Annotated in this window: 110 protein-coding genes, 2 tRNA genes, 2 pseudogenes and 1 riboswitch (2 of these 115 cut by a window edge); of the genes and pseudogenes, 60 read left to right on the top strand and 54 right to left on the bottom strand. The window is 70.2% G+C overall.

The window, feature by feature from the left end; translation table 11 throughout:
- Window positions 1-341: the 3' portion of a hypothetical protein gene (locus tag ACQP1V_RS05615; RefSeq protein ID WP_433419498.1), read on the top strand. 190 nt of this gene lie to the left of the window's left edge; the window shows 341 of its 531 coding nt (coding positions 191-531); its start codon lies beyond the left edge, outside the window; the stop codon is at window positions 339-341.
- A 67-nt stretch (window positions 342-408) separates the two neighbouring features.
- Here the strand turns inward: ACQP1V_RS05615 and ACQP1V_RS05610 are convergent, their stop codons facing one another.
- Window positions 409-1,074 (bottom strand): LysE family translocator, encoded by a 666-nt coding sequence (locus ACQP1V_RS05610; RefSeq protein WP_433419496.1) that lies wholly within the window; start codon window positions 1,072-1,074, stop codon window positions 409-411.
- A 110-nt stretch (window positions 1,075-1,184) separates the two neighbouring features.
- On the opposite strand from ACQP1V_RS05610, the gene ACQP1V_RS05605 reads away from it, so the two are divergent.
- Both ACQP1V_RS05605 and ACQP1V_RS05600 read left to right on the top strand, forming a co-directional pair.
- On the top strand, window positions 1,185-1,646 hold the full coding sequence (locus ACQP1V_RS05605; protein ID WP_387416220.1) for an Lrp/AsnC family transcriptional regulator: 462 nt from the start codon (window positions 1,185-1,187) through the stop codon (window positions 1,644-1,646).
- 108 nt (window positions 1,647-1,754) lie between these two features.
- Window positions 1,755-2,363 carry a chloramphenicol phosphotransferase CPT family protein gene (locus ACQP1V_RS05600; RefSeq protein ID WP_433419493.1) on the top strand — a complete coding sequence of 203 codons (609 nt, stop codon included), beginning with the start codon at window positions 1,755-1,757 and terminating at the stop codon, window positions 2,361-2,363.
- Window positions 2,364-2,397: 34 nt separating this feature from the next.
- Here ACQP1V_RS05600 and ACQP1V_RS05595 read toward each other — a convergent pair whose 3' ends face one another.
- Together ACQP1V_RS05595 and ACQP1V_RS05590 are read right to left on the bottom strand one after the other, a co-directional pair.
- The gene (locus ACQP1V_RS05595) at window positions 2,398-3,246 is read right to left on the bottom strand and encodes a metallophosphoesterase family protein (RefSeq protein WP_433419490.1); all 849 of its coding nucleotides are present in this window, start codon (window positions 3,244-3,246) and stop codon (window positions 2,398-2,400) included.
- A gap of 25 nt (window positions 3,247-3,271) precedes the next feature.
- The gene (locus tag ACQP1V_RS05590; RefSeq protein WP_433419487.1) at window positions 3,272-4,867 is read right to left on the bottom strand and encodes a GAF domain-containing protein; all 1,596 of its coding nucleotides are present in this window, start codon (window positions 4,865-4,867) and stop codon (window positions 3,272-3,274) included.
- Window positions 4,868-5,035: 168 nt separating this feature from the next.
- On the opposite strand from ACQP1V_RS05590, the gene exaC reads away from it, so the two are divergent.
- The 5 genes from exaC (at window position 5,036) to ACQP1V_RS05565 (ending at window position 9,967) form a co-directional block, all read left to right on the top strand.
- The gene (gene exaC, locus ACQP1V_RS05585) at window positions 5,036-6,559 is read left to right on the top strand and encodes an acetaldehyde dehydrogenase ExaC (RefSeq protein WP_387416224.1); all 1,524 of its coding nucleotides are present in this window, start codon (window positions 5,036-5,038) and stop codon (window positions 6,557-6,559) included.
- A gap of 87 nt (window positions 6,560-6,646) precedes the next feature.
- Window positions 6,647-7,057, top strand: coding sequence for a DUF779 domain-containing protein (locus ACQP1V_RS05580; RefSeq protein ID WP_067140736.1), 411 nt, complete (start codon window positions 6,647-6,649; stop codon window positions 7,055-7,057).
- A gap of 2 nt (window positions 7,058-7,059) precedes the next feature.
- Window positions 7,060-7,341, top strand: a complete 282-nt coding sequence (locus ACQP1V_RS05575) for a hypothetical protein (RefSeq protein WP_067140738.1) — start codon at window positions 7,060-7,062, stop codon at window positions 7,339-7,341.
- Window positions 7,334-9,211 (top strand): propionyl-CoA synthetase, encoded by a 1,878-nt coding sequence (locus tag ACQP1V_RS05570; RefSeq protein ID WP_433419484.1) that lies wholly within the window; start codon window positions 7,334-7,336, stop codon window positions 9,209-9,211. The genes ACQP1V_RS05575 and ACQP1V_RS05570 overlap by 8 nt, the downstream gene beginning before the upstream one ends.
- 18 nt (window positions 9,212-9,229) lie before the next feature.
- Window positions 9,230-9,967 (top strand): maltokinase N-terminal cap-like domain-containing protein, encoded by a 738-nt coding sequence (locus ACQP1V_RS05565; protein WP_433419481.1) that lies wholly within the window; start codon window positions 9,230-9,232, stop codon window positions 9,965-9,967.
- Window positions 9,968-10,022: 55 nt separating this feature from the next.
- On the opposite strand, the gene ACQP1V_RS05560 is transcribed toward ACQP1V_RS05565, so the two are convergent.
- Window positions 10,023-10,259, bottom strand: coding sequence for a hypothetical protein (locus ACQP1V_RS05560; protein ID WP_433419478.1), 237 nt, complete (start codon window positions 10,257-10,259; stop codon window positions 10,023-10,025).
- 622 nt (window positions 10,260-10,881) lie between these two features.
- On the opposite strand from ACQP1V_RS05560, the gene ACQP1V_RS05555 reads away from it, so the two are divergent.
- From ACQP1V_RS05555 to ACQP1V_RS05535, 5 genes are all read left to right on the top strand, one after another.
- Window positions 10,882-11,043, top strand: coding sequence for a hypothetical protein (locus tag ACQP1V_RS05555; protein WP_433419475.1), 162 nt, complete (start codon window positions 10,882-10,884; stop codon window positions 11,041-11,043).
- A gap of 131 nt (window positions 11,044-11,174) precedes the next feature.
- Window positions 11,175-11,360: a hypothetical protein gene (locus ACQP1V_RS05550; RefSeq protein ID WP_433419472.1), complete on the top strand. Its 186-nt coding sequence runs from the start codon at window positions 11,175-11,177 to the stop codon at window positions 11,358-11,360.
- 253 nt (window positions 11,361-11,613) lie between these two features.
- Window positions 11,614-12,774, top strand: a complete 1,161-nt coding sequence (locus ACQP1V_RS05545) for an acyltransferase family protein (RefSeq protein ID WP_433419469.1) — start codon at window positions 11,614-11,616, stop codon at window positions 12,772-12,774.
- Between the two features lie 318 nt (window positions 12,775-13,092).
- Complete coding sequence (locus tag ACQP1V_RS05540) at window positions 13,093-14,490, top strand: RtcB family protein (RefSeq protein WP_433419466.1); 1,398 nt, start codon at window positions 13,093-13,095, stop codon at window positions 14,488-14,490.
- 4 nt (window positions 14,491-14,494) lie between these two features.
- Window positions 14,495-14,944: an archease gene (locus ACQP1V_RS05535; RefSeq protein ID WP_433419463.1), complete on the top strand. Its 450-nt coding sequence runs from the start codon at window positions 14,495-14,497 to the stop codon at window positions 14,942-14,944.
- Window positions 14,945-14,986: 42 nt separating this feature from the next.
- Here the strand turns inward: ACQP1V_RS05535 and ACQP1V_RS05530 are convergent, their stop codons facing one another.
- Window positions 14,987-16,075: an RNA ligase family protein gene (locus ACQP1V_RS05530; RefSeq protein ID WP_433419460.1), complete on the bottom strand. Its 1,089-nt coding sequence runs from the start codon at window positions 16,073-16,075 to the stop codon at window positions 14,987-14,989.
- A 524-nt stretch (window positions 16,076-16,599) separates the two neighbouring features.
- Between ACQP1V_RS05530 and ACQP1V_RS05525 the strand changes: the two genes are divergently transcribed.
- The 4 genes from ACQP1V_RS05525 to ACQP1V_RS05510 are packed head-to-tail and all read left to right on the top strand — an operon-like array spanning window position 16,600 to window position 19,947.
- Entirely contained in the window at window positions 16,600-17,496 is an 897-nt protein-coding gene (locus ACQP1V_RS05525; RefSeq protein ID WP_433419457.1) for an ABC transporter ATP-binding protein, read from the top strand.
- A gap of 8 nt (window positions 17,497-17,504) precedes the next feature.
- Window positions 17,505-18,212 (top strand): ABC transporter permease, encoded by a 708-nt coding sequence (locus ACQP1V_RS05520; protein WP_433419454.1) that lies wholly within the window; start codon window positions 17,505-17,507, stop codon window positions 18,210-18,212.
- Window positions 18,209-19,342, top strand: a complete 1,134-nt coding sequence (locus ACQP1V_RS05515; RefSeq protein ID WP_433419451.1) for a sensor histidine kinase — start codon at window positions 18,209-18,211, stop codon at window positions 19,340-19,342. The genes ACQP1V_RS05520 and ACQP1V_RS05515 overlap by 4 nt, the downstream gene beginning before the upstream one ends.
- On the top strand, window positions 19,339-19,947 hold the full coding sequence (locus ACQP1V_RS05510) for a response regulator transcription factor (RefSeq protein WP_433419448.1): 609 nt from the start codon (window positions 19,339-19,341) through the stop codon (window positions 19,945-19,947). Before ACQP1V_RS05515 ends, ACQP1V_RS05510 begins: the two co-directional genes overlap by 4 nt.
- Window positions 19,948-19,952: 5 nt before the next feature.
- Here ACQP1V_RS05510 and ACQP1V_RS05505 read toward each other — a convergent pair whose 3' ends face one another.
- On the bottom strand, window positions 19,953-20,612 hold the full coding sequence (locus ACQP1V_RS05505) for an alpha/beta hydrolase (RefSeq protein ID WP_433419445.1): 660 nt from the start codon (window positions 20,610-20,612) through the stop codon (window positions 19,953-19,955).
- A 94-nt stretch (window positions 20,613-20,706) separates the two neighbouring features.
- On the opposite strand from ACQP1V_RS05505, the gene ACQP1V_RS05500 reads away from it, so the two are divergent.
- Window positions 20,707-22,518, top strand: a complete 1,812-nt coding sequence (locus ACQP1V_RS05500; protein WP_433425761.1) for a transposase — start codon at window positions 20,707-20,709, stop codon at window positions 22,516-22,518.
- Window positions 22,519-22,523: 5 nt separating this feature from the next.
- Here ACQP1V_RS05500 and ACQP1V_RS05495 read toward each other — a convergent pair whose 3' ends face one another.
- Complete coding sequence (locus ACQP1V_RS05495) at window positions 22,524-23,114, bottom strand: hypothetical protein (protein ID WP_433419442.1); 591 nt, start codon at window positions 23,112-23,114, stop codon at window positions 22,524-22,526.
- Between the two features lie 82 nt (window positions 23,115-23,196).
- On the opposite strand from ACQP1V_RS05495, the gene ACQP1V_RS05490 reads away from it, so the two are divergent.
- The 3 genes from ACQP1V_RS05490 to ACQP1V_RS05480 all read left to right on the top strand — a co-directional run bounded on the left by ACQP1V_RS05490 (window position 23,197) and on the right by ACQP1V_RS05480 (window position 25,304).
- Entirely contained in the window at window positions 23,197-23,802 is a 606-nt protein-coding gene (locus tag ACQP1V_RS05490) for a TetR/AcrR family transcriptional regulator (RefSeq protein WP_387416238.1), read from the top strand.
- A gap of 79 nt (window positions 23,803-23,881) precedes the next feature.
- Entirely contained in the window at window positions 23,882-24,187 is a 306-nt protein-coding gene (locus ACQP1V_RS05485; protein WP_387416239.1) for a hypothetical protein, read from the top strand.
- Between the two features lie 172 nt (window positions 24,188-24,359).
- Complete coding sequence (locus tag ACQP1V_RS05480) at window positions 24,360-25,304, top strand: ribose-phosphate diphosphokinase (RefSeq protein ID WP_433419438.1); 945 nt, start codon at window positions 24,360-24,362, stop codon at window positions 25,302-25,304.
- A gap of 107 nt (window positions 25,305-25,411) precedes the next feature.
- Here ACQP1V_RS05480 and ACQP1V_RS05475 read toward each other — a convergent pair whose 3' ends face one another.
- Window positions 25,412-26,215: an SDR family NAD(P)-dependent oxidoreductase gene (locus ACQP1V_RS05475; protein WP_433419435.1), complete on the bottom strand. Its 804-nt coding sequence runs from the start codon at window positions 26,213-26,215 to the stop codon at window positions 25,412-25,414.
- Window positions 26,216-26,566: 351 nt separating this feature from the next.
- Between ACQP1V_RS05475 and ACQP1V_RS05470 the strand changes: the two genes are divergently transcribed.
- Entirely contained in the window at window positions 26,567-26,830 is a 264-nt protein-coding gene (locus ACQP1V_RS05470; RefSeq protein WP_067140781.1) for a hypothetical protein, read from the top strand.
- Window positions 26,831-26,939: 109 nt separating this feature from the next.
- Window positions 26,940-29,333 (top strand): DUF4118 domain-containing protein, encoded by a 2,394-nt coding sequence (locus tag ACQP1V_RS05465; RefSeq protein WP_433419432.1) that lies wholly within the window; start codon window positions 26,940-26,942, stop codon window positions 29,331-29,333.
- Here ACQP1V_RS05465 and ACQP1V_RS05460 read toward each other — a convergent pair.
- The 5 genes from ACQP1V_RS05460 to ACQP1V_RS05440 form a co-directional block, all read right to left on the bottom strand.
- Window positions 29,318-29,602 carry a DUF1540 domain-containing protein gene (locus tag ACQP1V_RS05460; RefSeq protein WP_433419429.1) on the bottom strand — a complete coding sequence of 95 codons (285 nt, stop codon included), beginning with the start codon at window positions 29,600-29,602 and terminating at the stop codon, window positions 29,318-29,320. The genes ACQP1V_RS05465 and ACQP1V_RS05460 overlap by 16 nt on opposite strands.
- A gap of 195 nt (window positions 29,603-29,797) precedes the next feature.
- A complete protein-coding gene (locus tag ACQP1V_RS05455) occupies window positions 29,798-30,076 on the bottom strand; it encodes a dsRBD fold-containing protein (protein WP_387416245.1) in 279 nt (92 codons plus the stop codon).
- 29 nt (window positions 30,077-30,105) lie between these two features.
- Window positions 30,106-30,342 (bottom strand): dsRBD fold-containing protein, encoded by a 237-nt coding sequence (locus ACQP1V_RS05450; RefSeq protein WP_433419426.1) that lies wholly within the window; start codon window positions 30,340-30,342, stop codon window positions 30,106-30,108.
- Between the two features lie 259 nt (window positions 30,343-30,601).
- Window positions 30,602-30,853, bottom strand: coding sequence for a cell division protein SepF (locus ACQP1V_RS05445; protein ID WP_433419423.1), 252 nt, complete (start codon window positions 30,851-30,853; stop codon window positions 30,602-30,604).
- Window positions 30,854-31,011: 158 nt separating this feature from the next.
- Window positions 31,012-32,472, bottom strand: coding sequence for an MFS transporter (locus ACQP1V_RS05440; protein WP_433419419.1), 1,461 nt, complete (start codon window positions 32,470-32,472; stop codon window positions 31,012-31,014).
- A 257-nt stretch (window positions 32,473-32,729) separates the two neighbouring features.
- Between ACQP1V_RS05440 and ACQP1V_RS05435 the strand changes: the two genes are divergently transcribed.
- Window positions 32,730-33,410 carry a DsbA family protein gene (locus tag ACQP1V_RS05435; protein WP_433419416.1) on the top strand — a complete coding sequence of 227 codons (681 nt, stop codon included), beginning with the start codon at window positions 32,730-32,732 and terminating at the stop codon, window positions 33,408-33,410.
- Between the two features lie 82 nt (window positions 33,411-33,492).
- Here the strand turns inward: ACQP1V_RS05435 and ACQP1V_RS05430 are convergent, their stop codons facing one another.
- Window positions 33,493-34,365: an aldo/keto reductase gene (locus ACQP1V_RS05430; protein WP_433419413.1), complete on the bottom strand. Its 873-nt coding sequence runs from the start codon at window positions 34,363-34,365 to the stop codon at window positions 33,493-33,495.
- Window positions 34,366-34,504: 139 nt separating this feature from the next.
- Between ACQP1V_RS05430 and ACQP1V_RS05425 the strand changes: the two genes are divergently transcribed.
- Window positions 34,505-34,867: an MmcQ/YjbR family DNA-binding protein gene (locus ACQP1V_RS05425; protein ID WP_433419410.1), complete on the top strand. Its 363-nt coding sequence runs from the start codon at window positions 34,505-34,507 to the stop codon at window positions 34,865-34,867.
- 63 nt (window positions 34,868-34,930) lie between these two features.
- On the opposite strand, the gene ACQP1V_RS05420 is transcribed toward ACQP1V_RS05425, so the two are convergent.
- Window positions 34,931-35,980, bottom strand: a complete 1,050-nt coding sequence (locus ACQP1V_RS05420) for an NAD-dependent epimerase/dehydratase family protein (RefSeq protein ID WP_433419407.1) — start codon at window positions 35,978-35,980, stop codon at window positions 34,931-34,933.
- A 111-nt stretch (window positions 35,981-36,091) separates the two neighbouring features.
- Here ACQP1V_RS05420 and ACQP1V_RS05415 point away from each other — a divergent pair, with 111 nt between their 5' ends.
- Window positions 36,092-36,511, top strand: a complete 420-nt coding sequence (locus ACQP1V_RS05415) for a DUF6789 family protein (RefSeq protein ID WP_433419405.1) — start codon at window positions 36,092-36,094, stop codon at window positions 36,509-36,511.
- Window positions 36,512-36,737: 226 nt separating this feature from the next.
- Here the strand turns inward: ACQP1V_RS05415 and ACQP1V_RS05410 are convergent.
- The 7 genes from ACQP1V_RS05410 to galU all read right to left on the bottom strand — a co-directional run bounded on the left by ACQP1V_RS05410 (window position 36,738) and on the right by galU (window position 41,693).
- Window positions 36,738-36,814 (bottom strand) — tRNA-Ala (locus tag ACQP1V_RS05410).
- Between the two features lie 60 nt (window positions 36,815-36,874).
- Window positions 36,875-37,666: a divisome protein SepX/GlpR gene (gene sepX / locus ACQP1V_RS05405; protein WP_433419402.1), complete on the bottom strand. Its 792-nt coding sequence runs from the start codon at window positions 37,664-37,666 to the stop codon at window positions 36,875-36,877.
- 175 nt (window positions 37,667-37,841) lie between these two features.
- The gene (locus tag ACQP1V_RS05400) at window positions 37,842-38,489 is read right to left on the bottom strand and encodes a GNAT family N-acetyltransferase (RefSeq protein WP_067140826.1); all 648 of its coding nucleotides are present in this window, start codon (window positions 38,487-38,489) and stop codon (window positions 37,842-37,844) included.
- Between the two features lie 54 nt (window positions 38,490-38,543).
- On the bottom strand, window positions 38,544-39,020 hold the full coding sequence (locus tag ACQP1V_RS05395; protein ID WP_387416256.1) for a MogA/MoaB family molybdenum cofactor biosynthesis protein: 477 nt from the start codon (window positions 39,018-39,020) through the stop codon (window positions 38,544-38,546).
- Window positions 39,017-39,523, bottom strand: a complete 507-nt coding sequence (gene moaC, locus ACQP1V_RS05390; RefSeq protein WP_433419398.1) for a cyclic pyranopterin monophosphate synthase MoaC — start codon at window positions 39,521-39,523, stop codon at window positions 39,017-39,019. Before moaC ends, ACQP1V_RS05395 begins: the two co-directional genes overlap by 4 nt.
- Before the next feature lie 52 nt (window positions 39,524-39,575).
- Window positions 39,576-40,772, bottom strand: a complete 1,197-nt coding sequence (glp, locus tag ACQP1V_RS05385; RefSeq protein WP_433419395.1) for a molybdotransferase-like divisome protein Glp — start codon at window positions 40,770-40,772, stop codon at window positions 39,576-39,578.
- 15 nt (window positions 40,773-40,787) lie between these two features.
- Window positions 40,788-41,693, bottom strand: coding sequence for a UTP--glucose-1-phosphate uridylyltransferase GalU (gene galU / locus ACQP1V_RS05380; protein WP_387416259.1), 906 nt, complete (start codon window positions 41,691-41,693; stop codon window positions 40,788-40,790).
- Window positions 41,694-41,717: 24 nt separating this feature from the next.
- On the opposite strand from galU, the gene ACQP1V_RS05375 reads away from it, so the two are divergent.
- The 3 genes and pseudogenes from ACQP1V_RS05375 to ACQP1V_RS05365 form a co-directional block, all read left to right on the top strand.
- Window positions 41,718-42,293, top strand: coding sequence for a 5-formyltetrahydrofolate cyclo-ligase (locus ACQP1V_RS05375; protein ID WP_387416260.1), 576 nt, complete (start codon window positions 41,718-41,720; stop codon window positions 42,291-42,293).
- Window positions 42,294-42,326: 33 nt separating this feature from the next.
- On the top strand, window positions 42,327-43,835 hold the full coding sequence (locus ACQP1V_RS05370; RefSeq protein ID WP_433419391.1) for a potassium/proton antiporter: 1,509 nt from the start codon (window positions 42,327-42,329) through the stop codon (window positions 43,833-43,835).
- 263 nt (window positions 43,836-44,098) lie between these two features.
- Window positions 44,099-44,191: pseudogene (locus tag ACQP1V_RS05365) on the top strand (FmdB family zinc ribbon protein); the annotation flags it as partial.
- A 62-nt stretch (window positions 44,192-44,253) separates the two neighbouring features.
- Here ACQP1V_RS05365 and ACQP1V_RS05360 read toward each other — a convergent pair.
- Window positions 44,254-44,406: a hypothetical protein gene (locus ACQP1V_RS05360; protein ID WP_387416317.1), complete on the bottom strand. Its 153-nt coding sequence runs from the start codon at window positions 44,404-44,406 to the stop codon at window positions 44,254-44,256.
- A gap of 200 nt (window positions 44,407-44,606) precedes the next feature.
- On the opposite strand from ACQP1V_RS05360, the gene ACQP1V_RS05355 reads away from it, so the two are divergent.
- Window positions 44,607-45,413: an S-methyl-5'-thioadenosine phosphorylase gene (locus tag ACQP1V_RS05355; RefSeq protein ID WP_387416262.1), complete on the top strand. Its 807-nt coding sequence runs from the start codon at window positions 44,607-44,609 to the stop codon at window positions 45,411-45,413.
- A 5-nt stretch (window positions 45,414-45,418) separates the two neighbouring features.
- Window positions 45,419-46,009: an SAF domain-containing protein gene (locus ACQP1V_RS05350; protein ID WP_433419388.1), complete on the top strand. Its 591-nt coding sequence runs from the start codon at window positions 45,419-45,421 to the stop codon at window positions 46,007-46,009.
- Between the two features lie 166 nt (window positions 46,010-46,175).
- Here ACQP1V_RS05350 and ACQP1V_RS05345 read toward each other — a convergent pair whose 3' ends face one another.
- From ACQP1V_RS05345 to ACQP1V_RS05330, 4 genes are all read right to left on the bottom strand, one after another.
- The gene (locus tag ACQP1V_RS05345) at window positions 46,176-46,979 is read right to left on the bottom strand and encodes a cytochrome c oxidase assembly protein (RefSeq protein WP_433419385.1); all 804 of its coding nucleotides are present in this window, start codon (window positions 46,977-46,979) and stop codon (window positions 46,176-46,178) included.
- Window positions 46,976-47,485 carry a DUF2243 domain-containing protein gene (locus ACQP1V_RS05340; RefSeq protein WP_067140855.1) on the bottom strand — a complete coding sequence of 170 codons (510 nt, stop codon included), beginning with the start codon at window positions 47,483-47,485 and terminating at the stop codon, window positions 46,976-46,978. The genes ACQP1V_RS05345 and ACQP1V_RS05340 overlap by 4 nt, the downstream gene beginning before the upstream one ends.
- Window positions 47,486-48,374: 889 nt before the next feature.
- Window positions 48,375-49,442 carry a D-alanyl-D-alanine carboxypeptidase family protein gene (locus ACQP1V_RS05335; protein ID WP_433419382.1) on the bottom strand — a complete coding sequence of 356 codons (1,068 nt, stop codon included), beginning with the start codon at window positions 49,440-49,442 and terminating at the stop codon, window positions 48,375-48,377.
- 133 nt (window positions 49,443-49,575) lie between these two features.
- A complete protein-coding gene (locus tag ACQP1V_RS05330; protein WP_433419379.1) occupies window positions 49,576-49,995 on the bottom strand; it encodes a hypothetical protein in 420 nt (139 codons plus the stop codon).
- Window positions 49,996-50,190: 195 nt separating this feature from the next.
- Here ACQP1V_RS05330 and ACQP1V_RS05325 point away from each other — a divergent pair.
- From ACQP1V_RS05325 to ACQP1V_RS05315, 3 genes are all read left to right on the top strand, one after another.
- Window positions 50,191-50,263, top strand: a tRNA-Arg gene (locus ACQP1V_RS05325).
- 295 nt (window positions 50,264-50,558) lie between these two features.
- Window positions 50,559-51,116 (top strand): helix-turn-helix domain-containing protein, encoded by a 558-nt coding sequence (locus ACQP1V_RS05320; RefSeq protein ID WP_433419377.1) that lies wholly within the window; start codon window positions 50,559-50,561, stop codon window positions 51,114-51,116.
- A gap of 193 nt (window positions 51,117-51,309) precedes the next feature.
- Entirely contained in the window at window positions 51,310-52,272 is a 963-nt protein-coding gene (locus ACQP1V_RS05315) for a LysR family transcriptional regulator (protein ID WP_433419374.1), read from the top strand.
- Here ACQP1V_RS05315 and ACQP1V_RS05310 read toward each other — a convergent pair.
- The 7 genes from ACQP1V_RS05310 to ACQP1V_RS05280 form a co-directional block, all read right to left on the bottom strand.
- Window positions 52,259-53,107 (bottom strand): alpha/beta fold hydrolase, encoded by an 849-nt coding sequence (locus ACQP1V_RS05310; RefSeq protein WP_067140864.1) that lies wholly within the window; start codon window positions 53,105-53,107, stop codon window positions 52,259-52,261. The two genes, ACQP1V_RS05315 and ACQP1V_RS05310, sit on opposite strands and share 14 nt — an antisense overlap.
- Window positions 53,108-53,228: 121 nt before the next feature.
- Entirely contained in the window at window positions 53,229-54,017 is a 789-nt protein-coding gene (locus ACQP1V_RS05305; protein WP_433419370.1) for an ATP-binding cassette domain-containing protein, read from the bottom strand.
- Entirely contained in the window at window positions 54,014-55,048 is a 1,035-nt protein-coding gene (locus ACQP1V_RS05300) for an ABC transporter ATP-binding protein (protein ID WP_433419368.1), read from the bottom strand. Before ACQP1V_RS05300 ends, ACQP1V_RS05305 begins: the two co-directional genes overlap by 4 nt.
- Window positions 55,041-56,027 (bottom strand): ABC transporter permease, encoded by a 987-nt coding sequence (locus ACQP1V_RS05295; RefSeq protein WP_433419365.1) that lies wholly within the window; start codon window positions 56,025-56,027, stop codon window positions 55,041-55,043. The genes ACQP1V_RS05300 and ACQP1V_RS05295 overlap by 8 nt, the downstream gene beginning before the upstream one ends.
- Window positions 56,024-56,983 (bottom strand): ABC transporter permease, encoded by a 960-nt coding sequence (locus ACQP1V_RS05290; protein WP_433419362.1) that lies wholly within the window; start codon window positions 56,981-56,983, stop codon window positions 56,024-56,026. Before ACQP1V_RS05290 ends, ACQP1V_RS05295 begins: the two co-directional genes overlap by 4 nt.
- Entirely contained in the window at window positions 56,970-58,673 is a 1,704-nt protein-coding gene (locus ACQP1V_RS05285) for an ABC transporter substrate-binding protein (protein WP_433419359.1), read from the bottom strand. The genes ACQP1V_RS05290 and ACQP1V_RS05285 overlap by 14 nt, the downstream gene beginning before the upstream one ends.
- A gap of 311 nt (window positions 58,674-58,984) precedes the next feature.
- Window positions 58,985-59,590, bottom strand: coding sequence for a DUF1707 SHOCT-like domain-containing protein (locus tag ACQP1V_RS05280; RefSeq protein ID WP_433419356.1), 606 nt, complete (start codon window positions 59,588-59,590; stop codon window positions 58,985-58,987).
- Window positions 59,591-59,864: 274 nt separating this feature from the next.
- Here ACQP1V_RS05280 and ACQP1V_RS05275 point away from each other — a divergent pair, with 274 nt between their 5' ends.
- From ACQP1V_RS05275 to ACQP1V_RS05230, 10 genes are all read left to right on the top strand, one after another.
- Window positions 59,865-60,092: a FeoA family protein gene (locus tag ACQP1V_RS05275; protein WP_433419353.1), complete on the top strand. Its 228-nt coding sequence runs from the start codon at window positions 59,865-59,867 to the stop codon at window positions 60,090-60,092.
- On the top strand, window positions 60,085-62,220 hold the full coding sequence (gene feoB / locus ACQP1V_RS05270) for a ferrous iron transport protein B (RefSeq protein ID WP_433419350.1): 2,136 nt from the start codon (window positions 60,085-60,087) through the stop codon (window positions 62,218-62,220). The genes ACQP1V_RS05275 and feoB overlap by 8 nt, the downstream gene beginning before the upstream one ends.
- Window positions 62,217-62,504 carry a FeoC-like transcriptional regulator gene (locus tag ACQP1V_RS05265; protein ID WP_433419347.1) on the top strand — a complete coding sequence of 96 codons (288 nt, stop codon included), beginning with the start codon at window positions 62,217-62,219 and terminating at the stop codon, window positions 62,502-62,504. The genes feoB and ACQP1V_RS05265 overlap by 4 nt, the downstream gene beginning before the upstream one ends.
- Window positions 62,505-62,524: 20 nt before the next feature.
- A complete protein-coding gene (locus ACQP1V_RS05260) occupies window positions 62,525-63,307 on the top strand; it encodes a TIGR01458 family HAD-type hydrolase (RefSeq protein ID WP_433419344.1) in 783 nt (260 codons plus the stop codon).
- Between the two features lie 7 nt (window positions 63,308-63,314).
- Entirely contained in the window at window positions 63,315-63,563 is a 249-nt protein-coding gene (locus ACQP1V_RS05255) for a TetR/AcrR family transcriptional regulator (RefSeq protein WP_433419341.1), read from the top strand.
- A 151-nt stretch (window positions 63,564-63,714) separates the two neighbouring features.
- A riboswitch (M-box (ykoK) riboswitch) is annotated at window positions 63,715-63,889 on the top strand.
- A 261-nt stretch (window positions 63,890-64,150) separates the two neighbouring features.
- Window positions 64,151-65,779, top strand: coding sequence for an Nramp family divalent metal transporter (locus ACQP1V_RS05250; protein ID WP_433419338.1), 1,629 nt, complete (start codon window positions 64,151-64,153; stop codon window positions 65,777-65,779).
- Window positions 65,780-65,857: 78 nt separating this feature from the next.
- Window positions 65,858-66,043 carry a hypothetical protein gene (locus ACQP1V_RS05245; protein WP_433419335.1) on the top strand — a complete coding sequence of 62 codons (186 nt, stop codon included), beginning with the start codon at window positions 65,858-65,860 and terminating at the stop codon, window positions 66,041-66,043.
- Between the two features lie 54 nt (window positions 66,044-66,097).
- Window positions 66,098-66,958, top strand: a complete 861-nt coding sequence (gene sigJ, locus ACQP1V_RS05240) for an RNA polymerase sigma factor SigJ (RefSeq protein WP_433419333.1) — start codon at window positions 66,098-66,100, stop codon at window positions 66,956-66,958.
- Window positions 66,959-67,055: 97 nt separating this feature from the next.
- Window positions 67,056-67,496 (top strand): carboxymuconolactone decarboxylase family protein, encoded by a 441-nt coding sequence (locus ACQP1V_RS05235; RefSeq protein WP_387416284.1) that lies wholly within the window; start codon window positions 67,056-67,058, stop codon window positions 67,494-67,496.
- A 147-nt stretch (window positions 67,497-67,643) separates the two neighbouring features.
- The gene (locus tag ACQP1V_RS05230; protein WP_433419330.1) at window positions 67,644-70,823 is read left to right on the top strand and encodes a S8 family serine peptidase; all 3,180 of its coding nucleotides are present in this window, start codon (window positions 67,644-67,646) and stop codon (window positions 70,821-70,823) included.
- Between the two features lie 47 nt (window positions 70,824-70,870).
- On the opposite strand, the gene ACQP1V_RS05225 is transcribed toward ACQP1V_RS05230, so the two are convergent.
- From ACQP1V_RS05225 to ACQP1V_RS05215, 3 genes are all read right to left on the bottom strand, one after another.
- The gene (locus tag ACQP1V_RS05225; protein WP_433419327.1) at window positions 70,871-71,596 is read right to left on the bottom strand and encodes a class I SAM-dependent methyltransferase; all 726 of its coding nucleotides are present in this window, start codon (window positions 71,594-71,596) and stop codon (window positions 70,871-70,873) included.
- Between the two features lie 204 nt (window positions 71,597-71,800).
- A complete protein-coding gene (locus tag ACQP1V_RS05220; RefSeq protein ID WP_433419324.1) occupies window positions 71,801-72,286 on the bottom strand; it encodes a histone-like nucleoid-structuring protein Lsr2 in 486 nt (161 codons plus the stop codon).
- A gap of 76 nt (window positions 72,287-72,362) precedes the next feature.
- Window positions 72,363-73,379, bottom strand: coding sequence for a small ribosomal subunit Rsm22 family protein (locus ACQP1V_RS05215; protein ID WP_433419321.1), 1,017 nt, complete (start codon window positions 73,377-73,379; stop codon window positions 72,363-72,365).
- Between the two features lie 79 nt (window positions 73,380-73,458).
- Here ACQP1V_RS05215 and ACQP1V_RS05210 point away from each other — a divergent pair, with 79 nt between their 5' ends.
- Window positions 73,459-73,977, top strand: coding sequence for an N-acetyltransferase family protein (locus ACQP1V_RS05210; RefSeq protein WP_433419318.1), 519 nt, complete (start codon window positions 73,459-73,461; stop codon window positions 73,975-73,977).
- 43 nt (window positions 73,978-74,020) lie between these two features.
- On the opposite strand, the gene ACQP1V_RS05205 is transcribed toward ACQP1V_RS05210, so the two are convergent.
- Window positions 74,021-75,460, bottom strand: coding sequence for a protein kinase domain-containing protein (locus tag ACQP1V_RS05205; protein WP_433419315.1), 1,440 nt, complete (start codon window positions 75,458-75,460; stop codon window positions 74,021-74,023).
- Between the two features lie 9 nt (window positions 75,461-75,469).
- On the bottom strand, window positions 75,470-76,870 hold the full coding sequence (locus ACQP1V_RS05200) for a DUF4407 domain-containing protein (RefSeq protein ID WP_433419313.1): 1,401 nt from the start codon (window positions 76,868-76,870) through the stop codon (window positions 75,470-75,472).
- 236 nt (window positions 76,871-77,106) lie between these two features.
- On the opposite strand from ACQP1V_RS05200, the gene ACQP1V_RS05195 reads away from it, so the two are divergent.
- The 6 genes from ACQP1V_RS05195 (at window position 77,107) to ACQP1V_RS05170 (ending at window position 86,433) form a co-directional block, all read left to right on the top strand.
- Window positions 77,107-78,540, top strand: a complete 1,434-nt coding sequence (locus ACQP1V_RS05195; RefSeq protein WP_433419310.1) for a hypothetical protein — start codon at window positions 77,107-77,109, stop codon at window positions 78,538-78,540.
- Window positions 78,541-78,548: 8 nt separating this feature from the next.
- Window positions 78,549-79,559, top strand: a complete 1,011-nt coding sequence (locus ACQP1V_RS05190) for a hypothetical protein (RefSeq protein ID WP_067140930.1) — start codon at window positions 78,549-78,551, stop codon at window positions 79,557-79,559.
- Complete coding sequence (locus tag ACQP1V_RS05185; RefSeq protein ID WP_433419308.1) at window positions 79,556-81,826, top strand: hypothetical protein; 2,271 nt, start codon at window positions 79,556-79,558, stop codon at window positions 81,824-81,826. Before ACQP1V_RS05190 ends, ACQP1V_RS05185 begins: the two co-directional genes overlap by 4 nt.
- A 213-nt stretch (window positions 81,827-82,039) precedes the next feature.
- Window positions 82,040-82,720 carry a nitroreductase family protein gene (locus ACQP1V_RS05180; RefSeq protein ID WP_433419306.1) on the top strand — a complete coding sequence of 227 codons (681 nt, stop codon included), beginning with the start codon at window positions 82,040-82,042 and terminating at the stop codon, window positions 82,718-82,720.
- A gap of 291 nt (window positions 82,721-83,011) precedes the next feature.
- A complete protein-coding gene (locus tag ACQP1V_RS05175) occupies window positions 83,012-84,724 on the top strand; it encodes a fibronectin type III domain-containing protein (protein ID WP_433419303.1) in 1,713 nt (570 codons plus the stop codon).
- A 17-nt stretch (window positions 84,725-84,741) separates the two neighbouring features.
- Window positions 84,742-86,433, top strand: coding sequence for a fibronectin type III domain-containing protein (locus tag ACQP1V_RS05170; RefSeq protein WP_433419300.1), 1,692 nt, complete (start codon window positions 84,742-84,744; stop codon window positions 86,431-86,433).
- A 166-nt stretch (window positions 86,434-86,599) separates the two neighbouring features.
- Here ACQP1V_RS05170 and ACQP1V_RS05165 read toward each other — a convergent pair whose 3' ends face one another.
- Window positions 86,600-87,775, bottom strand: a complete 1,176-nt coding sequence (locus ACQP1V_RS05165; RefSeq protein ID WP_433419297.1) for a cytochrome P450 — start codon at window positions 87,773-87,775, stop codon at window positions 86,600-86,602.
- A 244-nt stretch (window positions 87,776-88,019) separates the two neighbouring features.
- Between ACQP1V_RS05165 and ACQP1V_RS05160 the strand changes: the two genes are divergently transcribed.
- Entirely contained in the window at window positions 88,020-88,568 is a 549-nt protein-coding gene (locus tag ACQP1V_RS05160; protein WP_433419294.1) for a hypothetical protein, read from the top strand.
- A gap of 157 nt (window positions 88,569-88,725) precedes the next feature.
- On the opposite strand, the gene ACQP1V_RS05155 is transcribed toward ACQP1V_RS05160, so the two are convergent.
- From ACQP1V_RS05155 to ACQP1V_RS05140, 4 genes are all read right to left on the bottom strand, one after another.
- On the bottom strand, window positions 88,726-89,784 hold the full coding sequence (locus ACQP1V_RS05155; protein WP_433419291.1) for a D-2-hydroxyacid dehydrogenase: 1,059 nt from the start codon (window positions 89,782-89,784) through the stop codon (window positions 88,726-88,728).
- A 221-nt stretch (window positions 89,785-90,005) separates the two neighbouring features.
- Window positions 90,006-90,710 carry an HAD family hydrolase gene (locus tag ACQP1V_RS05150; RefSeq protein ID WP_433419288.1) on the bottom strand — a complete coding sequence of 235 codons (705 nt, stop codon included), beginning with the start codon at window positions 90,708-90,710 and terminating at the stop codon, window positions 90,006-90,008.
- Between the two features lie 91 nt (window positions 90,711-90,801).
- Window positions 90,802-91,011, bottom strand: coding sequence for a hypothetical protein (locus tag ACQP1V_RS05145; protein WP_387416301.1), 210 nt, complete (start codon window positions 91,009-91,011; stop codon window positions 90,802-90,804).
- A 12-nt stretch (window positions 91,012-91,023) separates the two neighbouring features.
- Window positions 91,024-91,923: an SPFH domain-containing protein gene (locus tag ACQP1V_RS05140; RefSeq protein WP_387416302.1), complete on the bottom strand. Its 900-nt coding sequence runs from the start codon at window positions 91,921-91,923 to the stop codon at window positions 91,024-91,026.
- Between the two features lie 168 nt (window positions 91,924-92,091).
- On the opposite strand from ACQP1V_RS05140, the gene ACQP1V_RS05135 reads away from it, so the two are divergent.
- Window positions 92,092-94,659, top strand: coding sequence for a glycosyl hydrolase family 18 protein (locus tag ACQP1V_RS05135; protein WP_433419285.1), 2,568 nt, complete (start codon window positions 92,092-92,094; stop codon window positions 94,657-94,659).
- 114 nt (window positions 94,660-94,773) lie between these two features.
- On the opposite strand, the gene ACQP1V_RS05130 is transcribed toward ACQP1V_RS05135, so the two are convergent.
- Genes ACQP1V_RS05130 through ACQP1V_RS05120 form a run of 3 tightly spaced genes read right to left on the bottom strand, consistent with a single transcriptional unit; the run spans window position 94,774 to window position 97,078 of the window.
- Window positions 94,774-95,013: a hypothetical protein gene (locus tag ACQP1V_RS05130; protein WP_433222040.1), complete on the bottom strand. Its 240-nt coding sequence runs from the start codon at window positions 95,011-95,013 to the stop codon at window positions 94,774-94,776.
- Window positions 95,010-95,405, bottom strand: a complete 396-nt coding sequence (locus ACQP1V_RS05125; protein WP_387416305.1) for a hypothetical protein — start codon at window positions 95,403-95,405, stop codon at window positions 95,010-95,012. Before ACQP1V_RS05125 ends, ACQP1V_RS05130 begins: the two co-directional genes overlap by 4 nt.
- Window positions 95,402-97,078 carry an MDR family MFS transporter gene (locus ACQP1V_RS05120; RefSeq protein WP_433419282.1) on the bottom strand — a complete coding sequence of 559 codons (1,677 nt, stop codon included), beginning with the start codon at window positions 97,076-97,078 and terminating at the stop codon, window positions 95,402-95,404. The genes ACQP1V_RS05125 and ACQP1V_RS05120 overlap by 4 nt, the downstream gene beginning before the upstream one ends.
- A 248-nt stretch (window positions 97,079-97,326) precedes the next feature.
- Here ACQP1V_RS05120 and ACQP1V_RS05115 point away from each other — a divergent pair, with 248 nt between their 5' ends.
- The gene (locus tag ACQP1V_RS05115; protein ID WP_433419279.1) at window positions 97,327-97,890 is read left to right on the top strand and encodes a hypothetical protein; all 564 of its coding nucleotides are present in this window, start codon (window positions 97,327-97,329) and stop codon (window positions 97,888-97,890) included.
- 162 nt (window positions 97,891-98,052) lie between these two features.
- Here the strand turns inward: ACQP1V_RS05115 and asnB are convergent, their stop codons facing one another.
- The 3 genes from asnB to ACQP1V_RS05100 form a co-directional block, all read right to left on the bottom strand.
- The gene (asnB, locus tag ACQP1V_RS05110; RefSeq protein ID WP_433419276.1) at window positions 98,053-99,894 is read right to left on the bottom strand and encodes an asparagine synthase (glutamine-hydrolyzing); all 1,842 of its coding nucleotides are present in this window, start codon (window positions 99,892-99,894) and stop codon (window positions 98,053-98,055) included.
- A 303-nt stretch (window positions 99,895-100,197) separates the two neighbouring features.
- Window positions 100,198-100,860 carry a potassium channel family protein gene (locus ACQP1V_RS05105; protein WP_387416308.1) on the bottom strand — a complete coding sequence of 221 codons (663 nt, stop codon included), beginning with the start codon at window positions 100,858-100,860 and terminating at the stop codon, window positions 100,198-100,200.
- Window positions 100,853-102,217 (bottom strand): TrkH family potassium uptake protein, encoded by a 1,365-nt coding sequence (locus ACQP1V_RS05100; RefSeq protein WP_433419273.1) that lies wholly within the window; start codon window positions 102,215-102,217, stop codon window positions 100,853-100,855. The genes ACQP1V_RS05105 and ACQP1V_RS05100 overlap by 8 nt, the downstream gene beginning before the upstream one ends.
- A 265-nt stretch (window positions 102,218-102,482) precedes the next feature.
- Here ACQP1V_RS05100 and gdhA point away from each other — a divergent pair, with 265 nt between their 5' ends.
- The 3 genes from gdhA to ACQP1V_RS05085 all read left to right on the top strand — a co-directional run bounded on the left by gdhA (window position 102,483) and on the right by ACQP1V_RS05085 (window position 106,501).
- A complete protein-coding gene (gene gdhA / locus ACQP1V_RS05095) occupies window positions 102,483-103,829 on the top strand; it encodes an NADP-specific glutamate dehydrogenase (RefSeq protein WP_387416310.1) in 1,347 nt (448 codons plus the stop codon).
- A 234-nt stretch (window positions 103,830-104,063) separates the two neighbouring features.
- Window positions 104,064-104,507 (top strand): DUF6220 domain-containing protein, encoded by a 444-nt coding sequence (locus ACQP1V_RS05090; protein WP_433419269.1) that lies wholly within the window; start codon window positions 104,064-104,066, stop codon window positions 104,505-104,507.
- Window positions 104,504-106,501, top strand: a complete 1,998-nt coding sequence (locus ACQP1V_RS05085) for a multicopper oxidase family protein (RefSeq protein WP_433419267.1) — start codon at window positions 104,504-104,506, stop codon at window positions 106,499-106,501. Before ACQP1V_RS05090 ends, ACQP1V_RS05085 begins: the two co-directional genes overlap by 4 nt.
- Window positions 106,502-106,770: 269 nt before the next feature.
- On the opposite strand, the gene ACQP1V_RS05080 is transcribed toward ACQP1V_RS05085, so the two are convergent.
- Entirely contained in the window at window positions 106,771-107,097 is a 327-nt protein-coding gene (locus tag ACQP1V_RS05080; protein WP_433426159.1) for an HNH endonuclease signature motif containing protein, read from the bottom strand.
- Window positions 107,098-107,385: 288 nt separating this feature from the next.
- Here ACQP1V_RS05080 and ACQP1V_RS05075 point away from each other — a divergent pair, with 288 nt between their 5' ends.
- Window positions 107,386-107,745: a hypothetical protein gene (locus ACQP1V_RS05075; RefSeq protein ID WP_433426157.1), complete on the top strand. Its 360-nt coding sequence runs from the start codon at window positions 107,386-107,388 to the stop codon at window positions 107,743-107,745.
- A 285-nt stretch (window positions 107,746-108,030) separates the two neighbouring features.
- On the opposite strand, the pseudogene ACQP1V_RS05070 reads toward ACQP1V_RS05075, so the two are convergent.
- The 3 genes and pseudogenes from ACQP1V_RS05070 to ACQP1V_RS05060 form a co-directional block, all read right to left on the bottom strand.
- Window positions 108,031-108,213, bottom strand: a pseudogene (locus tag ACQP1V_RS05070) (hypothetical protein); the annotation flags it as partial.
- A gap of 1,838 nt (window positions 108,214-110,051) precedes the next feature.
- Window positions 110,052-110,696 carry a lipoyl(octanoyl) transferase LipB gene (lipB, locus tag ACQP1V_RS05065; protein WP_433419265.1) on the bottom strand — a complete coding sequence of 215 codons (645 nt, stop codon included), beginning with the start codon at window positions 110,694-110,696 and terminating at the stop codon, window positions 110,052-110,054.
- Window positions 110,697-111,287: 591 nt separating this feature from the next.
- Window positions 111,288-111,476, bottom strand: a complete 189-nt coding sequence (locus ACQP1V_RS05060; protein WP_387418029.1) for a PspC domain-containing protein — start codon at window positions 111,474-111,476, stop codon at window positions 111,288-111,290.
- 164 nt (window positions 111,477-111,640) lie between these two features.
- On the opposite strand from ACQP1V_RS05060, the gene ACQP1V_RS05055 reads away from it, so the two are divergent.
- Both ACQP1V_RS05055 and ACQP1V_RS05050 read left to right on the top strand, forming a co-directional pair.
- On the top strand, window positions 111,641-111,814 hold the full coding sequence (locus ACQP1V_RS05055) for a CsbD family protein (RefSeq protein WP_387418028.1): 174 nt from the start codon (window positions 111,641-111,643) through the stop codon (window positions 111,812-111,814).
- 342 nt (window positions 111,815-112,156) lie between these two features.
- Window positions 112,157-112,591: the 5' portion of a hypothetical protein gene (locus ACQP1V_RS05050; RefSeq protein ID WP_433419262.1), read on the top strand. 144 nt of this gene lie beyond the right edge of the window; only the first 435 of its 579 coding nucleotides appear in the window; the start codon lies at window positions 112,157-112,159; its stop codon lies off the right edge, out of view.

Below are 112,591 nucleotides of genomic sequence, written 5' to 3'. Positions count from 1 at the left end.
TGTTCAGCCGTGGCTACCTGTTCGTCGTCGCCGCCGAGGTGATCCTGCTCTTCGGCGGACTCCGGGTCCTCGCGATATGGGGGCGTCCGGTAGAAGGCAACGTGGCCTGGGTGGCGTTGGTGGTCGGCGTTCACTTCATCGCGCTTGCGCCGATCTGGAAAGACTGGAGCATCGCCGTACCCGGTGTGGTCCTCACCGTGCTGGGCACCGCCGGCCTTGTCCTGGCCTCGACGGCCGCCGTCGCCTGGGTGCCGTTCGTCAGCGGGGTGCTGTCCGGAGTAGTGCTTCTGACCGGCAGCGTCGCCCTTGGCTGGCGTGCGGTGACAGCTCGAACGGCCTGAGCGGCATGTGCGTCCTTCCGGCCGCGTGACAGGCTCAGCTCTCCTGGGTGTCCTGCCGAATGCGCGTTCACAGCACCGCGCCGCCGCTCAGCCGGTCGCTGATCAATGAAATGCCGACGATCACCATGCCGGCACCGGACACGCGGCTGAGGACACGCGCGGCCGCGGGCCGGGAGAGCAGGAGGGTGCGTGCCATCGAACCGAGAGCGAGGTAGAACGCGGCGCAGGTGACCGTGAAGACCAGGCCGAGGGCGGTCATCTGTACGGCCAACGGCCAGCTCCGGTCCGGGCGGGTGAACTGGGGAAGCAGAGCGATGAAGATCAGCAGGCCCTTCGGGTTGAGTCCGCTGACTCCGATACCTTGCGCGAGCGTCGCCCACCCAGTTTTGCCCCGCGCTTCCACCACTCCGTCCACGCCGTCCACAATCACGTCGGAAGTCGCAACGTCCGGCACGGAAGGCGCGGCGAATGTCCGCACACCGTGCCAGATCAGATATCCACCGCCGAGAACGGTCAGCACGGTGAGCGCTCTGGGGTTTTCCGCGACGAAGGCGCCGAGACCGGCCGCGACGACGAGCGTGATCGCCGCATAGCCGAGCACGAGCCCGCCCACGGCGGGGACCACCGACCGCCCGCGTAATCCCGCGCCGAGGGTGAACGCCCAATCCGCACCCGGCACCACGATGAGCAGCAGGGCGACACCCCAGAAAGCGAAAACGGAGCTGACGGGCATGGCATCTCCCCTGCGGCAAACGGATCCTATGCGGGACGTTACCTGCGAACAGCCGGAAAGTGATTCCAACTTATTGCTGGTACGGCGGCCCAAATGGAAGAATCCCGCTCATGGACGCCATCGACCGGAAAATCCTTGCCGCACTCCAGGAGGACGGTCGCCTCACCATCACCGAACTCTCCGCACGCGTCGGGTTGACCGTGTCGCCCTGTCACCGTCGGCTCCGCGAACTGGAGCGCACGAAGACGATCCGCGGCTATCGGGCGGTCGTCGCCCCCGAAGCCGTCGGGCTGAACTTTCAAGCGCTCGTCTTCGTGACCATGCGGCAAGAAGACCGCGGCACCCTTCTCGGTTTCGAGGAAGCCGTCGCCGAAATCCCCCAGGTCGTCCAGGCGCAACGCCTGTTCGGCGACCCCGACTACCTCCTGCGCGTCCTCACCACCGATCTCGCCGCCTACCAGCGCCTGGAAGACGACCGGCTCGCCGCGCTCCCCGGCATTCAGCGACTGACATCGACCCTCGTCATGAAGCAGATCGTCGACGACCGCCCCCTGACCGGCCCGGAAAAGTAAGCACGAGAATCCGGACGACACCGCACCGCCTCCGCGGGCTCTCGGCTCCGGGGTGATCGCCCGCATCGCCCGCGCCCTTGGCACGTACGGCTCTGGCATCGTGTCGGCATGGAACCCACCCCGCCGAATCGCGGCCGAGGCCGCATCATCATGCTGAACGGGGCGTCCAGCTCCGGAAAATCAACGCTGGCCAAAGCAATTCAGCGGTCACTCGACGAGCCGTTCCTGCACGTCTCTTCCGACCAGTTCGTGGCAAGTGGCATGCTGCCGGAGCGGCGCGAGGACGAGGGTCCTTTCTCCTGGTGGGACGAGATGAGGCCCCGTTTCTTCCAGGGGTTTCACCACTGCCTGCCGGCCCTGGCCGGCGCGGGAAACGACCTGATCGTGGAACACATCATTGAATTCCGGACGTGGCGCGAATATCTGGCCCACCTGCTGGCCGACTTCGACGTGTTCCTCGTCGGCGTGCATTGTGATCTCGCGGAGGTCGACCGGAGAGAACGCGAGCGCGGGGATCGCCGCATCGGCGAAGGCCGTGGACACGTCGAAATCGACGGCATACACACGTTCGGTCCGTACGACTACGAGGTGGACACCACGCAGGGCGTGTCACCCACACTCGCGCGGTCGGTGGTGACCGCCTGGCGCTCAAGGGACACGCGAGGGGTGCTGGCCTCCATCGACGTCTCCGGCACGGACGCTCCGGCTCCCAGCTGATCGCGGAGTGCCCCGTCCGCGATGGCCGGCCAGGTCAGGCGGTGGGCGGCCCTGCGGGCAGGACGGCGCGCGGGCGGGGCGGCGGCCCCTCCCGGCGGCCCCACTCCCTGGGGTAGCCGAGGGACACCTCCTCGAACGGCACCCCGTCGTAGCAGGTGCTGCGCGGGATGTGCAGGTGGCCGTAGACCATGACGGCGGCGTTGAACCGCTGATGCCACTTGGCGGTGCGCTCGGTGCCGCACCAGAGGGCGAACTCCGGATACCTGAGCACGAAGGTGGGATCCCGCACCAGCGGATAGTGGTTGACCAGGACGGTGGCGAGCGCCGGGTCGCGGCCGGCCAGCCGGCGTTCGGTTTCCGCGATCCGGGCAGCGCACCACGCCTCCCTGCTCGGGTACGGGTCCGGGTGCAGCAGCCATTCGTCGGTACACACCACACCGGCGTGGTCGGCGTGATCCAGCGCCTGCTCCATGGTGGTGGTGCCCTGCGGCCGGAAGGTGTAGTCGTACCCGATGAACAGCGGGGCGACCGTGACCGGGCCGCCCGCGCCGCGCCACACCGGGTAGGGGTCCTCCGGGGTGACCACGCCGAGGGAGCGGCAGAACTCCACGATGTGCCGATAGCGCGCCTCACCCCGGAGCCGCACGGGGTCCTCCGCCGGCGTCCACAGCTCGTGGTTGCCGGGCGCCCACACCACCTTGGCGAAGCGCTCGCTGAGCAGGCGCAGCCCCCACTCGACGTCGGCCATGAACTCGCCCACGTCGCCGGCGACCAGCAGCCAGTCTCCGTCGTTCTCCGGCTGCAGCCGCTCGACGATCTCGCGGTTCTCCGGGTAGCGCACGTGCAGATCGCTGATGGCGAGCAACCTCGGCGTGGAGATCATGGTGGAGATCCTAGGCGTGAATGGGTCAGTCGATCGACCTCCGGGCCCCCGTGTGACGGCTGATCGCGGGCGGGTCGTCGTCCTCCTTGAGCAGCCAGGCGAGCCTGGCCGCGGCGACCGCCTGACGCGGATCGCGGGCGGGCGACTCCGCGACGAGGCGCTCGAACACTTCGATGTCCTCGCTGCCGGGCTCGCTCTGCCCGAACGTCCACAGCGCCTCGTGGTCCTGGGTGTCGAGGACCGCGGACCGCAGCGCCGTGACGAGCTGGTCGCGTTCGGCCCTGATCGCCGGCGCCTCCGACCGGGCGAGCAGCGGGGCGTGCGCCGCCGCCACCGCGGCGCGGATGTCGCCCGAGCGCAGCGCGTCGCGCACGGTCAGGAAGTCGGCTTCGACCTCGGCCCGCAGCCGGTACGGCTTGGCCGTCATGGCGGCCTCGCCGAGCTGGGCCCGGAGCCGGTGGATCTCGGCGCGTACGGTCGTCGGATTGCCGTCGTCGCCGTAGAGCTGCAGGGCGAGCTGCTCGGCGGTCAGCCCGGCGGGGCGCAGCGCGAGCAGCGCGAGCAGCTCGGCGTGCCGGAGGGTGAGCGGCAGCTCCCGGCCGTCCAGCACCGCCACCGGCCGGTCGCCCAGGAAAGACAGCGACAGTGTGGGACGCGGCGACGCCGGGGCCGTCCTCGGCAGCCGGACCAGGTAGCCCTCGGGCAGCGGCTCGACCAGGGCCTCACGGCCGTCCGCGAGCGGCACCCGGTCGCTGCCGGGCCGTATCGCCAGCCGCTCGGGCCACGGCCCGCCGAACGGCTCCGCGGCGATCACCCGCCCCGTCGCGGTGACCAGCGCGCCCGGCTCGCCGCGCAGGCCGATCAGGCGGGGCAGGTGCTTCACCCGCAACCGCTCGTCCCGCATCTCCATCTGCCTGCGCAGGTGGCTCTCCGCGAGCCGCGCGCTGGCGGAGACCAGGGTGACGACGGCGGGGTGCAGCTCGTGCAGCAGCCCGCTGATGTCGATCACGCCGAGCGTGCGCCCGCTGTCGGGGTCGTGGACGGGCGCGGCGGCGCAGGTCCACGGGTGATAGGTACGCACCAGATGCTCGGCGGAGTAGATCTGCACCGGGGCGTCGACGGCGAGGGCGGTGCCCATCGCGTTGGTCCCGATGGCCCCCTCCGCCCAGCCCGTGCCCTCGCACAACCCGACCGGATCGGCGATCCGGCACAGCCCGGCGGGCCCTTCCCGCCACAGGATGGTGCCGGCCGCGTCGGTGACGATCATGACGTACGACGACTGGTCGGCGATGCTGACGAGCAGTTCGCGGAGCAGGGGCAGCACGTCACGCAGCGGATGCGCGGAGCGCACGTCCGGTATGTCCTCCGGCTTGTACACCACCGGCGGGCGGAAATGCTCCGGATCGACCCGCGCCGCGAGGGAGCGCCGCCAGGAATCCAGGATCACCGAGCGCGGCGCCGCCCGCGGCCGGTCCCCGCTCAACATGGCCTCGCGGACCTGCTGCAACACAGAGAACTGCGCGGCCGGATCAGATGCCACATCCACGGTGGTCGCGGCTTTCGCGATCTCAGCGTCCAAGGTGCACTCCGCGGCGACGTCGGCGAGGGCGGTTGCGTCCACCCGAACGAGCGCCCCCGTACCTGGTCTTGCTCACAGCAGCATGCCTTGCCGTTCCGCCCCGAACAAGGGCGATACATCCCCCGTTCATGCCTCTGCAACGGCGGTGCAACGTCGGCACTTTTACCTTTTGCCACATCTCGTCGGTCCAGGACCCAGGAGGGCGAACACATGGCGACATATGCGGCACCAGGGGATTCGGGGAGCGTGGTTACATTTCGCCCACGCTATGACCACTTCATCGGCGGGGAGTACGTGCCGCCGGCCGGCGGTGAATATTTTGCGAACCCGACTCCGGTCACGGGTGCGACGTTTACCGAGGTCGCCCGGGGAACCGCCGCGGACGTCGATCGGGCCGTACGCGCCGCCGAGGGCGCCGCGGTCGCGTGGGGCCGCACCTCGCCGGCGGAGCGCGCCGAGGTGCTGAACAAGATCGCCGACAGGATCGAGCAGAACCTGGAGGCCATCGCCGTCGCCGAGTCCTGGGAGAACGGCAAACCGGTACGGGAGACTCTGGCCGCCGACATCCCGCTGGCCGTCGACCACTTCCGCTACTTCGCCGGAGCGATCCGGGCCCAGGAGGGCGGCATCTCCCAACTCGACGCCGACACCGTCGCGTACCACTTCCATGAGCCGCTCGGCGTGGTCGGGCAGATCATCCCGTGGAACTTCCCGATCCTGATGGCCACCTGGAAGCTGGCCCCGGCGCTGGCCGCCGGCAACGCCGTGGTGCTCAAGCCGGCCGAGCAGACCCCCGCGTCGATCCACGTGCTGCTTGAGCTGATCGCCGACCTGATCCCGGCCGGCGTGGTCAACGTGGTGAACGGCTTCGGCGTGGAGGCGGGCAAGCCGCTCGCGCAGCACAGCGGGATCCGGAAGGTGGCGTTCACCGGGGAGACCACCACCGGGCGGCTCATCATGCAGTACGCCAGCGAGAACATCATCCCGGTCACCCTCGAACTGGGCGGCAAGAGCCCGAACATCTTCTTCGCCGACGTCGCGGACGCACCGGACGCCTTCTACGACAAGGCGCAGGAGGGCTTCGCGATGTTCGCGCTGAACCAGGGCGAGGTGTGCACCTGCCCGTCCCGCGCGCTGATCCAGTCGTCCATCTACTCGTCGTTCCTGGCCGACGCGGTGGAGCGGGTGCAGAAGATCAAGCAGGGCAACCCGCTGGACACCGACACCATGATCGGCGCCCAGGCGTCCAACGACCAGCTGGAGAAGATCCTCTCCTACATCGACATCGGCAGGAAGGAAGGCGCGAAGGTCCTCACCGGTGGCGAGCGGGTCGACCTCGGCGGCGACCTGTCCGGCGGCTACTACGTCCAGCCCACCGTGTTCGAGGGCGACAACAAGATGCGCGTCTTCCAGGAGGAGATCTTCGGGCCGGTGGTCTCGGTGACGAGGTTCGACGACTACGACGACGCCATCACGATCGCCAACGACACCCTGTACGGCCTGGGCGCCGGGGTGTGGTCGCGGGACGGCAACACCGCCTACCGGGCCGGCCGGGACATCCAGGCGGGCCGGGTGTGGACGAACTGCTACCACGCCTACCCCGCGCACGCCGCGTTCGGCGGATACAAGCAGTCGGGCATCGGCCGCGAGAACCACAAGATGATGCTCGACCACTACCAGCAGACGAAGAACATCCTGGTGTCATACTCTCAAAACGCCCAGGGATTCTTCTGATCGAGCGGTCCGTACGCGAGGGGCGCCCCGGGTTTCCCAGCCGCCCCTCGAGTACCGGCCATCCCCGAAGCAGGGAGCCTCGCACACATGGCAGTCAACCGGGTGGACGTCACCGCCGACGCGGCCGTCCTGCTGCGCCGCCTCGCCGGCACGCACGGCCCGCTGATGTTCCATCAGTCGGGAGGATGCTGCGACGGCAGCTCCCCCATGTGCTACCCGGCCGGGGAGTTCCGCACCGGGAACGCGGACGTACGCCTCGGAGATCTCCGGGTGGACGGCGTGGGCGAGCCGATCCCGGTGTGGATGTCCGCGTCACAGTTCGAATACTGGAAGCACACCCACCTCACCATCGACGTGGTGCCGGGCCGAGGGAGCGGCTTCTCGCTGGAGGCCCCGGAGGGCGTGCGTTTCCTGATCCGTTCGCGGCTGCTCACCGACCAGGAGCTCGCCGAACTGGACGGCCGCGAGCAGCAGCCCGTCCCGGCCGAGGAGCGGTGAGCGTGTCCGGCCCGCTTGCCCCGTCCGGCGAAGAAGGCGCGCGTGACACGCCCGGCCCGCCTCCGGACCGCGTACGACCGGCCGACGAGGTGTGGTCGAAGCTCGGCGCCGCGCCCGGCCTCTGCGGCGTCTGCACGCATCGCCTGGTCAACGAGACCCGGCGAGGCACCGCGTACCTGCGGTGCGGACGGGCATCATGGGACGCCCGTCTGCCGCGCTACCCCCGGCTACCGACGGAGCGATGCGTCGGCTACGAAACAAGTGACGGGATCGAAGATGGGTGACTACCAGGACGCCTACGCGGCGAGCCTGAAAGATCCGGAAGCCTTCTGGCTCGCGGCGGCCGACGCGGTGACCTGGTCGCGCCGCCCACAGCGCGCGCTGGACGCCGACCGCACGCCGTTCTACCGCTGGTTCCCGGACGGTGAGCTGAACACCTGCTACAACGCGCTGGACCGGCACGTGGACACGGGGCACGGGGATCGGCTTGCCCTGCTCTACGACTCGCCGGTGACCGGCGCGTCCGCGCGCTACACCTACGCCGAGCTGCGCGACCAGGTGGCGCGGTTCGCCGGGGCGCTGCGCGGGCTCGGCGTCGAACGGGGCGACCGCGTGGTGATCTACATGCCGATGGTGCCCCAGGCGGTGATCGCGATGCTCGCCTGCGCGCGGCTGGGCGCGGTGCACTCGGTGGTGTTCGGCGGGTTCGCCCCGAAGGAGCTGGCCGCCCGGATCGACGACGCCGCGCCGAAGGTACTGGTGTGCGCGTCCTGCGGGGTCGAGCCGAACCGGGTCGTCGAGTACAAGCCGATCGTGGACGAGGCGATCGCCACCACGCCGAACCCCCCGGAGAAGGTCGTCGTGCTGCAGCGCGACCGCGCTCGGGCCCAGATGGGCGAGCGCGACGTCGACTGGGACGAGCTGATGGCGGCGGCCGAGCCGGTCGGCTGCGTCGACGTGGCGGCGACCGACCCGCTGTACATCCTCTACACCTCCGGTACCACCGGTAAGCCGAAAGGCGTGGTGCGCGACAACGGCGGCCACGCGGTCGCGCTGACCTGGTCGATGTCCAACATCTACGACATCGGGCCCGGCGACGTCTGGTGGACCGCGTCGGACGTCGGCTGGGTCGTCGGCCACTCCTACATCGTGTACGGACCACTGCTGGCCGGCGCGACCACGGTCCTCTACGAGGGCAAGCCGGTGGGCACGCCGGACGCCGGCGCGTTCTGGCGGGTGATCTCCCAGTACGGCGCCAAGGCCCTCTTCACCGCCCCGACGGCGGTGCGGGCGATCAAGAAGGTCGACCCGCAGGGCCGCGAGGCGGCGAAGTACGACCTGTCGGCGTTCCGTGCCCTCTTTCTGGCCGGCGAGCGGCTCGACCCGGAGACCTACCGGTGGGCCTCGGAGAAGCTCGGCGTGCCGGTCGTGGACCACTGGTGGCAGACCGAGACCGGATGGGCGATCGCGGCGAACCTCCGCGGCCTGGAGCCGATGCCGATCAAGCCCGGCTCCCCCACCGTGCCGGTGCCCGGCTACGACGTGCGGATCCTGGACCCGTCGGGGCAGGAGATGCCGCCGGGCGACGACGGCGCGATCTGCATCAAACTGCCCCTGCCGCCCGGCACCCTGCCGACGTTGTGGGGCGACGACGAGCGGTACCTGTCGTCGTATCTGTCCCGGTACCCCGACTACTACCTGACCGGCGACGGCGGCTACGTCGACTCCGACGGCTACCTGTTCGTCATGGGACGTACCGACGATGTGATCAACGTGGCCGGGCACCGCCTGTCCACCGGCTCCATGGAGGCCGTACTGGCCGCGCACCCGGCGGTGGCCGAATGCGCGGTGATCGGCGTGCACGACTCGCTCAAGGGGCAGGTGCCGCGCGGCTTCGTCGTGCTGAAGGCCGACGTGGACATCGCGCCGGACGCCCTCCAGGCGGACCTCGTCGCGGCGGTGCGCCGCGACATCGGCCCGGTCGCCGCGCTCAAGGAGGTGACGATCGTGGACGGCCTGCCGAAGACCCGCTCCGGGAAGATCCTGCGCAAGTCGATGCGCGCGATCGCCGACGGCCACGACGAGCCCGTGCCCTCGACGATCGAGGACCCGGGAGTGCTGGAGGCGCTCCGCCCTCACCTGCGCCGGGAGTGACCCGGCCGTACGTCCGGAATGTCGGCTGAGCGGCGAGATCGGAGGCGGCGGCGTGCCGGGCGTGCGAGATGGACTTCTGGCACGCCCGGCGATGTCCGGAGCGCTGGGGTGCGTGGGTCTCGGCGGCTGCGCGGGCGATTCACCGCATCTACGCTGCCGATCATGGCCAAAATTCATGCGGTCGCCACTCTCACGCCTCACTTCCGGGATTTCCTCCCCCTGTGGGTATCCCGGCAGCCGTGGTATCTCGGAACCGGCATCCCGTCGTTGTCTCCGATCGGCTTCATCCGATTCGAAGACCCCGCCGGCGAGGTCGGCATCGAGACGCATCTGGTGACCGACGGCTCAGCGATCTATCAGATCCCGATGACCTACCGCGGCGCTCCCATCGAGAACGCCGGGGCGGAAGCGCTCATCACGACGGCCGAGCACAGCGTGCTGGGAACCCGCTGGATCTACGACGGCGAGGCGGACCCCGTCTGGATCAGCGAGGTCCTCCGCCTGGTCCGAACCAACGGGACCGCCGACCTTGGCCATGAAAAGGGCGCGAGAAAGGCGTACGCGCAGGGCCGACACGTGATGCCGGGTGAGCTGACCGGTGATGCGGTGACCATCGAGTTGAGGCGGGCGCTGACCGTAGATCCCCCTTCCGGCGAACCTGACATCGTGGGCCTGATGACGGGGACCTGGTATCCGAACGGCCCTGACGCCGCCGTCGCCACCGGCTGCCTCGCCGTGGTTCGGCAATCGGGCTGACCGCCGCCCACGACGAGGCCGGGTCTGGCTGCCAATCATCCGGCGGGAGCACCGGTTATCTGGACGACGCCCGCTCCGCGAGGAAGCCGCGGAGTAGGGCGAGGCTCTGGTCGCGGAACTCGGAAAGGCCGTGCTCGATGCCGTGCAGGACGTCCTCAGCCGCGTCCGCCAGCTCCCAGAAGCGGAGCTTGCGCTCAAGACTGTCGGTGAACGGCACGCCGCGAAGCTCCTGCAGCCGCCGGATGAACCCCGCTCCCGTCTCGGACCAGAGGTAACACAGGTCATAGTCCACTGGCGGAAGTCCGCTGGTTGAGCGCCCCCGCGGCATACACGTGAGCAAACAATGAGCAACCAACGGGGGTCTGCTTCTCGGTCCGAGGTCATAACGGATCGAGAAATTGCAGGCCAGGGGCGTCGCGGCTGGATTCGCATATCCCTGGCCCGCGAGCAGTGGCATCTTCGCGCTCAGGCCCGTGCGCCGCGTATCTCAACGGCCTCGCGCCGGGCGTAACGCACTCAAGGGAAGACAATCCTGGCTTGCGGCGAAAGGTGAGTGATCGTAACCATCACCCGGAAGGTGGGTTTATGTCGGAGATAAGAACTTGATCGCCGACGTGTGCGAACAGACGACCGACGCCGAACTCGTCGCCCGGTACCGGCGGGACCCCGACCTGCTTCATCGCCATGCACGCCCCTTCCCCGCGCCGTCGTACGAGACAAGAAGTCGCTCAGGCGCAAGGGCGCCGAGGTGGGCTTCGAGGACCTCGAAAGGCTGCGACAGATCCGGAGGCGTTGAAAAGCGCATTGACGATACTACGTTGAACGATGTAGCTTCCCCGGGTGCCCAGAAGATCATTTCTGTCTTTGGCGGCTCTGCCCACACAGGCACCGCCACGCTCGCCCGAGACGGTCAGGTGCTCGCCAAAACAGATCTCGCCGACTGCACGATCGAGGAGCCGGGGACGTGCACGCTCCACGCCGATCTGACGCCGGAGCCCGCCTCGTGCACGCTGAGCGCGTCGATGCGCAGGCAGGTGCCGCATTCGACGCTGTCCACCGCCGTGGACGCGGTCTGAACGTTCCGGTCGGCGAGCCCGACAAAAGGAACAGAAGCTTCCGCTGATGGCGATGCGTTACGCCCCCGCCGGGCTCGACGCCCCGGCGGCCCATGTGGATCGAGCGCGACGCAGGGGCTCTCAAGGGTGCGGTGAAGTCCGTCCGGCTGTCGATGTCCTCCGACGACGACGCAAGCTGGCAGCGCGTCCCGGTCGGCCCCACCGATTCGGGGTGGACGGCCATGGTGCCTAACCCGCGCACGCCGGGAGTGGCGGCCACCGACGTGTCCGGCACCGGCCTCACGCAGACCGTCACTCGCGCCTACGCCGTCGGATGAGAACGCACCGCCTCGTCCGGTAGCCCGCCCTGTCCGGGCACGGCGCCATCCGGGCTGTGCCACGCCGGCGGCGGTGACGCCTTTGTGGCCGCCCCCTAATCGCACCCGCCCACGCCGACTTTCGCGTTCGCCGGACCGGAACGGGCGAACTCAGCCGACGGGACAACGCCCGCACCGCCGCCGCGCGGCGCTGCGCGGATGTCCTGCGGAGTGCCCGTTCCCCCCGCCACCGCCCTTCGCTTATTGACCCGAGGTGATCTCGCCTTCCATCCAACGCCGAACGGCCTTCCACACGCCTGGCGGCCTGACCGAAAAGAGCGGCTGGCGGGACCCCGGCCGGCACCGTAGCCCTCAGCGTGACCGGCTGCATGAGATCGACGCGCTGCGTATCACCGCGGCCGTCGCTGTGATGACCTACCACTATGTCTTCTCCGGATACGCGGGCGGCGCAAGCCCCCTCTCGTTCCCCGTCGCCGGTGAGCTGGCCAGATTCGGCTATCTGGGCGTAGACCTGTTCTTCATGATCAGCGGCTTCGTGGTGCTGCTCAGCGCCTGGGAGCGCCGCCCCAGGGTCTTCGTGGTGTCGCGGATCGTCCGCCTCTATCCGGCTTTCTGGGTCGCGGTCACGATCACGATCATTGTCTCGATAACACTCAGCCTGGGGAGATATCCCGTTACTTTCGTGCAGTATCTGGCCAATCTGACGATGTTCAATGCGTTACCCAACATTCCCAATATCGACGTCGTGTACTGGACCCTGTGGGCCGAGATCAGGTTCTACGCGCTGATCTTCGTCCTGACCTGGATCGGCGTCACGCGGAGCAGGGTGACCGGCATGTTGTGGGGCTGGCTGGCTCTGACCTTCCTGCTGCAGAGCGGGGTGCTTCCCGCGTCCGTTCACTCCGTCGCCGATCTGGTGGTGCAGTCGCAGTTCTCGCACTACTTCATCGCGGGCATGGCCCTGTGCGTGGTCTACCGGTCCGGGCTGTCCTGGAATCTCGGTGTGATCATCGTGGCCTGCCTCGGCAACGCCGTCTACCGGGGCGTCGAGTTCGCCGGCAAGGTCGGCAACCACACCGAGATCATGGCGGGTGTCGTGGTGGCCGTCATTATTGCGATCTTCCTTGTGATGACCTTGATCGCGCTGCGGGTCACCCGCAACCTGGGCCGTCCCTGGTTCGCCGTCGCCGGGGCCCTGACCTATCCGCTCTATCTGATCCATGCGCACGTCGGCTTTGTCATATTCACCAGGCTCGGCAACAGGGTGCCGCCGCACCTGTTGCTGATCAGCACGATGGTGGTGATGTGCCTTGTCGCCTACGCCATCCATGCCCTGATCGAACGGCCGCTGGCCCCCGTATTTAAACAGGCCCTGAACTTGATCTTTAACCTCGGCCCGCGGCTGCCTCGTTGAGCTGGCTGGGTTTTGGCGATTCGCCGGACACTGGGGCTGCCCTGCGCGTCGCCACGTCCCTGGACCAGCGGAGTTTTCAGGTGAAGGAGTCGCGGCAGCTGTCGGCACCGGCCCAAGTTCCATCGGCTCGGCCTGTCCCGCGCCGTATGCCTCGGCGCCCTTCACACACCCACGGGCAGAGCTGTAAAGGGACTTTCGTCCCGGCGATCCGGGTCTCTGGCCAGCGGACGGCGGCCCCCGCTCGGCGGAGGGTGGATGGAGAGGCGGTGCGGAGACAGCCGGCCGGGGCGATCACTCACCGATGGGACCAGGCCAGTCGTGAAACTCGTTCAGGAGACACCGTTCCGATTCCGGATCGAACGGCACGGGCCGATGCGGGTACCCGGGGTCGTGTTCACCACGCCTGACCTTCTTCCCGAAGAGGAGGCCCTGCGGCAGGTCGCCAACGTGGCGACTCTGCCGGGCATCGTCCGGGCGTCGTACGCCATGCCCGACCTGCACTGGGGGTACGGCTTCCCGATCGGCGGCGTGGCCGCGACGGACGTGGCGGCGGGGGGAGTCGTCTCCCCCGGCGGGGTCGGATTCGACATCTCCTGCGGGGTTCGCCTCCTCGCCGCCGACCTGCTGCGCGAGCAGCTCGCTCCTCGGCTGAACCGGCTGATGGACGAGCTCGACCTGGCCACGCCGCGCGGGCTCGGACGCGGCGGCGTGTGGCCGCTGCCCGGGTCCGCGCAGCTCGGCCGTGTGTTGCGCGAGGGGGCACGCTACGCCGTGGAACAGGGGCACGGGGTTCCCCGCGATCTCGACCGGTGTGAGGATCAGGGCGCGGTCGCCGGCGCCGACCCGGCACAGGTCAGCGGCCGGGCCGTCGAAAGGGGCGCCGTCCAGGTCGGCAGCCTCGGCTCGGGAAACCACTTCCTCGAAGTCCAGGCCGTCACCGAGATCTACGACGCCGAGGTGGCCGCCGCGTTCGGCCTCCGGCTCGGGCAGGTGTGCGTGATGATCCACTGCGGCTCACGCGGCCTGGGGCACCAGATCTGTAGCGAGCACGTCCGTTCCATGGACAAGGCCATGGCGCGGTACGGCATCCACGTTCCCGACCGGCAGTTGGCCTGCGCCCCCGTCGATTCACCGGAGGGCCGGGCGTATCTGGGCGCGATGGCCGCCGCCGCGAACTACGGCCGGGCCAATCGCCAACTGCTGTCCGAGGCGGCCCGGCGCGTCTTCGAACGTGTCACCGGCGCCGCACTCGACCTCGTGTACGACGTGTCACACAACATGGCCAAGCTCGAAGAGCACGACGGCCATCGGCTGTGCGTCCACCGCAAGGGCGCCACCCTGGCGCTCCCGCCGTACCACCCCGGCCTCCCCGCCGACCTGGCGCCCTTCGGCCAGCCGGTGTTCATCCCCGGCACGATGGGCACCGCCTCGCACGTCCTCACCGGGGTGGCCGACGGGCCCGCCTTCCACTCCACGTGTCACGGCGCGGGCCGGGTCCAGAGCCGCCACCAGGCCGCGCGCTCCATCCAGGGCCGCGACCTGCGCGACCGGCTGGAGGCGCGGGGCATCGCCGTACGCGCGTCGTCGTGGCGCGGCCTGTCCGAGGAGACTCCGACCGCCTACAAGGACGTCGACGCCGTGGTCGCCGCCGGCGTCGGCGCCGGGCTGTGCGGCAACGTCGCCAGACTGGTGCCGCTCGGCGTGGTGAAGGGTTGACCCTGTGGAACGGCGCCCCGAACCCGGTTCAGGACCGCCCCCGGCGCAGGGTCACACCACCCTGCCGCACACCGCGGACGTACGCATCAGGGCGTGGGCGCCGACGCGTGCCGAGTGCGTCGCGGAAGCCGTCCGCGCGATGGTTGAGGGATTCGCCGACCTCTCCGACGCGGTTCGCTGCGGCACTCGGTCGTTCCAGGTCGAGGCCGGGCCCCCGGAGGACCAGATCCTGGCCGTACTCGATGAAGTGATCTATGAGATGGACGTCGGCGCCCACGTTCCCTGCAGCGTCGACGTCCGCGAGGACGAGGACGGGCTCCATCTGACCCTGGGCATGGCCGACGTCGCGACCGTCCCCCAGATCGGGGCGGTTCCCAAGGGGATCTCCCTCCATGACCTGCGATTCGACCGCGCACCCGAAGGATGGGTGTGCACGGTGACCGTCGACGTATGACCGAGCGCGTGAGACCTCATCCGCCCAGGTCGAGCGGCTGGTTCAGCGGTCGTGAAATGTGGCCAGCGTGCGGGCCGCGGGCGTGAGCGCGGCGGCCAGGCGTCGGCGGTCGGGCTCGGGCAGCCCGCCGAGGTCGTCGTCGAGGTCGGCGAGCAGGTCGGCCACCACCTCGGCGGCCAACTCGGCGGTGCCGGTGGCCGGGCCGAGCTTGCTGCGGGCCGCGTCGACCCGCGGCGGGGTGAGCCGCTCCACCGCGGCCGCCAGCAGCCAGGCCGGCACTCCCGTCACTCCACCGGGCGGCGGCACGAACGGCCGGGCGCCGTTGTAGCGGGCGTCCTCGGCGAAGTCGGGATGCTTGACCTTCAGTACCGGCCGTGGTCCCCGTTCGCCTGCGTCCCAGGATCCGGCGGGCTTGAGGACGTAGCCTTCGGCCCGGTTGCCGGGGAGTTCCGGAAGGCCCAGCATTCCGGGCACGAGCGTCGGGAAGTCCACCGTCAGCTCCGCCAGCTTCTGCCGCCGGCCGTGCCCCAGCAGCGGCACGCATTCCACGCCCACATCGGCCATCAGCTCCGCCAGCTCGGCGCGGCTCATCCAGCGTGGTCCCGACGGTGTCTCGACGGCACCGTCGAAAGCCAGCCATATCAGGTCAGGGCTGTACCACACGCCGGTCTGCACCGGGCCGATGTCCTCGACCGGCGATACTCGCGGGTGCGGATAGCCTCCTCCGGCCAGCTCCCCATACAAGATCACGATATGTCCGGCGGCCCGGGCCGCTGCCGCCGCCGCTGTCGCCAGCACCGGCCACAGGCGCGTCAGCCCGAAGAACGTCTCCAGCCGATCCTCGCCCAACAGCCCGCGCCGTCCGGCCGCCCGCGCGGTACGGCCGTCGCTGACCAGCGCGAGATGCGCGCCGTGCACCTTCTCCTCGGCCACCCAGCTCCCGCCGGGCAACGGCCCGTCGCCGAACCGCTGCGGGATCTTCGGGTACCACACGGTTCTGACCTCCGTTCCGTGCCCGGACACTTCGGCGGGCAGCTTCTCCGACGCCCACCTGGAGATCAACTCATTTTCCGGCTCCGAATCGCCGTTCCCGATCCAGCTCGCGGACCGGACCGATTTCAGTCTGCTCATTTGGGCAGGAAGAAGGTCCTTTTCGACCTGCCGGGATAGACCACGACCAGATGCTCCTCGACCGGCACATCGGACGGGTTCATCACGGCTTCCTGCTGGTTGCGCGCGTAGATGCGGACGCGGTAGTGGCCGGGGCCGGAGCCGGCGAGGTCGGGCAGGGCCTCACCTTCTTCCCACGACGTGAGCGACAGCTTTCCGGACGGGCTGCCGATCCCGGTCTCGACTGATGGTCAGCATCGATTCCGGGAGCAATCGCAGCGCCATGGGCAACAGCGCCATCGCGGTCGCGACCGTCCAGAGCCGGAACCCGCGTGACCGCCACATGTGAATCCGACTCCTCACCACCCGAAATAGACCAGAGGCACCTTATCCGCAAAAAGATCAAAATGTAGGGCGTTGCGTTTCCGCCCCAACCACTGCCGCTCCTCCGGAAAAGCGATGGCGGCACCCATGACGATCGTCATGGGTGAAGTCACGATTCACGCCACTTATCGGCAAAGAGCGGCGAATCTACTGTCGAAGGCATGGAGAACTCGGCAGTCCTCTTTCACGAGGTGAGCAAGCGTTTCGGCGCGACGCGGGCCCTCGACCACACGAGCTTCACGGTCGGTCGAGGCGAGACGGTCGCCCTGCTGGGACACAACGGCGCGGGCAAGTCCACCGCGGTCGACCTCATGCTCGGGCTCCGCCGCCCGGACGAGGGCGACATCACCATCCTCGGCACGTCCCCGTCGCGGGCGGTGGCGAGCGGCCGGGTCGGCGCGCTGCTGCAGACCGGCGGCCTGCCCGACGGGGCGACGATCCGCGACATCGTACGGCTGGCCTGCGGCCTGTACGGCGGGAAGCGCCACGTCGGCGAGGTCCTGGAGCTGGCGGGGCTGACGGAACTGGCCGGCCGCCAGGCGACCGAGCTGTCCGGCGGCCAGGCGCAGCGGGTGCGGTTCGCCATCGCGGTCTCCGGCCGTCCCGACCTGCTGTTCCTCGACGAGCCGACGGTCGCTCTCGACGTGGAGGCGCGCCGCGAGTTCTGGGCCGTGGTCCGGGGCGCGGCCGAGGGCGGCGCCAGCGTGGTCTTCGCCACGCACTATCTGGAGGAGGCCGACCAGTTCGCCGACCGGGTGGTCGTCCTGAGCCACGGCCGGGTCGTCGCCGACGCCACCCCCTCCGCGATCAAGGCGATGGCGGGGGGCCGCACGGTCCGCTGCGTGCTCGCCGCGCCGGACCCGCAGCGCCTGCTCGCCCTGCCGGGCGTGGTCGACGTGACGATCCACGGAAACGACGTACTGCTCCGCACGGACGACGCGGACCGGACCGTCGAGATGCTCTACACCTCGATCGGCGGCGTACGCGACCTCGAAGTGACCGGTGCAGGTCTGGAAGAAGCCCTTATCTCTCTCTCGTCGAGGAAGGACCAGTCATGATGTCGTTCATGCGGTTTGAGATCACCCGTACGGCGCGCAACGTGAAGTACCTGATCTTCCTGATCGCCGTCCCCGTCGGGTTCTACCTGCTCTGGGGACGCCAGAGCGGCGAGCAGGACGGCGTGCAGATCTCGGCGCTGGCGCTGGTCGCGATGGCCGTGTACGCCGCGACGGGCGGAGCGCTCATGGCGGCCGGGGGCGGAGTCGCCGACGACCGGGCCCAGGGGTGGATCCGGCAGCTCAAGGTCACCCCGCTCAGCGACGCCCAGTGGCTGGCCGGCCGGATCGTGCTCGGCGTCCTGATGGTCCTGCCCGGCGTGGCCGGCGTGTCCCTGGCGGGGCTGCTCGCCGGCCACGTGCACCTGCCGGCCGGGCGGTGGGCCGCGCTGATCGGGCTGTTGCTCGTCGGCTCGCTGCCGTTCGGGCTGCTCGGCCTGTTCCTCGGTCTCATCCTGCGGGGCAAGACCGCCCAGCTCGGCATCGTCGTCGTCTTCTTCGCGCTCGCCGTGCTCGGCGGGGTGATCGGAGCGGGCGCCCTGCCCGGAGTCTGGGAGAAGATCCGGCAGCTCACCCCGTCCTACGGGCTCGTCCAGGGCGGCAACGCGGTGATCGCGGGGCACGCGCCCACGGTCACACAGGCCGGCGTGCTGGCCGTCTGGACCGTCGCCGCCGGTGTCGCCGTGATCCTGCGGTGGCGGCAGAGCTCGGGCGCATGAGCGCCGTGTCCGACGGGCCGGCGGACGGCTCCGCGCAACGGATCACCTCGGTGTGGTCGGCGCGGAGCTGGTCCCGTTTCATCCTGATGATCGTGGCGACGGTCTTCGCCTCGATCGTGTACGTGAACGGTGCCCACCCCGCGTGGGCCGTCGCTCTCACCCTCGGGCTCGCCGCGCTGACCGCCGTCCTCGGCGTGGTGACCCGGGTCGTCCCGGACGATCGGGAGAGTCACTGGCTCCTCGCGTTCGGAGCACTGGTGGTGCTCGCTCTCGGGCTGGTGGCGTCGACCGGCCCGGAGTGGGCGGTGAACGTCGCCTGGGCGACCTCGGCGGCGGGATGGAGCCGCAGGAAGCACACGAAACCGCTGATCCTCGGCATCGGCGCGGTGACCGGGATGCTCGTTCTCGCGCACGGCGCGGACGCCGGACAGACCCTGATCCTCACCGCGTTCGTCCTGCTGATCGGCATGTTCTCGGCCCAGGCGCGCCGAAGCGCCGAGCTGATCGACGAACTCCGGAGAACGCGGCGGGAGCTGGCCCGGCTCGCCGTACTGGAGGAGCGCAACCGCATCGCCCGCGACCTGCACGACCTGGTCGGGCACAGCCTCTCGGTCGTCGCGGTGAAGACGGAGCTCGCCCGCCGCCTGCTCCCCGTCGACAAGGAACGGACCGACGCGGAGCTGAAGGACATCGACGCGACCGTGCGCCGGGCCCTCTCCGAGGTGCGGCAGGCCGTCACCAGCTACCGCCAGCCCACACTCGCCGCGGAGCTGTCGTCCGCCGTCCAGGCAGCGGAGGCGGCGGGCATCGCGTGCACCGTACGCGCCCCGGACACCTGGGACCTGCCGGTGCCCGTGGAGGGCCTGCTCGCGTGGACGGTGCGCGAGGGGATCACCAACGTCCTGCGGCACAGCGGCGCGTCGTCGTGCGTCATCACCGTGTCCGCGGACCCTTCCGTGTCGGTGGAGGTCGCCGACGACGGCTCGGGCGCCCCGGACGGAGGACGCCCGGGCAACGGCCTCGCCGGGCTGAGCGAGCGGGCCCGCGCCCTCGGCGGGTCGCTCACCGTGGGACGCCGCGACGGAGGCGGCTTCCTGCTGAGGATCGAGGCACCGAAGGAGACACGATGACGATCCGCATCCTGCTGGCCGAGGACCAGACCATGTTCCGGGGCGCGATGGCGGCGCTGCTGTCGCTTGAACCCGGCTTCGAGGTGGTCGGCGACGTGGCACGCGGCGACCAGGTCGTGGGCGCCTGCGAGGCGTTCCGTCCCGACGTGGCGCTGCTCGACATCGAGATGCCCGGCATCGACGGGCTGGAGGCGGCCAGGCGGCTGCGCACGGCGGTACCCGAGACGAAGGTCGTCATCGTCACCACCTTCGGCCGGCCGGGCTACCTGCACGCCGCACTCGCCGCCGGAGCCAAAGGGTTTCTCATCAAGGACACCCCGATCGAGCAACTGTCGGCCGCGATCAGGAAGGTCGCGGAGGGCGGGCAGGCGATCGACCCGGCGCTGGCCGTCGCCGCGCTCAGCGAGGGGGCGAGCCCGCTCACGCCGCGTGAGAGGGACGTGCTCGCCACCGCGCGCGGGCACGGCACCATCGCGGACATCGCCCGTGACCTCCACCTCTCGGCGGGCACGGTGCGCAACCACCTGTCCGCGGCCATCCAGAAGCTCGGCGCGCGGACCAGGGCCGAGGCCGTGGAGATCGCGGAGCGCAAGGGCTGGCTCTGAGCGGCTCACCCACCGCTCAGGAACCCCCGGATCACGTGTCGGGCGATCTGACTGCCGAACCCACCCCAGACCAGGTCGAACTGATGGTCCGCGTACGGGATCTCCACCAGCTCGTGCCGCACCCCGACATCGGCGAGCCGGGCGGCGAAGGCCCTGGTGTGCTCGGCGGGCTGAAGGATGTCGCGACCTCCCTGGATCAGCAGCGTTCTCGGCAGCCCGGGCCGGATGTACGTGCTTGGCGACGCACGCTCCCAGTCCTCTTCAGCCAGCGGCCACGTCTCCTCGGCGAGCAGCCGCCGCACCGCCTCCGACAGCCGGAACGCGGACGGTATCTCGGCCGTCGCGTCTCCCGGTCCGAACCAGGAGACGACCGCAGTCGGCTTCACCTCGGGAACGTCACAGGACGGCGGCAGCTCGGCGGCCGTGGTGAAGGCGGCCAGCAGGGACAGGTAGCCGCCGGCCGACTGGCCCATCAGCGTGATGCGCGTCGGGTCCGCGCCGTATCGCTCGGCGTTGCGCACCACCCACCCGAGCGCGCACTTTACGTCGCCCGGCGAGGACTTCCAGTCGTACGGCCGGAAGAAGCGGTAGTCCACATCGAACACAACGTGCCCCGAGTCGGCCAGCCAGGCATCCCAGACCCTGGTGGTTAATTTGTGACACACGGGCGGATGTTGATGATCTGGGGCTGTCTGGCCGGGATCATGCGGTGTGCGGCTGTTCCCCCGTCCCGGCCGCGAATATGGAGCAGTCGTGTCGATGCAGCCGCAGCCGTGGCCGCAGATTCCGGAGATGACCGCGCGGGTGGCGCGCGCGGCCTCGGCGAAGGGCGCGTATCCGCTGGCCATGCGGGTTCGAGATGAGCTAGGCGAACTGTTTGCCGATGCCGAGTTCGCTGAAGCGTTCGGGACGCGGGGCCGCCCGGGCCTCTCCCCGGGCTTGCTCGCGCTGGTCACGGTTTTGCAGAAGGTGGAGAACCTGACCGACCGGGCCGCCGCTGACCGGGCCAAGTACGCGATGGACTGGAAGTACGCACTATCGCTGGAGCTGGACGATCCCGGGTTCGACCACACCGTGCTGAGTGAGTTCCGTACCCGGGTGGCCGAGCACGGCCTGGAGGAGAGGGTCCTGGATCTGCTGCTGGCCAGGCTGGCCGCAAAGGGCCTGGTGAAGGCTGGTGGTATGCAGCGAACTGATTCCACGCATGTGATCAGTGCGGTGCGGGATCTGAACCGGATCGAGCTGGCGGGTGAGTGTGTGCGGGCGGCGCTGGAGGCGCTGGCCGCGGCGGCTGCGGGCTGGGTCGAGCAGGTGCTGGAGGTGGGCGGCTGGTCGCGGCGGTATCACGCCCGGGTGGACTCCTGGCGGCTGCCGACCTCGGCCACCAAGCGAACCGAACTCGCCCTCGCGTACGGCGCGGACGGATATGCGCTGGTGGAAGCCGTTTATGCGCCGTTCTCCCCACCCTGGCTGCGGCAGTTGCCCGCCGTGCAGGCGCTGCGGGTGATGCTGATCCAGAACTACACCCGGGTGACTGGCAAGGACGGGCGGGAGGTGGTCAAAAGGCGGCAGGCACTCGATGAAGGCGGAGAGGGACTGCCGCCGGGCAGATGGCGTCTGACCTCCCCGTATGACACCGACGCCCGCTGGGCGGCCAAGGGCGATGACCTCGTCTGGAACGGCTTCAAGGTCCACATCAGCGAGACCTGCCACACCATGGCCCGCAGTTCGGCCGGCAGTTCCCACTCGATGGAGGCAAGCGACGGGCGCGATGTCACGAACAGGGACCCGGGCAACACAGACCCGGTGAGCGAGGAGCCGGAGAACGGGGAGGATCGCCTCCCGCCCAACCTGATCACGAACGTGTCGACCACGGACGCGACCGTGCCGGACGTGGCGATGACCAGCATCATCCACCAGGCGTTGCGGCGGCGCGGCCTGCTGCCGGCCGAGCACTACGTGGACTCGGGGTACGCCGCCGCGGAGCTGCTGGTCACCTCTCGCACGGTCTACGGCCTGGCGTTGATCACCCCGGTCCTGCTCGATCACTCCTCGCAGGCCCGTGCCGGTGCAGGGTTCGACCGCACCGCGTTCACGGTCGACTGGAAGAGCGAGCAGGTCACTTGCCCGCAGGGCCAGGTCAGCGCCTCGTGGAGCCCGTGCACCCAGCGCGGTGCCGAGGCGATCGTGGTCAAGTTCCCCGGCGAGAGCTGTCGGGCATGCCCGGTCCGGGCTTCGTGTACCACGGCGCGGAAGGGTGGCCGTCAGCTCACGTTGCGTCCGCGTGAGCTGCAGCGAGCCCTTGATCAAGCGCGCAGCGAGCAGAACACCAAGGATTGGCAGGCCAAATACGCTCTCCGCGCGGGAGTCGAGGGCACTATGCATCAAGCTGTCGCGGTCACCGGGATGCGCCGGGCCCGCTACCGGGGTCTGAAGAAGGTCCATCTCGACCACGTCTTCTCCGCGGTCGCACTCAACCTGATCCGTCTGGATGCCTGGTGGAACGGCCATGCGCTGGACCGCACCCGCACCAGCCACCTCGCTCGACTCGAACTCACCCTCGCCGCCTGATCGAATTAGCCACCAGAGTCATCCCACCGGGGAAACGGGCTCTGTGGTGCGTCCTCCGCCCCGCCGTGCACGTTGACCACCACGGGGAGCCGTCCGGCCACGGGGACCGTCGCTGCGGGTCGCCAGACGTCGAGCATGAGGTCCTCGCCCCCGACACGGGCGTACCGGATCGTCTCGTCGGGGCCGCGCCCGGCGGAGGTGGACAGTCCGTCGAGATATCCGGCCAGGCTGAGCGGGACGCCGTGCTTGCGAGCCGTTCCCCACGCGGAGACCGCCGGGAGAAGGGCTGCGACGAGCATCGCCGCGTTGACCGCTCCGAGCACGGCCGCCATCCGGCGTCCGCCGGCTGACAGACCGCGCCCGCCTCCAGGGCGTTTCCGTCCGGCGATCACCGCGAGCACGACGCCCGCCACCGCGACGGCCGCGAAGACCAGGCTGAACTCCAGCACCAGCAACCCGATCGCCCACAACTCCAAGCTCGGCATCGGCAACAGCGCCGTCGCGGCCCCGGGCAGCAGGATCGCGGCGAAGAGCCCTGCGCCGGCCAGCGCCAGCCGACGCCCCCACGGTCGTCTCTCCTTGTGCTGATCGGCCATGTACGCCTCGCCCCCCGGGGTTAGAATACGACTGTATTTAATACGACTGTACTCGGAAAGCGGGATGCGTGACACTGGAGGCGTGCCAAAGGCTGTCGATCATGATGAACGCCGTCGCCACGTGACGGCCGCGCTGCTGCGGATCACCGAACGCGAAGGACTGGAGGCTGCCAGCGTCCGCACAGTGGCGGCCGAGGCGGGATGCTCCGTAGGCGCGGTGCAGCGCTACTTCAGCACCAAGGACGAGATGCTGCACTTCGCCCTGCGCACCGTCGTTGAGGCGGAGCGGGAGCGCCTCCGGCACATCCGCCTGGGGCCGGGCGGGATGCCGTTCCCCGACGCGCTCCACGCCACCCTCCTGGAGCTGCTCCCCCTGGACGCCCGCCGACAGGGCGAGGCGCGCATCTGGGCCGCCTTCTACGCCAGGGCCGCCGTCCACCCGGAGTTCGCCGCGGTGATCGACGAGCTGAACCGGGAGGCGCGCGACAACCTGTGCACCGTCTTCGCGTACGCCGAGTCTGTCGGCGAACTACGCCCGGGACAGGACCACAACGCGCTCGCCCAGCTCGTCCTCGCGATCATGGATGGGCTGATGTGGTCCATCCTGATGCACCCCTCCGGCGCTCACCAGGATCATCTCTCAGCCGTCGACGCCGCGGTGGACCTCGTCACCGGCCGCTCGAAATGAGCCGCCCCGACAAGCGCGGGTGATGCTTGGCTGCGGTTTTGCCCCCCAAATGTGATCACCCATTACTAATGTGATCAATGTGCGGAAAACGATCACGGCGGCTTTTGCCGCGGCAACATTGCTGCTCACCTCCGGCGCCCCCGCCTTCGCGGCCACCAGTACGCATTCGCACACGACCTCGGCCGGCTGGTGTCAGAAAAAGCAACCGTCAGGCAGGTACTACTACCTGCACAAGAAACACTGGGACTGCGTCTCACCCGGCGCCTTCTGTTCCACCGCCCAGCGCAACGCCTACGGATACTCCATGCGGGCCGCCGCCCACGCCAAGCGATACAAGTGCGTCAGATACCCCAGCAACACCTGGCACTGGAAGCCGAAGCCCTGACCGCTCGCCGACATTACCGACCGGACGGCACCGCCGAGTTCTCCCTCGGCGGTGCAGCTCTTCTCTCCCCGGCCATCTGGCCCGCCGGCTCGCGGCGGGGACCGGACGACGGCCACCTGTAGCATGCCGCTGGCCCGATCGACCGAGCACCACTCCACAAAAGGAGCGCCTCGTGCGAGACATCACCGTATTCAGCGGCAGCGCCCACCCCGAACTCGCGGCCGAAATCTGCGCCCAGTTGGGAACGCCGCTGCATCCGGTCCAGATCAAGCGTTTCGCCAACGACTGCCTGGAAGTGCAGCTACAGGCCAACTGCAGAGAACGCGACGTGTTTCTCATCCAGCCTCTCGTCCCTCCGGTCCAGGAACACCTCGTCGAGTTGCTCCTGATGCTGGACGCCGCCCGAGGCGCCTCGGCCGCCAGGACGACCGTGGTGATGCCCCACTTCGCCTACGCCCGGTCGGACAAGAAGGACGCCCCCCGCATCTCCATCGGCGCGCGCCTGGTCGCCGACCTCCTGGTCGCCGCGGGGGCGAGCCGCGTGCTCACGATGACCCTGCACTCACCCCAGGTCCACGGATTCTTCAGCGTCCCGGTCGATCATCTGCACGCCCTGCGCGAGCTTGCCGCGCATTTCCGCCAGTACGACCTCTCCAACACGGTCATCGTCTCCCCCGACCTGGGCAACGCCAAGGAGGCCGCGGCCTTCGCCCGGCTCCTGGGCGTCGAGGTCGCGATGGGAGCCAAGCAGCGGCTGAGCGACGACCGGGTCACCATCAGCTCGGTGATCGGCGATGTCACGGGCAAGGACATCATCGTCCTGGACGACGAGATCGCCAAGGGCACGACGGTGATCGAACTGCTGGACCGGCTCCGGGAACGCAAGGTCGGCTCGATACGCGTCGCCTGCACCCACGGCCTGTTCGCCGGCGGAGCGGTCGACCGCCTCGGCAGCCAGTCCGATGTGGCGGAAATCGTCTGCACCAACACGGTGCCGGTCCCGGCGGCCGCGCCCGGTTCCAAGCTCCGCGTCCTGTCGATCGTGCCCGCCCTCGCCGAGGCCATGCGTCGCATCCATGACGGCGAATCGGTCAGCGCCCTGTTCGACGCACCTTGACGGCATAAATCACGCCATAACGCGGTCCCAGCCATCCAGCCGAGGGCCCAGGTCAAGGAGCATCCCTCGACCTGGGCCTCATCTTTCCCGGAACACCCCGACCGGGCTCAGACCTGCTTGAGGAACCCGCCGTCGACGGCGAAGTCCGCTCCGGTCGTGCTGGCCGAACGGGGTGAGGCGAGCAGGGCCACCACGTCGGCGATCTCCTGGGGGTCGACCAGACGACCGGTCGACAGCTTCATCATTTCGGGTGCCACCTGGTCCATGACGCTGTCGCGATCGGTTCCGGCCTGGGCCGCGATGATGTCGGCCGCGCCGCCGCTCTCGGTCCACCACGCCGTACGCACCGGGCCCGGCGAAATGGTGTTCACCCGGATGCCCTGGGGAGCGAACTCCTCGGAGAGCGCCTTGGTCAGGTTGTTGAGCCCCGCCTTGGCGGCGTTGTAGTCGACGTTCATGGGAGCGGGCAGGCGGGCGCTGCCCGAGGAGATGTTCACGATCGAGCCTCCGCCGCGGGCCAGCATCGGCGTGATGGCCGCCCGGACGGCCCGTACGACCGAGAACAGGTTGAACTCGAACATGACCCGCCAGTCCTCGTCGTTCGGGGCCAGGAACGAGAAGCGCGGCAGGGCCACGCCGGGCGGCGGTCCGCCGGCGTTGTTCACCAGGATGTCGAGCCCGCCGAACTCGGAAACGGCCCGCTCCACGATGTGCCCGGGAGCCTCCGGGTCCGTGAGATCGGCCGGAACGTGAACCAGGTCGCCGGCGAGCGCGTCCAGCTCGGGGGTGCTCTTCCGCGAGGCGGCCACAACGTGGACACCCTCGCCCAGGAGAGTGCGCGTGACGGCCAGACCGATGCCCTTGGACGCGCCGGTGACGACGGCGACCCGGCCGGAAAGCTGGAGATCCATATGTACTTCCCTCGTCGTGATTTCCGCCCGGAAAAGGCGGACGGTTTCGTTATAAAAACCGTACGAGCGGGCGCGTGACGAGGACCGGCGCGATTCAGACGAATAATTGCAGCGGAAATCGGACCGGCAATTCTGCGTCTCCGCGCATACGCCTCGAACGCGACAACGCCGGCGCCGGCTCCGGAACCCCTCATCGCTCTTCTCCCACGGCGGAGCGGCGACCCGCGCAACGCCTCCGAGCCGGAGAAGTCGCAAGGTCCCGTGCCGTAGGGACCGAAGTCCCTGGGCCGACAGCCGGCGCCCCCACAAGGCTGGGAGAACAGGACACGTCCCATTGGGGGGTGGGATCCGATGACACTTCACGAGTCCGGTACGGGGAGTACGGCCGAGGAGACGCACCGGCTGACGGTCGAACTGGACCTTCTCAAGGGCCGGGTGAGCCGCCTGGAGCAACAGGTCCGGACCCTGGCGGAGGCGAACCTGGCCCTCGCCCGCGGCATGGAGGCGAACCCGCTGGAGGAACCCGACCAGACACGCCCCGCGCACAGCGCCCGGCTCGCCCACGAACTGCTGCTCGCCGCCGATCTGGTGCCCCCGAAGGCCGAATCGGAGTAATCGCCGGTAGCCCGTACCGCCACACCGGCCGCCGCCCACCGCGGAGCACCGAGCGTGCCGTTCTCCGGGCCCGTCTACGGGCAGGAGGGCAGTGGTGGAAGGGCGAGACATGGAACGTGGCCGCTTGCGGGTGTATCTGGGCGCCGCTCCGGGGGTGGGCAAGACCTACGCCATGCTCGAGGAGGGGCAGCGCGTCAAGGCCGGCGGCGCCGACGTGGTCATCGGGCTTCTCGAATCGCATGGCCGCCGGTTGACGGCGAAGATGGCCGAGGGGCTGGAGGTCGTCCCCCGCCGCACCGTGATCTATCGGGGTCGGCCGTTCACGGAGATGGACACCGAGGCGGTGCTGGCGCGCCGGCCGCAGGTGGCGCTGGTGGAGCAGATCACCGGCATCCGGCAGTCCGAGGCGATCCCCGACGAGGTGGTCCGCCGCGCGGACCAGATCGAGCTGGTGGACCTGACGCCGGAGGCGCTGCGCCGCCGCATGGTGCAGGGATACATCTATCCGGCCGACCGCGTCGACGTGGCGCTGACGCATTACTTCCGGCCGGGCAACCTCACGGCGTTGCGGGAGCTCGCCCTGCTGTGGCTCGCCGACCGGGTCGAGGAGGGCCTGCAGCGCTATCGGGTCGAGCACGGCATCGCGACGCCGTGGGAGACGAAGGAGCGCATCGTGGTCGCGCTGTCCGGCGACGCCGCCGAGCAGGCGCTGATCCGGCGCGCCGCGCGGATCGCCGATCGGACCCCCGGAAGCGAGCTGCTCGCGGTGCACGTGATCCGCACCGACGACGCGCCCGGGGCCGACCCGGCGGTCCTGGCCGGTCAGCGGGCTCTCGTGGAGTCGCTCGGCGGTTCCTATCACCAGGTGGTCGGCGCCGACGTGGCGGCCGCGATCCTGCAGTTCGCCCGCGCGGAGGACGCCACCCAGCTCGTCCTCGGCGGCGCCGGGCGCGGGCGGCTCGCCGCGCTCCTGCTCGGCGACCGGGTGGTGGACAAGGCGACCCGGATGGCGGGCGCCATCGACGTCCACGTCCTGCCGCACAAGCGGAAGACGCGCGCGCCCGCCATGACGTTGCCGTCGCTCACGCGTGGCCTGGGGCGCGCCCGGTTCTGGTGGGGCGTCACGCTGGCGGCGCTGCTGGTGCCGGGCCTGACGCTGGCGCTGGTCTGGCTGCCCGGCCCCGGCCTGGCGGGCGTGCTCCTGCTGTACCTGCTGGCCGTGGTAACCGTCGCGCTGGTCGGCGGGCTGTATCCGGCGCTGGTGGCGGCGGTCGGCGCGGGCGTGCTGGCGGACTACTACTTCGTCCCGCCGATGGGCTCGCTGGCGATCGGACGGCCCGCCAATGCGGCCGTCCTGGCGGTGTTCGTCGTGGTCGCGTCGATCGTCAGCGGGGCGGTGGAGCGGGCAGCGCGCAGGTCGCGCGCCGCCGCACGCTCCTCCGTGGAGGCGGCGACGCTCTCGGACCTGGCGGTCGGCGCGCTGCGCGGAGGGAACGATCTCCCCGCCCTGCTGGAGCGGGTACGGGTGACCTTCGGGCTGGACTCGGTCAGTCTCCTGGAGAGCGACGGCGCGGGCGGGCACCGCTGGTTCGTCGTCGCCAGCTCGGGGTCCATGCCGCCGGAACGTCCCGAGGACGCCGACACGGAGGCGGCGACAGGAGGCACCCTGGTGCTGGCCGGGCACGGCCGTTCTCTCGACGCCGGCGATCGGCGCGTTTTCGCCGCGTGCGCCGCCCTTGTCGCGGCCAGCCTGGAGGAGCGGCGCAGCGAACGGCGGGCCGAGGAGCACCTGGCGGACCGGCGGCGCACCGATCTGCTGCGGACGGTCGCCGGCGATCTGGAACCTGAGCTGGCGGTCGCACGGCACGCCGTAGAAGGACTGCGCGACCGGACGGCTCCCCATACGGAGGACGAATGGGACGAGCTGTGCGCTCAGGCCGAAGGCGCCGTCGAGCGGGTCCACGGTCTGGTCGCCGATCTCGTCGACGTGAGCCGCCTGAACGGGGCGCTGGACGTCTTCCTCCGCCCGGTCGACGTCGGCGACGTCCTGATCGTCGCCGTCGACGATCTGGGGCCCGGAGGGCACGACCTGGTCCTGCGCCTGCCCCAGGAACTACCGAATGTGATCGCCGACGCCGTGCTGCTGACCCGGCTGATCACCTACCTGGCCGCCGACGCGCTGCGGCGGAGCCCCGCGGATGCGGCGCGTCTCCACATCGAGGCGGCCCAGGTGGACGGGCGCGTGGAGATCCGGTTGGTGGATCACACAGCCCCCGTCCCCCGGATGTGGGAGCGGGACGCCGATGGGCGTCCGGTCGGCATCGTGCCCCGCGTGTGCGCCGACCTCGCCCGGGCGATCGGCGGCGTGCTGCGCTGGGAGGAGACCGCGGGCGGCGGTTGCACCGCCGTGCTCAACCTTCCCGCCGCCGCGTCCCGTGCGCCGGCCGCGCACGACGTGGTGCGTCCGGGTCGCTCAGGAGGCGGCGGCTACGCGGGCGCGTAGGTCAGGCAGTCGGCCTCGCTCCGCGACTGCCCGACGACGATTCCGGGAGCCTGGCATTCGAGCTGCGTGTTGTGTCGGCAGTCGGACACCTTGCACGCGCCGACCCGGCCGGTGGTGGCGGGGTCCCCTCCCTTCGAGGAGATGCCGAAGAAGGTGTCGCACTGGGCGAGGTGCGTGTCCCCGATCGTGATCGCGAGCGCGTGGCAGGCGCGATCCCGGTTGTACGCGCACGACTCGACCTGGCACTCGTTGACGGTGGGCATCTCCATCGCTGCGGCTCTCCCAAGGATCAGGGGCCGCCCCGAGGAGCCTCCCCGCTCGTCTGTCCGTCCGATTCGCCAGGTGGCACATGGGCGCACACCCGGCGCCCCTCTCGTACCGCTCGGCAACGCCCTTCACGCCCATGCCGCGCCCAACTCTTCGACAAGGTCGCGCAGCCGCCGGGCAAAAAAACTGCCCCGGTCTCACCGCTGATCCAGGCCGGGCATCTCCTCGATCGCCATCCCCCGGGAGAGCATTTCCTTGAGCGCCGTCTGGTACAGGCAGTGGCTCAGCCTGGCCAGGGCGCGGGCGGCGGCCAGTTCGTCGCCGACCTCCGGAACGAGCCGGTCGTCCGGACTCCGGCGGGCGTGGCCGGCGCCGGAGACGCTGACGCCGTCCGCGACGGCCAACGCGGCACGGGCATGGGTGTCGTCGCCGTGCTCGCTGATATCGATGACGACGTTCCACCGTTTGTCGGTCATCCTCGAACTCCTTCGCCCCGATCGTCCGCTCAGCCGGCGATGTCCTCCGGGCCGATGGCGGACAGCTTTCGCGTCAGGTCGGCCAGTGCCCGGGCGATCGCCAGCTCGTCGCCGATGCCGGGGACGGGAGCGTCCGTCGGGTCGCGGCGCGCACGGCCGACTCCCACCACATGGGTGTCGTCCCCGGTGGACAGGACCGCGCGAGCAGTGGTGGCGTCGTCGTCCTCGTCGACGTAGATCCGGATGCTCGACTGCTTGGCTTCCATGGTCGCCCCCGTCCCATGGTGTGGACGGCACGTGCCCGTCGCCGGCGCCGCGCGCCACTCACGTTTCCATCCCACGCCCTGACGACCCGCGCTCCCCAGAGGCGAAGGTCCCGCCGTACGGCGTGGCCGGTCAGCCTGCCGGGAAGCGGCCTCGGCGGTTTCCGGCCCCGGCACGGGCTCCCGTGCCCTGGGCTCCGTTCCCCCGCACGCCCGCGCGGAGCCTCCCTGGTACGCGGGGACTGTCACCGAGTGGGCTCGATCATTCCTGCGGCTCACCGGCAGGATGCGTCGGGCCGGCCATTCCGGCGGGCAGCAACAGGAAGACCTTCCTCTCCAGGCGGTCCATCCTGCCCCGCCGTCCGAAAACCAGTCCGGCGGCGAAGTCCACGAACTGCTTGGCCTCGCCGTCGGGCAACCCCGTCAGATCCATCACCACCGGGGTGCCCGTACGGAAGTAGTGCCCCACGTACAGCGCCTCGTTGTAGTCCCGCGGACGCAGCGTCTTGATCACCGCTCCAGTCTGCCCCCGGGGTGGCGAGCCGCCAAGCGCATCCCCTGCGGGCGTACGCGAGGCGGAACCTCCGCGCTTGCCGCCATCATGCGGGGATGAGGGCCGCCGGAGCCGTGGCTCGCCGAGCCGCCACGTGCCCAGCCTTGAGGGCTTCCGGTTCAGCCGGCCGCGTTCTCGCCCGCGAGCATGCCCGCCGGGGCCCGCCGACGGGCCGGGATCGCCAGGGCCAGCAGCGCCGCCACCAGCGCCGCGCTGCCGCCGATCACGAAGCTGGTACGGAACCCGGTCATCGAGGGCACCGAAGCCGGCCCCAGAGGCACCACCATGTGGCTGAGCACGACGCCAACGACGGCGCTGGCGCTCGACGTGCCGATCGAGCGCATGAGGCTGTTCAGCCCGTTCGCGGCCGCCGTCTCCGAGGCCGGCACCGCCGACATGATCAGCGCGGGCATCGCGGCGTACGTGAACGCGATCCCCGCCGAGATGACCGCGGAGATCAGGCCGATCTGCCACACCTGCCGGGTCATCCCCAACGCCATCGCGTACCCGCTGAGGATCACCAGGCAGCCGATGACCAGCGAGGTCCGCGGGCCGCTGGCCGCCGAGATGCGCGCGGACAGCGACGAGAACACCACCATCACCATGCCGCCGGGCAGCAGGCACAACCCGGCGGCCACCATGGACCGGCCCAGGCCGTACCCGGTGGCCTCCGGCAGTTGCAGGAGCTGCGGGAGGACCAGCGCCTGCGCGTACATGGCGAACCCGACCACGACAGAGGCGAGGTTGGTCATGAGGACCCGGGGGCGCGCGCTCGTCCGCAGGTCCACCAGCGCGTCACGGGCACGCAGCTCGTACCGGCCCCATACGAGCAGCACGAGTGGCGTCGCGCCGAAAAGACCGAGCGTGACGGGGCTCGACCAGCCCCAGTCGCCGCCCTTGGAGACAGCGAGCAGCAGGCAGATCAGCCCGGCGGAAAGTCCCAGCGCGCCGACGACGTCGAAACGGCCGCCGCTGCGCAGCGGAGACTCCGGCACCAGGGCGACCACCAGTACCAGCACCACCACGCCCAGTCCGGCGGACGCCCAGAAGAGCACGTGCCAGTGGACGTACTGTGCCACCGCTGCGGCGGCCGGCAGGCCGAGCGCCCCGCCGATGCCCATCGAGGAGCTCATCAGCGCCATCGCCGAACCCAGCCTCGCGGGCGGCAACTCGTCGCGCATGATGCTGATGCCGAGCGGGATCACCCCGATGCCGAACCCCTGCAGCGCCCGCCCGGCGACCATGGGCACGAGCGAGCCGCTCAGCGCGCACACCACGGACCCCACGACCAGCAGCGCCAGGCAGAGCAGCAGCATCCGCCGCTTGCCGTACATGTCGGCGAGCCTGCTGATGACCGGCGTGGCCACCGCGCCCGCCAGCAGCGTCACCGTGATCACCCAGGACGCGTCGGAAGCGGTGGTCCGCAGCAGAACGGGTAACTCGGCGAGCAGCGGAAGCACGAGGGTCTGCATCAGGGCGACCAGGATGCCCGCGCAGGACAGTACGGCGATCACGCCTCTGGCGCGTCGTGAGCCGATCTCAGCGCCTTCCTCTTGACCGGTCAGTGACGTCGCGCTCAAAAGGCCTCCGCTTGCGGATCCGGCGGAGCGGCCTATATCCCGACACCGCAGTCTCGGTGGTACATGTCATACGCATCATGCACAATCGCTCATGTCAGGACTCAGGCGGGCCTCACTCAGCGCGCCCTGGCCCCCGCGCCGCGGCTCCTGAGGCCCTCTCCCACACCGGGATCCCCGGAACCCGGCGGCCTGCGTGAGAGTCGGCCCCCGATACCATCGGCGGCGCAACCGTGCGCCATTCTTAGGGGCAATTGATCGTGGAAACCTCCCGCCTCCAGGCGATCCGTACGCGCATGGTCAAGCTGGCCGCCGCGGCCGTGGTCCTCATCGTGCTCGGCGTCATCACGCTGGCGCCGGACGGCCGCCGGGAGGGGAGCGCCGTCTCCCCGTCCGATCTCGTCTCGTTCCGCCCCGACGGGACCATCCTGATGGCGCTCCCCGGCGTGGCCTCCCCCGTCCTTGAGGTGTACGAGGACTACCAGTGCCCGTACTGCCGCGACTTCGAGCAGCTCAACGGCGGCACCGCCAGGGATTGGGCGGCGCAGGGCAAGGTCGCGTTGGTCATCCACCCCTTCACGGTGTTCGGCGAGAACTCCGGCGTGACCCATGACAACTCGCGCCGGGCGCTCATGGCGTCTCTGTGTGTCACCGATCCGCGCAAATGGCTCGCCTACCACGACGAGCTGTACACCCACCAGCCCGAAGAGACGCAGGAAGGCGGCTTCGCCGTCGAGGAACTGGTGCGGTATGCCAAGGGGGTCGGCCTCGCCGAGGAGGAGTTCGCCGCCTGTCTGAACTCGGACAAGACCTCCGCCCGTGCCGACGCACTGTCGAAGCTCGCGTTCGCGCGCGGGGTGCAGGGCACGCCCACGATCCGCCTGGACGGGCGCGACCTCGACTGGACCAAGCCGTGGGCCGCGCCCGTACAGCAGGCGTGACCCCGGGGCCGTGAACGGCCCCGGGGGACGGCCCCGCACCGCTCCCTCGACTCCTCCGGCGAACGGTTGCGGACCGCGCGCTTCAGACGGCCTTGCTGAGGCTCTCGAACTCGTCGTCGGTCAGCTCGACCTCCGCCGCCGCCACGTTCTCCTCCAGGTGCGCAACGCTTGACGTGCCGGGGATCGGGAGCACCACCGGCGAACGGCGCAGCAGCCAGGCCAGCGCGAGCTGGGCGGGCGTCGCGCCGTGCTCCTGGGCGATGCTCGCCAGCGGGCCGCCCGGCTTGGCCAGCTCACCGGTCGCCATCGGGAACCAGGGGATGAAGGCCAGCCCCTGCCGCTCCGCGTACTCCAGCACGGCCTCCGACTTGCGGTTCGCCAGGTTGTACAGGTTCTGCACTGAGACGATCTCGGTGATGGACCTGACCTGCTCGATCTCCTCGACCGAGACCTCGGACACCCCGATGTGCCGGATCTTGCCCTCGGCCTTCATGTCGGCCAGCACGCCGACCTGGTCGGCGACCGGCACCTGCGGGTCGATTCGGTGCAGTTGCAGCAGGTCGATCCGCTCCAGCCGCAACCGGCGGAGCGACATCTCGACCTCCTGCCGCAGGTATTCCGGCCGCCCGACCGGGTGCCACTCCCCGGGACCGGTGCGTACGAGCCCCGCCTTGGTCGCGATCACCAGCGATTCACCGTACGGGTACAGCGCCTCGGCGATGATCTCCTCGCTGACGTAGGGGCCGTAGGAGTCGGCGGTGTCGATGAAGTCGACCCCGAGCTCCACGGCCCGGCGCAGCACCGCGCGCGCCTCGCCCCGATCGCGCGGCTCGCCCCAGACGCCCGGCCCGGTGAGCTGCATCGCGCCGTATCCGAGCCGGACGACCGGCAGATCCCCGCCGAGAAGGAAGGTGCCGCTGCGTTGCGCCGGAAGGCGCTCCGCCTGTCCTGCCATGTGCCACCCCTAAGAAGGTCGTAAGACGTGTCCCACCCAGTCTCCGTGTGCCACGAAACCGGCGTGATGGAGCCCCCGGCGGAGACGACCCGCATCCGTCGGCGGGAAGAATGTCGGTCCCGGTTGATAGACCTGCCGCATGGAAAGTCTCACTGATCAGGCCGCCGGTGTGGAGGAGTTCCTGCGGATCGTGCGGGGGCTTCCGGAGGCCGAGCTTGGCGCCCCGGGGACTCACGTCGGTGTGAAAGTACGCACCAAGGGGTTCGCCTATCTCAACGAGGACAAGGGCGTCGCGCTGGTGAAGGCGGAGCTGGAAGAGCGGGAGGCGCTCGTCGGGCAGGACCCGGAGGTCTTCACCCGCTCCTACACGTCGGGCCGCTTCGGTTGGGTGGAGATCCGGCTGGACAGGGTGCCGCCGGATGAGCTGGCCGAACTCGTCACCGAAGCGTGGTGCCTCACCGCCCCTCGGCGCCTGGTCGAGGAGTACGAAGCCGGAGGGTGAGCCTGCTCGGCGACCCCACGGCGTTCCCGCCGTCGGCAGGAACGCCGCCAGGTGGCCGGCAGCTCAGGAGCGTTGTCCGCCGCCGGTGGCGAGCTCCTTGACGCGGCCCACCACGCCTTCCTCGGGCGCGAGCGGGGGCGTGTCCATCCCCCAGCCTCGCTGCAGGCCCTCAAGGAACTCCTCCAGCGCCTGCCGCCCGTTCCTGAGCGGGTGCCAGCCGAGCTCGTCGTGGGCCCGGGAGACGTCCATCAGGGGGATCTTCAGCGCCATCTCCAGCAGGCCGGGCGCGGCGGGCACCAGGCGCAGGTGCCAGCCGGCCGCCAGCGCCGTCCTCGCCACCAGGGCGGGCATCCGCACCACCCGCGTATTGAAGATCTCCGCCAGAATCTGCGGCGTGATGACCGGGTCGGCGGCGAGGTTGAAGGCGCCGATGACGGGCCGGGTCACCGCGAGCCGGTAGGCCTCCGCCGCGTCCTCGGCGTGCAGCACCTGGAACCGCAGCCCCGGGATGTCCGGCACGAAGGGGACCTTCCCCGGACGGACCAGCCGCCCCGGCACGAGCGGGCCGGCGAAGATCCGCCGCTGCTCGCTGGCCGCCTCGCGCTTGAAGATGAAGCCCGGCCGCATCCGGACGGCCCGGATGTCGGGGTGGTCCCGTTCGAAGATATCCAGCAGCCGCTCGACGTAGGCCTTCTCCCGTCCGTACGCGGCGTCCGGCCAGCCGTGGGTCGGCCAGGTCTCGTCGACGGCCTGCTCCTTCGGCCCCGGCGAGTACGCTCCGACGGACGAGGCGTAGACCAGCGTGGGCACGTGCGCCTTTCCGACCGCGCGGAACACCCGCTCGCTGCCCATCACGTTGACCCGCCAGGTCGTCACCGGATCATGGGTCGGCTGGAACAGCCAGGCCAGGTGGACCACGGCGTCGGCGCCGGTGAAGATCTTGGCCAGGTCCGCCGTGGCGATGTCGGCCGTCCGCCACTCCGTCTTGCCGGGCCGCCACCCGGGAAACCGCCGGGCGACGCCCACGATCGAGCTGACCTCCGGATCCGCCTCCAGCGCGGAGACCAGGCTTGTCCCTACGTTGCCGGTCGCTCCGACCACGACTACTCGCATGCGCCCCCGCTGCCCCGGGCAAGGCCGTCAAAACCTTCCGGCCTGGGGGTTCACCCGTTTCCCGCGCGCCGCGTACGGGCATGAGCCGATCTCTGGGGAAGAAGGGTGCTCATGCTGAGGATGCTGGTGCGCGGCGCCGCCGGGGGCGCCCTCGCCACCGTGGCGCTGACCGCGGTGTCGCTGGCCGGAGATCAGGCCTGGATCATGCGTGACCGGCCGTCCGGACGCGTCGCTCCCGGCCCGCCGCCCCGCCGCCGGGCCCGGCCCACCGAGTCCCTCACCCATTTCGGGTTCGGCGTGGCATCCGGAGCCGTGCTCTGTGCCCTGTCGCGCGGGCGGGCCGGCCTGCCGCTCGGCGTCGGGTACGCGCTGGCGGCCTGGGCCGCGAGCCAGCGCGGCTGGGTGCCGCGCATCGGCATCCTGCCGCCGGAAGCCCGCGATGACTCCTCCCGCACCGCCGTGCTCGCCGCCGGCCATGTGGTGTACGGAATGGTCCTCGTGGCCACGGTCAACCACCTCAGCCGTTCCTGAAAATCCGCTCGGGAAGACGAAGCGCGCTGTTGGCAGGAACCCGCGATGCGGCGCACCGCTGTGGTTGGTCTTCTCATCGCTTAGGAGGATGCGCGACCTGCCGTCCGACGACACGAGGGTTCCACTGAGCGTGATGACCTCGTAAGCCCAGCGACCCGGGCTGAGCATGAGGGTCTGCGAGCAACAGAAAGGCCCGCCAGGTGATTCACCTGGCGGGCCTTCGGCCTGGTGGAGCTATGGGGATTTGAACCCCAGACCCCTTCGATGCGAACGAAGTGCGCTACCGGACTGCGCTATAGCCCCAATGCCTCGACTAGATTAGCAAACATTCGGAGTCGCTCGCGCCAACCCCGTCGATCCCCCTCAGTCGCCGACCGCACGCCTGTTGGAGTACTGGTCGGAGTACTGGTCGAAGACCGGGACCCGCTTGCGCGCCTCCAGCATGATCACTTCCGCCTCGCGGGCCATGGCCTCCATGGCGCGCCGGCGCTCACGCTGCTTCGCGAGCCGCTCCGCGCGCGCCTTGGCGGCCAGCTCGCGCCGCTCCGCGTCCACGCGCACGGCGACACGCAGCACGGCGAGGTACGCGACAAGGAGGACGCCTGAGGGCGCCACGGCCCACCACGGCATCACCCTGACGGCGGCGGTGACGGTGGAGGCGATGACGAGCAGGATGCTCCAGAGCATCCGCCTGCGGCGGCGGGCGATGATGAGCGCGCGATGCCGCCGAGCGGCCCGGCGTGCGCGCGCCGCGCGGTCCTCCCGGGGCCGGTCCGCGCCGTCGGCGGCCGGAGCCGCATCCGAGCGGTCCGCCTTGTCTTCGGCGTCACCGGCCGCCTCATCCGCAGAGGACACCTCCTGGGAGGCACCGACACCCGAGGCCCCCGAATCAGCGGACAGGGCGCCCTGCCTGGCCGCCTCCACGACGGGGGCGGGCAGCGGAACGGTGAGCGGAGCGGAGCCCGCATCCGCGTCGGCCTCCTGGACGGACTCCGGCTGCGGACTCTCGATGACCGTGTCCGCGTCAGCCGCGGGCTCGGCGGGCTCGTCCTCGTACAGGTCGTCGATGGCGTGCTTGTCCCTGCGCAACCACATCGGCAGCAGAACGCCCAGCCACATGACGACAATGGCGAGGTAGAGGAGGACGCTACCCATGCGACCACCTCCGGAGATGCCGAGCACACCTGCGGACTCTGGACGTCGGAGATGTGCTCACGTCACGCACCGTAAGACTGCGTGTCACTGATTGACGAGCATTCGATGCGGTGTGTCGCGAGATCGTCAAAGCTCTTCATGTAATTTGATCCCGGTGAGTGATCACCGGAAACGCTCACTGTCCCGGGGTCGTCTCCGTGCGCCTGGACGCGGCGGCCTCGCGGGCGCGCCGCCACTGGACGAGGAGCCCGCGCGGGACGTCCTCGACCGTCAGCGCGTAGCAGATGTGGTCCCGCCACGCGCCGTCGATGTGGAGCTGGCGCTTGCGGACGCCCTCCTCCCGGAAGCCGAGCTTCTCCACCACTCTGCGGCTGGCGTGGTTCTCGGGCCGGATGTTGGCTTCCAGGCGGTGCAACCCGGTCGTGAAGAAGCAGTGGTCGACGGCCATGGCCAGCGCGGTCGGGATGATGCCGCGCCCGGCGAGCGCGCCGTCCACCCAGTAGCCGACCTGGGCGGAGCGGGCGGAGCCCCAGACGACGGCGCCCACGGTGAGCTGCCCGGCGAACTGCCCCTGGTAGGTGACCACCCAGGGCAGCGCGAGCCCCTGCCGCGCCTCGCGCCGCAGCGTGCCCACCATCGACACGTACGGCCCGAGGCCGGTCCGGAAGAGCGGCGTCTCGGGGTTGCTCGGCTCCCACGGGCGCAGCCAGTCGGCATTACGCAGCCGCGTCTCCCGCCAGGCCCGGACATCACGCAGCCGCAGGGGGCGGAGCCCGACGGGCCCCTCGGTCAGGGCCGCCGGCCAGCCGCGAAGTCGATCCACGGGTCAATCATCTCCCGGAAGACGGCCAGGGCGCCACGCTGGTGCCGGAACCGGTCACCGGCGGTGGTCGCCGCCCCGGATCTGGTCCACGGCGTGGGCCAGGATCGGGGCGAGCACCGCCATCCCGTCGCGTACGCCGCCCGAGGAGCCGGGCAGGTTGACGACCAGTGTGGACCCCGCCTGTCCGGCGAGACCGCGGGACAGGACCGAGGCGGGCACCTTCTCGCGGTTGGCCTGCCGTACGGCCTCGGCGATGCCGGGGATCTCGCGGTCGAGGACGCGGCGCGTCATCTCGGGTGTGAGATCGAGAGGCGTGAGGCCGGTGCCGCCGGTCGTCACGATGACGTCGTAGCCGTCGGCGAGGCCTTTCCGGAGCGCCACCTCGACCGGCTCCCCGTCGGGGACCACGGCCGGGCCGTCGACGGTGGCGCAGCCCGCCTCGGCGAGCAGCCTCGCCAGCAGCGGCCCCGAGGTGTCCTCGTAGATCCCGGCGGAGGCGCGGTTCGAGACGGTGATCACGAGTGCTTTCACGGCCGCGTCCAGACGCCGGTCTTGCCGCCGGTCTTCTCCTCGACGCGCACACCGGTGATGACGGCCGCGGGATCGACCGCCTTGACCATGTCGATCAGGGCGAGCGCCCCGACGGTGACGGCGGTCAGCGCCTCCATCTCGACGCCGGTGCGGTCGGCCGTCCTGACCTTGGCGGTGATCTCCACACCGCTGTCGACGACGTCGAGCACGACCTCGACCCCTTGGACGGCGATCGGGTGGCAGAGCGGGATGAGGTCGGGAGTGCGCTTGGCGCCCATGATCCCGGCGATCCTGGCCACGCCGAGCGCGTCGCCCTTGGGGACGTCGCCGGCGCGGAGCGCGGCCACGGCGGGCGCGGCGAGCAGGACGCGCCCGGTGGCGGTCGCCGTACGGATCGTGACGTCCTTGGCGGAGACGTCCACCATGCGTGCCGCGCCGGTTTCGTCGATGTGCGTCAGGTCGTGCGTCGTTTCGCCCGCCGGCTCGCGGGTCGGGTCGCTCATCTCTCCTCCTCGCCCGGTACGGCGCCGCGTACGCGGGTCAGGCCGCGCCCGCTCACAGCGGGATCACGTCCACTTCGGCTCCCTCGGGGAGCTCGGTCACGTCCTCCGGCACGACGACGAGGGCGTTGGCGGAGGCCAGCGCGGCGAGCTGGTGCGAGCCCTGCCCGACGACGGGGGCCACCGTACTGCCCTGGGCGTCCTGCGTCAGCACGGCCCGCAGGTAGGAGCGTTTCCGCGCGGGCGAGCGCAGGGACGCCGTCATGGTCGCCCGTACCGTCACGGGAGGCCCCTCGGGCAGGCCGCGCATCTTGCGCAGGGCCGGCTCGACGAAGACCACGAACGACACGAACGACGAGACCGGGTTGCCGGGCAGCGTGAAGATCGGCACCTCGTCGTCGCCGACCACGCCGAAGCCCTGCGGCATCCCGGGCTGCATGGCGACCTTGTCGAAGACGACCTTGCCCAGCGGGGCCAGGGCCTCCTTGACCGGCTCGTACGCGCCCATGGAGACGCCGCCGCTGGTGATCACCGCGTCGGCCCGGACGAGCTGGGCCTCGAGCGATTCCAGGAACCGCTTCGGGTCGTCGGTGACCGCCCCGGCGCGGTAGACCTCTCCCCCGGCCTCCTGTACGGCGGCCGCCAGCATGAAGCTGTTGGACTCCCAGATCTGGCCGTGGCCGAGCGGCGTCCCCGGCTCGGCCAACTCGGCTCCGGTGGACATCACCACGACGCGGGGGCGGGGCCGTACGAGGACCCGGCGGCGGCCGGCCCCGGCGAGGATGCCGAGCTGCGCCGGTCCGATCACGGCGCCTTCGCGCAGCACGATGTCGCCCGCGCGCACGTCCTCCCCTGAGCGCCGGACGGCGTTGCCCGCGGGCACCGGCCGGTGGACGGTGACGCGGGCTGTGCCGCCATCGGTCCATTCGACGGGGACGACGGCGTCGGCACCCGCGGGCACGGGCGCGCCGGTCATGATGCGCGTGGCCATGCCCGGCCCCATCGCGCGCAGTTCGCTGTCTCCCGCCGCCACCTCCTCGATCACCGGGAGCACGACCGGTGTGCCGGCCACGTCGCCGGCACGTACGGCGTAGCCGTCCAAGGCCGAGTTGTCGAAGGGAGGAAGCGCCACGGGCGAAGCGACGTCCTCGGCGAGCACGGTGCCGTGCGCGCGTTCGAGATCGACCTCGAGCGGGGCCAGCGGCCGCACGGTCGCGAGGATGTCGGCGAGGTGCCGATCGACGGATTTCATGCCTCTAGGATCCCGCTAGGACCCCGCCTGGTCGAGGAACTCACGCAGCCACGGGATGAACTCCGGCGCGAGGTCGTCGCGCCCGGCCGCGAACTGGACGACGGTCCGCAGGTAGTCGAGCTTGTTGCCGGTGTCGTAACGTCGGCCGCGGAACAACACGCCGTGGACGGGCCCGCCCTCGTCGGGGCCGCGGGAGGCCAGCGTGCGCAGGGCGTCTGTGAGCTGGATCTCGCCGCCACGGCCGGGCGGGGTGTTCTCCAGCACCTCGAAGACTGCCGGGTCGATCACGTAACGGCCGATGACCGCCCAGTTGGACGGCGCCTCGTCGGCCGGCGGCTTCTCCACCAGGTCGGTCACGCGCACCACGTCGTCCTGCTCGGTGGCCTCGATGGCGGCGCAGCCGTACAGGGAGACCTGCTCGCGCGGTACCTCCATCAGGGCGATGACGCTGCCGCCGTAGGTGCCGCGTACCTCGATCATGCGCTTGAGCAGGGGGTCACGGGGGTCGATCAGGTCGTCACCGAGGAGGCAGGCGAACGGCTCGTCGCCGACGTGCTGCTTGGCGCACAGCACGGCGTGGCCGAGACCCTTGGGCTCTCCCTGGCGGACGTAGTGCATGGTGGCGAGGTCGACGAGCTCCTGGACCTGCGAGAGGCGCTCCTCGTCGCCCTTGGCCCGCAGCGCGTCCTCCAGCTCGTACGCGACGTCGAAGTGGTCCTCGATCGACCGCTTGTGGCGGCCGGTCACCATCAGAACATCGAGCAGACCAGCGGAGACCGCTTCCTCGACGACATACTGAATGGCCGGCTTGTCGACAATCGGCAACATCTCCTTGGGCGTCGCCTTGGTCGCGGGCAGGAACCGGGTGCCGAGACCCGCCGCCGGCACGACAGCTTTCGTTACGTTCTCAAAGTCAGCCATGGTGGAACACTAATGGAGCAGGCTATGGACAAGATGAACCTGCGGCGACGGATTCTTAACACACGGTCAGGACTCGATGAGAAAACCTTGCGCGATTCGTCCGCAGCGGTCAGAGAGAACCTGCTCCAGCAACCCTGGGTCCAGATGGCCGGACTGGTCGCCTGTTACTGGTCGATCGGGTCCGAGCCGTCGACGCACGGCCTCGTCCTCGCCCTGTGGAAGCACGGCACGACCGTGATGCTGCCGGTGCTCCAACCGGACAACGATCTCGACTGGGCCGTGTACGACGGTCCCGACTCCCTCGCCCCCGGGCCGTACGGGATCATGGAGCCGGTGGACACGCGACGCGGCGTGGACGCGATCAAGACGGCGGCGCTGGTCATCGTGCCCGCGCTCGCGGTGGATCCCGCGACGGGCGTCCGTCTCGGGCGTGGCGGCGGGTCCTACGACCGCGCACTGGCCAGAGTGGGACCCAACGTCCCGACCGTGGCACTGCTGCATGAAGGGGAGCTGATCGAGGGGATTCCCGCCGAATCGCATGATCAGCGAGTCATGTTTGGGGCTTTACCGACCGGTATTATTCGGATGCAACAAATGTGACGCCAGCGCCGTCGGAGCGCGAAAGGGGGGCAGGTGGGGCTGAACGTATGGCTGCTCCTGTCCGCCATCGTCGTGATCACGGCAATCGTCTCAGTCCGCCTCGCCCATCGCACCGGCCTCCCCAGCCTGCTGATCTACCTCGGCCTCGGCCTGCTGCTGGGTGAGGCGGGCTTCGCGCACATCCACTTCGAGAACGCGGCCCTCTCCCAGCAACTCGGTCTCGTCGCGCTCGCCATCATCCTCGCGGAGGGCGGCCTCACCACCAACTGGCAGAGCGTGCGCCGCGCGGTGCCCTCGGCCCTGGTCCTGGCCACGGTCGGCGTCGCCGTCAGCATCGTGGTGTTCGCGCTGGCCGTGTACAACGTGCTCGACATGAGCTGGCGGATGTCGCTGTTGCTCGGCGCGGTACTCGCCTCGACCGACGCGGCGGCCGTCTTCTCCGTGCTGCGGCGGCTTCCGCTGCCGCCGCGGCTCGCGGGCGTGCTGGAGGCGGAGTCGGGTTTCAACGACGCGCCGACCGTGATCGTCGTGACCATGCTCAGCCTGCCCTCCGAGCCCCTACCGTCCGTGTGGGAGATCCTGGTCAACGCGGCGTACGAGCTGGCGGCGGGCGCGACGCTCGGGCTGGCGATCGGGCCCCTGGCGGCATACCTGCTGCGCCGGGTGGCGCTCCCCGCCTCCGGCCTCTATCCGATCGCCGTCATGGCCGTCGCGTTCCTCACGTACACGGGGGCCGTGCAGCTCCACGCGAGCGGTTTCCTCGCCGTATATCTCGCGACCCTGATCATCGGGAACAGCCGGCTGCCGCACCGGGCCGCCACCAGGGGCTTCGCGGAGGGCTCGGCGTGGCTGGCGCAGATCGGGCTCTTCGTCATGCTGGGCATGCTCGCCAGCCCGGCCGAGCTGCCTCAGACGATCGTCCCCGGCCTGCTGGCGGGCTTGGTCCTCGTGCTGCTCGCCCGCCCGATCTCCGTCGCCGTCAGCGCCCTTCTCGTACGTCTCGCCCGGATCGACCGGATCTCCTGGAGAGAGCAGGTCTTCCTCTCCTGGGCCGGGCTCCGCGGCGCGGTCCCCATCGTCCTGGCCACGATTCCGTGGGCGGACGGCATGATCGGGGCCAAGGGGGTGTTCAACGAGGTCTTCATCATCGTGGTCGTTTTCACGCTGCTGCAGGGGCCCACCCTGTCCCTCCTGGCCAAGGTGCTCGGCATCAGCGCGGAAGGGGAGGCCCGGGACATCGACGTCGAGGCCGCGCCACTGGAGGAACTGAAGGCCGACCTGCTGCAGGTGCGAATACCCGTCGGCTCGCTGATGCACGGCGTGGAGATCTTCGAGCTGCGACTTCCGACGAACGCGGCGGTGACGATGGTCGTACGCGAGGGACGCTCCTTCGTCCCGACGCCGACCACGCAGTTGGAGGCCGGGGACCAGCTCCTCGTGGTGACCACGGCCGCGCAGCGGGAGGAGGTCGAGCGACGCCTGCGCGCCGTGAGCCGCAAGGGCAAGCTGGCCGGCTGGTACGGCGAACGCGGCACCACCTGAGGCTGTCATCTCACCATGTGGACACCCGGTGTCCCGGCATGTGATTGCGGCATCTCTTGAAGCGTGACCCCCGGAACGCGCCCGAACGGGCGTGAACGCCCCGGCCGCCGCCCGTTCCGCGTACGGCACCGGCGTTCCGGCAGGTCACAAGGGGGCGGCCCGGTCGCCGGTAGGCAATAAACAGGCCCTGAGTAGCGTTTATGCTTCTCGGCTGCGTACCATTAGCAGTCGCACCGGTTGAGTGCTAGTTTCAGGAGGAGCGCGTGCCCACCTACCAGTACGCCTGTACCGCTTGCGGTGAGCAGCTGGAGGCAGTCCAGAAGTTCTCGGACGCCCCGCTCACCGACTGTCCGCAATGCGCCGGCAAGCTGCGCAAGGTGTTCTCCGCCGTCGGCATCGTGTTCAAGGGATCCGGTTTCTACCGCACCGACAACCGGTCCTCCAGCTCGTCGAAGTCCACGACGTCGACCACCTCGACCTCCGGCGACTCGTCGAAGACGGAGTCCGCCCCCGCCGCGAAGACCGAGTCCGCCGGTTCGTCGGCCGCTCCGGCCACCGCGTCGAGCAGCACGTCCGCGGCTTAGCCTCCGGACAGTCCGGTACGGCCCCAGGCCCGGCTCGGCCGGGCCTCGCCGGGCGGCACGCTTCCCCTGCGGGGTGCGGCGCCACACCGGACAGCGTGGAGTGCCCGGCATGGCCGGCGGCGAGCAGCGCGCGAAGTTATCCACAGGCCCGAATCGCCCCCGGCGCCCTTTCGCTTAGGGTCGCCCCATGGTCACTCGCGCAGACATCGGCGTCATCGGCGGTTCGGGGTTCTACTCCCTGCTCGACGACGCCGAAGAGATCCAGGTCGCCACTCCGTACGGGCCGCCCAGCGACACGATCACGCTGGGGCGCATCGGCGGGCGCTCCGTGGCGTTCCTCCCCCGGCACGGTCGCGGACACGTGCATCCGCCTCATCGCATCCCTTATCGCGCCAACATGTGGGCGCTGCGGTCGCTCGGCGTCCGCCAGGTCCTCGCGCCGTGCGCCGTCGGCTCGCTCCGCGCCGAATACGGCCCGGGCACCCTCGTGGTCCCCGACCAGATCGTGGACCGGACGATCAGCCGTGAGCGGACGTACTACGACGCCGGCGCCGCCGTCCACGTGTCGTTCGCCGATCCCTACTGCCCCAACGGACGCGGCGTCGCCGTGAGCGCCGCCCGCGAGAGCGGGTGGCCCGCCGTCGACGGCGGCGCGCTCGTGGTGATCGAGGGGCCGCGCTTCTCCACAAGAGCCGAGTCCCAGTCGTACGCCGGGTCCGGCTGGTCGATCATCGGCATGACGACGATGCCCGAGGCCGTGCTCGCCCGCGAACTCGCCCTGTGTTACACCTCGATCTCCCTGGTCACCGACCATGACGCCGGGGTGATGGCGGGCGAGGGCGTCACCCACGAGGAGGTCCTCGCCGTCTTCGCCGCCAACGTCGAGCGGATGCGAGGGCTCATCGAACGGGCCGTGGCGGCGCTGCCGGAGGAGCGCGACTGTCCCTGCGGCAGCGTCCTCGACGGCATCCCGCTCCCGATCGCGCTCCCCTGATCCTGATGCGTGCCCTGAGCCGTCGGCTCGCCCGGCATCGCCGCCTCATCGCCGCGTCGCTCGCCGCCATCTGCGTGGCGTGCGCGCTGCTCTCGGTGCGGCCGCCACCTGGCGTCGCCGTCGTCACCGCGGCCCGCGACCTCCCCGGTGGCCGGCTGTCCGCGGCCGACGTCACCGTCGTACGGCTGCCGCCCGAGGCGGTGCCCGACGGCGCGTTCGACGAACGTGCCTCGGTCGTGGGCGGGGTCCTGTCCGGGCCGGTGCGCCGGGGAGAGCTCCTGACCGATGTCCGGCTGCTGGGACGCGGTTTCCTGGCGGCTCTGGGCTCCGGGCTGGTCGCGACGCCGGTGCGGATCGCGGACGCCGACGCGGCCACCCTGCTCTCGCCGGGCGACGTGGTCGACGTCCTCGCGGCCTTCGGCCAGGAAACCGCTCAGGCGGTCACCGTCGCCCGGGAGGTCGCCGTCGTGACCCGGCCGGTGACCGGGACGATCGAGGGCGCGCTCCTGGTTCTCGCCACCACGAGCGAGCAGGCGCTCGCCCTCGCCCGGGCACAGTCGGCCAGCCGGCTCTCGGTGACCGTCCACCCGCGATAGCTCCGCAGATCATGAGGAACAGTACGGGCGCCTGCGCGATCGCGGGATGGGAGCTGAGCGCCCCGACAGCGCGCAGGCGCACCGCACGGGATCGCCAGGATCACCGTTCTCGGACGCCCTCCCGGGACAGCCAGGATCGTCGTCTTCGGACGCCCTCCCGGGACGACTACGAGGCGACGGCTGTCGCTTGGGTCCGACTCCTCCCCTTTCGGGGGGTCGGGCGCCAGGTCACCAACAAGGCCATGGCCAGCAACAACTCCGCGATGTCGCCTCCGTAGTACATGATCTCGGCGGCGCCACGCAGTTCCGTCACGGGCACCCGTACGTCGACGAGGAGCCCGGCATACATGAGCTGGGCCAGCGCGGCGTGCGCGGTGATCGCCACACCCAGGACCACCAGCCTCGTCCGCACGGATGGTCGCCGGGGTGCCGGGTCCGGCCCCGCGACGGCCCACCCGAACAGGTACCCAGCCAGCACGAAATGGAGGTGCACGAGGTGATGCGGCACCTGGCCGTCTACGACCAGCCGATACAGCGGGGTGAAGTACAGCGCCGCCATGCCGCCCAGGTTGAGCGCCAGCGCGAGCCATGGATCGGCGAGCACCCGCGCGGGCCGGCTGTGCAGCAGTCGCGCCACGCGACGCCTGCCCGCCGCGGGGAGCGACCGCAGCAGCAGCGTCAGCGGAGCCCCCAGCACGAGGGCCATCGGCGCCAACATCCCGAGAAGAAGATGTTGCAGCATGTGGCCGCGGAAATCGTGTTCGGCGAAGGTCGCGACCGGCGGGAGCAGCGCGACGGCGAGCAGCACCGCACCAATGACGGCGCTCGCCACCCGCCCGCCGCTCCACCCTCTGGGCTCACGCCGTCGGCCTCGGGCGAGCAGCAGATACCCGGCGACGGCGACCACGATGACCGCGATCAGTGGCCACGCGGTCGTTCCGGCGTGCCCCTCGTGCGCGTGCCCGGTCACCAGGCGGAGGCCGCTGCGGTCGCGCCGACGCGGCGGGCACCCCGCTGCAGCAGCCACCCTCCGGCGACGAACAGCGCGCCCAGCACGAGGAAGCCGATGTCCCACCACATCTGGTACGGCCCGCTGCGTACGTGGTGGATGGCGAGGATGTGGTGGTCCACGATGCCCTCGACGAGGTTGAACAGGCCCCAGCCGACCAGCGCCCAGCCCCACAGCACCCGCGACGCCCAGATGCGCCTGCGGCGATGGGACATCCGCGAGTACAGCATGGCCAGGCCCACCAGCACCGCCGTCCAGGTGAACACATGGAAGAACCCGTCCCACATCGTGTTCATCCGCAGACCGGGCACGGTGTCCACCGGGTAGTAGCGCACCCCGATGTTGTCGCTGTCGGTGCCACTGAGCATGTGATGCCATTGCAGAACCTGATGGAGCATGATGCCGTCCACGAATCCGCCGAGCCCCACGCCGAGGATCACCGCGGGCAGGGCGATGTCCGGCGTCACGTCGGCCGCCCCGCCTACTCCGCCGCGTCTCCTCGGTCCGCCCGTTCCCCCCGCCTCGCCAGGTCCGGTCGGCCCACCCGGCCCGTCGGACCCACCTGGTCCGCGTCGCCTGCCTGGTCCATCAGGTCCGTCCGGTCCCGTCGCTCTGGTCGCCATCATCAACCCTCTCCTGCCGTCACACCGACGCCGTCTGGAGGAGTCCACACGGATCCGATGCGTCCGGTCCCCGATGTGCCGAGCGCCTCGTCCACACCAGCCCTCATTTCCGCGCGGATGCCAGCCACCCGGCTCGGCCGAGTCGCCCGGCCTTCCAGCCCCCGCCCGCTTGCTCGGCCCCCTGGCCCTGCCAGCGCTCGGCCTTCCGGTCCCGCCCCGCACGCTCGGCCCCCTGGTCCTGCCGCGCTCGGCCGGTCACTGGTGCACGGCCCCGTCCAGTTCCTCGGCACTCGGCGGCCGGCCGGAACCGGCTTCCCCAGAGTTCTCCACGTCAGTGGGTTGGCACCCTGGACCGACCCGCCATTCCCTTCCCTTCACCCCGTTGGGCCGAGGGATCGAGGACGGCGGCCGGCGCGGCCGCGGATCAGGACGGCACCCGATCAGACCCGATGCTAAGCGCGGAAACCGCAGATCAGAGCGCAGGAAACGCCGTTGGCCACGGTGTCTGATCGGCCGCCCGCCGCCGCTTCACCGCGTGGGCGGACGGCGGCCCGGTGGATCTCACCGGATTGTCGGAGGGCCTCCCTATTGTCGCGATCATGACGAACGCCTGGGATGAGGTCCGCGCCGCGATCGACGCAGATGACGCCACCGCCGTGGCGGCGCTGGTGGCCGGCTTCGATGGGGAGACGTCCCCGGTCAGGCCGAGCAGTACCGACCGGGGCGAAACGGATCAGAGCAGGGAACCCACCTTGGGGTCGTACTCCCAGTGCCACGGCTCGAAGGGGCTGCGATACGACCAATCGGGGTGAATGAAGCCGAAACGCTTCGAGTTCGCCTCAAGCCAGTTGAACTGCACAGACCGGAAGATCTGCACCCCACCGCAGAGATCGACGGCCATGCCCAGGCCATGGTTGCTCTTGCCGGGCGTGGCGGCCAAGCCGGGACGCTGGTAGTAAACGGCCTGTTGTTCGGGGAGGCTGCGATAACTGTCGGAGACGCAGATGGGCGCGCCGAACCGCTTCTGGTAGGCCACGTTGAGATCGGCGAAGGCGATCGCCGCGTCGGCGCGCAGCTCCTCGCCCTTCTGCGGAAGCGGGCAGAGATAGGCCCTCGGGAGCAGGCCGTTGGGGTACTGCGCGGCGAGGTCGACCCGCGTCGGGTCGCAGGCGCCCGTACCGCGATTGTTGGCGTTGACCTTGACGCCCAGTTTGACCAGCGCCCGCGTGAGCGATTTGACGAGGGTGTTCGATCGCTTGCGCAGCGCGTCGATCTCGGCGTCGAGCTGGGCCTCCTGGAGCAGGTTCTCCGCGCGCAGTTCCTGGGCTTCCTTGGCCAGTTGCTCGCGCTGCTGAAGGAGCTTGCTCGCGTCGGACACGACATTGTTCTGTTCCGCCACTATGTGGTTGACGTCGCTGAGTGCCCGGAGGGTGGACGTGCCGTCTCCGGCGGGGAAAAAGCTCCCCATGCTGTTCGCCGCCGGGTCCTGGTAGATGTACTCGACGATCTCGGACAGGGGCTGGCGGACCTTGGCCAGTTCCTGATCGGCGCCCTGGAGCTGGGTCAGCTTCGCGGCGACCCGTTTCTCCAACGCGTCGAACTGCTTCTGCCGAGCTTTGAGCGCCCTGTTGGCGTCCTCAATGCCCTGGAACGCTTTCTGGGCCTCGCGACGCAACTCGGTGAGGTTGGTCGGCTCCTTGATCGCGACGACGGCCGCTTCTTGGCGTAGGGCGCCGCTCGCATGGGCGGCGCCACTCGCATGGGCGGGGCTGTCGACGGCCCCGCCGGCGAGGGAAGTCATCGCCGTGACAACCGCGATCAGGCCCGCCGATCGAGGAGATGGCACGATGACTCCTCCATTGCGAATTCATGACCCGGGTCAGGGACGCACGTTACTACAGCGAGCCGAATGCCCGAGGTCGCGCGTCAACCTGTCAGGTGGTCTGGTGCGCCCGCTCCTGGCACAGCTCCCACAGCCAGGTGTCCTGCCATTCGCGTGCGCATGCGAACTCCCCGGCGCTCCGCTCGGCCGTCCTCGCCGGCGGCCGCTTCCGGCCAGATGACGTCACCTTCCGCGGCGGCCGCTTCCTCTCCCCCGCCCTCGGCCGTACAGCCGCCCTCAGCGGGGACTGAGGGCGGCGGACCCGCGGACGCGGCATGATCCCCTGATAGAGCGGCACCAGCGCCTGATAAAGCAGGTCAGGCGGCCCGGGACGGACAACTACCCGTGGCGGCGGTTGCTGCGGCGCCGCCTCGGCGAGCGGCCCATGCCCCGGGTCTCCGTAACCGGCCAGCTCACCCGCGAGCAGGCCGAGGGCGAGGATCGCCGGCGCGGCCATCGCCAGGAGAAGCAAGCGGATGCCGCGATTCCGTCTACGTCGCCACATAGTCACGAAGCGTGACGGTAATCGGGTAAGCTAGCACCGGCCTGAGCGCTTGCCAGGGCTTTACCGCCCATCAGGGCAGCGATGACCATGAACTCAAGCGACTTATCGGCCCCAGCGGCGCACGTGGTGCCAACCTTTCGCTAGGCTTACGGGGCACGTATCGCCTCCGTAGCTCAGGGGATAGAGCACCGCTCTCCTAAAGCGGGTGCCGCAGGTTCGAATCCTGCCGGGGGCACTTCTTTAACCTTGCCATTCACCGTCTGACCTGCACTTCCGTACAGGAGCAGTCGGCGGGACAGAGGCAGCCGAGAGCAGCGATATGCAGCCGTAGGCCAATGATCGCGAACCAGGCGTGGCGCTGTTTCCGCAGTTCGCAGGCTGGTTTTCGGCACGGCTCCGCCAAACGCCCCCGTCAGATACACGGGCAAGGCGATCACTTCTCGTGGCCCGTCACCGAATCTCGGACGGGTAATTGATCTTCAGCGGGGAACCCGCCAGGCTGGCTACCTCTTCAACGTTGGGAGGTGGTCGTGGCTCGCCGACCGGAAGTGTTCGTCCGGCCGTTAACCATGGAAGAAGGCCGCAAGCTACAGCGGATCACGCGAAGCGCGAAGGATCCGGTCAAGCTCCGGCGGGCGATCGTGGTCATGATGTCCGGCCAGGGCCAAAGCGTCCCGGACATCACCTCGTTGATGCAGGTCAGCGACGACTACGTACGCGACGTCATCCACGCCTTCAACGAGAAGGGGTTTGACGCACTGGACCCAAAATGGAGCGGGGGCCGTCCACGAACGATCGGTAGCCAGGTGCGTGAACACATCTGCCTGATCGCCAAGACGGCCCCCGCCGAATGGGGCATCACCGGACACTCCACCTGGAGTCTGCGCACCCTGGCCGAGCACCTCATCACCCGCGGGGTGGTGGCGGCGATCAGCCGCGAGCACCTGCGGCGGATCCTCCGCAAAGGCGGGGTGACCTGGCAGACCACCACGACATGGAAGTCCTCCACCGACCCGCACTTCATCGCCAAGATGCAGCGTGTCCTGGACCTCTACGATCACCCACCCACCGATGGGCGAGTGACCTAGCGTCGATGAGTTCAGGCCATTGGACTTGAGAGCGGAACCCAGAACGAACTTCGCCGCCAGCTCGCCGATCCGAAGCCGGACCGGTTACCTGGCCAAGGTTACGTGACGGCCCACTAGCATCGGGGTTCCCCGGTCCCGCCTCTCGGATGCCCCCACCGCGACGGACGCCCGGCCGACTCTCGACGGAGCCCGCGTGCCCACGATCGACCCCCGACGTCTCCTCGTCCTCCGTGCCTTCGTGCTGTCCGACTCGGTCACCGCGACCGCGGCGGCGCTGCACCTGACGCCGTCCGCGGTGTCGCAACAGCTCGCGTCGCTCGAGCGCGAGGTCGGCCACGCGCTCGTCGTACGCACGGGGCGCAAGCTGGCGCTCACGCCGGCCGGGCGCATCCTCGCCGGGCACGCCGAGGAGATCAGCTCCCGGCTGAAGATCGCCGAGGCCGACCTGGCCGCGCACGCGGGCGGTGTCCTCGGGCAGCTCCGGATCGGCGCCTTCCCCACGGCGATCAGCTGGTTGGTGGCACCCGCCATCGTCGAGCTGCGCCGTCAGGCGCCGGGCGTCGACGTCACAGTCATCGACGCGGAGGTGCACATGAGCCACCGGATGCTGATGCGCGGCGATATCGACGTGACCGTCAGCCTGGAGTACGAGTCCGACCCCGAGCGCGACTCCCCCGACATCGTGAAGTTCCCGCTCTACATCGAACGGTTCAAGGCCGTCCTCCCCCACGCGCACCCGCTGGCCGGCGAGGAGGGCATCGCGCTCACGCAGCTCACCGAGGAGGGCTGGATCATGCCCTCACCCGGTAACCCGTGCCGCACGATGGTGCTGCAGGCGTGCGCCGAGCTCGGCTTCCACCCGCCGATCACCCACGTCTTGGACGACTACCGCGCCGCGCTGGCGCTGGTCGCCGCCGAGGCGGGGATCTGCCTGGTGCCGGAGTCCGCGCTCTCCGCCCGCGACGCCGACTGGGTGACGATCCTGCCGACGCGCGGCATCGCGCCACTGCGCAAGGTGATCATGACGACGCGGCGCGACAACCAGGGCCACCCCGTCGTACGCGCGGGGCTGGAGGCGATGCGGGCCGCCGTCGCCGCGCCGGACTCGGAGATCTACGGCCCGCTCGCGCGGTCCGACACCTTCAGCGTCGAGTGACGGCTCCGGCCGACGGCGCGTTCTCGCGGAGGAAGGCGTCGACGTGCCGGTGGTACTCGTCCGGCTTGTCGCGGCGCACGCAGTGGTGGGCGCCCTCGATCACGACGACGTCGAAGCCGGGCGCGACGGCCGTGAGGCGCTCACGGGAGTGCTTGTCGACGATGACGTCGCCGGTGCCGGTGACGAGCAGCGCCGGTACGCCGGCCGGGCCTACCGTGATCTGCCGCGCGGTCGGCGTCCAGATCCGTCGCTTCTCATGGAGCCGCTGCTCCATGTAGTCGGTGTCGACGGCCTTCATCGCCTCGGCGAGCGGACGCAGCTCCTGCTCCGCCCAGTGGGGATTGAGCTCGCGCTGCATGTCCATGAGCTCCTCGACCGACGCCGTGTCGGCGTAGTCGAAGGGGTCCTTGGGGGGCTGCTCGACGCTGAGCCACGGGTTGGGACCGGCCTCCGGCACCCACCACGGCGGGTCCTCGAGCACGACGCCGGCCACGAGGTGCGGGGCGTCGGCGGCGACGAAGGCGGCGATCCGCGCGCCCATGGAGTGCCCGACGATGAGCGTCTTGCGCCCGGTCTCGTCGAGCATGTCCTTGAGGATGTCGATCGCGTCCTGCACCATCACGTCGGTGGACGGAACGCCCTCATGCTCGGGCAGACGGCTGGGCGACTTCCCATGGCCCCGCGCGTCCGGCGCCACGATGTGGTAGTCACCGCCCCAGCGGTCAACGGCGTCGCCGAAGCACGCGCCGGACTCCACGGCGCCGTGCAGGATGAGGATGGCGGGCGCATCTGCTGCGTCCCGCCCGTATTCTCGGACGAACAGGTCGGTTCCCACGTGTCCTCATTCAGTACTCTGTCGCGCCGGCCTCCGGCCGGCTCACGACGGGGTGGTCGTTCGGTGAGTCATGTTCATGATCGTGGCACGCTTGATCGGCGTCGCGCAACGCTCCCGCAGGTCAGGCAGGCAGCTCCGCCTCCGGTGTCGCCTCGACCAGCGCGCGCGTGCAGGGGTGCTGCGGGGAGCGGAAGATCTCGTCGGACGGGCCGGTCTCGACGATGCGGCCGCGCTGCATGACGGCGACACGGTCGCTGTAGAGACGGATCACCGCCAGGTCGTGGCTGACGTGGAGGAACGAGATCCCCTGGTCACGCTGCAGGTCGGCCAGCAGGTTGAGGATCTGGGCACGCACCGACACGTCGAGCGCCGAGGTCGGCTCGTCCGCGATGATCAGGTCCGGCTTGAGGGCGAGCGCGCGCGCCACGGCGACGCGCTGGAGCTGCCCGCCGGACGCCTCGTGCGGGTAGCGCCCCAGGTAGTCGGCGCCGAGGCCGACCGACTCCAGCAGCGCGACCAGCTCGGCGGTCGACGTCGTCTCGCCGTGCGCACGGAAGACGTTCTCCAGCGTCTGCCGCACGGTCTGCCGCGGGTTCAGCGACGCCAACGGGTCCTGGAAGACCATGGCGACGTTGCGCCGCAGCCGCCGCAGTCCTCGCCGACTGAGGCCGGCGACGTCCTGCCCGTCCGTGCGGACGGTTCCGGACGTCGGCACCACTAGGCCGTTGGCCATCCGCGCCAGCGTGGACTTGCCCGAGCCGGACTCGCCGACCAGACCGAGCGCCTCGCCCCGCTTGACGTGGAGCGAGACGCCGTCGACGGCGAGGAAGCCCTTGCGCCGGCGGCCGAAGCCACCGGCGGTGCGGTAGCGCTTGCTGACGTCGGTCATCTCCAGGATCGGCTCGCTCACCGGGCGACCTCCTGCGGTGCGGGGAGACGATCGAGGTGGCAGGCCGCAAGGTGCAGGCCGCCGCCCTCGCTGGTCGGGCGGGCGGTGGGTAGCGGTGCCTCGACGACGCAGCGCTCGCCGACCTGGTCCGCGAGGCCGCAGCGCGGCGCGAAGGCGCAACCCGGCCCGGCGTCGCGCAGCGACGTGGGTGCGCCGGGGATGGCGCGGAGCCGGGTCCGCTCCCCGCCAGTGTGGAGCCGGGCGTCCAGCCGCGGCGTGGCCGCGCGGAGACCGGCGGTGTACGGGTGGGCGGGCTGATCGAAGATGTCGCGGAGGCTGCCGTACTCGGCCTGGCGGCCGGCGTACAGCACGAGGACGTCGTCCGCCGCGCTCCCCACCACCCCGAAGTCGTGGCTGATCAGGAGCATCGCCATGCCGTACTCCTGCTGGAGTTCGCGGAGCAGGGCCAGGATCTGCGCCTGCACCGTCACGTCGAGCGCGGTGGTCGGCTCGTCGGCGATGAGGAGCGCCGGCCGGTTCACCAGGGCCATCGCGATCACCGCGCGTTGCCGCATGCCGCCGGAGAACTCGTGCGGGAAGCGGCGTACGGCGTCCGCGGGCTCGGGGATGCCGACCCGGTCGAGCATCTCGACCGCACGGGCCCGCGCAGCGCGGCGGGTGACCGACGGGTTGTGCAGGCGGACCGCCTGGGCGATGTGCGCGCCGACGTCGAGGTACGGGCTGAGCGCGGACATCGAGTCCTGGAACACCATGGCCACGTCGGAGCCGCGGGCCCGGCGCAGCTCGCGCTCGTCGGCGGAGAGCATCTCCCGGCCCGCGACGACGATCCGGCCCCGGGCGCTCGCCCCGCGCGGCAGCAGCCGCATGATCGCCCGGCCGGTGATCGTCTTGCCCGACCCCGACTCACCGACCACGGCGAGCGTGCGGCCGCCGTCCAGACTCACGGAAAGGTCCCGGACGACATCGGCGGTGACGCCGCCGCCGGTGAACGAGACGCACAGGTCCTCGACCTGGAGTACGGGGTCAGGCACGGCGGATCCTCGGATCGAGAAGCGGCATCAGCAGGTCGGCGATCAGGTTGCCGACGATGATGAGGAAGGCGGAGAAGAGCGTCACCCCGACGACGATGCTCAGGTCGGACTCGTTCACGCCGGACAGCAGCAGGTCGCCGAGCCCGTGCAGGCTGAACACCCTCTCCGCGATCACCGACCCGCCCAGGAGCGCGGTGACGTCGAGCGCGAACATCGCCACGACCGGCACCATCACGCCGCGGACGGCGTGCCGGTTCACCTGCCGGGTCGACGCGCCGCGCGCGGTCATCGCGACGAGGTGGTCGGCCGAGAGCTCGCTGAGGAGCTGGGTGCGGGTGACCCGGATGTAGCCGGCGGCGAGGATGAACGACAGCACCATCCACGGGCCGATCAGGTGCCAGGCCCAGTCCGTCGGTGACTCCGAGAACGACACGAAGCCGGAGTACGGCAGCGCGTTGAGCATGAAGCCGAAGACCTGGACGACGAGCAGGCCGACGAGGAAGGTCGGCACCGACAGCCCGAACATCGCGAAGCCGGTCGAGAACCGGTCGACGATCCCGCCCTTGCGTATCGCCGACAACGCGCCGAGGCCGATGCCCACGACGAGGCACAGGACGGCCGCGCCGAGCGCGAGCGACAACGTGACGGGCAGCCGCTCGGCAATGAGCGTCGTGACGTCGCTGCGGTTCGGGAATGAGTAGCCGAAGCAGGGCGCGTCGCAGTGCACCTGCTGGGCGCCCTCGCCGTACGTACGGCCGACGAAGAGGCCCTTCACGAACTCGGTGTACTGCCACACCGCGCTCTGGTCGGTCTGCATGTAGGCGCTGACCTTGGCTCGGGTCTCGGGCGGGCACGGCTTGCCGCACATGGCGCGGGCCGGGTCCTTCGAGGCCCCGAAGAAGAGGGCTATCGTCACGAAGGCGATCGCGAGGAGCATGAACACCGCGGTGACCATGCGGCGGGCGATATAGACGATCATGCGGCATCCTCCGTGCGCACGTCGAGGACGTCGCGGAGTGCGTCACCGGCGAGCGTGGCGCCGAATACGATCAGGAACACCACGGCGCCCGGGAAGAGCATGTACCAGACGTCCGCACCGCTGTAGATCCACGACAGCGAGTCCGAGAGCAGCTTGCCGAGGTCGGGGACGTCGCCACGCAGGCCGACGCCGAGGAACGACAGTCCCGCGACGACGCTGACGTTGCCGGGCAGCGACATCGCGAACAGAACGACGACCAGGCCGAAGAGGTGCGGCAGCATCTCACGGCGGATGATCTGCCAGGGCGGAGCCCCGGTCGCGCGCGCCGCCTCGACGAAGGCGCGGGCGTTGACGGCGCCGGCCTGGGCGCCGATGATCCGGGCCGGAACGGTCCAGCCGAAGAAGGCCAGTACCAGCACGAGGACCAGGCCCCGCGGCATCTCCGGCGGCACGATCGCCATGATCGCGATGACGAACATCAGGCCCGGGAAGCCGAACATGAAGTCGATCACCCGCCCCGCGACGGCGTTGAGCCAGCCGCCGAAGTACCCGGTCGCCGTACCGAGGACGGCGGCGAAGGCGATCGACAGGATGCTCGCCCCGAACGCGATGAACAGCGACGAGCGGATGCCGTAGACGATCTGGGCGAACAGGTCGACGCCCGTCACCGGGATGACGCCGAGCCAGTGGTCGGCGCTGACGCCACCGAAGGCGCCCAGCGGACGGCCGCCGTCCGGGTTGAGCAGGTCGGTGTGCAAGGTGCTCGGGTCCTGTCCCTCGATCCACACAAGCAGTGGGGCGCAGAGCCCCGCGACGAGCGGCACGACGAGCATGACCAGGCCGGCGACGCCGGACCGCTTCCGGAGGAAGCGGCCGAGGACCGACTGCTTCTGGAGGAATCGGCGGAGGGCCGGCGTACCCCGGCCCTCCGCCTGCTGGATCTCAGCGATCGACACGGACGACCAGCTCGTTCGCGAACGGCGGGTAGGCGGGGATGAAGTAGTTCTTGATCTTCGAACCGGCCAGGGCCTGCGTGCGCTGCACGAGGATCGGCACGATCGGGGCGTCCTCCATGATCTGCTTGTCGATCGCGGCCCACATCTCGGCGGCCTTGTCGAGGTTCGGCTCCGCGGTAGCGGCCTCGATCGCGGCGTCCACCTTGGGGTTGGAGAACTTCGAGGCGTTGCCGCCGCCGTTGCCGATCTCGCTCGACGCGAACAGCGGCTGGATGGTGCTCATGCCGCTCGGGAAGTCCGCTCCCCAGCCGTTCGTCGTCATGTCGTAGTCGCCGTCGGCGGACGAGATGAGCTCGTACCAGGTGTCGCCGTCAAGGCCCTTGAGCTCGACCTTGACGCCGACCCGCGCCAGCGAGTTCTTGATGCTCTGGGCTTCCTTCTCCTCGATCGCGCTCACGTCGGTCGGGTAGGTCAGCGTGAGCTTCAGGTCGGAGACGCCGGCGGCGGCGAGCAGCTCCTTCGCCTTGTCGACGTTGCCGGTGTCACCGCCGTCGTACAGGTTGTACTCGGTGTAGCCGGGGATGCCGGGCGTCATGATGGTCGAGGTGATCTGGCCGCCGAACTTCGGGCCGCCGTACACGCTCTGCAGCTCGGCCTTGTTGATCGCGTAGTTGATCGCCTGCCGCACGCGGACGTCGGAGAGGACCGGGCGCTTGACGTTCATGGCGAGGTAGCGGAAGTAGCCCGACGGGCTGTTGGCCATGCGGTTGGAGATCGACGGGTCGGACTCGATCCGCTGGAACTGCGACGGCGAGATGAGCGCGTTGCTGATCGCGGTCTTGTCCTCGCCCTTGTCGTCGATGAGGCGCTGCACGATCGTGTCGTTGTTCAGGCCCATGTCGAGGACGATCTTGTCCGGGCCGGCGAACCGTACCTGGTCGGTGTCGGCCTTCCAGTTCGGGTTGCGTTCCAGCACCGCCTGCGAGCCCTTGCGGAAGCTCGTCACCTGGTACGGGCCGCTGGCGACCGGGTGCTCGCCGTACGTCTCCGGCTCGGTGTCGGCCGCAGCCGGCACCGGCGCGAAGGCCGGCATGCTGACGATCCACGGCCAGTTGCCGAACGGACGCGTCAGGTGGAAGACGATCTTGTGGTCGTCGACGACCTCGATGGAGTCGAGCTCCTTGCCGTCGTACGGGCCGTCGTAGTCGGCGCCGCCGACCAACAGCGTCTTGTGGTAGCCGAGGCCACCCTGGAACATCGGCGCGAACGACCGCTCGATGCCGTACTTCACGTCCTGCGCGGTGATCGGGCTGCCGTCGGAGAACTTCAGGCCCTCCTGCAGCGTGAAGGTCCACGTCTTGCCGCCGTCGTCCGTCGTACCGGTGTCGGTGGCGAGGTCCGGCACGAGGACCGTGTCCTTGTCCGGGAATGTCTGCCACGACGTCAGCCCACGGTGCACCCACCGCAGCCGGGTGGTCGGCACCATCTGCGCCTTGGCGGTCTCGAAGGACTCGGTCGCGCGCCGCGAGAGGTAGTGCAGGGTCCCGCCCTGGGGCACGGACTCGAGCGCCGTCGTGTTCTTGTCCTTCGTCGGCTCGGTGGACTGCGAGTTCGCGTTGCAGCCCGCCATCACGAGGGCCAGGACGAGCGCGAGCCCTGCGGGCACCACTCTCCGGGATCGGTTCGCCATAGATCGCGCTTCCTATGAGGCGGTCCCGATCGGTCGGGTCCGCTTTGGATCTCAGGAAGGGAGTCTGTTGGCGGGCGAGAGCGCGCGTCCATCGAGGAGTTCTACAGGGGACCTTTCAGAAAATCTGAAAGATCGCGGAGATTTGCGCGCGCGGCGTCCACGATAGTCCGGCGGTCCCGGTGGCTGGAAGACCGCGGCGCACGGGGCGAACCCCCAAACCTACGAGTTCGGGGGTTCTTGTTTCGGTGCCGGTGCGACGCGCCGCTCGGCGGTCGCACCCTGACGTCTTTGAAGCGCCCCGGGCGCGTCGCTCAACGCTCGCGCCGGCGCCGGATCTTGCCGCCCACGCCGCCGAACAGCGCCAGGCCCTTCACCACAACCACCGGCGCCGACGGGTCGACGTCTGCGCTGCCGTGCACATCGTAGCCGCCGAAGATGCCGACGCCGTGGCAGCGCACCTCCACCCCCTCAGGCACGATGATCTCGGCTCCGCCGAAGATCGCGTTGATCGTGATCTCAACCTCTTTCGCCTCGAACTCGGCGTCGGTCAGATCGAACTGGAGGCCGCCGAACATGGCCAGCGCTCTGGTCCGCCGCCGTACCCGCCAGCGGCCCTTGCGCTGGGCGCCGCCGAAGATGGCGACGATGTTCTCGGGCTCGGAGCTCCCGCCCTGCACATAGGACACCGGGCTCGCGGCCGGACGGTGCCGCTCGACCTGTAGGTCGCCGGTGAGGATCTCGAGCTCTCCCACGGTCTTGGCCTGGTAGAGCCGGTCCAGGCGATCGGAGTACTCCTCATGACTTAGCTGACCGGTGCTCAGGGCTTCACCGAGCACGGCGGAGACCTGCTCCCTGTTGCTGTCCGAGGCGCGCAGGTGTGACATCTGGGAGTCCCTACGCTGAGGGGGATTTTCCATGCTAGTCACGATAGTTCTCATTCATCCTGACGGCGGAGCTCACCAAGGGCCCACGTTGGATGTTCCCAGCGCCAATGCCGATTGCCTAGTGCGCGGTCCCCGAACGTTCACCAGGATTACCGGGTGACGCGTCCCGTGTGGTCGTCCTGGACGGCCGCAGTGTGCCGACCCGATATCCACCGAGTTGCCTGCGGATGTCCGGCCTCGTCTGCCTCACCCATCCCCGGATGTTAGGCGAAGCTAACCTTAGATAACCTCAGGCAGGGAGGTTGTCATGGGACCTGGTGAGTTCGCCAGAGGTGCATTGATGCGGCTGAGCCGGGTGACGGGTGACCGACGACATCGCCGCCGACTGGCCGAGTTGGGATTCGTGCCGGGTGCGGTGCTGTCGGTGCTGAACCGGGGCATGAACGGCGGGCTCGTCCTGGCCCTCGGTGACGGCCGGGTGGCCGTCGACGCCCTCACGGCCACGACACTGGTCGTGGAGCCGGCCGGTGAATGAGCGACCGCTCACCAAGACACTGCTGACCAAGCCCTGCTGCGAGGACGACGCCCCCGGCAACGTCAACGCGGGCGACCCGCGGGTCGCCCTCGTCGGCAATCCCAACGTGGGCAAATCGACCCTCTTCAACATGCTCACCGGGGCACGGCAGCGGATCGGCAACTGGCCCGGCAAGACCGTGAGCGTGGCGCAGGGCACCTGGCGCTCGCCCCACGGCGACATCACGCTCATCGACCTGCCCGGCACGTACAGCCTGCTGCCTGGTTCCCCCGATGAGGCGCTGACCAGGGACCTGCTCGTCGACCGGGGCATGGACGGCCGTCCCGACCTCGTCGTGATCACTGTCGACGCCGCCAACCTCGCGCGGAACCTCTACCTGCTCGCCCAGGTGATGGAGACGGGCGTGCCGCTCGTCGTCGCGCTCACCATGGTCGACATCGCGAAGAGCCGAGGCATCCGGATCGACGCCGGACGGCTGGCCGAGCTTGTCGGCGCGCCCGTCGTGCCCGTCGTGCCCCGCCGAGGCGAGGGTGTGGACGAACTCGGCCGCGTGATCGGGGAGGCCCTGGCCGCTCCCCGCCGGCCGGCCGTACCCGTCCTGGGCGCCGACCTGGAGGCCGCGCTGGAGTCGGTCACCGCCGAGGTGCCCGGCGAAGCCGCCGCCCGCTATCCGGCCCGCTGGCTGTCGACCGCGCTGCTCGCGGGAGAGCCCGTGCCCGGCGTCCCGGAGGAAACCACCGCCGCCGCACGCGCCCTCGGCACCGCCTTGAACACGGACGACGATCTGGACGACCCGGAGCTCCTGATCGCCGAGCAGCGTTACGCGTGGGTGCACGAGGTGATCGCGGACGTCGTGACCCGAAACAGCGCCGGGCACGCCACCTGGTCGGACCGGGTTGACCGGGTGCTGACCTCCCGGTGGGTCGGGCCGCCGATCTTCCTGGGCGTCATGTGGGCGGTGTTCGTCCTCACCACGACCGTGGCGGAGCCGCTCATGACCGGCCTCCAGGGGCTCTTCGACGGCCCGGTCGCCACAGGGGCGGGCCGCCTGCTGGACGCGATGGGGGCAGGCGACGCGATCCGGGGCCTGGTGATGAACGGCCTCGTCTCGGGCGTCGGGCAGGTGCTCTCCTTCGTCCCCCTGATGGCCATCATGTTCGTGCTGCTGTCCGTGCTGGAGGACTCCGGCTATCTGGCCAGGGCGGCGTTCGTCGTCGACCGGCTCATGCGGCTCATCGGCCTGCCCGGTCGCGCGTTCCTCCCGTTGATCGTCGGCTTCGGCTGCAACGTGCCCGCCCTGGCCGGCACCCGCATCCTGTCCGACCGGCGGCACCGCCTCCTGACCGGCCTGCTGATCCCGTTCGTCACCTGCAGCGCCCGGCTCACCGTCTACGTACTCGTGGCGACCGCCTTCTTCGGCAGCGCCGCCGGCACTGTCGTCTTCGCGATGTATGTGTTGTCGATCGCCCTGGTGATCGGGATGGGCCTTCTGCTGCGCGGCACCCTCTTCCGCGGCATGGCCGAGGAGCCGCTCGTCCTCGACCTGCCGCCGTACCGTCTGCCCGCCGTACGGGTGATCGGCGCGCAGACGTGGCTCAAGCTGCAGGCCTTCCTGAAAACGGCCAGCGGGATCATCGTCGCCACGGTCACGCTCGTGTGGCTGTTGTCGTCGATCCCGTTCGGAGGCCAGGGCTCGTTCGGCCGCACGCCGATCGAGCACAGCGTTTTCGGCGCCGCCTCGCACGCCGTCGCCCCCGCCTTCGCCCCCGCCGGGTTCGGCGACTGGCACGCCTCCGCCGCCCTGATCACCGGGTTCGTCGCCAAGGAGGCCGTGGTCTCCACGATGGCCCAGACGTACAGCATGGGCGAACCGGCTGACGGGAACGAACCGGGCGGGCTCGGGGCCGCCCTGCGGGCCACCATCGAGCAGACCTCGAACGGCCATCCGATCCCCGCCGTGCTGGCGTTCCTGGTGTTCCTCCTCGCCTACACGCCGTGCATGACGACCGTGGCCGCCCAGCGTGCGGAGATCGGCGGACGGCTCACCCTTTTCGGCATCGGGATGCAGCTCACGCTGGCCTGGCTGCTGGCGGTGGCGGTGTTCCAAATAGGAAGCCTCTTCCTGTGAGCGCGCTGCGCAGGGTCCTCGAAGAGATCACCGCGGCCCGCGGCGGGACGAGCCTGGACGAGATCGCCCGACGGCTGGAGATCGGCCGCGACGAGGTCGACGCCATGGTCGCCTACTGGATCCGCAAGGGCCGCCTCTCCGCCGACGACATCGCGGCCGCCTGTCCGAGCGGCGGCTGCGGCGGCTGCTCCCTCGGTGACGACGGCAAGCCGGGGTGCGGCACGCGGCGGGACGGCCCGGTGCTGCTCGCGATCACCGTGCGCCGCCCCGAGGCCATCGGATAACGCGGGGTTACCGTCGAGAGATGACCGTGGTCAAGGCCGTCCTGATCGACATCGACGGCGTTCTCACCATCTCGTGGCGGCCGATACCGGGCGCGGTCGACGCCCTGTCGCGGCTGCGCGACCGGGACAGGGCGATCGCGCTCGTCACCAACACCACCTCGCATACCCGGAGCTGGCTGGCGCGGACGCTGGCCGACGCCGGGTTCTCCGTCAGGCCGGACGACATCGTCACCGCGCCCACCGTCACGGCCTCCTACCTGGCGTCGCGCTATCCGGGGGCGCGCTGCGCGCTGCTGAACAGCGGGGACATCCGCGAGGACCTTCCCGGGGTTGAACTGGTCGAAGACGACCCCGACGTGGTGATCGTAGGCGGCGCCGGCCCCGAGTTCGGTTATGAGGCACTCAACCGGGCATTCGCGCACCTGCTCGGCGGGGCCCGGCTGGTGGCCATCGCGCGCAACCTCTACTGGCGCACCGACGAGGGGCTGCGACTCGACGGCGGAGCCTTCCTCATCGGTCTGGAACAGGCCGCCGGGGTGGAGGCCGAGGTCGTGGGCAAGCCGTCGCCGACCTTCTTCACCGCGGCGCTCGGCGCGCTCGGGGTGAGCCCCACCGAATCGGTCATGGTCGGCGACGACGTGCAGGCGGACGTCCTCGCCGCGCAGCGCTGCGGGATCGGCGGCATCCTCGTCCGCACGGGCAAGTACCTGCCGCGCGCGCACGAACTCGCCGACCCGCCTCCTGACCACGTCATCGACTCCTTCGCCGACCTCCCCGAACTGCTCGACGCCCTGGAGGCGTAGACCCCGCGTGCTCGCGCGGGAAAGCACACGGCTATTGCGTGCGACACACAAGCTCTTTCTGAAACAGGGCTTCGGCATCGGGATGGACCACATCGCCGCCGAAGCGGGAGTGTCGAAGGTGACCGTCTACAACCATTTCACCGGCAAGGAAGAGCTGTTCACCGAGGTGGTGAACGATGCGCTCGAACAGGCGCTCGGCCGGACCATGCGCGCCATGCAAGAGCGCCTGCGCACCGGCGACGGCCTGCCTGCGTGAGGTCCTGACTGCCACCGCCCGCGCGGTTCGCGCGTCGAACCCCGAAGGAGCCCCGAGTAACCGCAGCCGCCAGGTGGGGGCGCCTCTGACCTGCCCATACGGCGTACTGTCCGGGTTGTCCGCTTTACGTGCGGCAGCCTAGGCTTAGGAAAAGGCACCTCGTTAGGTGAGGCGTCTGTCCGGATACAGGCCACTGACCCCACGACGTCGAGAGACGCCCAGGGTCAGGACACCTTTCCCCGGCTTAAGGGGTGAGGCCAGGTGGCTTCCCGCGCGGGACGCGGGCATACGCCGGGCAGTGCCGAAGCTCTTACGAGATGTGGGGTGCACCGCCTGTCACGAGGCGGGCCCCGTCTTGGAAGCAGCGCCGCCGGGAAACGGCGGCGCCCGGCCGGACGGAGGTGATGACGTGTCCGAACGCTGTCCCAGCCGAAGTCGGCTCAAGGCTCGCGTGTCCTCGTCCGCCTCCGGCATGCGGTAGCCGCCCACTCGCGTCCCTCCCCTGGTCCCGTCACGTACGGCAGGCGCGAAGACGGCGGCGCGACGCGTGCCCCGGTTGGCCCGCTCCGGGCCGAGAGGGGTTCGTCATGGCCACAGAGTTCACCGCCCCCGGCCGCGTCGGCGCGCCGCCGGACCACGCCCACGCGGGCGACATCCGCGGCGCGCTCGGCACCATCCGGCACGGCGAGACGGCCGCCTCCGGCCTCTCCGCCAAGTTCAAGACGCTGCTCGCGATCATCGGCCCCGGCCTGATCGTGATGGTCGGCGACAACGACGCGGGCGCGTTCGCCACGTACGGGCAGGCCGGGCAGAACTACGGCACCGCCCTGATGTGGACGCTTCTGCTGCTCGTGCCGGTGCTGTACGTCAACCAGGAGATGGTGCTGCGCCTCGGCGCGGTCACCGGCGTCGGGCACGCCCGGCTCATCTTGGAGCGGTTCGGCCGGTTCTGGGGCGCGTTCAGCGTGATCGACCTGTTCATCCTCAACGCGCTCACCCTGGTCACCGAGTTCATCGGCATCACGCTGGCCGCCGGCTATCTGGGCCTGCCGAAGATCCCGTCAGTGATCCTCGCCGGGCTGGTCATCATGGCGGCCGCCTCCACCGGTTCGTTCCGCCGCTTCGAGCGGATCGCGATCGCGCTCTGCGGCGCGTCCCTGCTCCTGGTGCCCGTGTACGTCATGGCGCACCCGGCCTCCTCCGAGGTGGCCCGCGGCTTCCTGCTGCCCTCGCTGCCCGCGGGCCCCGGCGGCATGGCCCCGCTCATGCTCCTCGTCATCGGCGTCGTCGGCACGACAGTCGCGCCGTGGCAGCTCTTCTTCCAGCAGTCCTACGTCATCGACAAGCGCATCACGCCGCGCTTCATCAAGTACGAGAAGGCCGACCTGTGGATCGGCATCGCCGTGGTGATCGTCGGCGCGGCGGCCATGATGGGGGTCGCCGCCGCCGCGTTCGCCGGGACCGAGGCCGCCGGGAACTTCACCGACTCGGCCGGCATCGCGCACGGTCTTGAGGCGTACGCGGGCCGGGTCGCCGGGGCGCTGTTCGCCGTGGCCCTGCTGGACGCCTGCGTGATCGGCGCCTTCGCGGTCTCCCTGTCCACCGCGTACGCCGTCGGGGACGTCCTCGACCTCAACCACTCGCTGCACCGCGGGATCCGGAACGCCAAGGGCTTCTACGCGGTGTACGCCGGGCTGGTCGCCGCCGCGGCGGCCGTCGTGCTGATCCCCGGCTCGCCCCTCGGCCTGCTCACCGAGGGTGTGCAGGCGCTGGCGGGGGTGCTCCTGCCCAGCGCGTCGGTGTTCCTGCTGCTGCTGTGCAACGACAGGGAGATCCTCGGGCCGTGGGTCAACGGCCGGGCCACCAACGTGTTCACCTCGCTGGTCGTCGGCGTCCTCGTCACCCTGTCGGTGATCCTCACCGCCGCCGTTCTGTTCCCGGGCATCGGCGAGAGCCAGATCTTCATGATCATGGGCGGGTGCGCCGCCGCGGGCGCGGTCGTGACGGGTTACGTCCTCGCACGTCGGCGCCGCTCCGCAGCCGTGCCGATCGACCGTACGGGCCGGGACGACTGGCGGACGCCGCCGCCGGCCGAGCTGGGCAGGCCCGTCCTGTCCGCGACGCGCCGGCTGGGCATGGCCGTGCTGCGCCTCTACCTGACCGTCGCCACGGTGCTCGTCATCGTCAAGATCGTCCAGATGGCGCTCGGGCACTGACCCGGCCGCCGTCCTCCACCTCCGCCGTCCGGGAGACATCCAGGAGAGGAGAATGGCCAGGTAGACCAGGTAGAGGGGGTGAGAGCGATCGTTCACGGACCCCGCGCCTGCTCGCCGCCGCTCGCCTTCGGCGTGGCCCAGGCACTCACCGTGGAGGCGCGCCTGCCGCACTACGGCCACACCGCTGGCCTGGTCGGCTTCTTGGTGCTGGTCACCGTCTTCATCCTCCTCGTGATCGCCATCGCCCGGTCCAGAAGGAGATGAGCCACATGGGGACGCGGTCGGCGGACAGGCCGGCGTCGCCGGTACGGTCGGCGGGTGACCGAGGAAGAGTGGATCGGGCACCGGCCGGCTGTCTTCGGGGTGGCCTACCGGCTGCTGGGCAGTGTCAGCGACGCCGAGGACGTGGTGCAGGACGTGTGGTTGCGCGCCACCGCGGCGGACCTGTCCGAGATCGAGGACCTGCGGGCCTGGCTGGTGACGGTGGCCGCCCGCCGGTGCTACGACCTCCTCCGCTCGGCCCGCGCCCGGCGCGAGACATACGTCGGCCCCTGGCTGCCCGAGCCGCTGCTGACCGGCCCGGACGCCTCCGCGCCGGTGCTCGTGGACGAGTCGGTGAGCACGGCGATGCTCCTCGTCATGGAGCGGCTCACGCCGCCGGAGCGGGTCGCGTTCGTGCTGCACGACGTCTTCGACGTGCCGTTCGCACAGATCGCGAACGTCCTCGGGGCCACCCCCGCGGCCTCCCGTCAGCTCGCCTCGCGGGCGCGGCGCCGGGTGGCCGCGGTCAAAGAGCAGCCGCGCGCGAGCCGCCAGGAACGCGAGCGGGTGCTCACGGCGTTCCGCTCCGCGTACGAGGCCGGCGACCTCAAGGGGCTGGTCGAGCTCCTGCATCCGGACGCGGTGTACGTCACCGACGGCGGCGGCAAGGCCTTCGCCGCCCGCAAGGTCATCATGGGCGGCGAGCGCATCGCCATGGTGCTCTTCCGCGTGGCCCGGCAGCGCCGGTTCGGCCCGCACGCGCCGCGCGAGGTGGGCGGCGAACTCGCTCTGGTGGTGTGCCGCGACGAGCGGATCACGCTGGTCGACACCTTCGACATCGCGCCCGACGGGCGGATCCTGGCGATTCGACGGGTGCTCAACCCGGACAAGCTCGCGCACCTCGCCCCGGCGCGCTGAGCCTCTCCGTGAAGATTTTCCGGCGAAGCCGTCACATTCGCCGGTGCTGTCCCGTCTCCCTGGCGACAACCTGACGAGTCCGAGGAAGGGAAGCACGATGTCACGCTTGAACATCCACGAACTGGCTCCCGAGGTGTACAAGGCGTTCATCCAGGCGGATCAGGCGCTCCGGAAGGGGCCCCTGGACGGCGCGGTCCGCGAGCTGGTCAAGATCCGCGCTTCGCAGATCAACGGCTGCCTCTACTGCATCGACATGCACATCCACGAGGCCCTGAGCCATGGCGAGACGCAGGATCGGATCTTCCAGCTCCCGGGCTGGCGGGAGTCCGAGCTGTACACCGACGCCGAGCGCGCCGCGCTGGACTACGCCGAGGCCGCCACCAGGCAGCCCGACGGCGTGTCCGACGAGGTCTGGGACGCGGTGACCGCCGCGTTCAAGTCGGAGGAGGCCGCATACCTCGTCGCGCTGGTGGCGCAGATCAACCTGTGGAACCGTCTCGGGGCGACCATGCACATGCGTCCTCCGAAGCGGGGCTGACGGGCACGCGACGCCCTTCAGTGCCGGTGAAACCGCGGTGATCCGGGCCGGTCGGCCCGGATCACCGACTGCCCACGCGTAACGCAAACTTTCGCTCCGTCCAAGGGTGAAGGCGAGATAGATCGTCTTTTGGACGGAGAGGAAAGCATGAACTTAGGCAGTGGACTGATCGCCGCCGTCCTGGCCGGATCGGTCGGCATGACCGCGCTTCCGGCACCACCATCGCCCGGCCCGGGGGATGTCCGACACGATGACGGCGCATCGGAGGGCGGCGTCACACTGATCACCGGCGACCGGGTCGTGGTGACCGGCCGGGGCCACCGGGTGGAGCCGGGACCGGGACGGCAGGTCTCGTACCACACCCGCCGGCGCGACGGGCACCTGTACGTGTTCCCCTCCGACGCGATGCCGCTGGTCGCTCAAGGGGTCCTGGACGAGCGGTTGTTCGACGTCACCCAGCTGCTGCAGTGGCGTTACGGCGACGCCGACCGGGCTGACATCCCGCTGATCAGCCAGTCGGCCGAGGGAGTCGCGCCCGCCGCGCCGCAGGCGGCGCGGCAGACCATGCGGCTGGACACCCTCGGCATGGGGGCGTTGCGCGTCCCGAAGGCCGATACGGCCAAGACGTGGAAGGACCTCGTCAACGGGCCGCGGGCCTTGGCCGCCGGGAAGTCCCGGCTCTGGCTCGACGGACGCCGCGAGTTCACCCTGGACCGCAGTGTCTCGCAGATCGGCGCGCCCGAGGCGTGGAAGCAGGGCATGACCGGCGAGGGTGTCACGGTGGCCGTGCTCGACAGCGGCTACGACCCCGACCACCCGGACCTGAAGCAGGTGGTCACCCAGTCGCGGAACTTCAGCGACGCCCCGGACATCCGCGACAACGTCGGCCACGGCACGCACGTCGCCTCCATCATCGCCGGCGCCGGGGAGAAATACCGGGGTGTGGCGCCGGGCGCCAAAATCGCGGTCGGCAAGGTCGGCGAGGACTCCATTACCGATTCGGCGCTGCTGGCGGGCATGGAATGGGCCGCGGTCGAGGTCAAGGCCAAGATCGTCAACATGAGCCTCGGCACCCCGGACACGCCGGATCTCGACCCCGTCGAGCAGGCGGTGAACACGCTGTCGGAGCGGACCGGTGCGTTGTTCGTCATCTCCGCCGGCAACGACGGCGCGAAACGCGAAACGATCAGCAGCCCGGGGAGTGCGGACGCCGCGCTGACCGTCGGCGCGGTGGACAAGTCCGACCGGATGGCGGCGTCCTCCAGCCGCGGTCCCCGCGTGGGCGACCACGCGCTCAAGCCGGACCTGACCGCCCCCGGTGTGGACATCACGGCCGCCGCGGCGGCCGGCACGGCCGACGGCTCCTATGTCTCCCATAGCGGCACCTCGATGGCCGCCCCCCACGTGGCCGGAGCGGCGGCGATCCTCGCCCAGCGCCACCCGGACTGGAACGGCGCGCGGCTCAAGGCGGCGCTGATCGGCTCCGCCACCCCCGTCGCGGACGCCGGGCCGTACGACCAGGGTGCGGGCCGGGTGGATGTGGCCCGCGCGGTGGCGCAGCAGGTCGCAGCCGTTTCGGGCAACGTCTGGGCGGCTTTCCCCTGGGGGGATTCCGGCAAGAAGGAGGCGACCAGGACGATCACCTATGCCAACTCCGGCGACTCTCCCGTCACCCTCGACCTGGCCGCCGACGAGGACATGCTGTCCCTGTCGACCGCCCGGCTGGAGGTGCCGGCGAAGGGGGAGGCGTCGGTCACGGTGACCATCGACGCCGAGCGGAAGGCGCCCGGCGACTACCCCGGGGTGATCACCGCCAGATCCGGCGACACGGTGGTCCGGACTCTGGCCGGCGCCTACGTCGAGCCGGAGTCCTACGACGTCACGGTCACCGGCATCGGCAGGAACGGCGCGCTCAACGTCGGCTACGGTGAGGTCTACAGCCCGGAGACGGGAACCGCTTACAACCTCTTCCTCAAGGGCGGGGTGACCAAACTCCGGCTCCCGGTCGGCACGTGGAACCTCTACGCCGACCTGTTCGAGGACGCCTCGGTGACGACGGCCCATATTCCGCTGACGGTCGGCAAGGCCGACCAGAAAGTGGTACTGGACGCGCGTCAGGCCAAGAAGGTCGAATTCTCCGTGGACGAGCCGACCGCCGCGCGTGAGCCCTCGCTCCAGGTCGCTCTCACCAACGGTTCGTGGTACTCCGGGTGGTCCGACGTCGACACTCCCCAGTTCGAGCATTTCGTACTGCCGATACGGGAGCCCGGCCTCCGCTTCATGGCCCACACGGTGTGGCACAAGAAGGACGCGACCCCGAGCCCGTACCGCTATGACCTGGTCAAATACCACACCGATGGCATTCCGGACGATCCCTCCTACACCGCGCGGACGCGTGATCTGGTGAAGGTGACCGCGACCTACCGGGCCTCCGGCGTGGCGGCTACGGGATCCGTCTGGACGGGTCCCCATCCCGCCGGGATCGGCTGGGCCTTCGCCGTCCCGACCGAAGTCGGTCTGCCCGGCACCGTCACCCACTACCGGACTCCGGGCTTCATCTGGGATACGGAGGTCACGACGGGCACATGGTCCGTGCGCGACACCGGAAGACAGCTGGATGGGGGGCCCGTCCGGGAGACGTGGTACGCCGCGGTGACCGGACCGGCCTTCGCCACTCCCGGCGGCAGCCGCACCGGCGATGAGCTCCGCTTCGCGGCCCACCAGCTCTTCACGGACGGTGCGCCCGGACGGACCGGCGGTGACGGCGCAGCCACGGGAACGGTCACTCTGGCCAGAAGCGGCGAAGTGATCGCCAAGATCGACCTGGCCGACTGCGGGCCCTGGGAGGCGCCGCAGTGCCTGCTGTCGGCGAGACTTCCGGCAGAGAAGGGCACGTACACGCTGCACGCGTCGGCGGGCAGGCAGGTGCCGTACGCGGCACTGTCCACGGCGGTGGACGCCGTCTGGACCTTCCGCTCCGCGACCGCGGAGAAGCCGCAGCCGCTGCCGCTGATGGCGGTGCGCTACGCGCCCGAGGGGCTCGACGACCTCAACCGCGCCACGCGGGGATCCGTGACCCGGGTGCCGATCCGGATCGAACGGAATCCGGGGGCGGCGGAGGCCGCGGTGCGGTCCGTGAAGCTGGAGGTGTCCTCCGACGACGGCGCCGGCTGGCGCGCGGTGCCGGTGATCCGCGCCGGGTCAGGATGGACGGCTCTGCTGGCCAACCCCGGCACGCCGGGCTTCGTCTCGCTGCGCGCCACGGTGACGGACGCCGCCGGTGACAGCGTCGTCCAGACGATCACACGGGCCTACGCCGTTCGCTGACCGAGCCGGTCCCCTGCCGGCCGCACGGCCCGGACAGCCGGGTGGCGTCAGGGGCGCCGGGCGGCGACCATCGACGTCCGCGCGTGGGGGCCGCCGTACCAGAACCGCCAGCCCAGGTCGTAGACCTGGACGTCGGCGGCCCCGCACTCGCGCAGCACGGCGGCGTAATCGCGGGCGTTCCGGAAGTCCGCCAGCCGGAGCCTGCCTCCGGGCCGGACCACCCGGAACGCCTCGCGGACCGCCGCCGCGCGTTCCTCCGCGTCGGGGATGTTGTGGACGGCCAGGCTGGATACCACCAGATCGAACGTCCCGTCCTCGAACGGCAGGCGGCGCATGTCGTCGGTGACCAGCTCGACCCGGTCGGCGACCTTCTCGGCGCGGGCGTTGGCCCACGCGGCGTCCTGGCTGTTGCCCGACTGGTCGCGGGTCCACAGGTCGAGGCCGACGGCCTTGCCCCGGGGCACCCGCGCCGCCGCCTTGACGAGGACGAGGCCACGGCCGCAGCCCAGGTCGAGGACGCGTTCGTCGCCCTTGAGCCGCAGCCGGTCCAGCTCGGTGTCCCAGACGTGGAACTTCCCGCGGAGCGTGGTGTGCGCGAACAGCGCCGCGCCGACGACCAGCATGATGCCGCCGAGCAGCAGCACCACCGCCGGGATCGGCCAGCCGACCCCGAAGAACACGACGGCGACGGCCAGTTCCGCGACCCCGCCCGCGGCCAGACCGGCCAGCACCCCTGGAGCGTCCACACCATAGTTCGCACGGAGATCCGGCACGGTTAGTTCTTACCGGTGTCAGACCCGCCGCGTACAGAGCGATCTTGACTTCTTTTTTTGACGTTCTTTACCTGGGGAGCGAGGGACTGAAGGTGCGCCCCCAGCCGCCGAACGAAGGGCGGCAAAACGACACCGCCGGGCCGCGTGCGCGGCCCGGCGGTGGACGGGCTTCCGGCCTCGGGAAACGATCCCGAGAGAGCGACGTCAGGAGGCCGCGGCCACCCGCGCGGCGCTCTCGTCCGCGTCCTCGTTCGGGCCCTCTCCCTGGCCGTCCGCCGCGGCGCCGTCCGCGTCCGCGACGGTCTCCCCGCCCTGGGCGGAGTCGGCCGCGTTCGCGTCCGCGTCGGGGTACGCCACGATGAACTGCTCGATGACCTCGTCGGGGACCTTGCCCCGGGCCGGGACCTCGATGCCCTGCTCCCGGGCCCATTCCCGGACGTCGGTGGCGGTGTAACCGCGCAGCCGGGGCGAGAGATCGGCCGCCGCCTTCTTCGACCGCGACGCCTGCTTCACCTCGCGAGAGTTCTCCAGGACCGTCTCGATGAACGCGAGAGCCTCGCTGAGCCGCTCCTGGTTGGCCTCCGACAGGTCGATGGCGAAGGTCCGGTTCAGCAGCGGGAACTCCCGTCTCGCCACGTCTTCGCCCTCGGAGTGGTCGAGGTCGTCAACCAGAATCACCTTCTGCGCCACGTGCAGCCCTTTCCGGGTCGATCTCCATCTGTCTTGGACCGTGGCATCCTACTGGTGCTTCGCCGTTTCGATCATGTTATCGAGTCGCGTCGGTCGTGGCGCGGCCGTCCTGCTCACGTGGGAGCCACTCGTCACCCCACGCGACCTCCCGCGCGGCGCGGTACGTCTCCCCCTGCCGCTTGGACACCGTCAGGTCGGCGACCTGGCCTTCGTCGGTGCAGAGCCGCAGCATCACCAGGCCCTTGCGCTTCTGCGGATGGCGCAGGACCCGGCTCTCCGCGCGCGGCCACCGTTCGGCCGACACCGCGATGTAGGAGAACTTCTCGTCCTCGAAGCTCAGCGTGCCGTCCTTGATCTGCCGGTGCAGCGCGCCCCGGTTGAGCCGCACGGAGAAGTGGCACCAGTCCTGGGCACCGCGGATCGAGCACTCCCGGTCGTGCGGGCACGGCGCCACCACGTGCGCCCCCAGCTCGATCAGCAGGTCCCGGGCCGCGATGATCCGTGCGTGGCCGGCGGGCGTTCCGGGCTCGACGATCACGAGGACCCGGGCGTCCTTCGCCAGGGAGCGGACCACGTCCTCCTGGGCGGCGGGCGACAGCTCCCCCAGCGCGTACGACATGGTGACCAGGTCAGCCGGAGGCTTGGGGACCGCCCGGTCGATGACGACCTGCTGCCAGCGGGCCTCGCGCACGGCGGCCGTCGGCGACCGCTTCGCCAGCCGCTTGCCGAAGCCGATGGCCGACGGCGACTGCTCCAGCACGCTGACCTGCCGGAGCGTCGGCCAGACGTCGCTCGCGGCCCAGACCGCGCTGCCGGTGCCGCCGCCCACGTCCACGTGCGTCTCCGGCGCGAACCCGGGCGCGAGCGCGGCGACATGGTGCAGCGCCGTGCGCACGGCCGCGTACGTCGCGGGCATCCGGTACGCGGCGTACGCGGCCACCGCCGTCTCCGAGCCCAGGACGGGCGCGGCCCGGTCGAAGCCCTCCCGATACTGCGCGATGATGCTCTGCACGGAGCGCGTCAGTTCGGGTACGGCGAAGCGTCCGAGTGCCTCTTCCAGCACGTCTCTGAGGTCTTGGGGAGGGGCGGCCACACGCACCATGATGCCCGCCGCCCGCTCCCGGTGTCGAAACCTCTTCGACACGGCGCGACGCGGATTTGATACTCGGTCGATGAGCTTCTCAGTACGGATGGGCGAGCCCGCCGAGGCCGCGGACGTATTGCGGGTCAAGAACGCCTCGTGGCAGGAGGCGTACCGGGGCGTGGTGCCCGACGACTTTCTCGACGGGCTCACCGTCACCCCGGGGGCGGTCGCGCACTGGCAGGCCATGATGGCCGGCCCCGCGTGCGGCGTCGTCGTCGGCGAGACCGCCGGGCGGATCGTCGGGCTCAGCGCGTACGGCCCGGCCGGGAACGGGGTCCCCGGCGGAGAGGTATACGCGATCTACACGCTGAAGGAGTGCTGGTCGAGCGGGCTCGGGCCGGAACTCATCGCGTTCTCGCTGGCCCGGTTGACGGAGTCGGGACACGGCGAGGCCGGACTCTGGGTGCTGGAGAACAACCCGCGGGCGCGCCGCTTCTATGAGAAGACCGGGTTCACCCTTTCCGGACGCACGCAGGCGGAGGAGATCTCCGGCGTCCGGCTGCCCGAAGTCCACTACCGCATGGCGCTCACGCCCGATCAGGGCTGAGGCCGGCTGGGACGCCGGCTGCCTCCAGGCGGAGCGAGCACGGTCACGCCCGGCCGGTCAGGCGGGCGATCTCGTCCCGTACGGCACGGCTGAGCCCGCCGAGGAGTCGGTCGGCGCGGCCGTCCGAGGTCGCGGACAGCAGCCCGGCAACGACGGCGGGCGGCACGTATTCGAGCACCCGGCAGGCGCGGCGCAGCGTCATCGCCTCCACCAGGCGGACCGCCGCGGGGACGACGCCGAGCGCGCCGAGGACGGCGGCCGCGACCCGGTCGTCCGTGTGGGCCAGCATGCTCGCGCTCCGGCTGAGGGGCATCGCGCGCACCAGCCCGGCCACCAGGTCCGGGGCCATGTGGTCGGCTATCCGTCCGGCCCGCGAGGTCGGCAGCAGCGCCAGCACCTCGGCCGCCGCGGCCGGGTCGCCGGCCATGCCGTCCATGAGGCGTCCCGCCGCCCTCGGCTCCGTCGAGGCGAGCAGCTCGGCGGCCTCCTGCCGGGGCCGTTCGAGCAGCGGGCGCTCCCTCTCCCGGCCGCCCGCACCGGCACCACCCGCACCGCGTCTCTCTGGACCGCGTCCATCCGGGACCTGACCGCCCCCGCGCCGTCCCTCCGGGCCGGGGCCACCGGGAACGCGTCCCCCCGGAAGGTGACAGATTGGACCGCGGACGACCGGGGGGCGGGACACGGAAGCGAGGATCGCGTCCAGCCGCCGTCCGAGCTCGGCCGCGCCCATCCGCCCAGCGGGGTCGGTGACGAGCAGGCCGGTGATCGCGTCGGCGAGCGGACCCGGTCGCCGGAAGCGCGGCAGCCGCCCGGCGGCGGCCGCGCGCGCGGTTTCGAGCGGCCTCTCACGCCGGAACGGCGAGTATCCCTCCAGCCCGCAGAACAGCGTCACCCCGAGCGACCACAGGTCCGACGCCCGCCCCACGGTGTGCCCGTCGATCCGCTCCGGCGCCATGAACTCGATCGTTCCGAGCAGCATGTTGGTCGAGGTGAGGCCGTGCTCCCCCGAGATCCGCGCGATGCCGAAATCGACCAGGAAGACCTGGTCCTTGGGATCGACGATGATGTTGGCCGGTTTGACGTCCCGGTGTAGCACCTTCGCCTCGTGGACGGCGGCCAGCCCGGCCAGCACGTCGCGCCCCACCCGGGCGATCTCCCGCTCGGAGAGGATCTGCCGCTCGATCCGGCGGTCCAGCGACGTACCCTCGATGTACGCCATGACGATCCACGGCGATCCGTCGTCGATGAAGGCGTCGTAGATGTGGACGACCGCCGGATGGTCGATCCGCGCGGCGGCACGCGCCTCGCGCAGCGCCATCTTCCGGCGTACGGCCATGTCCTCGCCGTACGCCGCCAGCACGACCTCCTTGAGTGCGACGGATCGCCGCAGCGTACGGTCCCAGGCGAGCCATACCGTGCCCATGCCGCCCCTGCCGAGCTGGGACCGCAGCTCATACCGCCCTTGCACGATTCGCGCGGTCACCGGTGCGCCTCAGTCCTCGTCGGGGAGCAGCTCGACCCCGCCCGAGCGCTCCGCGCCCGGCCCCGGCATGCGGAGGGTACGGGTGTCCGCCATGCCGCGCAGGGCCTCGTCCTCCAGCGACCCGTACGCGTAGCCGGAGTCGGCCGTGTCGGCCCGGGTGCCGTTCGGTCCCTCGGGCGGCCGCGCCTCCTCCTCGAACCGGGCGGTGGGGCGGCGCGGCTCGTCCTCGCGCGGCGACCAGATGCCCCAGACGCTGTCCGACCCGCCGGGCGCGGCGGACCGGGCCCGGGACGCCGAGCGGACGCCGAACTCGTCCCGCATGCCGTCCAGGTCCCGGCGCTCGGCAAGCGTGAGCGCCTTCTCGTAGATGCCGGGCCGCTGCATGAGCTTCACCGCGACCGGCAGGCATTCGATGAGCAGGAACAACAGGAACAGCAGCAGCCGGGCCATGCTGAGGGTGAAGTCCTTGCCGGTGAGCTCGTTGAGCGCCCGAAGCCGGGTGAGCAGGCCGTCGGTGGCCAGGTTGTCCTCGTTGAAGGACCGCTGGATCCGGGCCTGCTGCTCGACCGCGGTGTCGAGCTGGCTCTGGGCCTTGGGCAGGGCCTCTTTTGCGGCGGCCAGCCGGGTCGCCTTGGCCTGTTCCCCGGACGAGTTCAGCTCGCGCTTTCGATCCTCTATCTGCCGGGTGAGCAGGTCGACGAGCTTCTTGTCCTTCTCGTACGCTTTCCGGCTCTCTTGAGCAAGTGGGCCATCGCCCTTTTTGGGGCAGTTTGCTCCACCGTAGAGCTGACACTGCAACTCGTTGTAGTGCTTGTCCATTTGCTTCCGCGCATCGGCGCGCTGAGCGGACAACGCCTTTATCTTCGGATCCTGTTCTATGTCAAGAGGGACGTCGCCGCCCGAGGAAATCACCCGCTGCAGATCGGCGACCTCCTTGCGGAGCTCGTCCACTCCCTTCCCCACCTCGCCCTGCTTCTGCTGCCGGGCGAACACATCGGCGCGTTCCTGCTTCATCTCGACGATCTGCGTGTCGATCTCCGCCTTGAAGACCTGCAGCACCATCGGAGTGGAGATCACCAGACCGAGCACGAAAGCGATGAGGATCCGGGGGATGGCCATCTTCCAGCGGTTCGGCGCGTCCGCCCTGATGGTGGAGACGAGCCACCGGTCGAGGCTGAGGATCGCCAGGCCCCACAGCAGCGCGGCCAGGACCGCGAGGACGATGTTGACGCTGAGCGCGCTGCTCAGGGCGAACGTCATGGAGACGACGGCGAGCACGCTCGTGGTGAGCACGGCGCCACCGATGCCCTCGAACTTGCCGCGCTCGGTCGGACACGTCCGGAGGACCTCGGGGCGCGCTCCCGACAGCGCGATCAGAACCGCGGACAGCCCGGCCAGGAAACGTCTCATGCTCCTCCTCGGGAATGGGAGTCTCACCATGTCGACGACGATCGGGCCGCCGCCGGTTCCCCTGAAGGGGTTATCATAGGCGCCCAATATCACATTTCCGGATACCCAATAGGATTTCGCCTAGGCAGTCCCACAACATCTCGCCCGAGCATCACAGCATATCGTTAAATGCGCTAAGTAATCTGGATATCGGGGACGCAGCGCCGCTAATACGACATACCTATGGAGGACTCCTCGTGCCGGAGCCCGACAGGGATCTGAGCAGGAAGGCGATCGCCCAGGCCCTGGCCGACCTCGCCGACACCGCCCCCCTCACCCTGGTGGAGGTCGCCACCGACGGCGTCACCACGCTCCTGATCCAGCGGGACGGCAACGGCTGCCCCCGCGGCCGGAGCTGGTCGGCGACCTGGTCGGACCTCGCGGGCGAGCACGGATGGGACGCCGACCCGGCCGAGACCCGGGAGGCCGTGCTCCGTGCTTCCCGGGCCCCCTCGCCCTTCGGCGAGGTGATCCTGGTGGCCGCCTCCTCCGGCGATCCGAAGGCCGAGCAGGCCCTCGACTGGCTGCGCGCGGCGCATCCCGCCGCCCAGGTGCTGCGGGCCGAGGCCCCGGTCGCCGCGCTCGTCCGGGAGGTCATGGCGGACGATCCGCTGACCCGGTCGTACGAGCTGGTGGTCGTCCTCACCGACCCGGGCACGGACCGCCCTCGGCTGACCAGCAGGCAGCTCTTCCCCCTCGGTTCCCGCCCGGGTGCCCGCACCCGGGTCTCCGTCCGCTGCGAAACCGTCGGCCCGAACGGCACCGCGTTCGCCGTGGTCACCTGGCAGGGCCCCGAGCCGCGACTGCTGTCCGTCCAGTCCGCCCCGCTCGCGCCCGGCCGCTACGAGGTGACCGCCGAGCTGGTACGGCCCGGCCGGGTGAGGTTCACCGGTCTGCCCGCGCTCTCACCCGACCCCAGAGACTGGAACCAGCTCGTCTCCGCGCTCCCGGACCGGCTGCCGGGGGGTCTCAGCCCCGCGCACCTCGTCTGCGCGGTGGAGGTCTGCGGAGCGGACGACCAGGTCGCGGAACGGCTGAGCCGGGCCCGCCAAGTGATCAACCTCGCCTCCGGCGAGCTCGGCGACCTGCTCCAGGTCTCCCTCCTCGCCTACGCGGCGCACTCGTACGACGCGTCGGCGCCGGAGTTTCCGGTGCGCGTCCCGGCCTGGAAGGCCGGCGCGGGCGAGGCCCTGGACGCGCTCGACGCGCTGGAGGAACAGGGAGCGGTGGCCAGGGGGTACCCGTACCATCCCCAGGCGGCGCAGGTCGAGGACATGCTCGCCGTGGTCGCCGAACGGCTCGACTGGGCGGATCCGACGCCCACCGTCGTCCTCACTGTCGGGGGCCGCCCGCCGCATCCGGCGCGCACCGACCCGTCCATGATCCTGCCCTGCCCCCGCCGGCACGACTGGCGGAAACTCCTCGCCTCCCTGCGGAAGCGGCAGGGCACGGCCCTGGGCGCGATCTGCGACCAGGCGACCGACCAGACGCACCAGGCGTGGCACGGGATCGGCGCGACGGCCCTGGCCCACCTGGAGGCGGTGGACGTGCGCGGGCTGGCCGCCGCTCTCGGCCTGGTCGCCTCCTCTCCCGTCCATCTCCCGTTCCCCCTGCTCGACGAGACGGAGTGACAGAGCGCATGCAGTCCGAACCGAGCCGGGGGCGTCCCGATCACAACATCTCCATGTGGGGCGCCCCCGGCAGCGGCAAGACCACTCTGCTGGCGGCGTTGTTCATCGCCCTGACCAGGAGGAACGACGACTGGAAGATCGTCGGGTCCGACCCGGCGTCGTCGGACTACCTGATCGAGAGGACCAACGCCCTCTCGCGGGGCAAGGTGTTCCCCGAGGCGAGCATGGCCCTGGAGCGCTACCACTGGACGCTGATCGGCCCCGCTCCCCAGAAGACCGGCCTCTGGGGCAGGAAGGCCAAGCCCGGGCCGCCGGCCCGGATCGGCCTCGGCATGTTCGACGCTCCCGGAGGGTTGTTCGGCACGGGACGGCGCCCGGCGGGCGGCGTGGGCGCTCCGGACGGCGCGGGCGACCCGCGCCGTCAGGAGCTGCTGGACAGCCTTGAGCAGAGCCGGGGCATCGTCTTCCTCTTCGACCCGATCAGGGAGTTCACCTTCGGGGACGCCTTCGACCACATGCACGCCCCGCTCGCCCGGCTCGCCGAGCGGATGCTCGCCTCCGGGGAGTTCACCGACGGGAAGCTGCCGCACCACATCGCCGTGTGCGTCACCAAGTTCGACGACCCCCGGGTGCTGGAGACGGCCGAGAAGCGGCGGCTGCTCACCGTGGACCTCGACGATCCGTACCGGCTGCCCCGGGTGGCCAGCGAGGACGCGCGGGAGCTGTTCCACGAGCTGTGCCAGGTGTCGGCCAGCGGCAACGCCGACATGGTGCTCAACGCGCTCGACCAGTACTTCCACCCGGATCGGATCCGGTTCTTCGCCACGTCCTCGATCGGCTTCTACGTGGACCGGCGTACCAAGCGCTTCGACTGGGACGACTTCCAGAACATGGTCCCCGGGGAGGCGGACGAGGACTCGCGCATCCGGGGGCAGTTGCATCCGATCAACGTGGTGGAGCCGATGCTGTGGCTGGGGCAGCGACTCGCCGCGATCCGGCCATCGACGGAGATCTCGTGACCCGGCGCGAGATCGGCTTCGAGTGGGCGCTGGAGGGGAAGCGGCCCGGTGCCCACGACGACTACGAGCTGCTCTCCTGGAGCGACGACCGCCTCGGGCCCGAGGTCTTCGAGGAGATCAGGAGCAGGTACGCCACGGGTCTGTCGGCGGATCTGCCCCAGGTGACGATCGCGGTCGCGGCGACCCGGGAACGCGAGCGGGTGTCGCGCCACATCGTGCTCGCGATCCAGGACTGGTCCGGGCATCGGGACGCCACCAACCGCAAGATCGTCTACACCCGCTGGTTCTACATCCCGTACCACGAGCTGGCCGCCCACCCGGTGTCCTACGAGGCGCTCTACCACGCCCTCGCGGGCCTTCCGGTGACCCCGTCCCCTCCTCTGGCCGTTCAGGTTCCGGAGTTCGACCCCACGACGGGGTTCGGCGAGGAGGGCGTCCCCGGTCCGGACGCGCTCTCCGCCGCCGCGCTGCTGCTGACCGGGCGGCCCGTCTGCGTCGTGGGCGCGGACAGCGTCCCCATGATCGAGCGGTTGCGCTTCCTGGACGCCGTCGCCGCGCTGCTGCCGTACGGCATGCGGGCGCGGCTGACCGCGGCGACCTGGACCAGCAGCACGGCCCGGCACAAGATCAGGCTGTCGTTCGCGCGGCACGCGCCGGAGGACGCCTACGAGGTGCGGTGGCGGCACGGCGCGGAGATCACCCGGCGGGACAGCCCGGCCAACGTGTGCCTGGACCTGCTGACCCGGTCCGACGTCCGGCTCGCGGACCTGCTCCGGGGGCTGGCCAGGGAGACCGAGCCGCTGTCGTTCGGCCCCGCCGACCGGCCGATGGCCGTACGGCTGCTCGAACACTCCGGCTATCCCGAGCTGCCCGGCTCCGCGGACGAAGCGGAGCCGGAGCCCCGGGGAACGGGGGAGCCCCGGGACGGCGGTGAACCGGACAATCCGGTGAAGCGGGGAACGGCGGCACCCGCCTCCGGCGCGCCCGATCCCCCCGGACGCGAGCCGGCGCCGGAGCGGCACGGCGGCGACGCCGTGCCGGCCGGAACGTCCCCGCCCGCCGGGAACGCGCGGCGGCTGACCCTGCCCGTCCGCAGCGTGTTGACCTGGCTGGGCCGCGGCCACGGCAGGTCGCCCGCACCCGGCGCGCCGCCGGATGGCACGGCCGCGCCCACCACGCCCTACCGGCGGACGGCCGACGAGGGGCCGGCCCCGGGCGCCGTGCCGCTCTCGATGCAGGCCGCGCTCGGCGGGCTGGAACATGCCGATCGCGGGAAGCAAGCCCGGTCCGGCCGGGGCCCGCAGGCCAAGGTCACGGTGACGGTGGCCTTCGCGACGCTGGGCATCACCTTGATCGGTCTCGGCGTGGTCGCGCTGGTGCGCGCTCCCGGGGGCGATCCCCCCACCGGCCCGGACGTCGCCGAGGCGCAGCCGGGCACCGTCGTCATCCAGGCGGCGAACCGGCCGGAGGACGCGTTCGCGACGAACGTGGTGGCCGAGGTCGTCCGGCGCTCGGGCTATCGGTTCGAGATCCGGCGGAGCGACATCCCCGCCGCCGCCGCGCCCGTCGAGAAGCCGGCCGTGGTCCTCATCGCGGGCCCGGACTCCGCGCTCACGGGAGAACCGCCACAGGGGTTCGTCCAGGCCGGCACCATCCCGGTGCCGAGCCCGGACGTCCTGGTCTACGACATCGGGCAGATCACGCCGGAGAAGTTGCGCGCGGCCCTCAAGGGGCAGGACAAGGACGTCCGCGTCTCGCTGCCGGACACCGACCCGGAGCTGGCGGAGGCCCTGAAGCGGCGCTATCCCTCGCTGCGGCTGCAGCCCGTCCCGGCGCGGGACCCGCTGCGCGCCCTTCGCGACAAGGTGGTGCAGGCCGCTGTCGTGCCCCGCACCGCCGGCGACGGCGGCTACGCACGGGTGGACGGGCCCGACGGACTGCCGGGCCGTACGATCCTCGCCTTTTACAACGGGGCCGCCCTCAACGTGCTCCACGACGCGCTGGGCAGGGTCGCCGGGTCCATCGACCCGGGCGCTCTGGCGTCGGCGGAGTACGACTGGCCCGGGAAGGCGGCCGCCCGTGTGGTCGGCGCGGTCCTGCCGCCGGGCCGTCCGTCCGTCGTCTCGCGGGCCGGTGAACGGGACAGCGACCAGGGGCAGGACTCGCTCTGGCTCGCCCTCGTCCTGATCGCCGCCGGAGGCGTGGCCGGCTTCGTGGCCCTCATCGTGGCGATACGCGGTCCCTCCCGGTTCGAGCCGCGACCGTAACCCGGCCGCCGCTCCTCATCCCGGCCGTGTCGGGCGAGTGCCGGAGACTCCGTACGTCTGGCGTGTCGAGCCCGGTTCTTGCCAATCTGCTCACTTCCGCGAGGTGATCCGGCCCGGTGGCTGCCGATCTGGCAGGGAATCGACCGACCTGTTGCCCGGTCTGAAGCGGCAAATCAGACTACGCGTGCATAAATGACAGCCGTGGAGGTTGCGATGGCACGCCAGCATTCCCACCCATTCGTCCCGTACCACCCGGAGCGGTACGACGAGCCGGAGATGATCGCCCGAGGACGGGCGTTCTACGAGCACCTCGACCAGCGCAGGAGCGTCCGCTTCTTCAGCGACGAACCGGTGCCGCGCGAGTGCCTGGAACTCGCGGTGCGCGCCGCGAACACCGCGCCGTCGGGGGCGCACCAGCAGCCGTGGAAGTTCGTGCTGATCGGCGACGCGGCGACCAAGAAGCGCATCAGGGAGGCCGCCGAGATCGAGGAGCGGCAGAACTACGAGGGCGGCCGGCTCACCCCGGAGTGGCGGGCGGCGCTGGCCCCGCTGGAGACGACCGCGGACAAGGGCTACCTGGAGGTGGCGCCCTGGCTGGTCGTCTGCTTCGTCGAGAAGTACGGCGTGCGGCCGGACGGCGCCCGGGTCAAGCACTACTACGTCAACGAGAGCGTCGGCATCGCCTGCGGCCTGTTCATCGCGGCGCTGCACGAGATGGGTCTGTCCACGCTCACCCACACGCCGAACCCGATGGCGTTCCTCACTGAGATCTGCGCGCGGCCGGCCAACGAGCGGCCGTACATCCTCTTCCCGGTCGGGTACGCGGCGGCGGACGCGGAGGTGCCCGACCTCGCGCGCAAGCCCGACGCACTGGTGGAGTTCACCCCGCGCTGACCCTCACCGCGGCTACGGGCGCACCCCCGGCTTTTGGGCCTTGTAACGGCGGGATGTCAAAGCTACGATCGCCACAACTCTTAGGAAACTTTATTAAAAGATTACCTGACACCTCCCACCCCCCAATCCCCCTTCACCTGGCCTGACGACCGGTGGAGCCACCACCGTCCTCAGGCCGGTCACGCGGCCGCGGCGCGCTCTCCCGCCCCGGCCGCCGCCCCGTACGGCTCGCGTCCGCCACCTCCTCGGACGCGGGCCGTACGGCACCCCCCACTCCGACCCGAGGTGAACATGAAGTCACGTGCCACCCTGGTCGCCCTGGCGACCCTCGTCCTGAGCCTCGTCGCGCTACCCGCCCAGGCCACCGCGACACCCACCCTCGGCGCCTCGACCACGCTGGCCGCGTATCCGGCCTGGGAGGCGTGGACGGCCTACAGCGCCGGCACGCGCGTCACGTACAACGGCGTCGACTACGAATGCGTCCAGGCGCACACCTCGCTGCCCGGATGGGAGCCGCCGAACGTGCCCGCCCTGTGGAAGGTCGCGGGCGGCGGAGGCGGCGACACCACGCCGGGCGCACCCGGCACGCCGAGCGTCACGGGCGCCACCGACGGCTCGATCTCCCTGAGCTGGGGCGCGGCCACCGGCACCGTGACCGGCTATCGCGTCTACGAGGGCGGCACGCAGGTCGCCCAGGTGACCGGGACCACCGCCACGATCTCCAACCTGACGACCTGCTCGTCGCACACCTACACCGTCAAGGCGTACAACGCGACGGGCGAGTCCGCGGCGAGCGGCGCCGTCTCGGGCTCGACGACCGGCTGCTCCAGCGGCGTACCGGGCAAGGTGGGGACGGTCACCGCCGGACAGGTCGGCGACACCGGCCTCACCCTGAGCTGGCCGGCCGCGACCGGCACGGTCACCGGCTACCGGATCCGCACCGGCGGCACGGTGGCGGCCACCGTCACCGGCACCTCGCACGCGATCACCGGCCTGACCGCCTGCACGCCCTACACCTACACGGTCACGGCGTACAACTCGGTCGGCGAGGGCCCGGCGAGCGACCCGGTCACCGCCACCACGACCGGCTGCCCGATCGGCCCGCTGCCCAAGCACTTCCTCACCGGGTACTGGCACAACTTCGACAACAAGGCGGCCAAGCTGCTGAAGCTGTCGGCCGTGCCGGACGAGTACGACCTGATCGCGGTGGCCTTCGGCGAGGCGACCTCCACCGCCGGTGAGGTGAGCTTCAGCGTGGGCGCCGACCTGGCGGCCGGGCTCGGCGGCTACACCGACGCGCAGTTCAAGGCGGACGTGCAGTCCCTGCACAACCGGGGCAAGAAGGTCATCCTCTCCGTCGGCGGTGAGAAGGGCCGGATCCAGGTCGGCAGCGCCGCCGCCGCGACCAAGTTCGCCGATTCCGTCTACGCCCTGATGCAGAGCTACGGCTTCGACGGCGTGGACATCGACCTGGAGAACGGCCTCAACGCCACCTACATGTCCCAGGCGCTGCACTCCCTGCGGACCAAGGCCGGCGCGGGGCTGATCATCACGATGGCGCCGCAGACCATCGACATGCAGTCGACCGGGATGGAGTACTTCAAGCTCGCGCTGAACATCAAGGACATCCTCACCGTCGTCCACACGCAGTACTACAACTCGGGCTCCATGCTCGGCTGCGACCAGTCCGCCGCGTACTCGCAGGGGACGGTCAACTTCATGACCGCGCTGGCCTGCATCCAGCTCGAGAACGGTCTGCGCCCCGACCAGGTCGCGCTCGGCCTGCCCGCCGGGCCCGGGGCAGCCGGGGGCGGCGTCGTGTCACCCTCCCTGGTCAATCAGGGCCTCACCTGCCTGGCGACCCGTACCAGCTGCGGGACCTTCGTGCCGCCGCGCGCCTACCCCGAGATCAGGGGCGCGATGACCTGGTCGATCAACTGGGACGCCAGCAACAACTGGAACTTCTCCAAGACCGTCAAGCCTCACCTCGCTACCCTCCCTTAACCCCCCAAGGAGTGCGAATGAGATTGCGTCGCATGGCGACGGCGGCACTCGCCGCCGCCGCGATGTCCACCCTCGGCATCGCCGCCGCCGGTCCGGCGGCACTCGGAGCCTCGACCACGCTGGCCGCGTACCCGGCCTGGCAGGCGTGGACGGCCTACAGCACCGGCGCGAAAGTCACGTACAACGGCGTCGACTACGAATGCGTCCAGGGGCACACCTCGCTGCCCGGGTGGGAGCCACCGAACGTCCCCGCCCTGTGGAAGGTCGCGGGCGGCGGAGGCGGCGACACCACGCCGCCGTCGGTTCCGGGGAACCTGCGCAGCACGGGCAGCACGACCGGCAGCATCTCACTGGCCTGGAACGCCTCCACCGACGACACCGGTGTCACCGGCTACAACGTCTACCGGAACGGCAACCTGGTGACGACCGTCACCGGGACGACGTACACCGACACCGGCCTGTCCGCGGGCACCTCCTACAGCTACACGGTCCGCGCCCGGGACGCGGCGAACAACCTCTCCGGCCCCAGCAACACGCTGACCGCGAGCACCCAGAGCGGCAACGGCGCGCCGGGCGCCCCGGGCACGCCGACCGTCACCGGCAGCGCGGACTCGTCGATCTCGCTGTCCTGGCCGGCCTCCAGCGGCACCGTGACCGGCTACCGCGTCTACGAGGGCGGCACGCAGGTCGCCCAGGTGACCGGGACCACCGCCACGATCTCCAACCTGACGACCTGCTCGTCGCACACCTACACCGTCAAGGCGTACAACGCGGTGGGCGAGTCGGCGGCGAGCGGCGCGGTCACCGGCAGCACCACCGGCTGCCCGACCGGCGGCCGGATGCCGGGCGCGCCGTACCTCTACATGGGCTGGGGCGACCCGCCGAACGCGGCAACGGTCATGGACGCGACCGGGATCAAGTCCTTCACCATGGCGTTCATCCTGTCCGGCGGCGGCTGCACGCCGAAGTGGGACGGCCAGCGGCAGCTCTCCGGCGGCGTTGACGCCCAGACGATCTCGACGATCAAGTCCAAGGGCGGCAACGTCCAGGTCTCGTTCGGCGGCTGGCAGGGCAACAAGCTCGGCCCGAACTGCTCCACCCCGGCCGCCTTCGCCGGGGCCGTGCAGCAGGTCATCGACGCGGTGGGCCCGGCGGTGGTCGACTTCGACATCGAGAACACCGACGAGTTCGAGAACTACACGGTGCAGGACCGCATCCTCAACGGCCTGAAGACCGTCAAGCAGAACAACCCGAACGTCAAGGTCGTGGTCACCTTCGGCACCACCACCTCGGGGCCGAACTCGCACGGCGTCCGCCTGATCAACCAGGCGAAGGCGCTGGGAGTCCCGATCGACAACTACACGATCATGCCGTTCGACTTCGGCGGCGGCGCGAACATGTACCAGAGCACGGTCAACGCCTCCGAGGGCCTGAAGAACGCGCTCAAGTCCGCCAACGGCTGGACCGACGCCCAGGCGTACGCGCACATGGGCATCTCCGGCATGAACGGCCTGTCCGACCAGCAGGAGCAGACCAGCCCGGCGACGTGGACGCAGATCCGTGACTGGGCGCTGTCCAAGGGACTGACCCGCCTCGCGTTCTGGTCGGCGAACCGCGACCGGCCGTGCCCGGGCGGCGGCGTGGCCGAGAACTGCAGCGGCATCGCGCAGCAGAACTGGGAGTTCACCAAGATCACGGCCGGTTTCTGATCGGCGGGCTCCGTGGATCCGCGTCGTTTCGCGGGTCCACGGACCGCCCCCGGCCGGTATGGCTCGCGCCCGCGACCGCGACCGCGCCCGCGATCGTGATCGTGAGCCCTTCCGCCCGGCCCGGCGGGTTACCCCCCGCCCGGCCGGGCGGTCCCCGCCCGGCGTCTCACCAGGCGACGGGCAGCGCCGCGAACCCGCCGGTGAGCCGGTCGGAGCGCACCTCCAGCTCCTCGTACGGCACGGCCAGGCTCAGGGTGGGGAAGCGCGGGAAGAGCGCCTGGAACACGGCGCGCAGCTCGATCCTGGCCAGGCTCGCCCCCAGGCAGTAGCGGCCCGCGTAGCCGAACCCGACGTGCGCGTTCTCCGTCTCGCGCCCGATGTCGAACCGTTCCGGGTCGGGAAAGACCCGCTCGTCCCGGTTGGCGGCGAACGTCGCCAGCACCACCAGCTCACCGGCGCGGACCGTCACGCCGCCGATCTCGATGTCCTCGTGCGCGTACCGGACCAGCCCGTGCTGGCTGGGCGCGGCCATCCGCAGGGTCTCCTCCACCGCGGCTGGGGCCCGCCCGGGGTCGCGGGCCAGGGCGTCCCGCTGCTCCGGATCGCGCAGGAGGAGCAGCACGCCGTAGTCGATCTGGTTGACGGTCGTCTCGTGCCCGGCGAACAGGAGGCCGCCCGCGATCCTGGCGATCTCCGCCTCGGGCAGCTCGGCGGTGGCGAGGTCGGAGTACACGTCCTCGCCCGGGTGCTCCCGCTTGGCCCGCACCACGGCGAAGCTGTACGCGTTCATCTCCGCCTGGGCGGCCGCGGAGCGCGCCGGGTCGGTCAGGTCCGTCATCTCCTCCGCGATCGCCCGGAACCGCTCCCTGTCCACGTACGGCACGCCCAGCAGCTCGCAGATCACGTGGATGGGCAGCGGGGCGGACAGGCTGCCGTGCAGATCGGCGGGCGGCCCCTGCGCGGCCATCCGGTCGAGCAGCGCGTCCACGAGCAATTCCACGCGTCCGGTGAGGCGTTGTACGCGCCGCGCGGAAAAGGCGGGCGTGAGCAACCGCCGCATGGAATCGTGGACCTCGCGTTCGGTGGCGTGGTCTCCGGTCGGGCCGCCCGCGAACGCGCTGTTGGACAGCCGGGGCGCCGACGCGGGGGTGGGGTGCGACCGGCCGAGCCGCTCGTCGGCGAAGACCTGCCTGATCTCCTGCCAGCCGGTCACCAGCCAGGCCTCGTCGCCGGTCGCGGTCCGCACCCGTGTGATCGGCTCGGCGGCTCTGAGCTGGCCGAACTCGGGGGCGAGCGCCAGGACGTCGTTCCGCGCGAACGGCAGCCGAGGGAGTCCGGACATGGTCGTTTCCCTTCGCGACAGAACGTGGACCTCTCCCAGGTCTCTCCGCTCCGCGCCGGAACAAGCCAGGCAAAGCACCCTTTGACGCTGTTTTCACCCTTGCGCGGTAAATGACACTTTATGTCACTTCTATATAATCATGTCGTATTTATAAGATCGTAAACAGGATTAGCGCCGACCAAAAGTGGACATTTAGGCGTTTGGCCGGGACAAGGCGGAGCCCGGGGCTCTAACGTTCCAAATCATGCACCAAACGCCTGGCTATCAGCAGCCGTACGACCCCCCACAGCAATGGCACCAGCAGGCGCCGCAGCCGCAGCCGCACTCCCCGATGCAGCCCCCCACACCCACGCCTCCCCCGCCGACGCCGCCCACCTCCCGCCGCAAGCCCAGCAGCAAGATGCCGCTGTTGATCGTCATCGCGGTCGTGGTCGTCGCCGCCGTCGTCGGCGCGATCGTTTTCCTGACCGGCGGCGAGGACTCCGCGTCGGAGGCGAAGCCGGCCAAGAGCGGGGCGGCCGCCCCCACCGCCGAGGACCTGCCCAGCCCGACCTCCGCGCAGCGCGCGGTCTACCTGGCGGCTCTCCGGGAGATCTCGCCCGAGCTCGCCGAGAACGAGGACCGGGCGATCCGGCAGGGCGGCCTGGTGTGCCAGCGCGTCCGCAAGCCCGAGGACGGCGGCATGAGCCTCCCCCAGTTCACGGTCGCGGAGCTGTCCAAGGGCGGCGGGGCGATCACCCGCGTGCAGGCGTTCAAGGTGATCATCGCGGTCAAGGCGTGGTGTAAGCCCTGACCCTGAACCGGCGCTCCCCCAGGTCCTCCCGGGCGGAACGCCGCGACACGGCGGATCGCGGGCCGGGTCCGGGCTTCGGCTCCGGACCAGGCCCGAAGCCACCGTTCCCCCACGAGACGCCGCGCCTCGGCCGGTTTCGGCGGCGCGCGCCTCGTGGTCAGGACGAGGGGACGAAGCCGAGGTGCTTGTCCACCACGTTGATCAGCGGAGCCCTCGCGACGTACCTGCGCAGGTTCTCCAGGAAGGTCTCGGCGAGGGCGTCCTGCCACCCCGCCGCGTCGCCGCTCATGTGCGGGGAGATCAGCACCTGGGGGAACGACCACAACGGATGCCCGGCGGGGAGCGGCTCCTCCTCGAACACGTCGAGCGCCGCCCCCGCGAGCCGTCCCGCTCGCAGCGCCTCGACCAGGGCGTCGGCGTCCACCGTCTCGCCCCTGCCGACGTTGATCAGCCGGGCCGACGGCTTCAGCGCCCCGATGACGTCGGCGTCGATCAGCTTCCTGGTCTCGGGGGTCAGCGGCGTGACGCTGACCAGGTAGTCGACGTCCGCGACCAGCGACGGGAGCCGTGAGGAGTCGAACACCTCACCGAAGTCGGCGTCACCGTCCCGCGTCGAGCGGCCCGCGCCGAGCACCGTGAGCCCCACCGCGCGCAGCATGCGGGCGATCGCCCGTCCGATGGCCCCGGTACCGACGATCATGACGGTCTTCCCGTCGAGCCGCTCCGTCACGCGGTGCTCCCAGCGGCGTTCCCACTGCAGGCGCCACGATCCCGGCATGTCCTTGGCGAAGGCGAGGACGCACGCGAGGACGTACTCGGCGATGGGCCGGTCGAAGACGCCGCGCGAGTTCGTCACGACGACGTCGGAGTCGCGCAGTTCGTCGAAGAGCATCCGGTCCACGCCCGCCGCCGCCACGTGGATCCAGCGCAGCGCCTCTGCACGGTGCCAGACCGCGCGCAGAGCGGGCGAGAACGAGTCCCACAGCAGCAGCGCGTCACTCCCCGGCAGCGCGTCGCCCAGCTCCGCTCCGCGGGCGTACCGGACCTCGCCCGCCAGGTCGTGCAGCCGATCCCGCGCAGGCGGCAGGTCGTCCCCGTGGAGAAAGGTGAGGACGACGTTGCTCCCGGCGCCGTCACCGGTGCCGTGCCGCGTCGTCCCGGGCGGGGCGACCAGTCCGGATCCGCGCGGCTTCGTGACAGGCAGACGTGCCTGCATGGGTACGGTGACTCCTTCGGTGGATGTGGCAGCGAGGCTCGTCGGTCGCACCGCACGCGGCTGATCGCGCTCGCATCGTGCGGGAGGTTCCCGGCGCCCAACCGCCGTAATCTCCACGATTGCCCGTAATCGGGTTTGCCCGGCTCGCCGCCCCGACGCCCGGGAAGCGGACGGCCGCCCACCCGATCGCCGGGAAGGCGGCCGTCTCGTCCGGGGCTCGATCAGCGGGTGGCCCGGTCCGCCGGCGGGGCCAGCAGCGGGGCCAGCGCCGCCTCCAGGTCCGCGACCCCGCCGTACACGACGCCGGTCATGCCGAGCGCCACGGCGGCCTCGACGTTCTCCGCCCGGTCGTCCACGAAGAGGCACCGGTCCATCGGGACGCCGGCCCGCTCGGCGGCGATCGCGTAGATGGCCGGATCGGGCTTGACCACGCCGACCCGGGCGCTGTTCACCACGTCGTCCGCGAAGTACGCGAGCCCCAGCCCGGCGAGGTCGTCCTCCACCTCGGGGGTCGCGTTGGTCACCAGCACGACGGGCACCTGCGCCTGGGCGAGGCGGAGCAGCTCCAGCACCTTCTCGTCCGCGCGGAACGGCGTCCGGGTGAACATGGCGGCCAGCTCGCGGGCCTTGTCCTCGGACACATGATCGGCGAGCGCGGCGGCGATGGTGTCCCGCCACTGCTCCACGGTGTGCTCGCCCCGGAGCACCGGCAGATCGTTCTCCGGCGCCAGCGCGAGCTCGGCGGTCGTTCCCTCCGCCACCCCGGCCGCGCGTTCCATCCGGGTCAACTCGGTCATGTCATAGAAGCGGATCACGCCGTCGAGGTCACACAGAACGGCGTCGAAGGGCCTGCCGTTCAGCGCGTGGACATTGGCGTGAGCGTCGGCGTGAACATCGGCGTGGGGGTCGACCTGGGGATTCGTCACGGCTCCTCCATAGCACATCCGCTCCGTGCCCCTGCTCCGCGGCCGCGGACCAACCGGTCTGTCCCCCTGGTGCCGGACGCCCCCGGGCGGGTCAGCCCGCCGGGACGTCCGGCTCCGCGGTCCGGTCTGCCGCTCCCCCTCCGGCGTCGCGCTTCGCCTCGCGGCCCGCCTGTTTGAGCGCGAGGCGCAGCGCGTACTCGATCTGGGCGTTGACGCTGCGCAGGTCGTCGGCGGCCCATTTGGCGATCGCCTCGTAGACGGCCGGGTCGAGCCGGAGCAGGAGCTTCTTGCGTTCGACCATGGTCAGGACGCGTCAGGCATAGAGGCTGCCGGCGTTGACCACCGGCTGGGTCGCCCGGTCGCCGCAGAGGACGACCAGGAGGTTGGACACCATTTGGGCCTTGCGCTCCTCGTCGAGTTCGACCACGCCCTGCGCGGCGAGCCGGTCCAGGGCGAGACCCACCATACCGACCGCGCCCTCGACGATGTGGGCGCGCGCGGCGACCACCTGGGCGGCCTGCTGCCGGACCAGCATGGCCTGGGCGATCTCGGGGGCGTACGCCAGGTGGGTGATCCGGGCCTCGAGCACCTCGATCCCCGCGAGATCGGTGCGCTCGCGCAGCTCGGTGGTGAGCTCCCCGGCCACCTCGGCGCCGTCCCGCAGGCTGGTCCGGCCCTCGACGTGCGAGTCGTACGGGTGGCTGGTGGCCAGGTGGCGCACCGCGGCCTCCGACTGGATGGCCACGTACTCCTCGTAGTCGTCCACCGCGAACACGGCCCGCCCGGTGTCGACGACCTTGTAGACGACGACCGCGGCGATCTCGACCGGGTTGCCGTCGGCGTCGTTGACCTTGAGCTTGGTCGTCTCGAAGTTGCGCACGCGCCGGCTCACCCGCTGCTTGGTCGTCAGCGGGAGCACCCACTGGAAGCCGGCCTCGCTCACCGAGCCGACGTACCGGCCGAGGAACTGCACGACCTTGGCCTCGTTGGGGTTGATCACGGTGAATCCGGTCGCCGCGATGAAGAAGACCACGATCCACGCGACCACGGCCAGGCCCGGGAGTGCGAAGTCGCCCGGGTCGTCGATCATCGTTCCACCGCCCACCCCGTCTGCCGACAGGCTGCGCAGCGCGAATACGGCGACGACGCCGCCGAGCACCAGCAGCCCGACCAGTACGGCGAAGCCGCTCAGACGGAACGCCCTACGCTCCATCGTTCCCCCTTGCTATTGAAGTGATATCACCACGATAGCCCAAAGCTAGCCCATCCGCACAAGCCGGACATTTACTGACCCGATGGTTTTGGGCCTTGCCGCAGTCGTGGGCGCAAGTTACGATCCGGCTAATTATTAGGAAACTTTCCTTACGGAAAGAGCTCTCACATGCGTCGATTAGCCGTCCTGCTGCTCCCGATCGCCATGCTGGTCGCGTTCGTCGCGGCCCCCGCACACGCTGCCGGCCGCCTCACCGCCGCCTTCACCCTGACCGGCAACCAGGGCAAATTCGTGGTGAGCAACCCCGGCGGCTCAGCCGTCACCGGCTGGTCCATCCAGTTCGAACTGCCCGCCGGCGTCACCGTCAGCAACGCCCAGAACGCCACGACCACGCAGACCGGCACGCGGGTCAAGCTCACGCCGGCGTTCTACATCAACACCGTCGGAGCGAACGGGAACACCGAGCCGTACAGCCCGACCTTCACCCTCAGCTCGCCCACACAGCCCACGAGCTGCCTGATCAACAACGCGAACTGCGACGGCAGCGGCGACCCGCCGCCTGCCACCGCGCCGGTCGTGGCGAGCTTCTCGCTCAGCGGCAACCAGGGGAAGTTCGTCGTCGAGAACAACGGCGACGCCGCGCTCGACAGCTGGTCGATCCAGTTCGAGCTGCCCGGCGGCGTCACCGCGAGCAACGCCCAGAACGGCTCGCTGAGCCAGAGCGGCCGCCAGGTCACGCTCAGCCCGGCCTTCTACAACACCAAGGTGAACGCGCACGCCACCACGGAGCCGTACAGCCCGACGTTCACGCTCAGCTCACCGGTGGAGCCGACGAGCTGCCGGGTCAACGACGTGCCGTGTGACGGCTCGGCCGACACCCCGCCGTCGGCGCCGGGCAACCTGCGCTCGCCGGTCAAGACCACCAAGACGGTCTCCCTCGCCTGGGACGCCGCGACCCCCGGCACCCTGCCCATCACCGCGTACGAGGTCTACCAGGGCGGCGAGTTCGCCACGACGGTCACCGGCACCGCCGCGACGGTCACCGGCCTGACCCCGAACACCGGGTACACGTTCACGGTGAAGGCCAAGGACCGCAAGGGCACCCTCTCCCCGGCGAGCACGCCGCTGAAGGTGACCACCAGCAACCCGGCCGACGACACCCAGCCGCCGACCGTGCCCGCGAACCTACGCAGCACCGGCAAGACCTCGTCCAGCGTCTCCCTCGCCTGGGACGCCTCGACCGACAACAAGGGCGTCGCCGGATACGACGTGTACGTCGGCTCGACCCTGGCCACGAGCGTCCTCGGCACGACCGCCACGGTCACCGGGCTCTCCCCGTCCACGGAGTACTCCTTCACCGTGCGGGCCCGCGACCTGTACGACAACACGTCCGCCGCCAGCGCGGCCGTGAAGGCGACCACCGCCGACATCGTCGAGAACGGGTACGCCCGGGTCGGCTACTTCGTCCAGTGGGGCATCTACGGCCGGCAGTACTTCGTGAAGAACCTCGACACGACCGGGGCGGCGGCGAAGCTGACCCACCTCAACTACGCCTTCGCCAACATCGACCCGGTCAAGCTGACCTGCCTCAACGGCGTCACCAAGGGCACCTCGTCCGATTCGCAGGACCCGAGCCAGGGTGACGGCGCGGGCGACGCCGACGCCGACTACGGCCGGCCGATGAGCTCGGCCCAGTCCGTGGACGGGGTCGCCGACACCGGCTGGGAGAAGCTGCGCGGCAACTACAACCAGCTCCGCAAGCTCAAGGCGAAGTACCCGAACCTGAAGGTCCTGATCTCGATCGGCGGCTGGACGTACTCGAAGTACTTCTCTGACGCCGCCGCCACCGACGCGGCCCGCAAGAAGTTCGTCAGCTCGTGCATCGACATGTACATCAAGGGCAACCTGCCCGAGTACAACAGCGCGGGCGGGCCGGGCAGCGCCGCCGGGATCTTCGACGGCATCGACCTCGACTGGGAGTGGCCGGGCTCCGAGGGGCACCCGGGCAACCACGTCGGCGCGAACGACAAGGCGAACAACACCGCACTGATCGCCGAGTTCCGCAAGCAGCTCGACGCGCTGACCGCGGAGACCGGCAAGCGGTACGAGCTCACCGCGTTCACGCCGGCCGACCCGGCGAAGATCGAGGCCGGCTGGGACCTGCCCGAGGTGGCCAAGAACCTGGACATCTTCAACATCCAGGGCTACGACTTCCACGGCTCGGGCAGCGACAACTCCTGGGAGCCGAACCGGACCGGCCACGCGGGCAACCTGTACACCGACGTCGACGACCCCTACTCGTTCCACTTCAGTGTCGAGAACGCGGTCAACGCGTACCTGCAGGCCGGGGTGAACCCGCGCAAGCTCACCATCGGGCTCGCGTACTACGGCCGCGGCTGGCAGGGCGTCACCGACGGCGGCAAGTACGGCGAGTGGCAGTCCGCCACCGGCGCGGCGCCGGGCCAGTTCCAGGAGGAGGCGGGCACCCGGGGCTACAGCAACCTGGTGGCGAGCGTGCCCGGCTGCCCCGTACGGCACGACGAGCAGGCGGTGGCCACCTTCTGTTACACCGGCAGCGCGAGCCAGCCGGGCCAGTGGTGGACCTTCGACGACACGTGGTCGATCGGCAAGAAGACCGCGTGGCTTCGCAGCAAGGGGCTGCTCGGCGTGATGATCTGGGAGATGTCCGGTGACACCGGCACGCTGACCAGTGCCGTCGACGCCGGCCTGAAATAACCCTTGTCGGGAAATTTCAGGAAATGAAGGTTCTCCCGGCGGGGGCGGGCGAGGGACACACCCGCACAGCGGGCACGTCCCCGCCGGGAGAACCGCAAGCCCGGTGGTCGCGGGTCAGCGCTGGGCCGGAGGCTGCGGGCCCCTGGCGTACATATCGGCGACGTGACCGGCGAGCACCGTGAAGAAGCCGATGAAGCCGAGCAACGCCAGCACCGCGCCGACGATCACATCGTTGCGCGTGGCCGCCGTCCAGACCGCGCCCTCCGGCTGCTGGCCGGTCACGAACGGCGCGGCGACCAGCCAGACCCCGGCCACGAAGAGCAGGCCGACGCCGGCGATCCCCCATCTGCTCACCAGTCCTCCTCGTTGTGCCTGTTGCCGGTCCGCTCAAGCTGGTCCGCGGCGAGCGCCGCCACCAGCGGCTTGAGCAGGCTGTGCAGGTCCTCTGTCGTCGGTACGGCCACCGGCGCGGGAGCGGGCGGCTGCTCCGCCTCGGCCGCCGCGGCCGGCTCCTCGGCGGGACGCTCGGGCAGAAGTCCGTCGGCGCGGAGCTGCCCGCGCCAGGCCCGCGCCCACACCCCGATGGTGGCCAGGGCGATCACGCACACACCCGCTCCCGTCCACATGTCCACCTGCACCGCCGTCCCACCCGAGGGGTAGTCCAGCCCGTACGGCGCGAGCAGCAGCCAGACACCGCCGGCGAGCGCGGCGGTCGCCGCGATCAGGCCGGCCAGATAGCGGGTCATTTCTTCTCCTTTTCCGTCAATGCCGCGAGCAGCACCTGGCCGGCCAACGGCCTGATCAACCTGCGCGAGGCCAGCCGGGCCCGCACATGGTCGTCCCCGCTCCCGTCCGGACCCTGGTCCGGGAGGAGCCGGGCCGCGGCCGCGACCAGCCGGGGCGAGTGCCCACGTTCGAGCCGGTCGGCCAGCCAGGCGAGGGCGACGCCGGTGACCGCGAGCGTCACCGCGCTCGGCCGCACGGTCACCTCGCCGCGCAGCGGCACCTCCTTCAGGAAGAACGCGAGCAGCAGGCTCGCCACGGCGAACGGGATCGCCCACAGATAGACGGCCTGGACCGCCGTGGTGAACGCTTCGAGCAGACTGTGGAGCTGCGCGGCAGGCAGCCGGGTGAGCAGGGTGGGATCGAGCTGGGCGGCCTGCGTCGGCAGCCCGGCCCTGGCCAGCTCGTCCTCCAGGGTGCGGATCTGGATCGTGCCGAACAGCGCGGTGCCCAGCGAGCCGCCCAGCGTGCGGAAAAACGCGATGGCGCTGGAGGCGGTGCCGATGTCGCCGGGACGCACCGCGTTCTGCGTCGCCACCAGCGGAACCTGGATGAAGGCGCCCACCCCCAGGCCGACCACGACGGTGAAGGCCATGATCAGCACCATCGAGGTGTCGATCTCGACCAGGCCGAGCAGGTAGAGCCCCACGGCCAGCAGCGCCGCGCCGATGACGGGCATCGCCTTGTAGCGGCCCGTCTTGGAGACCGCCAGGCCGCTCACCAGAGAGGCGGCGATCACTCCGCCGGTCAACGGGACCAGGGCGAGGCCGGACTCCGTCGCCGACTGCCCGCGCACGATCTGGAAGTAGGTGGGCAGGTAGACGACCGCGCCGAACAGCGCGACACCGGACAGCAGCGACAGGCCGGCGCTCACCGCGACCACCGGGTCGGCGATCACCCGCGGCGGAAGGATCGGCTCGGCCGCGCTGCGCTGGCGGACGGCGAACGCCGCCGTCAGGCCCACCCCGGCGACCGCCAGCCCGATGATCTGCGGCGACCCCCAGTCGTACGTCCGGCCGCCCCACACGGTGACCATGAGGATGGAGCACACCGCGGCGACCAGGAGGACAGCGCCCGGATAGTCGATGCGGTGCCGCACCGTGGCGCGGGGCAGGTGCAGCGCGACCGCGATCACGGCGAGCGCGGCCACGCCTATGGGAAGGTTGATCCAGAAGATCCAGCGCCAGGTGGCATGGTCGGTGAAGAAGCCGCCGACGAGCGGGCCCGCGACGCTGGCCAGGCCGAAGACACCTCCGAAGAGCCCCTGGTAGCGGCCCCGGTCACGCGGCGGGACGACGTCCGCGATCACCGCCATCGCCAGCGCCATGAGCCCGCCGCCGCCGAGCCCCTGGACGCCCCGGAACACGATCAGCTGGGCCATGTTCTGGGCGAGGCCGCACAGGATCGAGCCGATCAGGAAGATGACGATCGCGCCCTGGAAGATCTGCTTGCGGCCATACAGGTCGGAGAGCTTGCCGTAGAGCGGGGTCCCGGCGGTGGAGGCGAGCAGGTAGGACGTGACCACCCAGGAGAGCTGATCAAGCCCGCCGAGCTCCTGCGCGATCATCGGCAGCGCGGTGGCCACGATCATCTGGTCCAGGGCGGCGAGCAGCATGGCGAGCATGAGTCCGGCCATGACAAGCCGGATCTGCGCGCGAGTCAACAACGACAACCCCCGCTTCGATCACTATTAGTGATTAAGACACTACGCAGGGATGAGAATCGCTGTACGAGAAATGACCATTCTTCTCCTCCCCCGCCTGCCTTCCGGGCCCCCTCCGCGCCCTCCCCGCCTGCCTTCCAGACCTCCCCCACCTCTCCCGGGCCTCCCTGACTCAGCCGGATGCAAGGTGCCTCCAAGTCCGCGGGACTACCCATGGGGCCATGAAGAACGGCACCATGGCCCCCTCGTTCACGACCGCCCGCGGAGCCGCCCCCCGTGGAATCGCCTTCTGTGGAATAGCGACCGGCGCGCTGCTCGCGCTGGCCGCCACGTGCGCTCTGACAACTCCGGCGGCTGCCACGACCGCGGCCACGAAGGCCACCGCGCCGGCCGCCACCACGACCACCGCGACGGCGGCCGGGGCACGGCTCCACTGGGGCCCGGTCCGCTCCAGAGGCGGCCACGACGGGTACGCCACCGCCGACGTGTGGATCACCGATTTCAGCGCGGAGACGTTCGTCGTTTCCGGCACGCTGTATGACCGCGACCGGCACCGCGACCATTGCGCGTACATCCGCGCCCGCTTCCACTACGCGGGCGGCGGCACGGGGTGGGCCCGGCCCAGGACGACCTGCGCGGCGCGCGGCGGCTTCCGGCTCTCCTCGGACGGCGAGATCACCCGCGTGGACGTCAAGGTCTGCGTGCTCGACCGGGCCCGGCGGGCGACGCTGAGCTGCTACGCCGACCCGATCAAGACCGAGACGGTGGCGAACTGGCCCCGATAGTCACGGGCGGGGCCTCGGTGGTCCTGGGCGGGGCAAGCCGGTCTTTCAGCAGGGCATCCTCGGGGCCTCTTCCGGGGCTGTTACCGGGCTGTTTTGCCGGGCGGACGCGAACAGCGCCGCCCCGCAGGACGGCGCTGTTCTGTCAAAGCCGGGAGCCGGGGCTCAGATGGTGACCCGCACCCCGTACTCCTCCATCCAGGCGTTGAACTGGACGAGCTGCTCCATGGCCGTCCTGTTCTCCTGGAGGCTGGTCGTGCCCACCTCGTGGTCGAGGACGTTCCGCGCCTTGGCCAGATCGAGCAGCGGCGCGATCGCGAGGTCGTCCCGGCTGAGCAGCCGCGCCGACTCCACCTGGAGCGCCCGCTCGTACGCGGGGTCCTGTGTCGAGGGGTACGGGCTCTTGCGGCGCTCGACGACGGAGCGCGGCAGGACGTCACCGGCGGCGGCGCGCAACAGGCTCTTCTCCCGGCCGTCGAAGGTCTTCATCGCCCATGGGGTGTTGAAGACGTACTCCACCAGACGGTGGTCGCAGAACGGGACGCGCACCTCAAGGCCGACGGCCATGCTCATCCGGTCCTTGCGGTCGAGCAGGATCTGCACGAAGCGGGTGAGGTGCATGTGACTCACCTCGCGCATCCGCTTCTGCAGGCCGCTCTCTCCGGGCAGCGGCTCCACCGCGGCCAGTGCCTGCTGGTAGGAGTCCGCCCGGTAGGCGGGGATGTCCAGCTTGCGCAGCAGCGGCTCGTCGAACAGCGTGGTGAGGCCGTTACGGTGGCCGACGCCCACGGTGGCCAGCCAGGGGAAGGTCCCCGCGTTCACCGTGTCCGGGTCGTGGAACCACTTGTAGCCGCCGAACACCTCGTCCGCGGACTCACCGGACAGCGCCACCGTCGAGCGCTCCCTGATCGCCTTGAACAGCAGGTAGAGCGACGTGTCCATGTCGCCCATGCCCACCGGGATGTCACGCGCCCGCAGGGCCGCGGCGCGTACGGCCGGGTTCATCAGGTCGGCGGAGTTCAGCACGATGTCGGTGTGGTCCGCGCCGATGTGCTCGACCACGTCGTGGACGTACGGCCCGTCGGGGGTGTCGCGCATGGCGTCGGGCTGGAAGTTCTCGGTGTACCCGGCGAAGTCGACCGAGAACGAGCGCACCTTGGTCGATCCCAGGGACCGGGCGGCCAGCGCGGTCACCGCGCTGGAGTCGAGGCCACCGGACAGCAGCGTGCACAGCGGCACGTCCGAGATGAGCTGGCGGCCGACGATGTCGTCCAGCAGCCCGCGGATCGTGGAGATCGTGGTGGGGAGGTCGTCGGTGTGCTCGCGGGACTCGAGCCGCCAGTAGCGGCGCTTGGTCAGGCCCTCGCGGCGGACGCGGACGATCTGGCCGGGACGGACCTCGTACATGCCTCGGTAGACGGCGCTCTCGGGCGTCTTGACGAAGGCGAGCAGTTCGCGCAGCCCGTCGGCGTCGACCACCCGCTCGGCGAGCGGGTTGGCGAGGATCGCCTTGGGCTCGGAGCCGAACAGCACCCCGGACGGGGTCGGGTAGTAGTACAGCGGCTTGATGCCCATCCGGTCGCGGACCAGGAGCAGCTCCTCGCGCCGCGCGTCCCAGATCGCGAATGCGTACATGCCGTTGAGCCGGTCGACGAAGTCCTCGCCCCACTCCAGGTACGCCTCCAGGACGACCTCGGTGTCGCTCTCGGTGCGGAAGCGGTGGCCGCGGACGGCCAGTTCGGCGCGCAGCTCGCGGAAGTTGTAGACCTCGCCGCTGTAGGTGAGGACGGCGAGCAGCCGCCCGTCGCGTTCCGCCGCCATCGGCTGGCGACCGCCCTCGATGTCGATGATGGCGAGCCTGCGGTGGCCGAGCGCCGCGTGCGGCTCCGTCCACAGCCCCTCGGCGTCCGGGCCCCGGCACGCCATGGTCTCGGTCATAGCCCGGGCGACGTCGCGCTCGGCTCCCAAATCACGGTCGTAGTCGATCCAGCCGGCTATACCGCACATCTTCTCTGCCCCCTAGCCTTGAAGAAGTTAGTACAGCTAAGCAAACGTCTGACCAGGGCGAATTATGCCCAGCCGGCCCCTCGGCCAGCTCCTCGATCTCCGCAAAACCCGATAAATGACAGACAAAGTGACCAATTGCCTCTTATGTGACAAATGGGGGCACCATCGGCCCTCGCCGAGCCGTTCCGGCTCCGACTCGGACCTGGGGCTCGAAGGCTTGGGGGTCAGGACTCGAAGGCTCTGGGGCTTGGGGGTCAGGCTCGGTCAGGGGCTCAGAGCTCAGTCAGGGGTCAGGCGCAGGACTCAGGGGAGCTCGGCGAAGCGCTCGACGTTGTCGCTCCTGCCGGAGACGAGCACGATGTCGCCGTACGACAGCTCGGTGTCGGGGGTGGCGTAGGTGAACTCCTCGCCGGGGCTCTTGACCGCGACGATCGTCACACCGTACTTGTGGCGCAGCTTGGACTCCCCCAGCGGTACGCCGACGAACTCCTTGGGCGGGTGGGTCTTGACCAGGGCGAACCCCTCGTCCACCTCGACGTAGTCGAGCATCCGACCACTGACCATGTGCGCGACCCGCTCCCCCATGTCGTGCTCGGGGAAGACGACATGGTGGGCGCCGATCCGGTGCAGGATCCGGCCGTGCTGCCGGCTGACCGCCTTGGCCCAGATGTCCTCGATCTCCAGCTCAACGAGCAGCGAGGTGGCGAGGATGCTCGCCTCCAGGTCGCTGCCGATGGCGACCACGGCGCGGTAGAAGTCCGACACGCCGAGCTGGCGCAGGGCCTCGATGTCGGTGCCGTCCGCGGTCGCGATGTTCGTGATCTGCCCGGCCAGGCTCTGCACCAGCTTGGGGCGGCTGTCGATGGCCAGGACCTCGGCCCCCCTCCGCACCAGCTCAAGCGCGAGGGATCTGCCGAAACGGCCGAGCCCGATCACCACGACGGGGTCGTTCTTCTTCTCAGCCAACGATGACTCGCTCCTCGGGTAGTTCGTAGCGGCGGATGCGCTCCTTGAGGGCGAGCGCCGAGCCGAGCGTGAGGGGGCCGATCCTGCCGATGAACATGAGCACCACCAGCATCAGGTGCCCGGCCGGCGGCACATCGGGGGTGATCCCGGTGGACAGGCCCGTGGTGCTGAAGGCAGAGACCGCCTCGAACAGCACCTGGTCCAGGCTGTGTGGGGTCATGATCAGCAACACGTACGTGGTTATGGCGACGAGCGCGACGCCGAGCATGCAGATCGCGACAGCCTGACGCTGCGCGGACTCGGTGAGCCTGCGGTGCCCGATGTTGACCTGAGGCTCGCCCCGGATCTCCGCCCAGATGACGAAGGCGAGCAACCCGAGCGTGGTCACCTTGATGCCCCCACCCGTGCCCGCGCTGCCCGCGCCGACGAACATCAGGATGTCGGTGACCAGCCAGCTCGACGACTCCATCTGGGAGACGTCGATGGTGTTGAAGCCGGAGGACCGCGGCATGACGGCCGTGAAGAAGCTGGCCAGCAGCTTGTCGGAGTCCTTGAGTGCCCCCAGAGTGCCCGGATTGCGCCACTCGGTCATCAGGAACACCATGGTGCCCACGGAGAGCAGCAGCGTGGTGACGACCACCGTTACACGGGTGAGCACCGTCCATCGGCTGGGGCGACGCCAGGAACGCAGCAGCTCGAATATCACCGGGACGCCCAGCCCGCCGACGATCACCGCTCCGGAGATGGTCAGGCAGATCCACGGATCGGACACGAAACGCGTCAGGCTGTCCGGCCACAGGGAGAATCCGGCGTTGTTGAACGCGGAGATGGCGTGGAAGACGCCGTGATAGAGCGCCGTGCCGAACGACTCGCCGTACCCGATCATCAGCCTGCCGGTGAGGATCACGGCCACGACCGCCTCGGAAACGAGGCTGAAGACGATGACGTTGCGGACCACCCGCCGGGCGTCAACGACGGTGAGCGTGCTGGTTTGGGCCTGGGCCATGAGGCGGGCGCGCAGCCCCATCCGGTTCGACACGATCATGGTGAACAGGGTGGCCAGAATCATGATCCCGAACCCGCCGACCTGGACCAACCCGGCGATCACTCCCTCGCCGAAGGCCGACCAGTGCCCACCGGTGTCGACGATGGCCAGCCCTGTCACGCAGACGGCCGAGGTGGCGGTGAACAGGGCGGCCACCCAGTCGGCGGACTCGCCCGAGGTGGTCGCGATCGGCAGCCTCAGGAGAAGAGTGCCGAGCAGGATCACGCTGCCGAAGCCGGTCGCCAGGACCTGTGTCGGGTTCTGGAACCGGTCGAGTACCGCCGAGCCCCACCCGGCCTGCCGTCCCTTCACCTCGCCGACTCCGCCGCAAAAGACCGCCGCACCACCGAACGCCTCCGTCAAGAGCGCATCAAGAGATCTACAACAGAGCATGGCAAGAGAGGCCACGTAAGCGACCCACCGTAACAGGAGCCGCAGGTAAAGCCGACGTCCACCGCCTTTGTCCGAAATATGGACGCAAAGCGGCGCTGACGTGCCGATCCGGCATAACAGCGTCAAGTCGGGACTCATAAGATTAGGGGGCATGGACCACCAGACCTGACGAACGGGGTACCGGGTGCTACACGAGAAGCTGTCGACCATCTACGACAACGTTTTGCGCCGCAATCCCGGGGAAATCGAGTTCCACCAGGCTGTACGCGAGGTGCTGGAGAGCATCGGCCCGGTTCTCGGCAAGCACCCGGAGTATGCGGAATCGAAGATCATCGAGCGCATCTGTGAGCCCGAGCGGCAGATCATCTTCCGAGTTCCCTGGGAGGACGACCAGGGCGAGGTGCAGATCAACCGCGGCTTCCGGGTCGAGTTCAACAGCGCGCTCGGGCCGTACAAGGGCGGGCTTCGCTTCCACCCCTCGGTCTATCTGGGGATCATCAAGTTCCTCGGCTTCGAGCAGATCTTCAAGAACAGCCTGACCGGCCTGCCCATCGGCGGCGGCAAGGGCGGCTCGGACTTCGATCCGAAGGGCCGCTCCCAGCGCGAGATCATGCGCTTCTGCCAGAGCTTCATGACCGAGCTCTACCGCCACATCGGCGAGTACACCGACGTCCCCGCCGGTGACATCGGCGTCGGCGGCCGCGAGGTCGGCTACCTCTTCGGGCAGTACAAGCGCATCACGAACCGGTACGAGTCCGGCGTCATCACCGGCAAGGGACTCAGCTTCGGCGGCGCCCAGGTCCGCACCGAGGCCACCGGGTACGGCTGCGCCTTCTTCGTCGAGGAGATGCTCAAGGCGCGCGGCACGTCCTTCGAGGGCAAGCGCGTCGTGGTGTCCGGGTCGGGCAACGTCGCCATCTACACGATCGAGAAGGTGCGTCAGCTCGGCGGCGTCGTGGTCGCCTGCTCCGACTCCTCCGGATACGTCGTCGACGAGAAGGGCATCGACCTCGACCTGCTCAAGCAGGTCAAGGAGGTCGAGCGCAAGCGGCTGAGCGCGTACGCCGCCAAGCGCGGCGGCGACGGCGCCGTGTTCGTGCCCGGCCGCAGCGTCTGGGAGGTGGACTGCGAGGTGGCGATGCCGTCCGCCACGCAGAACGAGATCACCGGAAAGGACGCGGAGCGGCTGGTCCGCGGCGGCTGCGTCGCCGTGGGCGAGGGCGCCAACATGCCGACCATGCCCGAGGCGATCCGGGTCTTCGTGGACGCGGGCGTGGCCTTCGGGCCGGGCAAGGCCGCCAACGCGGGCGGCGTGGCCACCAGCGCGCTGGAGATGCAGCAGAACGCGAGTCGCGACTCGTGGACGTTCGAGTTCTCCGAGCGCCGGCTGCGCGAGATCATGCGCGACATCCACGACCGCTGCCTGAGCACCGCCGACGAGTACGGCCTGGCCGGCAACTACGTGGCGGGCGCCAACATCGACGGCTTCAAGCGGGTCGCCGACGCCATGCTGGCGCTCGGCCTGATCTGAGTGACCGGCGCGGTCATAATTTGATCATGACCTGAGCGTGATCTGAGTAGATCCAAACCGGACGTCGCCTGCCCTGGGGGAAGCCATCGCACCTTCCTCCGGCGACGGGCGAGACGCCGCACCCCCCTCGCGTACTCCCCTGGTCGTACTCGACGTGTCTCTGGCCGGACGACGACGGCGCGGGCGTGATGGGACAGGATCCTCCCGAACCCACGTATCTGAAGGGAGCGCACCGTGCGCAGGATCTACGTCGCGCTGGCCGGCCTGCAACTGATCGCCGTACTCGCGCAGTTCTACTTCGCGGGGATCGGCGCCTTCGACCGGCCGCAGACCAGCGACTCGTACGAGCTGCACGCCACGCTCGGGATGATGGCCATCCCGGTCCTGTCTCTGGTGATCACCGTGGTGGCCACGCTGGTGAAGGCTCCGGGCCGCCTGATCGGCCTGAGCATCCTGCCGCTCGGCCTCGTCGTCGTCCAGATGCTGATCATCATGCTGGGCCGGGCGCTGAACGACGGCACCGGCAACACCACCGCCGCGTCGCTCGCCGTGTTCGGCCTGCACGCGATCAACGGCCTGGCCATCATGGCCGTCGCCGGGCGGGTGCTCGCCGGAGCCCGCCGGCTCGTGTCCGCTGACGGAGTGACTCCGAGAACCGTGACGGCGCCGGTGCCATGACCGTTTCGGGGCTGCTCGCGCTCGACCTTCTCGCCTCGGCCCTGACCGCGCTCGCGTGGCTCGGGACCGGGGCGGCGGCCGCCACCCGGCGTCCGAAAGCGGCACTGGCCGTGCTTCCCGTGGCCGTGCTGCTGACACTGGCCCGGATGGCCTGCGTGATCGCGCTCGCCCGGGCCGGCTGGTGGTTCGTCCAGGAGAAGGTCATCATCGCGGTGCCCCTTCTCGGCCTCGCCGTCCTGGTCGCGGCCGTGCTCGCCGGGCCGCGCCTGGTCGAGGCGGCCCGTGGGCGCGGGGTCGCCGCGGCCCGGCCGATCGTGGTCATGCCTCTGTTCGGCGCCGGATTCGCCGCCGCGGCAGGGCTGGTGCACACCCTCCTGCTCGGCTATCCCGCGACCTGGAGCACCGGCCTGCTCACGATCGCGTTCTTCGGGGTCGCCCTGCTGGTGAGCTGGCGGATCGCCTGCCCTCCGGTACGCGGCCTGCGCCCCGGTATGTCCGCGATCCTCGCGGTCGGCCTGCTCGGGACCGGGCTGGCGCTCGCGCCGGGTGAGGCGAGCGACCTCGGCGGCGTCTCCGACGAGCAGCACGCGCGGCACGAACGGCGTGGAGAGCAGGCCGTACCGGTGACCTCGCTGCGCGGCCCGACCACTCCGACCGAGAGCGGCAGGGTGCGCCGGTACATGCTGACCGCGCGCACCTCCACCACCGCCCTGTCGTCCGGACAGCAGGTCACCGCCTGGACCTTCAACGGCCAGGTGCCCGGCCCGCCGATCGTCGCCGTCGAGGGCGACCTGATCGAGGTACGGCTGCGCAACGCCGACATCGAGTCGGGCGTGACGCTCCACTGGCACGGCTACGACGTGCCCTCCGGCGAGGACGGTGTCCCCGGCCTGACCCAGAACGCGGTCATGCCCGGCGAGGAGTTCGTCTACCGCTTCCTCGCCACCCAGGCCGGCACGTACTGGTACCACACCCACGAGGTGTCCGACCTCGGCGTGCGGATGGGGTTGTACGGCACCCTCGTGGTCCGCCCCCGCACCGCCCCCAGAACCGAGGGCGTGGATCTCACCCTCCCCGTGCACACGTTCTCCGGGATGACCGTCCTCGGCAACCACGACCAGCCCATCGAGCAGCGGGTCGCCCCCGGCATGCCGGTGCGCCTCCGCCTGGTCAACACCGACAACACGCCGCACCGGTTCGCCCTGACCGGCACGCCGTACCGGCTGGCGGCGATCGACGGCAACGACGTGATCGAGCCCGGCGAGGTCAGCGAGGTCGGCCTGCGGCTACCTGCGGGGAGCCGGTACGACCTCGTCTTCACCATGCCGCTCGAACTCGACCCGGCCGGGAACGGAGAGGTGCGGCTGATCGTGGACGACCGCATCGAGGGGCTGCGGCTGACGCCTCCCGTATCCGGCGCCTCCCAGGCGAGAACACCCTCCAAGGCCGCAAAAACGGCCGCCACCCCCTCCCCCGGACCATCCGGCCCGGTGACGTCCACCGCGAGCTGGCCGGAGCTCGACCCCCTCGCGTACGGGCGGCCCGCGACACCGCCGTTCGACCCGAGCGCGCCGGCCGACCGCAGATTCACCCTCGTCCTCGATCAGGGCCTCGCCATGGTCAACGGCCGGCCGGCGTACGCGCAGACGGTCAACGGGCAGGCGTTCCCCTCCATCCCCACTCAGAAGGTGACGGAGGGCGACCTGGTCCGGATCAAGGTCGTGAACCGGGGACGTGAGACCCACCCCTGGCACCTCCACGGACACCGGGTGCTCGTGCTCAGCCGCGACGGCCGCCCGCCGACCGGCAGCCCCCTGTACGTCGACACCTTCGACGTACGCCCCGGCGAGGTATGGGAGGTGGCCTTCCTCGCCAACAACCCGGGCATGTGGATGAACCACTGCCACAACCTCGCCCACGCCGACATGGGCATGGCCCTCCACCTCGCGTACGAGGGCGTCACCACGCCCTTCCACGGAGCGCACGGCGGGTGAGGTTCGGCGGGTCAGGCTCACCGGGCCAGGCTCGGCACGCTCGGTAAGTCAGGCTCGGCGGGTCAGGCTCGGCGGCACGCGGACCTGGCACGACGACGGAGGCGAGGTCCCCGTCCGGCCGGATGCGACCGCGTCGACGACCCGCCGGCCCCGACCCAGCGGTGGCCAGGCCCCGACCCGCTGATGGCCAGAACAACCCCGTAGGACGGCCGCTGCCGGGCCGACTGCCCGAGCACCACCGAGCTGCTGCAGGAGTGGCGACGGTAGGACTACCGGGCTCGCCCCGCACGCGTCGAAGGCCGGGGGCCGATGTAGGTGAATCCCCAGCGGTTCTTGCCGACGCGGTGGAGTTGGTAGTGGGCGGGGTTGCGGTAGCGGTCGCGGTTGTGGAACTGGCAGGTGGGTCCGAGGTTGTCCAGGTCGGTGGTGCCGCCGTCGGACCAGTTGGTGATGTGGTCGATCTGGCACAGGTGGGCGGGCATGGGGCAGTGGTCGACCATGCATCGGGTGTAGCGGGTGAGGATGGTCCGGCGTTGTCGTCGGGTGGCGCGGCGGGCGGTGCGTCCGACGTCGAGGACGCAGCCGTCGGCGTCCATGACCAGGCGGGCGAGGCGGTGGATGTCGGTGACGGGCAGGAGCTGTCCGGTGGCGAGCAGCAGCCCGGGCAGCGTGCGTCCTGAGATGAGCCCGCCGGGCGTCGCCCAGTCCGCACCCCGCCCCCGCGCCTGTCCCCGTTCTTGTGCCTGTCCCGGCCCTTGATTCCGCTGTCCGACGTCGCGGGCAGGCCGATCGCTCGGCCTACCGGCCCGGGTGCCCCGGCCGCCCGCTCTCTGACCACGCTCCGCTCTCTGGCCACGTTCTGCGTCGCGCCCAGCGCTCCGACCATGCTGGCCGCCGTCGTGAGTGCCCTGGCCAGGTGTTCCCTGGCCACGCTCCTCCGCGTCATGCCGAGTTTCTTTGTCTCGCCGCCCGCCGTCGTGAGTCTCTCGGCGATGCCCGGTGTCGTGCCCAGCGCTCTGGTCGGGTTGCCCGTTGCTGCGGGCGCCCTGCTCGCGGCTCGTGTCATCTTGATCGATCTGGCCGAGCCGCTCATTGTCCCGGGCCAGGCGATCACGCCGCACACCACCGCGAGCGGCCTGATCGCCTCGCCCGTCGTCCTCGGGCTGCCGGTTCTGCTGCGGTTCCGGCTTGTGCCGCACGCCATCGTGAGCGCTGCCTTCCGGAGAGCCGGACGCGTCGGTTGACGAAGCGGCAGACGCCTGCCCGCCCGAGAAGGTGGACGTTCCGGCTGGCGAGCAGTCGGATGTCTTGGATCGTGTGGGGGCGGGCACCTCGCCTCGCCCAGGGTCGGACGCCTTCGACCGCGAAGGCGCGGGCGTTCCCGCTGATGAGGAATCGGACGTCTCGCCTGGTGAGGAGGCGGGCGGGTCGTCGGGAAGGGACTCGGCGTTGATCAACACCAGCAACTCGGTACCGATCTGCTGCTCCAACAACGCGATCAACACATCCGCGTTCCGCACCCGCAGCGGCCGCTCATCCCCCGCCACCCTCGGCTTCGCATACGCCTCCAACAGCGTCCGCAACCGCGCCGCCGCCTCCCGAGGCAGCCGGAACTCCCCCTCCACCCCGCCCGAAGCGCTCTCCCGTACCAACAGGAACCGCTCCCGATAATCCGCCTCGCCGTCGTCGGCTTCCCCGTCCGGGTCCAGCACCGCACGCAGATACCGCCCCGCACGTGCGATCTCCGCAGGAGTTGCCGGTCCGCCAGCCCGACCAGAATCGGCTCCGCCAACGCCGCCTGCTCATCCGTCAGCCGCGCGGTCGCCGAACAGATCGCCGTCACCGCACCCTCAGCCAGGCTCCCCTCCGCGAACCGCGCCCGCACCGTCGGCAGGCGGGCAAGCTCGGTCGCCAACGCCAGCACCCGGCCCGCCCCGGCCACACTCATCCCCGCCGCCCCCCGCAACCACGACCGCGTCGAGGCATGACCAGCCCGCCTGGCCTCACCCGCGGCATGCACCCGCTCCACCCGCGCCGCGATCGCCGAAATCAACCGGTCCCGCGCGAACAGCAGATCCTCCGCCTCCGCCAGACACACCCCCGGCGCGTCCGGCACCACCCCCACCGCCAACGCCGACGCGACCTGCCGGACCTGCGCCACCAACGGCCACGACACCCCACAATCCCGACCCTCACCAGACCCACCAGGCCCAGCCATGGACGCGGACCCGGACCCGGCAGAGGACGGGTCCGCGTCCGCGTCGGCGGCGGACGCGGCAGAAGGCGCATCGGCGTCCACGGCAGACGCGCAAGCGGACGACGCGCAAGGGCATCCGTCACCGTCGCCTGACGCAGCCGCGGAGTGAGCCTCGGACACCGGCGCCGACTCACCCACCGGCGATTCCGCCTCCACCGGCGGTTTTACCGAAGCCGCGTCCGGACCCAGGTGGCCGAGGAAAGGAGGCACGGTTTTTGTCGAGGTCACATTATTCGCCGTTGAATTGCTTCCTTTCGCCACATTGGGGAGAAAGTCGTCAATTGTAAATATGGCGGCGCTACAGGGCGATTCGCCCGTTTGGGCTGGCCTGGGGATTGTGGCGTGCTCCCACCAGTCAGCATCACAAGGGCGGGACTCGTCGCGATCCGACAACTCCTCCGGAAAGAATCCGGCGGGCTCGAAGAGCTGAGTCATACCCACCCCCGATCACGATTAGAACGCCTGTATGAATAGTGTCAAAGATGGCGGCGCTAATCAAGTCGAATTCGCAAAGAATTTCGAGGTGACAATCGATAGGTATTTCGAGAAATATTCGGATGGCGGCCTTAGTTCGTTTTGTCCGGAGGGAGCGTGGCCGGTCAGCGAGCACCAGACCGTAGGCCCGTCAGGCCGGTCCGGCAGGCCCGGACCGCTGTGACCGCACGGCGCGGCGACAGCGAGAAGGCAACATCGGCGCTGCAGGACGGATCGACACAATCCCCGTACCGGGGGTGGCCTGCTGTTCGCAGGACCACCTCTCCGCCGTCATCCGAAAGACCGGACGAAGATCATCACTGGTGGGCGATCAGCACCGGTGAAGCGCCTTGCCCGCACTACTCCTCCGGCAACAGAGTTCAGGTGCCGCGCAAGGTCAAGGGGGATTTCCGAGGACCGGAGAGCGTCATGGCCGGGCATAAGTCGGGGCAACCACTACCTCTCGACGACGCCGCTCGTACGGAACGCATCAGCGAGGTTGTGCCCTTCGTCGCTGGTCATGCCGGGGCCTCAGAGGCGGTTACGCTCCTGCCCGGCCGGGGCCTTCCACCTCGTTCTTCCACCGTATGAATCAGCCCGGCACGGCTCGCCGCAGCGGTTGCTACCGCGCCTCAGCGTCGGCCGACCACGGCGCATCGCCCTGCCACTCAACTCGACACGACTACACGGCCCCGGTCCGCACCGCACCGACTCGACGTCGCTCCCCCATCGCGCGTACGCCTGCGGGCTCCGGCGCGGATACGGGCAGCGGAACCAGGGCCGGCCACGTACGGCGACATACGGCGACGCCGGCCGTGGTTACTCCGTGGGCGTGGCCTCGAAAGCCTTGGCGACCACCTGCCGGGTCTCGCCCATCGATGCCTGGGCGCGCTCGCGCGCCACCGACGTCATATCGACGTCGGGCATCCCACAGGGGATGGCGAGGTCCCATGGGGTGAGATCGCCGTCCACGTTGAGCGCGAAGCCGTGGCTGGTCACAGCGCGGCTGGCACGCATGCCGATCGATACGATCTTGCGCTTGGTCTCCTTGGTCCAGACCCCCGTAAGCAGTTCCGAGCCCGGAGGGGTGTCGCGACGCTCAGCCGCGATCCCCAGCTCGCCGAGCGCCTCGACCAGCCGAAGCTCGACCTCGCGGATGTAGTCGACGACGCCCTCGTCGGCCCGAAGCTTCACGATCAGATAGCCGACCAGCTGTCCAGGACCGTGGTAGGTGAGCTGCCCGCCACGGCCGGTCTGCATGACGGGGATTCCGTGGGAGGGGTCGGGCAGGTGCTCCGTAGGGGTGCGCTTCCCGACCGTGAACACGCTGGGGTGGCTGAGCAGCCAGAGAGTGTCCGGACGGGCGTCCTCCTGCCGCTCTTCGACCAGAGCGGCCATTCGCTCCATGGCCTTCTCATAGTCGACCAGATCATCCTGAATCAACGTCAACGGTCGTTCACGCATGGGGCACCTCCATTCGCGAGCATAGAACGGCCCTGCAAAACGAACGCACGCACCCCGGTGCGGGACCGCCTCCCCGCACCGCGAAAACGGTCCGTGCCGGTGCTGGAGCCCTGATCAGCGCGTTCGCGCCTCGCCAGGGCCCACCTGAGGTTCCACTCCGCGCCCCAAAGGGGGCTCCTGCCCCAAAGATTCGCGGACGGTTCGTACCGGGTGGAGTCTGGCCATGGGCATCTCCGCATGAAGTCCGGACCCGACCGGACTGGTGGTGCGGACGTCGACGGACTGGACCGAGGCGCGATGGGAAACCGGCCGGACTGGAGGCGCGGACGCCGACGGACTCGACCGGGACGGCACGCGATGAGAGACGCCCCGGGCCGGACCTCCTCCTCTGATCATGACGCTGGTACGCAGGCGCCCTGGGGCACGGCCGCCGGATGCGACCGCCCTGTGTCGCTATCGACCGGGCGGGTGGGCCGCGGTGACGCGATCGGCCACGCACCCAGGGTGGCCTGGACGCGGAGGCGCGGATGGCACAGCACCGGATGCCGAGAACCGGTGCCGAGGACCAGTGCTGAGGACCAGTGCTGAGGGTCAGTAGTACGTGCGCGAAGGCGCGACGGGGATGAAGACCCACATGATCAGGTAGATGACGAACTGCGGTCCGGGAAGCAGGCAGGACAGGAGAAAGAGCAGCCGGACTACGGTGGGCGGCATACCGAAGCGCTCCGCGATGCCTCCGCAGACCCCCGCGATCATCCTGTGTTCTCTGGATCGGTGCATGTAGCTTTACCCCCTTTTCACCTGGTCCAACGAGCCTCCAGGAAGATCCGGTTCCGCCGCGAACCCTGACAAAACCCTGAGATAGCCCCGGGGTTCCCTTGCCCGCACAACGGACAACTCTTCACAGGGCGGACAATCTGCCACATAACGGAAGGAAGTCTGACATGGGTATGGATGACAAGATTTCCAACAAGGCCAAGGAGCTCAAGGACAAGGCCAAGGAGCGCGCCGGCGAAATGACCGACGACGAGCGCCGCCAAGCCAAGAGCAAGGCCGACAAGGCCAAGAGCAACGTCAAGCAGGCCGGCGAGAAAACAAAGGACAAGTTCAAAGACTGATCAGCGTGACCGAGCGGGCGGCGGGGCTTCCTGAAGTCCCGCCGCCCGCTCGGCGTCGCCGTCACCGTCGCCCCCATCCCCGTCCCCTGCGGCACCGACCGGCCCCCGGCACGTACGCGGCAGCACGCGCCCGGGAAGACGACCCGCGAGAGGACCACGATGACGGTCGTTCGGGAACGATGCGAGGGATGTGGCTGGTTCGGCCGCTTACGGCCGCCTACGCGGACGCGCCCCGCCGTCCCCCCGAGAGGGACGATCTTCTTCGACGCACCGGCGAATTGATTCTGCGTTGATGACGATCTCGCGATATAGGCTGATTAATCGGAACCCATGGAGCGTGTCATGGATATTTCGGTTCTTCAGCAGCAGACGCACCTGATCGTACGCCAGAAGATCACCATGATGGTGAACCGGTATGTCGTCCACACGGTCCGGACGGACGGTTCGCCCGGCGAGGAGGTCGCCTTCGCGGAGCAGAAGCGGCTGGCCTTCAAGGAGCAGGTCACGCTCTACACCGACGAATCGCGACAACATGTGCTCGCGGGGTTCAAGGCCCGCAACGTGCTCGACCTCGCGGGCGAGTACGACGTGACCGACCAGGACGGCACGCCGCTTGGCGTGTTCCGCAAGGATTTCCGCCGATCGCTGCTGCGCTCGACCTGGCACGTCCGGCAGCCGGGCCTGTCGACCTATACGGGCGCCGAGCGCAACACCACCGTCGCGCTCCTTCGCCGCTTCGGCGACTCGCTGTCCTGGCTGCCCTACCACTTCGATTTC

The organism is Microtetraspora malaysiensis, assembly GCF_050947145.1.
GTDB lineage: Bacteria > Actinomycetota > Actinomycetes > Streptosporangiales > Streptosporangiaceae > Microtetraspora_A > Microtetraspora_A malaysiensis.
Note: the sequence above shows the minus strand (reverse complement) of the source record. Positions and strands in the feature narration are given on the sequence as shown.

Excerpts from the sequence above, each read along its gene's own strand:
- ACQP1V_RS05610 (WP_433419496.1), bottom strand. The coding sequence starts at position 1,074 with ATGCCCGTCAGCTCCGTTTTCGCTTTCTGGGGTGTCGCCCTGCTGCTC.
- ACQP1V_RS05605 (WP_387416220.1), top strand. The coding sequence starts at position 1,185 with ATGGACGCCATCGACCGGAAAATCCTTGCCGCACTCCAGGAGGACGGT.
- ACQP1V_RS05600 (WP_433419493.1), top strand. The coding sequence starts at position 1,755 with ATGGAACCCACCCCGCCGAATCGCGGCCGAGGCCGCATCATCATGCTG.
- ACQP1V_RS05595 (WP_433419490.1), bottom strand. The coding sequence starts at position 3,246 with ATGATCTCCACGCCGAGGTTGCTCGCCATCAGCGATCTGCACGTGCGC.
- exaC (WP_387416224.1), top strand. The coding sequence starts at position 5,036 with ATGGCGACATATGCGGCACCAGGGGATTCGGGGAGCGTGGTTACATTT.
- ACQP1V_RS05580 (WP_067140736.1), top strand. The coding sequence starts at position 6,647 with ATGGCAGTCAACCGGGTGGACGTCACCGCCGACGCGGCCGTCCTGCTG.
- ACQP1V_RS05570 (WP_433419484.1), top strand. The coding sequence starts at position 7,334 with ATGGGTGACTACCAGGACGCCTACGCGGCGAGCCTGAAAGATCCGGAA.
- ACQP1V_RS05565 (WP_433419481.1), top strand. The coding sequence starts at position 9,230 with ATGTCGGCTGAGCGGCGAGATCGGAGGCGGCGGCGTGCCGGGCGTGCG.
- ACQP1V_RS05530 (WP_433419460.1), bottom strand. The coding sequence starts at position 16,075 with ATGAGCAGACTGAAATCGGTCCGGTCCGCGAGCTGGATCGGGAACGGC.
- ACQP1V_RS05525 (WP_433419457.1), top strand. The coding sequence starts at position 16,600 with ATGGAGAACTCGGCAGTCCTCTTTCACGAGGTGAGCAAGCGTTTCGGC.
- ACQP1V_RS05520 (WP_433419454.1), top strand. The coding sequence starts at position 17,505 with ATGCGGTTTGAGATCACCCGTACGGCGCGCAACGTGAAGTACCTGATC.
- ACQP1V_RS05515 (WP_433419451.1), top strand. The coding sequence starts at position 18,209 with ATGAGCGCCGTGTCCGACGGGCCGGCGGACGGCTCCGCGCAACGGATC.
- ACQP1V_RS05510 (WP_433419448.1), top strand. The coding sequence starts at position 19,339 with ATGACGATCCGCATCCTGCTGGCCGAGGACCAGACCATGTTCCGGGGC.
- ACQP1V_RS05500 (WP_433425761.1), top strand. The coding sequence starts at position 20,707 with ATGCAGCCGCAGCCGTGGCCGCAGATTCCGGAGATGACCGCGCGGGTG.
- ACQP1V_RS05495 (WP_433419442.1), bottom strand. The coding sequence starts at position 23,114 with ATGGCCGATCAGCACAAGGAGAGACGACCGTGGGGGCGTCGGCTGGCG.
- ACQP1V_RS05475 (WP_433419435.1), bottom strand. The coding sequence starts at position 26,215 with ATGGATCTCCAGCTTTCCGGCCGGGTCGCCGTCGTCACCGGCGCGTCC.
- ACQP1V_RS05470 (WP_067140781.1), top strand. The coding sequence starts at position 26,567 with ATGACACTTCACGAGTCCGGTACGGGGAGTACGGCCGAGGAGACGCAC.
- ACQP1V_RS05465 (WP_433419432.1), top strand. The coding sequence starts at position 26,940 with ATGGAACGTGGCCGCTTGCGGGTGTATCTGGGCGCCGCTCCGGGGGTG.
- ACQP1V_RS05460 (WP_433419429.1), bottom strand. The coding sequence starts at position 29,602 with ATGGAGATGCCCACCGTCAACGAGTGCCAGGTCGAGTCGTGCGCGTAC.
- ACQP1V_RS05455 (WP_387416245.1), bottom strand. The coding sequence starts at position 30,076 with ATGACCGACAAACGGTGGAACGTCGTCATCGATATCAGCGAGCACGGC.
- ACQP1V_RS05450 (WP_433419426.1), bottom strand. The coding sequence starts at position 30,342 with ATGGAAGCCAAGCAGTCGAGCATCCGGATCTACGTCGACGAGGACGAC.
- ACQP1V_RS05430 (WP_433419413.1), bottom strand. The coding sequence starts at position 34,365 with ATGGCAGGACAGGCGGAGCGCCTTCCGGCGCAACGCAGCGGCACCTTC.
- ACQP1V_RS05425 (WP_433419410.1), top strand. The coding sequence starts at position 34,505 with ATGGAAAGTCTCACTGATCAGGCCGCCGGTGTGGAGGAGTTCCTGCGG.
- ACQP1V_RS05420 (WP_433419407.1), bottom strand. The coding sequence starts at position 35,980 with ATGCGAGTAGTCGTGGTCGGAGCGACCGGCAACGTAGGGACAAGCCTG.
- ACQP1V_RS05415 (WP_433419405.1), top strand. The coding sequence starts at position 36,092 with ATGCTGAGGATGCTGGTGCGCGGCGCCGCCGGGGGCGCCCTCGCCACC.
- sepX (WP_433419402.1), bottom strand. The coding sequence starts at position 37,666 with ATGGGTAGCGTCCTCCTCTACCTCGCCATTGTCGTCATGTGGCTGGGC.
- moaC (WP_433419398.1), bottom strand. The coding sequence starts at position 39,523 with ATGAGCGACCCGACCCGCGAGCCGGCGGGCGAAACGACGCACGACCTG.
- glp (WP_433419395.1), bottom strand. The coding sequence starts at position 40,772 with ATGAAATCCGTCGATCGGCACCTCGCCGACATCCTCGCGACCGTGCGG.
- galU (WP_387416259.1), bottom strand. The coding sequence starts at position 41,693 with ATGGCTGACTTTGAGAACGTAACGAAAGCTGTCGTGCCGGCGGCGGGT.
- ACQP1V_RS05375 (WP_387416260.1), top strand. The coding sequence starts at position 41,718 with ATGGACAAGATGAACCTGCGGCGACGGATTCTTAACACACGGTCAGGA.
- ACQP1V_RS05355 (WP_387416262.1), top strand. The coding sequence starts at position 44,607 with ATGGTCACTCGCGCAGACATCGGCGTCATCGGCGGTTCGGGGTTCTAC.
- ACQP1V_RS05350 (WP_433419388.1), top strand. The coding sequence starts at position 45,419 with ATGCGTGCCCTGAGCCGTCGGCTCGCCCGGCATCGCCGCCTCATCGCC.
- ACQP1V_RS05335 (WP_433419382.1), bottom strand. The coding sequence starts at position 49,442 with ATGACTTCCCTCGCCGGCGGGGCCGTCGACAGCCCCGCCCATGCGAGT.
- ACQP1V_RS05295 (WP_433419365.1), bottom strand. The coding sequence starts at position 56,027 with ATGATCGTCTATATCGCCCGCCGCATGGTCACCGCGGTGTTCATGCTC.
- ACQP1V_RS05285 (WP_433419359.1), bottom strand. The coding sequence starts at position 58,673 with ATGGCGAACCGATCCCGGAGAGTGGTGCCCGCAGGGCTCGCGCTCGTC.
- ACQP1V_RS05280 (WP_433419356.1), bottom strand. The coding sequence starts at position 59,590 with ATGGAAAATCCCCCTCAGCGTAGGGACTCCCAGATGTCACACCTGCGC.
- ACQP1V_RS05275 (WP_433419353.1), top strand. The coding sequence starts at position 59,865 with ATGGGACCTGGTGAGTTCGCCAGAGGTGCATTGATGCGGCTGAGCCGG.
- ACQP1V_RS05260 (WP_433419344.1), top strand. The coding sequence starts at position 62,525 with ATGACCGTGGTCAAGGCCGTCCTGATCGACATCGACGGCGTTCTCACC.
- ACQP1V_RS05250 (WP_433419338.1), top strand. The coding sequence starts at position 64,151 with ATGGCCACAGAGTTCACCGCCCCCGGCCGCGTCGGCGCGCCGCCGGAC.
- ACQP1V_RS05235 (WP_387416284.1), top strand. The coding sequence starts at position 67,056 with ATGTCACGCTTGAACATCCACGAACTGGCTCCCGAGGTGTACAAGGCG.
- ACQP1V_RS05230 (WP_433419330.1), top strand. The coding sequence starts at position 67,644 with ATGAACTTAGGCAGTGGACTGATCGCCGCCGTCCTGGCCGGATCGGTC.
- ACQP1V_RS05210 (WP_433419318.1), top strand. The coding sequence starts at position 73,459 with ATGAGCTTCTCAGTACGGATGGGCGAGCCCGCCGAGGCCGCGGACGTA.
- ACQP1V_RS05200 (WP_433419313.1), bottom strand. The coding sequence starts at position 76,870 with ATGAGACGTTTCCTGGCCGGGCTGTCCGCGGTTCTGATCGCGCTGTCG.
- ACQP1V_RS05190 (WP_067140930.1), top strand. The coding sequence starts at position 78,549 with ATGCAGTCCGAACCGAGCCGGGGGCGTCCCGATCACAACATCTCCATG.
- ACQP1V_RS05180 (WP_433419306.1), top strand. The coding sequence starts at position 82,040 with ATGGCACGCCAGCATTCCCACCCATTCGTCCCGTACCACCCGGAGCGG.
- ACQP1V_RS05175 (WP_433419303.1), top strand. The coding sequence starts at position 83,012 with ATGAAGTCACGTGCCACCCTGGTCGCCCTGGCGACCCTCGTCCTGAGC.
- ACQP1V_RS05170 (WP_433419300.1), top strand. The coding sequence starts at position 84,742 with ATGAGATTGCGTCGCATGGCGACGGCGGCACTCGCCGCCGCCGCGATG.
- ACQP1V_RS05165 (WP_433419297.1), bottom strand. The coding sequence starts at position 87,775 with ATGTCCGGACTCCCTCGGCTGCCGTTCGCGCGGAACGACGTCCTGGCG.
- ACQP1V_RS05160 (WP_433419294.1), top strand. The coding sequence starts at position 88,020 with ATGCACCAAACGCCTGGCTATCAGCAGCCGTACGACCCCCCACAGCAA.
- ACQP1V_RS05155 (WP_433419291.1), bottom strand. The coding sequence starts at position 89,784 with ATGCAGGCACGTCTGCCTGTCACGAAGCCGCGCGGATCCGGACTGGTC.
- ACQP1V_RS05145 (WP_387416301.1), bottom strand. The coding sequence starts at position 91,011 with ATGGTCGAACGCAAGAAGCTCCTGCTCCGGCTCGACCCGGCCGTCTAC.
- ACQP1V_RS05140 (WP_387416302.1), bottom strand. The coding sequence starts at position 91,923 with ATGGAGCGTAGGGCGTTCCGTCTGAGCGGCTTCGCCGTACTGGTCGGG.
- ACQP1V_RS05135 (WP_433419285.1), top strand. The coding sequence starts at position 92,092 with ATGCGTCGATTAGCCGTCCTGCTGCTCCCGATCGCCATGCTGGTCGCG.
- ACQP1V_RS05125 (WP_387416305.1), bottom strand. The coding sequence starts at position 95,405 with ATGACCCGCTATCTGGCCGGCCTGATCGCGGCGACCGCCGCGCTCGCC.
- ACQP1V_RS05120 (WP_433419282.1), bottom strand. The coding sequence starts at position 97,078 with ATGGCCGGACTCATGCTCGCCATGCTGCTCGCCGCCCTGGACCAGATG.
- ACQP1V_RS05115 (WP_433419279.1), top strand. The coding sequence starts at position 97,327 with ATGAAGAACGGCACCATGGCCCCCTCGTTCACGACCGCCCGCGGAGCC.
- asnB (WP_433419276.1), bottom strand. The coding sequence starts at position 99,894 with ATGTGCGGTATAGCCGGCTGGATCGACTACGACCGTGATTTGGGAGCC.
- ACQP1V_RS05085 (WP_433419267.1), top strand. The coding sequence starts at position 104,504 with ATGACCGTTTCGGGGCTGCTCGCGCTCGACCTTCTCGCCTCGGCCCTG.
- ACQP1V_RS05080 (WP_433426159.1), bottom strand. The coding sequence starts at position 107,097 with ATGGACGCCGACGGCTGCGTCCTCGACGTCGGACGCACCGCCCGCCGC.
- ACQP1V_RS05075 (WP_433426157.1), top strand. The coding sequence starts at position 107,386 with ATGCTGGCCGCCGTCGTGAGTGCCCTGGCCAGGTGTTCCCTGGCCACG.
- lipB (WP_433419265.1), bottom strand. The coding sequence starts at position 110,696 with ATGCGTGAACGACCGTTGACGTTGATTCAGGATGATCTGGTCGACTAT.
- ACQP1V_RS05060 (WP_387418029.1), bottom strand. The coding sequence starts at position 111,476 with ATGCACCGATCCAGAGAACACAGGATGATCGCGGGGGTCTGCGGAGGC.
- ACQP1V_RS05055 (WP_387418028.1), top strand. The coding sequence starts at position 111,641 with ATGGGTATGGATGACAAGATTTCCAACAAGGCCAAGGAGCTCAAGGAC.